We start from the raw sequence: 113133 nt of genomic DNA on the forward strand, positions 1-113133 counted from the left end.
CCACTCGCCCTTTGCGAGGGCACATTAATCTTTGAGGCGCCCTGCGCCTGCATGCAGACTAAAGAGGCTAGACCCCTGTGGCATTGACGATTCTTGGCCTGTCCGGCGCCCTTAGCCATGATGCTTCCGCAGCCTTGTACATCGACGGCAAGCTGGTCGCGGCGGCTGAGGAAGAGCGCTTTGTGCGCGATAAACATGCAAAGAACCGCATGCCTTACGAGTCGGCGAAGTTCTGCCTCGAGCAGGCTGGCATCAAGCCGTCCGACGTTGATGTGGTAGCGATTCCATTCGCGCCGATCAGCCTGTTCGGCAAGGCTCGCTGGCATTACGCCAAGCGTTACTGGTACGCCCCGGACCGCGCGCTCGACGCGATCCTGATGGGTAACCGTCGCTACAAGCGCTATCGCAACAAGATTGTCTGGTGCCTCGAGCAATTGGGTTTCGATCCGAAAAAAATCAAGATCGAACCGGTCGAGCATCACCTGGCCCACGCCTCCAGCGCCTACCACTGCTCCGGTTTCAAAGAGAAAACCGCGATCCTCGGGATCGACGGCAAGGGTGAGTACGCCACGACCTTTTTCGGTTACGGCGAAAACGGCAAGATCCACAAGATCAAGGAATTCTTCGATCCGGACTCCCTCGGCGGCCTGTACGGCGCGATCACCGAGTTCCTCGGTTTCGAGATGCTCGACGGTGAGTTCAAGGTCATGGGCATGGCGCCGTATGGCGATGCCAGCAAATACGATTTCTCGCGTCTGGCTTCGTTCGAGAACGGCGAGCTGGTGATCAACACCGACTACGCCAACGTCATCGGCTTGCGTCGTTATAAAGAGAAAGGCAAAGGCTTCTATTTTTCGCCGAAGCTGATCGAGTGGCTGGGTCCGAAGCGCGAGGGCGACATCGCCGACGAACCGTACATCCACTACGCCGCGAGCATGCAAGCACTGTTCGAAAAGATCTCGCTGCAGATGATCGACCACTACCTGGGCGACGTACTCAAGGAAACCGGCAAACTGGCCTTCGCCGGTGGCTGTGCGTTGAACGTCAAACTGAACCAGAAAATCATCGCGCGCGATGACGTCAAAGAGCTGTTCGTTCAGCCCGCGTCCGGCGATGCCGGCACTGCGGTTGGCGCGGCGGCTTATGTGTCCCACGCCCGTGGTGTGCCGGTCGAGAAGATGGAGCACGTCTACCTCGGCCCGTCCTACACCAACGAAGACGTGCTCGCTGCGTGCGCCCGTCACCCGAGCAAGCCGGTATGGCGCAAGCTTGAGAACATGCCGGAAAACATCGCCAAGATCATGGTCGACGGCAACCCGGTGGCCTGGTTTCAGGGTCGCATGGAGTTCGGTCCCCGCGCCTTGGGTGGTCGTTCGATCATCGGTTGCCCGAGCGCCACCGGCGTGGCTGACCGGATTAACCACCAGATCAAGTTCCGCGAGCGCTGGAGGCCTTTCTGTCCGTCGATGCTCGACACCGTTGCACCGCAGATGATCAAGATTGATCATCCGGCGCCGTTCATGACCTTCACCTTTGAAGTGGCTGAAGAGTGGAAAACCCGCGTACCGGAAGTCGTCCATGAAGACGGTACGTCGCGGGCCCAGGTGCTCAAGCGCGAATACAACCCGCGCTACTACGACATGATGAAGGCGCTGGAAGTGCTGACCGGTAACGGCGTGTCGCTGAACACCTCGCTCAACCGCCGTGGCGAACCGATGATCTGCTCGCCGACGGATGCCCTGAACATGTTCTTCGGTTCCGATCTACAGTATCTGATCATGGAAGACATCCTGGTGGTCAAAGAGGGTGCGGACAGGTATGCGGTTGACTGAAGTGCTGATCAGCGTTGTTATTCCAGCCTACAACTATTCCCAGACCCTGCCGCGGGCAGTCGAGTCGGTACTGGCGCAGTTGGTTGAGGGTCGGACGGAGCTGTTAGTCATTGATGACGGCTCCACCGACGCAACGCCTGAGGTGGTCGAAAAGCTTTTGGCGGTTCACGTCGGGCGTTTCCGTGCTTTGCGTAAAACCAATGGAGGGCTTTCTTCTGTTCGCAATCTCGGGATCGAAGAGGCGAGTGGGCGCTACCTGGTCTTTCTCGACGCAGATGACGAGATGGCCCCGGGCGCGCTGGCGGCGTTGATTCATCACATTGCGAGCAACCCTGAAAGCCGTTTGATCATTGGCGGCCACTGGTCGGTGTTTGCTGACGGAAAGCGCAGTTTGCAGACCGTAAAGCCGTTGCCTGCCACAGCGCGGCAGCGAGTGCGCGGCTACTTGCTGGACAAGACTGTATCGATTTCCAACGGTGCTTGCGCGATGCGTCGTGATGTCTTCGCGCCAGGCAACTATCCCGAACACTTGCGCAACGTTGAAGACATTCCGGTATTCGCTCAGGTGCTGGCGCGGTTTCCCTGCAGCGTTCTCGATCAGCCTCTGGCGTTTATCTATAAGCACGCCGACAGCATGCGACATGATTTGACCCAAAGCCTTGCGGCGGGCACGGGAATGGTCGGCGAGGTTTTTTCTTACGAGCGCATGCCCGAAGAATTGCATGATTTGCGCCAGGCGTTTTTGGTACAGCGGTGCCTGTCGTTGTTTCGCGATTGTTACGTCGGGGGCGAGTATGCACTGGCCAAGAAGTTCTATCTTCAGGCTTTGCGTGCCGACTGGCGCACGCTCACACGCTGGTCCTACACACGCAAGGCGGCGCGTCTGCTGTTCAGGTAAGCAGTAGAGACCGTGTCTTCGAGCATGTCGTTCAGTGTTAATGGCTGATGATAAGGCTTGAGCTTGATCAGGCAGACGCTGCCTGGGGCTGTTGCAATCTATTCGTTGAGCTGTTTTGCGCCAAACGTTGTGCGCGTTGTTGAGGGGGGCGGATGTTAGAAACTGGCAGCAAAGCGGGGGCTCTGATCTCTCGGATTATTGGTGAATATCCGGTCAGGTTGGCGTTCTGGAGTAGTTTGCTGCTTTCCCTGATTGCCGTGCTGGGAACGGCGACTGTCGGACGTGATGCTGCGCTTTACATCGATATTGCTCAGCAGGTCACGGAACACGGGCCAAAAGCGGCCTGGCAGTCCTTCGATTGGCCCTGGTTTTCTTATCTCCTGGCCGGTACTCATATCGTCCTGCATTTGCCGTTGGAGCTGAGCGCCTATCTATGGTGTGGGGGCTTTCTCGCGGGCACCTGTGCGTTGATGGTTGATTGTATTCGGCAACGCTCCCCGGCCAGCGCTCGCTGGGCCTGTCTGGTGGTATTGGCAATGCCTGCGGTCAATTCTTTTCGAAATGACATCATTCGCGAATTTGGTTTCTGGTTTTTCTGCACCCTGACGCTCTGGCTTGCTTTGCGATGGCAGGCGCGTGGCGGCTGGCTTCGTGCGGCGTTCATCCACTTGGCAATCGTGGCGGCCGCGTTGTTTCGCCTTGAGGCCTTGCTGTTGATACCCGCGTTGGGGCTCTGGCAGTTGTCGAATCTTTGGTCATCCACGCAACGCAAGCAGTTCTTGCAGTTTATTCTGTTGCCAGTGGTGGGGTTGGTTGTGATCTCGGTGTCGGGCGCTTTTTCGGCTGCGCGTGTTTCGCTCTACCTGGATATGCTCAATCCGCATAGTGTGTTTGCGTCGTTCGGTCAGCTGTCCGAGCAATTTTCCAGATCGTTGATCAATAAGTACTCGCAGGACGAGGCCGGGCGGATAATTTTCTTCGGCATCCTGGCATCCATGTTGATTAGCATAGTGAAACTGATGGGGCCTTTCGCTCTTCCGTTTGTTCTACGAAGCAACTGGAGTGTTCTGCGGGCTTACTGGCGCGACTATCGCCCGTTTGCCTGGACAGCTTTGCTGTATGGAGTAGTGCTGGTCCTGTTCTATTTGAAGCAGCAATTCATGAACACTCGCTACTTGAGTTTCCTGAACCTGCTGTTCGTTCCTGTGCTGGCGTCGGCGTTGGCGGTCTTTGTCCGTCAGTTTCCGCGCTGGGGCAAGGCGCTGGTGGTGCTGGGTTTGTTGGTGATGCTGTCCAACGTGGTTTCCACCAGCCCGGGGAAGACTCATTATGTCGAGGCGGGCCACTGGGTGGCCGCCCATATTGAGCCAGGCGCACCGGTATACTACCAGGACGGCCGCATCAGCTATTACGCCGGTCGTGGTTATGTGCTCAATAGTTTGACCCGGGAGGAGGCGATGTCCCCGGAGCACGCGGGCGATTTTCGCTATTTCCTGATCGATGCCCCTGGCGACGAGTCATGGCTAAGTGGATGGCTGGCGGAGCACAAGCAGCGCATTCTTGCGCGTTTCGCCAACCGCAAAGGCGCCACCGTATTGGTCATCGGCCAGTAACGTTTTAGTCCAGCAGCTGGCGCAGACGCTCGATCATTGGTGTCTGCCGATTGATAGGCAGACCCTGGCGATAACCTTCAAGGAAGGTGTCGCCAGCATCCTGGCCCAGCAACCACTGCCGATCCTCTTTGTAGCGCAGCAAATGGGCAAAATTGCGCAGCCGTTTGCTGTCGCTCAGGGTGCGCTTTTTGCAGCGCAAGTCCGCAATGTCGATGAGTCCCAGGGTGTTGTCGGGCGTCAGCACCACGTTGCCAAAATGCAGCGACCGAAAGTACACCCCCTTCTCGTGCAAACGAGCAATGAAACCCCCTAGTTGGGATCTCAAGGCGTTGGCCTCTTCGGCAGTGGTTTGAAGCTGGCGCACTGTCGTTCCTTCAAGGGGGCTGTAGTACACGCCATCGCGTTGGATGCTGGGGATGCGATACACCGCGATAATTTTCGGGCAAGGAACGCCTCGCAGCTCCAGGGCGCGGGTGTTGTTGGCGAAGCGTTGAGCGTAGGGATAAAACAGCGCGGAACTGAGCAGGCGTTTGCGGCGAAACAACTTGAGCATGCGTCCGTCGGCCAACCTGAGCACCTTGTCGCCGGAGCCGTCGGCTTCCAGTACGTGCGCGCCTTCGCGCAGTGCCTCATAGGTGCTGTGATCAATCGCTTGCATGCCTGACTCCCCATCATAAGTCGGTTATCTTAACCGACTTGTCCAGAGGCTGGCCTACCGTCATGTTCATTGGGGAAAAAGGGGCGTGTGATATCATCCGCTCCTCACTGATTTGCGCGGATTCTTATGAGCAGTCCTGAACCGAAAGCCCAGTCTACGCTGGCGATCTATTTCCGCCTTTTGGCTTACCTAAAGCCTTACGTGGGCCTGTTCATACTAAGCATCGTAGGGTTTTTGATCTTCGCATCGACGCAGCCAATGCTCGCTTATATCCTCAAGTACTTCGTCGACGGCCTGGCCAACCCGGAAGCCAGTCTGTTTCCTGGAAACCCTTACCTGGGCAAGTTGCAGTTGCTGGAAACCGTACCGTTGATGATCGTCGTGATTGCGGTCTGGCAGGGTGTGGGGTCCTATTTGGGTAACTTCTTTCTGGCGCGGGTTTCCCTGGGACTTGTTCACGATTTGCGGGTGGTTCTGTTCAACAAGTTACTGGAGTTGCCGAACCGCTTCTTCGACAAGAACAATTCCGGTCACTTGATTTCTCGAATCACCTTTAACGTCACCATGGTCACCGGTGCCGCTACCGATGCCATCAAGGTGGTGATTCGTGAAGGCATGACCGTGATTTTCCTGTTCTGCACACTGCTTTGGATGAACTGGAAGCTTACGCTGGTGATGCTGGCCATCCTGCCGTTGATTGGCATGATGGTGAACAGCACCAGCCGTAAATTTCGCAAGCAAAGCAAAAAGATTCAGGTTTCGATGGGCAACGTCACTCACGTTGCGTCCGAGACCATCCATGGCTATCGCGTGGTGCGCAGCTTCGGCGGCGAAACCTATGAAAAGGTCCGCTTTAAGGACGCCAGCCATAGCAATACCGATAAGCAACTGGCGATGACCAAGACCGGCGCGGTGTACACGCCGATGCTACAACTGGTGACTTATAGCGCCATGGCCGTGGTCATGTTTTTGGTGTTGTACCTGCGTGGCGATGCGTCGCCCGGTGACCTGGTGGCCTACATCACCATGGCGGGCCTGCTACCCAAGCCGATTCGTCAGCTCTCTGAAGTCAGCTCCACCATCCAGAAGGGTGTGGCGGGTGCCGAGAGTATTTTCGAGCAGTTGGATGAGCCGGCGGAAGTCGATCAGGGTACGGTTGAATATGATCGCCTCGAGGGGCGTCTGGAAGTGCGCAATCTCAGCTTCCAGTACCCGGAAAGCGGCAAGCAGGTGCTCAACGACATCAGCTTTATCGTGGAGCCCGGGCAGATGGTTGCACTGGTCGGACGCTCGGGCAGTGGCAAGTCCACACTGGCCAGCCTAATTCCACGCTTCTATCAGCACGAACAAGGGCAGATTCTGCTCGACGGTGTGAAGGTCCAGGACTTCACCTTGCGCAGCCTTCGTCGGCAGATTGCCCTGGTGACCCAGCAGGTCACCTTGTTCAACGACACCGTGTCCAACAACATCGCCTACGGCGACCTCGCGGGTGCGCCCGTTGAAGAAGTGCGCCGGGCGGCTTTGGGGGCTTATGCCGACGAGTTCATCGTCAAGATGCCCCAGGGCTATGAAACCATAGTGGGTGAAAATGGTGTGCTGCTGTCTGGTGGCCAGCGCCAGCGTATCGCCATTGCCCGGGCCTTGCTCAAGGATGCACCGCTGCTGATCCTCGATGAGGCGACTTCTGCCCTCGATACCGAGTCGGAGCGTCATATCCAGGCAGCTCTGGATCAAGTAGTGAAAAACCGTACGACTCTGGTGATTGCCCACCGCTTGACCACCATTGAGAAGGCCGACTTGATTTTGGTCATGGATGAAGGCCGGATCGTCGAGCGCGGTACTCATGTGGAGCTTCTGGCGCTCAACGGCTATTACTCCCGTCTGCACGCCAAAGAGTTTGAAGAGGGTGACGAGCTGCAGTCGACACACGTGATTGGCGCATGCTGAGGCTGCTTCGAAGCTGGCGCGAACGTGGCTGGACCGAGATTGACCATAGTGCCTACGAGCAGGCCTGGCAGTGTTTTGGCGGCAGCTTCGCCACTCACCCCCAGGTGGTAGAGCGCTTGTCGACATTTGTCGGCATCGAGCTGCGTTATCTGGGCTGGATCGTTGACGGTGCTGTCGTGGCAGCCGTTCCTTGCTGGGGGCGCCACATCGCCTTGTCCAAGGAAGTGCTCAAGCGCGAGGGCAAACGCGGGTTGCTGGACATGGGGAACGCGGAGATTATTCTGCCCATCGCCCCGGACGTCGAGGTACCAGTGCGTCAGCGCATGGCGTATGTCTCGGAACTCAATGTCCGGCAAATCAGCACCTTGCGCGAGCTCCCCCAGGGGCTGGCACTGGCGCGAGCACCAGAAGACTATTCGAAAAAATTTCGTTACAACCAGCGACGTGACCAGCGACTGCTGGAAGAGGCCGGCGGGGAACTGATCCCGATGTCCCAGCTGTCACCGCAGGAGCAAGCGGCTGCGTATGGCGAGCTGTTTCAGCGCCGCTGGGGGTTTGAAGTCCCCGGCAAGACAGGGTTGGCGGAGGTGTTCACCTTGCTGCGCGAGTTCATGACTGGCTCGGTGGTGATGTTGGACTCGGTGCCTATCGCCACCCAGATTCTGTATCGCGTCGAAGCGCCCCAATGGGTTTCCCTGGAATACATCAACGGCGGCGTCGACCCTCAGAACCGCGAGTTTAGTCCGGGTAGCGTGCTCAGTTTCGTCAACACTCAGCAGGCCTGGGAGGAGGCGCGGGCGCTGGGCAAGGTTCTGCGTTATTCATTCGGTCGTGCCGATCGCGAGTATAAGGATCGCTGGTGCCATAAGGTGCCGGTCTATCAGGTCTAATTCATGAGTGCTCGCAAACAACGGCTTCTCAAGGCTCATCGGCGCAATAAGCGAGTGTTTTTCGTCGCTTTCCTGCTGACACTGGCGGTACTCGGTTTCTGGCTGGGGTGGTGGATAGTGCCGCTTCTGCTGGTGCTGGCTTGGGTGGCTCACGAGGCGTGGTTTGCCGATCACCTGTTTTATCGGGCCTCTGATGACTACCAGTACGGTTTTCCCGTTGGCACCCCGCATCAAACAGTGAACCTTGAGGCTGGCTTGGTACGTCTGAGCGAGCCGCTGGCTGAAGGCGAGACCCTCATACTCGAACTTGAATTGAAAACCACCTGGCTGGGTCGCTGGCTGGATCCGTTTATCGAAGTCGGTGATGATCGCCAAGAGTTCGAGCGCGGCGTAAAAGGGCGGCGTTTTCTTAATCTCTCAGGGCAGGGCGCGATGCTTGCCCAGGGCTCGCTGGCGGTGCGTGGACGCTATTGCACCCTGACTGCCACGGGTACGCTGTGGGTCATGGCCAATCCCGATTATGCACAGCAACGCGTGATGATTTTGGCGCCCCACGCCGATGACGCCGAACTGGCCGCGTTTGGCCTTTACAGTCGCAGTGAAGAGGTCAGCATCGTCACCTTGACTCAGGGCGAAATCGAGGCCGAGAATTTTCAGCGCCTGGGGCTGAGCGAGTCTCAGGCGGCGCGTCTGAAAGGGCGTCTGCGCAGCTGGGACAGCCTGGCCATTCCGCTGTGGGGTGGTGTGCCCGTCAACCGCTGCGTGCAATTGGGCTATTACTGCCTTCAATTGCCGTTGATGGCCGAGGAGCCTGCCAAGTCGTTTGGCTCGCGCGAGTCTGGGGACAGTGATGTTCGCCCTGTGCGCCGGCAAAACCCGATGATTTTGCCCGCTGATATCGACGGGGCGCCGACCTGGCAAAACTTGATCGCCGACCTGGTAGCGCTACTGGAACATTTCCGTCCCGAGGTGGTGGTGACTCCCCATTCCGAACTGGACCCTCACAGCGATCACGTCGCGTCAACCCGCGCGGTTCTTGAAGCCATCGCCGCCAGCGCCTGGAAGCCTGGGACCCTGCTGATGTACGCCAATCATCTGCATGACAACGACCGCTGGCCCATGGGGGCGGCCGGTGCCGGTATCGCCTTGCCGCCGGCCATCGAACCGTTGCCTGTCGACAAGCTGTGGAGCCCGCAGCTGTCCTCTGACGAGCAACTGGATAAGGCCATGGCGCTGGCAATGGAGCATGACCTGCAGGAGGCTCCGGTTTTCAAACGTCAGTTGCGACGTCTGATTCAGCAGGCATTGGCCGGTCGGCGCTGGCCCGCCACAGGCCGCAACGAGTTTTTCCGCAAGGCGGTGCGGCGTCACGAATTGTTCTGGGTGCGCGACCTTTCAGATTGAGGCGGACGGCGCTTTTCCATGTGTTAGTATCGCGCCCCTGTTAATTTTGTATGCGGGTTGCTCCATGAAGTTGTCCATGCCGCGATTCGATCAAGCCCCTGTCTTGGTAGTCGGCGATGTCATGCTCGACCGTTATTGGCATGGTGGTACCTCTCGGATTTCTCCTGAGGCGCCTGTTCCGGTAGTCAAAGTCGAGCAAATCGAGGACCGCCCGGGCGGTGCCGCGAACGTTGCGTTGAACATTGCCGCCCTCGGCGCGCCTGCCTCGCTGGTCGGTGTGACCGGCGACGATGAAGCCGCCAACAGCCTGGTCAATAGCCTCAAGGGTGCTGGTGTGCGGGCGTTGTTCCAGCGCATCGCGCACCAGCCAACCATCGTCAAGCTGCGGGTCATGAGCCGTCACCAGCAATTGCTGCGTATCGACTTCGAAGAGCCGTTCGCCACCGACGCCCTGGCGTTGACGGGGCTGGTCGAAGAACTGCTTGAAGGCATCAAGGTGCTGGTCCTTTCCGATTACGGTAAAGGCGCGTTGAAAAACCATCAGGTGCTGATTCAGGCCGCCCGTGCTCGTGGCATTCCAGTGCTAGCTGATCCCAAGGGCAAGGATTTCTCCATCTACCGTGGTGCGAGCCTGATTACCCCGAACCTCAGTGAATTCGAGACCATCGTCGGCGGTTGCGCCGATGAGCACGAGTTGGTGAGCAAGGGCGCACAGCTCATGCACGATCTGGACCTTGGCGCGTTGCTGGTGACCCGTGGCGAGCACGGCATGACGTTGCTGCGCCCTGATCATCCGGCGCTGCACCTGCCCGCCCGGGCCCGTGAAGTGTTTGACGTAACCGGTGCCGGCGACACGGTGATTTCGACCCTGGCGGCAGCGATCGCCGCCGGCGAAGAGCTGCCGCACGCGGTAGCGCTGGCCAATCTGGCGGCTGGCATCGTGGTCGGCAAGCTCGGTACGGCGGCCATCAGTGCCCCCGAGCTGCGTCGCGCCATCCAGCGAGAAGAAGGGTCCGAGCGCGGCGTGCTGGGCCTTGAGCAGTTGTTGCTGGCGGTCGACGACGCGCGTGCGCATAACGAGAAGATCGTCTTCACCAACGGTTGCTTCGACATTCTGCATGCCGGCCACGTGACCTACCTCGAGCAGGCACGTGCCCATGGCGATCGTTTGATCGTTGCAGTCAACGATGATGCGTCGGTGAGCCGTCTGAAAGGGCCGGGTCGTCCGATCAACAGTGTCGACCGTCGCATGGCGGTGCTGGCGGGTCTGGGGGCGGTGGATTGGGTGATCAGTTTCCCTGAAGGAACGCCGGAAAATCTGTTGCGTGAGGTTAAGCCGGACGTGCTGGTCAAGGGGGGGGACTACGGGATCAACCAGGTAGTCGGCGCTGACATCGTGACCGCTTACGGCGGGACGGTGAAAGTACTGGGGTTGGTGGAAAACAGCTCGACTACGGCGATTGTCGAGAAGATCCGCAGCCGTTGACGGGATGAACGACTCCCTTCATGTCTGGCGTGGGAACGGGGCTTGGCTATACGCCAGCGCCCGTACCTATTGACCGGTACATACCCGATGCGCTTACCTGTTTTTGTCTCTTGGTACACTAATTTATGAAAGTCATGCTCCTGGTGATGGACGAGCAGCGCGTCATATTGGATCGCCTGTATGAAATCGTGCAGCAGAATTGCACTGATTGCGTTGTCTATCGCCTAAGCAAACAGCAACAGATGAATCTCGGTCCGTTTCTCGCCTCAGTCAATTATCAGGACTTTGATCGAGTCGTGATTTTCTCGAGGGTCAAGCGCCTCGTCACTCAACTCAGTGTGCTGAAGTGCATCCCCGGGCTGGTCTTTCTGGAGCATGACGCCTATCAGAACTACATGCCCGGCAGTAAGTACCGGCGTATCTATTCGCGCCTGTACAGCCGTCTTCCCAGCGCTCGTGTGCTGGTGTCGGGCGCTGTTGTCGCGCGTCGGATGCAAGCTGAAAATATTGACGCGGTGTTTGTGTCCAAGGGATATGACGAACAAATGCTGCGCAATGTCGGCGGTACTCGCGACATTCCGATCGGCTTTCTGGGCAGTCTGAAAAGTACCGAATATGCGCAGCGCAAGGCGGTCCTTGAATCCCTGGCTCGGCGGACCGGCATGCTGGTGACCCGGACCAAGTCCGGCGCCGAATATCTGGAAACACTTAATCGCATCAAGATTTTTGTCAGTGCCGATATCGGCATGGGCGAATTCATGATCAAGAACTTCGAAGCCATGGCGTGTGGCTGTGTCCTGCTGGCCTGGAGTCAGGGTGAAGAAGACGGGTTGCTGGGTTTCCAGGATATGCACAACACCGTGTTCTACCGCAACGAAGATGAAGCCGTGGAAAAACTCAAGCTGTTGGAAAGTGATCCCGAGTTGGCGTCTCGCATCGCCAGTAATGGGCAGGCGTTCGCGGAGAACCAGTATTCCTTCGCTCGTGTTGGACGTACCCTCGCCGCTGAAATACAGCGTGAAATGCGTCCTTGGCAACTGCCTTCAGCGTTCATTCGCCTGTGGGTCAAGTTACGCCACGGGATGAAGGTTCCAGGGTAAATGGTCGATTCTCAACAGCTGCAAGCCAGCGAGAAGATGGCGCTGGATGCGATGCCAGGCGGTCATCAATCTGTCATCGATGGACTGCCGCCGGAGCTGAAAGCGTGCTTGCGCAACGCGGCGCGCGTGGTGCTGGTGGCCAATAATCCGGCAATTACGGCGGCCGATTTCCAGGCGCTGAATATCGGCACCGATGACGTGGTCGTCAGCTTCAATACCTGTGCGAAATCTGCACTGCTGCGCCCGCGAAGCGTCAATGTGTTCGTGCATGGTTTTAATGCACCTGACGCTTATTTTTTCGGCCTTCCCTATGGGCCGCAAGTGCAGCAATTGTTCGAATACCCTGACGCCCGTTGTTTCACGATGCTGGTGGGCAGCACTGCAGCGATGTGTGCTTTACCGCGCGTGGCGCTTTATTGGGAGCGCATTCCGCTGCCGCCATTGTGGAATTACCCGGTCGACCGGCCGGAGGGCAAACGTTACGTCGGACCTTCCACGGGTTTCAATGCGCTGGTGTTGTTTGACTGGCTGCGCAGCCATGCCGGTTACACCTACCAGCTAATGACGCTGGGGTTTTCCAACGAAGCAGGAAAGTTCTGGGGCGGTCATGCCTGGGACTATGAGCGAGACTGGTTGCTCAAGTCAGATGTCATCCTCGTACCTTTGCAGCGTCGGCGCTGGTGGCAAGTAGTGTTTCGTCGCAAATGAATGATCAGGTGCGGCGCGGTGGCCAATAAGGCGCCGTGAAGAGGTCGATTATTTTTCAGGAAGCAGTTAAGTGTTAAATGTTGCGGTGGCGTTTTTTGGTATTCCAAGAAATTCGGAAATCTGCTTTCCGTCCATTCAAGAAAACGTGCTTGCGCAGCTCCCTGCGGACAGCAACGTGAAGTGCTTCTATCATCTCTATAAAATCGACGAAATCCAGAACTCGCGTTCAGGTGAAACAGGTGAGTTGAGCGCGGACAACTACGAGGTCTTCCAGTCCATGACCGGCGTGCTTGCCTCAACGGAAGGCGTTCTGGAACGCTGGGACTTCGAGCGAGTGAAAGCACTCGGCGATACTTGGGCTGATGAGCACGTGTCCCTCAGGAACCTGATCTATCAGCTCAATTCGCTGCACACTGTCACGGCCATGATGGAGTCCTTCAATCCTGATTTCGTTGTCTTCGTGCGTCCCGATAATTTCTATCACTCACCCCTTCCCACTTATGTGTTCAAGCACCCTAAAGCCAGGCGGCTGAATGTCTACATTCCCGATTGGCAGTGGTGGGGAGGGCTGAACGATCGGTTTGCCATCTGTGGGCGTGATGCTTACCAGGCCTATGGCAAAAGGATCGAACACATCTTCGATTTTTGTAAGGCGACGGGAAGAAAGCTGCATTCCGAGCGGCTGCTCAAATACGTACTGCAACAGGCCGGAACCAAAGTCTGCACCATGGGCGCCACGGCTTCGCGTGTTCGTATCACCGGTGCATTCGCTGATGAGTCGTTCTCTCCCAAGCGAGGCATGGGCAAGCGAGAGAATCGCTACTTCCACCTGTTTGCGCGACTACGTACCCTCATGGACAAGCGGCAATCGGATTAGGCCGAAGGGGAAAGAACGTCAGCCCATCGTGCGCTAGCGTCTTCGTACCAATCGCACCAGTTGCAGTGCCTTGGCGCCGAGTTTAATCAGTCCTTGTCGCTGAGCTTTTGGCACCCCTAGCCCCTGTTGTGCGACCCATTCTTTCCAGCGAATACGCTCTTCACGGACCACCCAACCTTCTTGGGCGGCAAAGCTTTCCGCCAGGTACAGTCCTCGGGTGCTGGCCGGCAACAACTGGTCGCGCTTGAGGGTGTAGAGCTCGGGAAGAGGCACACCATCTTCATGCGGCATCAGGTATAGATCAGGACGCTTGCGATCGAGGCGGGCCACCAGTTGATCGCCTTCCAATCGTTCGTCGACGTGAAACAAACTCAAGGATTTGGCTTCCTTGGGCACGTCCAGGCGCAAGTCATAGATCAATTGCAGCGAGGACGTTGGCAAATGCACGTAAGCCCGCGGGCGTTCGATCAACTGCATCTTGGCGCAACGCACGGGCCGCGCCGAACCTGACAGCGGCGTCAGGCGAAACGGCAACGCCTCGCGATAATGCAGCGCGGACGAGTAGGGCGCCGGCAGCCAGGTGTCGTTGAAGCGCCCGCCGAGCCAGCCTTCTGGAGTTTCCAGCAGGCATTCTTCGGCAATCTCCTGGATTGCCGTGTGCAGCGGCAGGTTCAGCTCATGGGCCGGCACGTAACCGGAGATCAGCTTGAGCACTACATCGCCCCGATCCTGCCGACGCTGACGGACCAACACCCAGTAGTCGCGATTTTGCCAATGCAGGGTCAGGCGCACAGAGACCCCGAGATTGGCCAGCTCAAGCGAAAACCGCTGAGTGTCGGCTACCGTCACCGGGCGGCGACGTTGCAGGGTCTGGGAAAAATTGAGCGGCATCCCGACGCTTTGATAACTCAGGCCTTCGGGAGTCGCTTCGACGAATAACGGCAGGGTCTTGAAGTTGCTCGGGTTCTTTCTAATGAGCGTACGCGGCATGTCGGCTCCTGCTTAAGGCCGCGTGGGCGGCATCAGTTTCTACGTAGCACCTGGGCAACGGTCGCGACGTTATGGGCGAGGTGCAGCGGATTAATGGTCCCGACAATAGCACTGGCAACACCCGGGTGTTCAAACAACAACTCGAAGCTGGCGCGAACAGGGTCCACGCCCGGACTCAGGCATACGTGGCCGCTGGCGAGGGCTTTTTTGACCAGAATGGCTTTGCCGTGAGCAGCAGCATAGTCAATGACCGGCTTCTCGTTCTGCTCGTTCAGATTGTAGGTGACCATGGCGCAATCGCCTGTTTCCAGAGCCTTCAAACCGCCTTCGACGGTTTTGCCGGAAAAACCGAAGCCGCGAATCTTGCCCTCGCTCTTCAGCGCCGCGAGGGTCGCATAGACTTCGCTGTCGTTGAGGATCGCCAGGTCGTTGCCGTCGGAGTGCACCAGCACCAGGTCGATACAATCCGTTTCCAGGCGTTGCAGGCTGCGCTCCACCGACAATCGCGTGTGGGCGGCGCTGAAATCGTGGCTCGACTGGCCGTCGGCAAACTCTTCGCCGACCTTGCTGACGATCACCCAATCCTGACGCTGACCCCGCAGCAACGGGCCGAGGCGCTCTTCGCTGCGGCCATAAGCCGGGGCGGTGTCGATCAGGTTGATGCCCATGTCACGGGCAAGTTTAAGCAGCATCCGCGCTTCGTCGTCATCGGGAATCTGGAAACCGTTGGGGTATTTCACGCCTTGGTCACGGCCGAGTTTTACCGTGCCCAGGCCCAGTGGCGAAACCAGCAGGCCGGTGCTGCCCAGCGGGCGATGCAGGTCGTGCAAGGTCGGTTGGCTCATGGCAACAGTTGCTCCCAGGCAGGGACGCCCATCGGCGGTTTTGGCAGGTCGGGTAGTGGCGCCGATTGGCTTGGCTGGATGCCGTCGCGCTGCAAGGAGGCGATGACCCGGTCGGCGAAGTCCGGCGCGAGGGCCAGTTTGGTCGGCCAACCGACCAGCAACCGACCCTCTTCGGCAAGAAACGCGTTGTCGGGGCGAGTCAGCCCCGATTGTAGCGGCTCGGCGCGATCCACTCGCAAGGTCGCCCATTGCGCCGTGCTCAGGTCGATCCATGGCAGCAACTGGCCGAGTTCTTTCTGCGCCGTGGCGATTTGTGCCGCGGGTTCACGCGCGACACCTTCTGCTTCGGCGATATCGCCGCCCAGGTACCAGACCCATTGGCCATCGGCGGCCGGATGGGTGGTGACGGTCATGCGCGGTTTGGTGCCGCCGCCCAGGCAGTGGGCATACAGCGGTTTGAGGCCCGGGCCTTTGGCGATGATCATGTGCAGCGGCCGGCGTTGCATGGCCGGCTGGCTCAGCCCCAGGGTTTCGAGCAACGCCGCCGTACCGGCCCCGGCGCTGAGCACGATGCGCTGGGCGCGGATTTCGCGCTCGTCGACTTTGAGGCCAACCAGAACGCCACCTTCCAGCAACGGTTCGATTTTCTGGCCGGCGAGCAAACCATCACCCGCCAGATCGGCGAGGCGCAGAATCAGGCTCGGCACGTCGATCACCAGTTCCGCCAGACGATAGACCTTGCCCTTGAAACGCTTGTCTTGCAGGGCGGGTGGCAGTTGCTCGCCCTTGACCTGATCGACGCGACCGCGCACCGCTTTGCTGGCGAAGAAACTGGTGAGGTTGCCGGCGATCGTACCGGGGGACCAGAGGTAATGGGCTTCGGACAGCAGGCGCACGCCGCTGAGATCCAGCTCGCCGTCACCGGCCAGGGCTTCACGCCAGCGGCGAGGCATGTCGGCGATGGCTTCCGATGCACCGGTCAGGGCGCCATGCAACGCGTACTTGGCGCCGCCGTGGATGATGCCCTGGGACTTCACGCTTTGCCCGCCGCCGAGGCTGGCGCTTTCCACCAGCACGGTCGAAAACCCTTGGCGGCGCAGGCGCGCATTCAGCCAGAGGCCGGCGACACCAGCGCCGACAATCAGAACGTCGGTGGAAATAACGGATGGCATGCAACGACCTCAGTGTTCAAGACGAGGGCGCAGTATACAGACTCGAAGAAGAGGCGATTTGTTGGTGATCAATAGGGCGGATGCAAAACCTGTGGGAGCGAGCTTGCTCGCGAAAGCGGCGTGTCAGGCAACATTGATGTCGACTGACACACCCTCTTCGCGAGCAAGCTCGCTCCCACAATGGAATGTGTTGCGCACTTAATGGCCGGCGGTTTTGGAGAACAGTTGGATGACGACAACACCCAACACAATCAACCCCATCCCCAGCATTGCCGGCACATCCAGTTTCTGCCCGTAGATAAACAGCGCCGCCACACTGACCATCACGATTCCCATGCCGGCCCACACCGCGTAAGCGATGCCCACCGGAACGCTGCGCACCACCAGCGTGAGCATCCAGAAGGCGATGCCGTAGCCGACGATGACCAACAACAGTGGCAGTGGGGTGCTGAAGCCTTTGACCGCTTTCATCGAAACGGTGGCGATCACTTCGGCGCAGATAGCGATGGCCAGGTAGTAGTAAGCGGTCATAGATGCATCCTCGTGTGAAGTGTTGCTTTATGAGGTCGGCATTCTAGAGATTCTCCAGATGCGGTAAAGTCATTACCTATCTGTTCTGAAGATGGGTTGAGCCATGAATATGCAATGGAATCTGGAGCAGCTGCGGCTATTTGTCAGCGTAGCGGAGCAGCATTCGTTTTCAGCGGTGGCGCGGGATCAGCGCAAGGCGCAGTCGGCGGTCAGCAGTTCGATTGCGCTGCTCGAAGAGGACCTGGGCGTCAGCCTGTTCGACCGCAGCAGCGGCCGCCAGCCGAAACTCACCGAGGCTGGTAACGCGTTGCTGGACGAGGCGCGGGAAGTGCTGCGCCAATGCGAACGCCTTAACGGCCGGGCGCTGGCAATGATGCGCGGCCAAGAGGCGCGTTTGCGTGTGGCCCAGGATGAGGCGATGCCCTATCAGCCGATTATCGAAAGCTTCGAAGCCCTGGCTCAGCAATTTCCCAGCCTTGAAGTGCAGCTGACCAGCGCCGCCCAGGGCGATGTTGCGCGCAAACTGGTGGAACGTCGGGCCGATCTGGGGCTGCTGTTTTATCACGACCAGATTCCCGAAGCGCTCGAGCGGCGGGTGTTGGGCAGCGTCGAAATGGTCACGGTGTGCGGCGTCGGCCACCCACTGGCGAAACAGGCTCAGGTCGACTGTCAGCAACTGGCGCAGCATCGACAGTTGCTGATGTCCACACAGTCCAGTGTCTATCCCGGAAGCGAGCCCGCCAGCCCGCAAGTCTGGCGGGCCGACAGTTTTTACGTGATGGCTGAATGGCTGGTGCGCGGCCTCGGCTGGGCCTGGCTGCCGCGACACGTGGTGCAGTACCCGGCGTATCAGAATTTGATGGTCGAACTGGTCAGCGAATGGACCCCGCCGGCGCTGGTGGTGGAGCTGGTCTGGCGCCGCGATGAACCTCTGGGGCCGGCGGCTCGTTGGTTGGCGGAACGTTTTGCCGTGCACTTGCAGGCGATCGGCGAAAAAACCGATAAACTCCGCCGCCATGAATAGAACTCTCTACACCGCGCTGTTTTACCTGGGGCTGCCATTGGTAGCGATTCGGCTTTGGCTGCGGGCACGCAAGGCGCCGGCGTACGCCAAGCGCATTGGTGAACGTTTCTCCCTTGGACTGCCGGTGATGAAGCCCGGCGGCATCTGGGTGCACGCGGTGTCGGTGGGCGAAAGCATTGCCGCGGCGCCGATGATTCGCGCGTTGTTGCAACGTTATCCACAGTTGCCCATTACCGTGACCTGCATGACCCCAACCGGGTCCGAGCGAATCCAGGCGTTGTTCGCCAACGAGCCGCGCATCCAGCACTGCTATTTGCCTTACGACTTGCCGTGCGCTGCGGCGCGATTCCTTGATCGGGTCCAGCCGAAACTGGCAGTGATCATGGAAACCGAGCTCTGGCCGAACCATATCCATCAATGCGCCAGGCGCGGGATTCCCGTGGCACTGGCCAATGCGCGACTGTCCGAACGTTCGGCCAAGGGCTATGGCCGCTTCAGCAAACTGACTCAGCCGATGCTCGCCGAAATGAGCCTGTTCGCGGTGCAGACCGAGGCCGAGGCCCAGCGCTTTCGCGAGTTGGGCGCGCGCCTGGAAACGGTCAAAGTGACCGGCTCGATCAAATTCGACCTGACCATCGACCCGAAACTGCTCCAGCGTGCCGCCGAGTTGCGTACGCAATGGCAGGCTCAGGAGCGTCCGGTGTGGATCGCTGCCAGTACCCACGAAGGCGAAGACGAAGTGGTGCTGGCGGCTCATCGCCAGTTGCTGACCAATCATCCCGACGCTTTGCTGATTCTGGTGCCGCGCCATCCGGAGCGATTCAATTCGGTGTTTGAGTTGTGTCAGCAACAGGGTTTCGCCACGGTGCGTCGGTCCACTGGCGACCCGGTCACTGCGCAGACTTCGGTGCTGGTGGGCGACACCATGGGTGAGTTGCTGTTTCTGTACGCCTTGGCTGACAGCGCTTTTGTGGGCGGCAGTATGGTGCCGAACGGCGGGCACAACCTGCTGGAACCGGCTGCTCTGGCCAAACCGGTGTTGAGCGGGCCGCACCTGTTTAACTTCCTCGAAATCGCCGCGCAGTTGCGCAGTGCCGGGGCGTTGCAGGAAGTAGAGGATGCCGAAGGTCTGGCGCTGGCAGTGCAGCGATTGTTCGAATTGCCGCGCGATGCGCAGCGGATGGCGGAGGCGGGGCTGAAAGTGATGCGCACCAATCAGGGCGCGTTACAGCGCTTGCTGGATGGGTTGGGACGGTTGATCGACCGTTAGACCGAGTTGTCTTCATTCGCGAATGCTCTTTGCTTTGTGGCTAGGGCCGGGCTTTGAGCTGATCCGCCGCTGCCTTGGCCAGGTCCGGTGGCAAAAAGTCCTTGTCCGGGTTGTAGTCAGCCTTGAGATAACGCGCCAGGTCCTGCAAATCCCCCGGGTTCAAGGTGCCGGCGGCCTGCTTCAAGCGCAGGTTGTCGAGGATGTAGTCGTAGCGAGTGTTGTTGTAATCGCGCACCGAGGTGTACAGCTGACGCTGCGCATCCAGCACGTCGACGATGTTTCGCGTACCTACCTGATAACCGATTTCGGTCGCTTCCACCGCGCTCTGGTTGGAGATGATCGACTGCTTGCGCGCTTGCACCTGTTCGACGTCGGTGTTCACCGCGCGGTGCAGATTGCGGGTGTTTTCTACCACCTGCCGACGCAGTGATTCGCGTTGCTGTTCGGTTTGATCAAGGCGTGAGTACGATTCGCGCACCTGGGAGTTGATCAAGCCGCCGCTGTAGATCGGGATATTCAGTTGCAGACCCACCGTCGTTTGCTCGACGTTGCCCCTGTAAGGCTGACCGAAGGCGTTCGGGTTGCTGAAACCCATGGCGTCGTTGTCACCCTTCTCGTATTTCGCCACGGCGTCGACGGTGGGCGCGTGGCCGGCCTTGCGCTGCTTGAGCGTTTCTTCGGCAGCACTGACGGCGTAGTTGCTGGCCAGCAAATTCAAGTTCTGCCTGGCGGCCGTATCAACCCAGGATTTGGCGTCGTTCGGTGCCGGGGGCAGAATCGGCAACGTGTGGACGATGCCCTGAATCGAGTTGTACTGACGGTTGGTCAGGGTGATCAATGCTTCGAACGCATCATCCACCTGGCGCTGCGCGACGATCCGGTTGGCCCGCGCGGTGTCGTAACTGGCTTGCGATTGCAGCACGTCGGTCTTGTCCGAGAGGCCGACGTCGAAGCGCTCGTTGGACTGATCGAGCTGGCGTTTGAACGCCGCTTCTTCAGCCTTGGTCGAGGCGAGGGTGTCCTGGCTTCGCAACACGTTGAAGTAGCTTTCGGCGGTCTGCAGAATCAGGTTTTGCTCGGTCGCCGAGAGTTGCAGTGCGGCCTGTTCGTTGACGTCTTTGGCGGCCTGAAACTGGAACCAGCGATCGGCCCGGAACAATGGCTGGGCCAGCGTCGCCTGATAGGAGTGGGCGCTGCGATTGGCAACGGCCGAGGGCTGGTCGATCGAGGTGCGCACGTTGGCCACTTCGGCACCGCCGGAGAGGTTCGGCAGCAGCCCGGCGCGGGCCTGGGGCACAACTTCTTTCTGCGCGCCGTACTGAGCGCGAGCGGCAGCCAGGTCGGCGTTGTTGTCCACCGCTTCCTGGTAGACGCTGACCAGATCGGTCTTGGTCGATAAGGGCGCTTCTGCTGCCCAGGCCATTCCGTTGGACGCACAAGACACGGCAAGGGCCAGTGAGAGTTTGCGCAGCATGAGGCGATCCCTAAAAAATTACGCTGATAATTTGAGCGCCAAAGGTACGGCGCAGCGCCATACAACGTCAAGGCGCGGCACAGCGTAGCGAGTGTAGTTGCGCGCGCGAACGGCAACAATCCGTTAATTGCGCCATTCATCATGGTGTTTACCGCGGTGTTGGCGTTCTTTGCCAGTTGTGTCTAGACTGGCCGGGTTCTTGTCGGGGTGCCTTGCTATGAGGCTGAGATCGAATAATTTCGGATCCCGTTGAACCTGATCAGGTTAGCGCCTGCGTAGGGAACAAGATTTCTCGTCACCCGGCGAGTCCTCTTGTGCTTCGTCCGGGATGTTGTTCGACAATCGAACACCCCTCGAGCACTGAGCACAGCACCCGCTAGTTTTCTAGCGACGCGTGCGTCCATTCGATTACAGGTTCACTCCGACAAAAAAATCCACTGCCTGGATGTGTTCGGAGAGCCCGTGATGACGATAAAACTAAAAAATACGACGAACCTGAGTGACTCGGCCCAAGTCGATCAGCAATCGGTTCAGCCTTTTACTCGCTCGCAAAAAATCTATGTTCAGGGCACTCGCCCGGACATCCTCGTGCCGATGCGCGAAATCAGCCTTGATGTGACCCCGACCGACTTCGGCGGTGAGATCAATGCGCCGGTGGTGGTGTACGACACTTCGGGCCCGTACACCGACCCCAACGTCATCATCGACGTGCGCAAAGGCCTGGCCGATGTGCGTTCCCCGTGGATCGAATCCCGTGGCGACACTGAGCGTCTGCCGGGTCTGAGTTCCAACTTCGGCCAGGAACGTCTCGCCGATGCGGAGCTGACCAAGCTGCGTTTCGCCCACGTGAACAACCCGCGCCGGGCCAAGGCCGGTGCCAACGTCAGCCAGATGCACTACGCCCGCAAAGGCATCATCACCGCCGAGATGGAATACGTCGCCATCCGCGAGAACATGAAGCTTGAAGTGGCTCGCGCCGCTGGCCTGCTGGACCAGCAACACGCCGGTCACAGCTTCGGCGCCAGCGTGCCGAAAATCATCACCCCCGAATTCGTCCGTGAAGAGATTGCCCGCGGTCGCGCGATCATTCCGGCCAACATCAACCACACCGAACTGGAACCGATGATCATCGGCCGTAACTTCCTGGTGAAGATCAACGGCAACATCGGCAACAGTGCCCTGGGTTCGTCCATCGAAGAAGAAGTGGCGAAACTGACCTGGGGCATTCGCTGGGGTTCGGACACGGTCATGGACCTGTCCACCGGCAAACACATTCACGAAACCCGCGAGTGGATCATCCGCAACTCGCCGGTGCCAATCGGTACGGTGCCGATCTACCAGGCCCTGGAAAAAGTCGGCGGCGCTGCCGAAGACCTGACCTGGGAGCTGTTCCGCGACACGCTGATCGAACAGGCCGAGCAGGGCGTCGACTACTTCACCATCCACGCCGGCGTGTTGCTGCGCTACGTGCCGCTGACCGCCAAACGCGTGACCGGCATTGTTTCCCGTGGCGGCTCGATCATGGCCAAGTGGTGCCTGGCGCATCACAAAGAGAACTTCCTCTACACCCATTTCGAAGACATCTGCGAAATCATGAAGGCCTACGACGTCAGCTTCTCGCTGGGCGATGGCCTGCGTCCGGGCTCGATTGCCGACGCCAATGACGCCGCACAATTCGGTGAGCTGGAAACCCTCGGCGAGCTGACCAAGATCGCCTGGAAGCACGACGTGCAATGCATGATCGAAGGCCCGGGCCACGTGCCGATGCAGTTGATCAAAGAGAACATGGACAAGCAGCTCGAGTGCTGCGACGAGGCGCCGTTCTACACCCTCGGCCCGCTGACCACCGACATCGCCCCCGGCTACGACCACATCACGTCCGGTATCGGTGCGGCGATGATCGGCTGGTTCGGTTGCGCGATGCTGTGCTACGTGACGCCGAAGGAACACTTGGGCCTGCCGAACAAAGATGACGTGAAGACCGGGATCATCACCTACAAGATCGCCGCGCATGCCGCCGATCTGGCGAAGGGGCATCCGGGTGCGCAGATTCGCGACAATGCCTTGAGCAAGGCGCGTTTCGAATTCCGTTGGGAAGATCAGTTCAACCTGGGCCTTGATCCGGACACCGCGCGTTCGTATCACGATGAAACCCTGCCGAAGGATTCGGCCAAGGTCGCGCATTTTTGCTCCATGTGCGGGCCGAAATTCTGCTCGATGAAAATCACCCAGGAAGTCCGCGAATACGCGGCCAACCAACGGATCGAAACCGTCGATGCCGAAGTCGCCCAGGGATTGGCGGAACAGGCCGAGCGGTTCAAGCAGGAAGGCAGTCAGCTGTACAAGAAGGTTTGATCCCGTACTGATCGTTCCCACGCTCTGCGTGGGAATGCCTCTTGTGACGCTCTGCGTCACGCTTTGGGACGCGGAGCGTCCCGGGCTGCATTCCCACGCGGAGCGTGGGAACGATCACAACAAATGTCCCTCTGAGATAACACCCTTGAGTATTCAACCCAGCACTTATTCCCCTGATATCGCGGTGCCCACAGACAAGCGTGTCTTCGGTGGTCGCGATCTGTTTTCCCTGTGGTTCTCCCTCGGCATCGGCCTGATGGTCCTGCAGACCGGTGCATTGCTCGCGCCAGGTCTGGGCCTGTCCGGCTCGCTACTGGCGATCTTTCTCGGCACTCTGGTCGGCGTTCTGTTGCTGGCTGCCGTTGGCGTGATCGGCAGCGACACCGGTCTGTCGTCGATGGCCGCGCTGAAACTCAGCCTCGGTGCAAAAGGCGCGAGCCTGCCGGCCGTGCTGAACTTGCTGCAACTGATCGGTTGGGGCTCGTTCGAAATCATCGTCATGCGCGACGCCGCCAGCCTACTCGGTGCTCGTGCATTCAGCGAAGGCAGCCTGCTGTCGAATCCGCTGCTCTGGACCGTGTTCTTTGGCGGTTTGGCAACCTTGCTGGCCGTCAGCGGTCCGCTGACATTTGTGCGTCAGATCCTGCGCAAGTGGGGCATTTGGCTGCTGCTGGCCGCGTGCATCTGGCTGACCTGGAACCTGTTTGCCAAAGCCGATCTGGCCGCGTTGTGGGCTCAGGCCGGTGACGGTTCGATGTCGTTCGCGGTGGGCTTCGACATTGCCATCGCCATGCCGCTGTCGTGGTTGCCGCTGATTGCTGACTACTCGCGTTTCGGCAAGCGTGCGAAAAACGTGTTCGGCGGCACCGCTGTTGGTTTCTTTATCGGTAACTTCTGGTTGATGAGTTTGGGCGTGGCCTACACGCTGGCATTCGCGCCGAGCGGTGAAGTGAATGCCTTGCTGTTGGCACTGGCCGGTGCAGGCCTGGGGATTCCACTGCTGTTGATTCTGCTGGACGAGTCGGAAAACGCCTTTGCTGACATTCATTCGGCAGCGGTTTCCAGCGGGATTTTGCTGCGCTTGAAAGTTGAGCATCTGGCGCTGGCGATTGGCGTGATCTGCACACTGATCGCGTGCCTGGCGCCGTTGGCCCAGTATCAGAACTTCCTGCTGTTGATCGGTTCGGTGTTTGCGCCGCTGTTTGGCGTGGTGCTGGTGGATCACTTCATCCTGCGCAAGCGCGGTGCTCTTGTGGCGTCAGCCGCGTTGCGCTGGCCGGCGTTACTCGCCTGGTTGGGCGGGGTGAGTACCTATCATTTGCTGGCCAATCTGTATCCGGACATCGGTGCAACCCTGCCGTCACTGATTCTGGCAGGGCTGCTGCAGCTGGTGCTGGGTCGAGCCTTCAGTTACGGCCAGGGAACAGCTCGGGCTTGAGAATGCCGTTCAGGCGAGGGTAAGGGATCTTCAGTTCGACGTGACCCAGCGCGTAAGGCGCGATGGTGCTCACTTCGTACTTGAGGATCACCCCGCCGTAGGTCAGCGCCACGTTCTGGGTTTTCACGAATGGCCAGCTCTTCACAAACTCCGGTTCCTGATCGAGCTTGGTGCTGATCAGCCAACTGTTGTGCGCCACCTGCGCGGCTTTCCAGAATGCCTCTTCCTGCCCAGGCATCAACATGTCCGACAGTGTCAGCACCTTGTGTTGCTGGCGTGAGTAGTTGATGAAGCTGCGGCCCGGCGAGCCATGGGCACCGCCGGTGTCCAGGTAGCTGGAGAATTCAACGATCACCAAGCCGTCATGCTGCTCACGTACCTTGGCTTGCAGGTAACTGCTGTAGCGCGGGCCGGCACTGCTCAAAAATTGCTCGCGATACGCTGCCAACGTCGGCGCCACTGGGGCGTCGGGCGAGGTGCGGGTCATTTGCAGCAGGCGTTTTTCGAGGATGCCGTCCAACTGCGGTTCGTCTGGGAAGCGCAGCGTATCAATATTTACCAACGGGCAATCAGGCGTGGTGCAGCCAGGTTTCAACTGTTCCGATGCATCGCGGGTGGTTTCCAGCGGCGCCCGGTAGTTGGGTTGGAACAAACTCTGGCACGCGCCCAGAGTCAGGGCGATTGCGGCCACGGAGGCGATTTTAAAAAGCGACATGGGCGTCCTTCATAAAACAGGGAAAGGCGAAAAAGTTACCCGCTTCGACTGTCAGCGGAGTAATCAGTTCGCCACTAAGCTAATTAGAGTTGTTTACAGCCCTGCCGTCTATCCCGCTGTCTGGAAAGGGGCTGCATCAAACGTCGCCGGCGCGTTAGGATGGCGCGAAGTCGAGGTTGCAAGTAACAAAAAGGAGCCTCGTAACGGATTTGCAGTAAAGAGGATTTGTCATGACTGATTTTGCCAACGCCATTCCGACCACCGTTGAGATCGTTCGGCGCGAAAAGTGCTACGAGGGCTTCTACAAGCTCGATCGCGTGCACTTGCGCCACGAATTGTTCGCCGGTGGCATGAGTCGCGAGATCAATCGTGAAGTGTTTGTTCGCCACGATGCGGTGTGCGTACTGCCTTACGATCCGCAGCGTGACGAAGTGGTGTTGATCGAGCAGTTTCGCGTTGGTGCCATGGGCAAGACAGACAATCCATGGCTGATCGAACTGGTCGCTGGTCTGATCGACAAGGATGAAGAACCGGAAGCAGTTGCTCACCGCGAAGCGCAGGAGGAAGCTGGGCTTGTGTTCGGGGCGCTCTGGCCGATGACCCAATATTTTCCATCGCCGGGCGGCAGCAATGAATTCGTGCATTTGTACCTGGGGCGCTGCGACAGTACCGGGGTTGGCGGCTTGCATGGGCTGGAGGAAGAAGCAGAAGATATCCGCGTCACGGTCTGGGCCTTTGAAGATGCCCTGCAGGCCGTACGCGACGGACGAATTGCCAACGCGGCCAGCATCATTGCTTTGCAATGGCTTGCTTTGAACCGCGCTGAAGTGAGGGGGTTATGGTCGTAAACAAACTTCGCGATCGTTATCGGGTTGATCTTGTGGGGTTGCAAGCCTCCTGCGAGGCCAACTATGCGCGTCTGATGCGGCTGCTACCGGACATGCGCAACGAGCCGCAGGCGCGGCGCATTGCCATGACCCACGGGGACCAGATGCTCGGCGTGCTGGCCCTCGAAGTGCTGCAGGTCTGTCCGTACACCACGACCTTGCAAGTGCGCCAGGAACACAGCCTGCCGTGGCTGCCGGTGCCGCAACTGGAAGTGCAGGTCTATCACGACGCGTGCATGGCCGAAGTGGTCAGCGCCGAACATGCGCGACGCTTTCGCGGCATCTATCCTTACCCGAATGCCTCAATGCATCAGCCGGACGAAAAGGCCCAGCTGAATATGTTCCTGGGCGAATGGCTCAGCCATTGTCTGGCGTGTGGGCATGAGTACGCGGTTGTTCGCTGAGTGCACTAGTTGTGAACTGCGTCAGGTTCACAGGTTTCCCCTTTTGATCGTCCCCCAGCATAATTGCGGCACTCATCCAATCCCGTGATTCAGCCCTGGGAGAATGCCTTGCCGAGCGTATCCACATTGACCACCGCCAATTCGGCGTTGCTAGTGCAACTCTCCGACAGTCATCTGTTTGCCGAGACGGACGGGACGTTGTTGGGCATGAATACCCGTGACAGTCTGCAAAAGGTCATCGAGCTGGTGCGGGTTCAGCAGCCGCAGATTGATCTGATCATCGCCAGCGGTGATTTGTCTCAGGACGGGACGCTGGAGTCCTATCAGCTGTTTCGCGACCTGACCCGGCAGCTCGATGCGCCGGCGCGCTGGATTCCCGGCAATCATGATGAGCCGCAGATCATGGCCGAAGCGGCCGTGCAGAGTGCGTTGCTGGAGCCGGTGGTGGATGTTGGTAACTGGCGCGTCACGTTGCTCGATTCGGCCGTGTCGGGTTCGGTGCCGGGGTATTTGCAGGATGAGCAGCTGCAATTGCTGGCCCGTTCGTTGAGCGAGGCGCCGGAGCGGCATCATCTGGTGTGCTTCCATCATCATCCGGTGTCGATTGGGTGTGCGTGGATGGAGCCAATCGGGTTGCGTAATCCTGAGGCATTGTTTGCGGTGCTCGATCGGTTTTCGCAGGTGCGTGCTGTTTTGTGGGGGCATGTGCATCAAGAGATCGACCAGGTTCGCAATGGCGTGCGTTTGCTTGCTTCGCCTTCGACGTGTATCCAGTTCGAGCCGGGCAGTGATGATTTCAAGGTCAGTGACCAGGCGCCGGGGTATCGGTGGTTGCGGTTGTTGCCGGATGGCCTCATTGAAACTGGCGTTGAGCGGGTCACCGGGTTTGATTTTCAGGTTGATTACGGCTCCAACGGTTACTGATTTTTTTGTCATTTCCAAAGACCGAGGATGGCGTCCGCACAGGCGCCCTCATTTCTGCGGTATCCCCGATCCCCCCGACACCCTGTAAACTGCGCCTCTTTACCCGACGCACAGGGAGCTCAAATGTCCGGTTCGATCCTATATATCCACGGTTTCAACAGCGCGCCGGCCTCCACAAAGGCCTGTCAGTTGATGAATGTGATGGAGCGTCTGGGCTTGAGCGATCAGTTGCGCGTTCCGGCCTTGCATCACCATCCGCGCGAGGCCATCGGTCAGCTAAACAAGGCGATTGAGGAGCTGGGTCGGCCACTGCTGGTCGGCAGCTCACTCGGCGGCTACTATGCGACTCACTTGGCCGAGCACCATGACCTCAAGGCCTTGTTGATCAACCCTGCCGTCAGCCCGCACCGGATGTTCGACGGGTATCTGGGGACGCAGAAAAACCTGTATACCGATGAGGCCTGGGAATTGACCCACGACCACGTGACGGCCCTGGCCGAGCTGGAAGTGCCGGCGCCCCAGGACCCGCAGCGGTATCAGGTGTGGTTGCAGACCGGCGACGAAACGCTGGACTATCGCCTCGCCCAGCAGTACTACCGGGCCTGTGCCTTGCGCATCCAGGCCGGCGGTGACCATAGTTTCCAGGGTTTTGCCGCGCAACTTCCGGCAATGCTGAGTTTTGCCGGCATCGGCGCAGATTTGTATCAGGTGATCGATTTCACTGCACTGTGAGTCGTCGCCTCTTTTTCACAGAACACTTTTAATAGAAGACGGACGACGAGACCCCATGGCCACTCCCAGCGCTAGCTCTTATAACGCAGACGCCATCGAAGTCCTCTCGGGCCTCGACCCGGTGCGCAAACGCCCCGGCATGTACACCGACACCAGTCGGCCGAACCACCTCGCCCAGGAAGTCATCGACAACAGCGTCGACGAAGCCTTGGCCGGGCATGCGACTTCGGTGCAGGTCATCCTGCACGCCGATCACTCCCTGGAAGTCAGCGATGACGGCCGCGGCATGCCGGTGGATATCCACGCCGAAGAAGGCGTGTCGGGTGTCGAGCTGATCCTCACCAAGCTCCACGCGGGCGGCAAGTTTTCCAACAAGAACTACCAGTTCTCCGGCGGTCTGCACGGGGTGGGTATTTCCGTGGTCAACGCCTTGTCGAACGAAGTCCGGGTGCGCGTCAAGCGTGACGGCAACGAATACCAGATGACCTTCGCCAATGGTTACAAGAAAACCGAGCTGGAGGTCATTGGCACCGTCGGCAAGCGCAACACCGGTACCAGCGTGTTCTTCGCGCCGGACCCGAAGTACTTCGATTCGCCGAAATTCTCCATCAGCCGCCTCAAGCACGTGCTCAAGGCCAAAGCCGTTCTGTGCCCCGGGCTGCTGGTCAGTTTTGAAGACAAGGCCACCGGCGAGAAAGTCGAATGGCATTACGAAGACGGCCTGCGTTCCTACCTGGTCGACGCGGTCAACGGATTCGAACGCCTGCCGGACGAGCCGTTCTGCGGTAGCCTGGCCGGGAATAAAGAAGCGGTCGATTGGGCGCTGTTGTGGTTGCCGGAAGGTGGCGACAGCGTGCAGGAAAGCTACGTCAACCTGATCCCGACGGCGCAGGGCGGTACCCACGTCAACGGTCTGCGTCAGGGCTTGCTCGACGCGATGCGCGAGTTCTGCGAATTCCGCAGTTTGCTGCCACGCGGTGTGAAGCTGGCGCCGGAAGACGTCTGGGAACGCATCGCGTTCGTCCTTTCGATGAAGATGCAAGAGCCGCAATTCTCCGGCCAGACCAAAGAGCGTCTGTCGTCCCGTGAAGCGGCCGCGTTCGTTTCCGGTGTGGTCAAGGACGCGTTCAGCCTGTGGCTCAACGCCCACCCTGAAACCGGCATGCTGCTGGCGGAACTGGCGATCAATAACGCTGGCCGTCGATTGAAGGCGAGCAAAAAGGTCGAGCGCAAACGCATTACTGCAGGGCCGGCGCTGCCGGGCAAACTTGCCGACTGCGCCGGGCAGGATCCGATGCGTTCCGAATTGTTCCTGGTGGAAGGTGATTCCGCTGGTGGTTCGGCCAAGCAGGCGCGGGATAAAGAATTTCAGGCAATCCTGCCATTGCGCGGCAAGATTCTGAACACCTGGGAAGTCGACGGCAGCGAAGTGCTGGCCAGTCAGGAAGTGCACAACATCGCCGTGGCCATCGGTGTCGATCCGGGCTCGGCGGACATCGCCCAGCTGCGTTACGGCAAGATCTGCATCCTCGCCGACGCCGACTCCGACGGTCTGCACATCGCCACCTTGCTGTGCGCGTTGTTCGTCCAGCATTTCCGCCCGTTGGTGGATGCCGGTCACGTCTACGTTGCCATGCCGCCGCTGTACCGCATCGACCTGGGCAAAGAGATTTACTACGCCCTGGACGAAGCCGAACGCGATGGCATTCTCGATCGTCTGGTGGCCGAGAAGAAACGCGGCAAGCCGCAGGTCACACGATTCAAAGGTCTGGGTGAAATGAACCCGCCGCAGCTGCGCGAAACCACCATGGACCCGAACACTCGGCGCCTGGTGCAGCTGACGCTTGAAGATTACGACGCTACAGCAGAAATGATGGACATGCTGCTGGCGAAGAAACGCGCGGGTGATCGCAAATCCTGGCTGGAATCCAAAGGCAACCTGGCCGAGGTTCTTGGCTGATGCGGGTTGGCTTTGCCCTGGCGTGTGCGTTACTGCTGACCTCGGTGACGGCGTTTGCCGAACCGGTGCCGGAACTGCGCTTGTTGTCCGAGCATCCCGTTGACGGTATGCGCGGCGGCAACCTGTCGGGACTGGCCCAGTGTGGCAAGGATATGTGGACGGTGTCCGATCGCGATGATGACCGGATTTACCGCCTCGATACCCGCGATACCGTCTGGCAGGCTGAAACCGTGGGCATCGGCGTACCTGCGGTGCCTGACAGCGATTTGCCCTGGGGGCTGCGTTCTCGGACCTGGGTGGCGTCATTTGTCCGGGGCGGGGATCTGGATTTTGAAGGCATCGCCTGCGACAGCGCGGGTAATCGCTACATCGTCAGTGAATCCCATGCGGCGGTTCTGCAAGTGCCGCCTATTGGGCCGACGTCTTGGCTAAAGATCTCGCCGATGCTGGTCCGCGAAGCACGGGCCAGTGGCATGCTGTTGCACTTCAATGCGCTGTTCGAGGGCCTGGCGATCAATCCTGCGGGTGATCAGTTGTGGTTCGCCGCCGAGCGTCAAAGTCGTGGATTGCTGCTGATCAAGCGCAAACAGACGGTCTGGGATTGCGATGGGGGTTGCGTGTTGGTGAGCGAAGCGGGGAAAGAAATGCAGCCGGCGCAGTTTCCACGAGCCAAAGCGGTATCTCGGGACTTTGCCGATCTATCGCTGTTCGACGGCAAGCTGTACACCCTTGAACGCAACGCTTACCAGATCTGCCGCCGTGATTCGGTGACGGCCAAGGTCGAGCGCTGCTGGTCGTTTGCCGATGAAGCCTTGCAGGCGCATCGCCGTTATTCAGATCCCTACGGCCTGACCGAAGCGTTGGTTATCGACGCAGAGGGAGCGTGGATCGGCACCGACAACAACAACGATGCCCGCGCCGATGGCGAGAAACGCCCGATCGTCTGGCGCTTTGCCGCGCCAGAAGGTGGCTGGAGTGCCAAACCATGAGTCAACAGCCACCGGGCAAACGCGCCGGTCGAGTATTGATGGTGCTGGCCTGGTGCGCGGCGCTGTTTCTGGCCACACGGTTTTTCGGTCAGTGGGAACAGCGCCAGCAGAATCCGAACGCGGTTGTCAGTTCGCAACAGGGCGAAGGTTTTATCGAAGTGAAACTGGCCAGTAACAGCCAGGGACATTTTGTCGCCAGCGGCCAGATCAACGGCCAGCCGGTGGATTTCATGCTCGATACCGGGGCGACTGATGTGGCAATCCCGGGTGGTATGGCCGGACGGCTGAAACTGGAAAAAGGCTTCGGGGTGACCCTGAGCACGGCCAGCGGTCGTACCGAGGGCTATCGAACCCGTATCGACAGGCTGCAACTGGGCGACATTGTGTTGCGTGATGTTCGAGCCCTCGTTGTGCCGGGCCTGGATGGCAATCAAGTGCTGCTCGGTATGAGCGCGCTGAACAAACTTGAATTTACCCAGCGCGGTGGCACCATGCTGCTGCGCCAGACAACGAACTGATGAGGCCCGCATGAGCGACTCCCTTGATCTCAGCCTGGACGGTGTAGAACGCCGGTCACTGGCTGACTTCACCGAAAATGCCTACCTCAACTACTCCATGTACGTGATCATGGACCGTGCCTTGCCGCATATCGGCGATGGCCTGAAACCGGTACAGCGACGCATCATCTATGCGATGAGCGAGTTGGGGCTGGACGCCGATTCCAAGCACAAGAAGTCGGCGCGTACCGTCGGTGACGTGCTCGGTAAGTTCCACCCGCACGGCGATTCGGCCTGCTACGAAGCCATGGTCCTGATGGCCCAGCCGTTCAGTTACCGCTACACACTGGTCGACGGCCAGGGAAACTGGGGTGCGCCGGATGATCCCAAGTCCTTCGCCGCCATGCGTTACACCGAGGCGCGGCTGTCGCGTTATTCCGAAGTGTTGCTCAGCGAACTGGGCCAGGGCACCGCGGACTGGGGCCCGAACTTCGACGGCACCCTCGACGAGCCGCTGGTGTTGCCGGCGCGGCTGCCGAACATCCTGCTCAACGGCACCACTGGCATCGCCGTGGGCATGGCCACCGACGTACCACCGCACAACCTGCGCGAAGTCGCGACAGCGTGCGTGCGTTTGCTCGATGAGCCCAAAGCCACGGTCGAACAGCTCTGCGAACACATTCAGGGCCCGGATTACCCGACCGAAGCGGAAATCATCACGCCCCGCGCCGACCTGCTGAAAATGTACGAAACCGGCAAGGGTTCGGTGCGTATGCGCGCCGTGTACCACATTGAAGACGGCGACATCATCGTTACCGCGCTGCCGCATCAGGTGTCGGGCGCCAAGGTGCTGGAACAGATCGCGGCCATGATGCAGGCCAAGCCGTCCAAGGCCCCGCAGATCGCTGACCTGCGAGACGAATCCGACCACGAAAACCCGTGCCGGATCGTGATTATTCCGGGCGCACGCAAAAACTTTGACCACGATGCGCTGATGCAGCACCTGTTCGCCAGCACCGAGCTGGAGTCGAGTTACCGGGTCAACATCAACATCATCGGTCTGGACGGCAAGCCGCAGTTGAAAAACCTGCGTGCGTTGCTGGTGGAATGGCTGGAGTTCCGCGTCAACACCGTGCGCCGCCGCCTGCAATTCCGCCTCGACAAGGTCGAGCGTCGCCTGCACCTGTTGGACGGTTTGTTGATCGCCTACCTCAACCTGGATGAAGTGATTCACATCATCCGTACCGAGGAACACCCGAAAGCGGCGCTGATCGCGCGTTTCGCCCTGAGCGAAATCCAGGCCGATTACATTCTTGACACCCGTTTGCGTCAGTTGGCGCGCCTCGAAGAAATGAAGCTGCGTGCCGAGCAGGATGAACTGCTCAAGGAACAGGCCAAGCTGCAAGCCTTGCTGGGTAGTGAAGCCAAGCTGAAAAAACTGGTACGCACCGAACTGATCAAGGACGCTGAAACCTACGGCGATGACCGTCGCTCGCCAATCGTCGAGCGCACCGAATCCAAGGCCCTGACCGAGCACGATCTGCTGCCGAACGAGAAAGTGACCGTCGTCCTGTCGGAAAAAGGCTGGGTTCGTTCTGCAAAAGGGCACGAAATCGACGCCACCGGGCTTTCCTACAAGGCCGGGGATGGTTTCAAGGCCTTGGCGCCCGGTCGCTCCAACCAGTTCGCCGTGTTTATCGACTCCACCGGTCGCAGCTATTCGGTGGCCGCACACACGCTGCCATCGGCCCGTGGCCAGGGCGAGCCGTTGACCGGCCGTCTGACGCCGCCACCCGGGGCGAGCTTCGAATGCGTGCTGATGCCGGAAGACGATTCGCTGTATGTGATCGCGTCCGACGCCGGTTACGGGTTCGTGGTCAAGGGTGAAGACCTGCAGGCCAAGAACAAAGCGGGCAAGGCGCTGTTGAGCCTGCCGAACAACGCCAAGGTGATTCTGCCGCGTCCGGTGGCCGATCGTGAGCAGAACTGGCTGGCCTCGGTGACCACCGAAGGTCGCCTGCTGATCTTCAAGATCAGCGATCTGCCACAATTAGGTAAGGGCAAAGGCAACAAGATCATCGGAATCTCCGGTGAGCGTGTAGCCAGTCGCGAAGAATATGTCACGGACATCGCCGTGTTGCCGGATGGCGCCACCTTGGTGCTACAGGCCGGAAAACGTACCTTGTCGCTGAAAGCAGACGACCTCGAACACTACAAAGGTGAGCGAGGACGTCGTGGTAACAAACTGCCACGTGGCTTTCAGAGAGTAGATGCGCTGCTCGTCGAAAACCTCAATTAAGCGTCCTAGAGCGCTCGATCTACGATTTAACGCGTAGATCGACGCTTTGGCGCTGGAGTCGGAACGCATATTCACGGATGATATGGCCTTTCAAGCGCCGGCGTGGCCGAGCGTTCTTCATATTTATTGAGTATTTTCACTGTGGTTAGCCTTGTGGCAACTACCTGGATGGGACGATGACTGCTCTGCGCCTTCCTTTTATTTTGATGATCGCTGGCGTTCTTGGTCTGGCGGGTTGCAGCGTTCACCAACCGGTGTCGCTGTATCAGCTGGACAGCGGAAGTCCGGCTGAGCCTGCGCAAAGCGCGGGCATGGCTGTATTGCTGGGTCCGGTAACGGTAGCTGATTACCTGCAACGCGAAACGTTGTTGCAGCGACAGCCGGATGGCAGCCTGCAAGCTTCGACTGATGGTCGTTGGGCGGGTAGCCTGTCGTCCGATATCGATCAGCTGTTGCTGCGTCAGGTAGCGGGTCATCTCGACAGCCGGCGCGTGGTGCTGGCGCCTGCGACAGTGGGCTTCACGCCGGATGTTCAGGTTCTTCTGACGATTACTCGTCTGGATTCGGGTGAGGCGCAACCGGCGATCCTTGACGCGCAATGGCGTCTGATCGACCGTCGGGGCCAGGTTCGCGATAACCGCATTATTCACCTGCAAGAGCAGCATGCCGGTGGCACGGCGGCTCAGGTTCAGGCTCAGGGTGTGTTGCTGCAGCGTCTGGCCGAGCAACTGTCGACGGCGCTTAAACCACTGGCCAATCAGCCACCGATTGCCGAAGCGCCGAAAAAGCCGGCTGCCAAGCCGGCGGCACCCGCGGCGGAAGCGGAAAAGCAACCGAAGATCCCGATGGCTTCGCCGATCCGGACCGATATGGAAGTGTTCAGGTTCTAAGCCTGGATTGATCCATAACAAAGCCCGCCTAGTGCGGGCTTTGTTGTTTCTGCCGTTCGGTGATGATCGTTCCCACGCTCTGCGTGGGAATGCAGCCCGTGACGCTCTGCGTCACATCGGTGCCAGGCGTTGGGTTGGGGTGAGGCTTGGAACGCGGAGCGTCCCTGGAGGCATTCCCACGCAGAGCGTGGGAACGATCAGCCCGCAGACGATCACTCATCTGCGGGCTTCTTTACAACGAGGCGACTACGCCCGGCGCTCATGCATCCGCGACAGTTGTCGCTCGAGCATCGACGGATAAGGCTCCATCAGCCGTTCTACACAGCACGCACCCTCAGGGCTTGCGATCGGGCGGATCCGCGCGCGCTGGCGGATCAGCGCGTCGTCACCGATCTTGCGCTCCACCAGCAGCAGGTTGCGGCTGTGTTGCGACAGGGCCAGCGCATCCTGAGCGGCTTCGGTCAGCAGTAGATCGATCTGGCTCAGACCGAACAGCTCGTCACCCAGCGTCAAACCGAGCTGCAATTGCAGGGTGATGCCGCTGTCGGCGACTTCGATCTGCAGTTGATGGCCCAGAGCTCGCAACAACTCACCGCAGCAGATGGCGTTGGTCAGGTAGTCGTCGCCGCTGTCTTCGGTGTGGAACAGCATCAGCGTGCTGCCATCGTTCAGGGTGTGCAGTTCGCTCTGGTAGAGCGAGGCGGCCTGATCGAGACAGTCGCGATAGCGTTTGAGCAATTCTTCCAGGCGAGTCCGGGGCAGACGACGCAGCTGATCCTGAGCGCCCAGTTGCACGGCCAGGACGGCGCTGTGCTGTGGCACGTTCGAGATCACCGGTTTTGCTGCCGGTTTCGGCGCGACGTCGGCCGATTCATCACGCAAATCGGCAAATGCATCATCATCGTCATCGTCTTCAACGGTGCTGACAATCTGCCGTGGCGCGGGTTTGAGGCCGGCCACAGGCTTGGTTTCGTCAAAACTCGGGTCACGCAGATTGCGCACCTCGAAGGTTGGCTCGTTATCGTCTGCGTCTTCGTAGTCGCTTTCGTCGTACTCAGGCTCGGGAGCAGGTTCCGGCTCGGCCGGCTCTGGCGCGAAGTTGGCGTGCAGCTGGCGAGCCAGGTCACCGATCTCATCCTGACGCTCGGTGGCCGGGGTGTATTCGTCGATATTGCGCAGCCACACCCGCAATTGCAGCAGCGGTGTGGAGATGTGCCTACCCAGACGCAGACTCAGTGCCAGGGACAGCGCCAGCAGAATCGCGCTCAAAATACCCATACTTTGCAGGCTAATAGTCATCGGCTGCTGGAACTGATCCATGTCCAGGCTGATGCGCAGTTGCCCGGCGGTCACGTCCTGGAACGTGATCTTGCTCTGGTACATGCCTTCGGCTTCGCCCAGCAGGCTGTGCTTGGGGCGCTGACCGGCTTCGGCGAGGATGCGGTTATCCACGCTGTAGATGGCGGCGTGGGCCACCAGCTTGTTTTTGGTCAGGTTGTTGAGCAGCACGTTGAGGCTGAGGATGTCGTTGGACACCAACAGCTCCGTGGCGGACGTGGCAGTCTGGGTGGTCAGGCTTTCGCCCAGGGCATCCGCCTGCTCGTGCATGGCCTGCTTGAACTGCAAACCCATCACACAGGCATAGATCACCAGGGCCAGAGCGACCAGGATCACGTTATGGCTGGCGATGCGTAATGCAATCGGTACACGGCGGTGGCGCAGTGCACGGAAGATCAGCAGAAAGAAGTTATCGGTTTTTACTGGCGTGGGCCGGTTCACTTGAGCTCGGCTCTTTTGTCCGTGAAGTTGACGCGCAGTATAGCGACAGGCCCTAGACCGTCAAAGCGCTCACGGTGCCCGATGGTCACTGAAAGTGGGTAGAATGCGGTTTTTTTCCACCTGCGGGGGTGCGCCTTGCGCGAAATCGTCCTGATAAACATCACGGGAGTCGACCGTCCGGGTCTGACTGCGGCCATTACCGGCGTTCTGGCCCAGGGTGGTGTGAGCATTCTCGACATTGGTCAGGCGGTGATCCACGACACCTTGTCGTTCGGCATCCTGGTTGAAATTCCTGACACCGAGCAAGGCAAGTCGGTGCTCAAGGACATCCTGTTCACGGCTTACAAGCTCGATCAGCAGGTGCGTTTCACGCCCGTGTCCGAAGAGGATTACCAGCAGTGGGTCGGCAATCAGGGCAAGAAACGCCACATCGTGACCCTGTTGACCCGCAAAGTGACCGCCGGGCAATTGCAGGCCGTGAGTTCGATCACCGCCAAATATGGCCTTAACATCGACCACATCGATCGTCTGTCCGGGCGTATGCCGCTGGACACCCCGGCCGATCAGGGCAAGGGCTGCATCGAGTTTTCCGTGCGTGGCGAAGCGGCTGATCCGCAAGCGTTGCGGGCCGAATTCCTCAGCGTCGCTCAAGAACTGAACGTCGACATCGCCTTCCAGGAAGATTCGCTGTTCCGCCGCAACCGTCGTCTGGCGGTGTTCGACATGGACTCGACGCTGATCGAAGCCGAGGTCATCGACGAACTGGCCAAGGCTGCCGGCGTGGGCGATCAGGTTTCTGCGATCACCGAACGGGCGATGGCCGGCGAATTGGACTTCCGCGCCAGCTTCAAGGAGCGCCTGGCCTTGCTCAAAGGGCTGGACGTCAGCGTGCTGGATTCGATCGGCGCCTCCCTGCGCCTCACCGAAGGCGCCGAAACCCTGTTCGCCGAACTCAAACGCCTGGGCTACAAGACGGCGATTCTGTCGGGCGGCTTCACCTACTTCGCCAAGCAACTGCAGGCCAAGCTGGGTATCGACTATGTGTTCGCCAACGAACTGGAAGTGGTCGACGGCAAGGTCACCGGGGTGGCGGTCGAGCCGATTGTTGATGCGCAGCGCAAGGCCGATCTGCTGAAAGAATTGGCGCACAAGGAAGGTTTGCGTCTGGAACAGACCATCGCCGTTGGCGACGGCGCCAACGATTTGCCGATGCTGGCGATTGCCGGGTTGGGCGTGGCGTTCCGTGCCAAACCGCTGGTGAAGCAGTCGGCGAAGCAGGCGATTTCCACCCTTGGGCTGGATGGCGTGCTGTATTTGCTGGGATTCCGGGACCGCGACGGGCAGCTCTGAGTTTTGTATTGACTGACAGGGCCTTTGTGGCGAGGGGGTAAACCCCCTCGCCACAGGGATCTGCTACTCCCTCAAAGCGACTTCCACAACGAATCAAAATTTTCCTCAGCGCCGCTCACCGCGGCGTTGTCGTGTTTGGCTGTCTCCAGTGGACGGTAGGCGAACTGATTGAAACTATTGGTGCTCGCCACCCGCCGATCCAGCCCGACCCTGCGTTCTTCGCCGTTGGTATTGATCATGACCTTGTTGCCCTCCTGAAAGGGCAGGCGCGGCGCGAGCAAAGTGGCCGGCAGGTCGATGGCGCTGATTTGCGGCAGCAACAGACCGCGCAGGTATTGGCTGTGGTCATCACGGGTGCGCACCAGTTGCAGGCCGCAAGGCTCGGCGAAGGGCGCAACCTGCTCAATGCCCATCTGCGTGCCACCGCCACGCACCTGGCGGATCCAGCGCACCACCGCGATGCTCCAGCCCTGACCGGCAGCGTCCTCGATGCCGACCATCTCACCCGCCTGTAACTCGGCAGGCACCGCGCCGGGCCAGGACAGGCAGTAACCGCCAGGGCTGTGATTGACCACCGACAAGACGTGGGTCGGGAAGTGCTGATTGCGGTCGGATGCCTCGTGGCTGTCGTCGTTCAGCAACTGCGGGTATTCGATCTCTTCGTAAGGCAGCAGAGCGTCCGCAGTGCCTTGGGGGGCGGCGTCGAATGCCTGGTGCCATGGGTCCTTTTCCCTGCCTGTCACAGATGTCGCCGAAAATTGTGCAGGCCGGGCACCAGGGTTTTTCAGAATGTCGCTAAACGACCGTTGCCCGCCCAGATAAAAGTGCAGCGCGCTCATTCCCACGCACAAGGTCAACGTGCCTTGGCCGATGGTGCGCTGGAAGCTGCGTTCGGCGGCCTGGCCCCAGGCGGCATGAAGATGTTGCAACGTATCCAGGCTTAACTCTGGCGGCACGGGCAGGGGCGATGAACTGTCGGTTTTTTGCAAGTGCCCTTCGATGGCCGCAACCAGAGGCTGTGGATCGATCCCCAGCAAACTCTCCTGCTGCTCGGCCCGGAACTTGGTGCGGTAACGCGGCCCGGTGTCGAGGTCTGGCGCGACGGCAAACAGTCCGGTGGAGGATTTACCAGGTTGCAGCTTGATCCATTGGCTCCAGGGCTCCAGCACCTCGGCCACTCGGGCAATCTGGTTCTGGCGCAGTTGATTGCAGCGCGAGGCGCCCAGCAGCAAGGCAACCACGTAAGTCTGTTCGATGCTCAGGTTTTGCGTCTGGCTGGCCAGCTCATCGCGCAGGCTCAGATGCTGGAGTCGGTGTGCGCAGGCGATCCGGTAGAGCTGATGCAGCTCCAGCCACAGGCCTTCCGGCACCGGGCAATAGAGTTTGGTCGAGCGAATCAGCGGCCCGTTCAGGCAGTGAATTGCCCGTTGCAGCGCCTGAGTCAGCAGCGGCGCCCGGTCCTTGCTGAATGTCGGTGTGATGCGCACGACGATCTGTTTATAACCAATGGCCAAGTGACTTTGCAGCGCCTGGCAGAGGTTGGCGATCTTGCGCGAACGCTCGTCGAGGACAATCGACTGATGCAGGAAATGCCGCTCAAGGTGTTTGCAGACGTAATACACCTCGGGGCGCAACAGTTCGAGCAATTGCAGGCGATTTTCGCTTGGCGTGAGCAGTTGGTTGAGTTCGCTCAAGCCTTGGTACAGCTGGCGAGCGGTCTCGCCGATATTGGCCTTGGGCAGATTGGCGATCCAGCGCTTGAGGTCGCGCGGGGTGGCTTCACAGATCGACAGGCGCACCTGCATCGGGATGGGCGCGCGTAGCAGCAGGTGGGGGCTGGTCTCATTCATGCCGTGGAAAACTCCAACCAGTAGATGGGCAGTGAATGATCCGACTGTAGCAGTTATAACTAAGGGAGGGGTGTGGTCTGCCCCCTCGAACCCGGTCGAGGGGGCAAATCAGAAAATCAGGCTTTTGGCAGGCCCATGCCCTGGCCCATCTGCACCGGCGAACCGGCCGCCAGTTCTTCAGCCCACTTCACTTGGTCAGGCCCGAACAACACGACAGCGGTCGAACCCAGTTTGAATCGACCCAGCTCTGCACCTTTCTCCAAATGGATTGGCGCACGGGCAGCTTCGTCGTAGCGGAATGTTTTCAGCTCGCGTTTTGGCGGCGTGACCAGCCCGGCCCAAACGGTTTCGATCGACGCCACGATCATTGCACCCACCAGCACCACGGCCATCGGTCCGCGTTCGGTGTCGAAAATGCACGCCACACGCTCGTTGCGGGCGAACAGTTCCGGGACGTTTTCGGCGGTGGTCTGGTTGACCGAGAAGATCCGGCCCGGAATGTAGACCATCTCGCGCAGGGTGCCGGCCAGCGGCATGTGCACGCGGTGGTAGTCCTTCGGCGACAGGTAAATGGTGGCGAAATCACCGCCCATGAACGGCGCTGCGTTGGCGGCGTCGCCGCCCAGCAATTCCAGCACACTGAAGCTGTGGCCCTTGGCCTGGAACACGCGACCGTGTTCGATCGGGCCGAGTTGGCTGACCGCGCCGTCGGCCGGGCTGAGGATCGCGCCTGGCGTCTCGTCCAGCGGGCGGGCGCCGTCCTTCAAGGCGCGAGTGAAGAACGCATTGAAGTGCTCGTAGGCGGTCAGGTCTTCGACCAGCGCCTGCGACATGTCCACCTGATAACGCTTGGCGAACCAGGCGGTGAAGGCATTCTTGAACCAGCGCACGCGGCATTCGGCAATGCAGCCGGCCAGTCGCGAGAGCAAGTGATGGGGCAGCAGGTATTGGCTGAGGATAAACAAACGCTTATTCATTAACTGTCCTTAAAAACCTTAATTCTCTACGGGCGTATCGGGATGGTTGCCCCATTCGCCCCAGGAGCCAGCGTAGCCTTTGACCCGCGGATAACCGAGGGATTTAGCCACCAGATAGGTGAAGCCAGAACGATGGTGAGTCTGGCAGTGGGTAATCACTTCTTTGTCTTTGCTGATCCCGAGTTTTTCCAGGATCTGCGGCATGTCGGTGCGGATGCGCAGGTGGCGCGACTGATCCATGCCCGCGGTCCATTCGAAATTCACCGCGCCGGGAATGTGCCCGGCCTTGGCCGCCAGGACTTTCTCGCCGGAGTACTCCAGCGGCCCGCGTGCGTCCCAGATCGCCAGGTCGGCGGCACCGAGTCGGCTTTGCAGGTATTCGCGGGTGGCAGTGGGTTCGTCGTGCAGGGTCAATGCAACCGGGCCGCCGACCGGAGCCGGGATCTGGATCGACATGGGCGAGCCTTCTGCCAGCCAGGCATGCAGGCCGCCATCGACATAGTGGTAGTGGCTGTGGCCGATGACATCCAGAAGCCAGATAAAGCGACCGGCCCAGCCACCGCCCTCGTCGTCATAGACCACGTAGACCGCGTCCTTGTTGTGGCCCAGTTCGCCAAACAACGCTTCGAGTGCCGCTTGCGGCGGCATCAGTCCCGGCGCAGGCGCCTGACCGAGTTGCGTGCGTTTCGGATCGACAAAACGCGCACCGGGGATATGCCCTTCGGCATAGCGGGCGCTGCTGGTCAGGTCCACCAGAATCAGTTCGCGGGCGTCGAGACGGGCGAGCAAGTCGCTCGGCTCGATGACCAGCGCCAAGCCAGAGAAGTCAGACATGTGAGGTCTCCAGAGCACAAAGGGGAGGATTGTAGCGCAGCGTCATTTGCCGCGCAGGCTAAAGCTGTGCAGTGCCTTTTCGATGCACTGCGCGGTTTTGCCGAAGGCTTGCACGGTGATTTCCGAGAACGGCCCGCCGCCCTGATCCGCCACAACAATCATGATGACCCGGCCGTTATTGACCAGTGAGCGTAGCAGCAGGTGTTCGCCACCGAACTGTGAGCGCAGGCTGGCCGGCAACAGCGCCGAAAATTGCGCATTGTTGTCCGGTGTCAGTCGCACTTGGGCCTGTTGCGAGAGCAGGCGTTGCAGCACAGTGCTGTGGCTCACCCCGAAATTCAGGCCGGCCGCTTCTTTTGGCAACCCGGCCGTTTGGTGCACCCGCAGATTGGCGTGAGTGCGGTCGGCCATCAGGATCATCACCCGACGCATGCCGCACGCAACCAAAGCGTCCCGGGCAGAGGTGGTCAAGTGAATGGCATTGGTGAAGCGGCTGGGATCGACCAGCAACTCGGCACATTGTCTGCGCCACTTCGCCAGGTCTTCGGCGGTCGGCGCCGGGGCCGGCAGCAAACCGGCGTGGATGCGGTTTACGCCCCATGGCCAGATCAGTGACACGGCCGGGTGCCAAAGGTCTGGCATAGCGTGATGGCGGGCGCTGTTGGCGGCCTGTTGGTGCAACTGCTGCTGCACTTCGTCCATCGGCATTTGCAGGTACAGGCTGGTCAGGTACTGCCAGCGTTCACTGTGAGGGCTGTCCCAGGCGTGTTGTGCCGACAGCGCCAGTCCGTTGGCCAGCAGCACCGTATTGGCCGGTTGATTGAGCCAGCGGCGCAGGGTCGGATCGTCATCGAGGCGGTTCTGCTGGCGCAATGGGTGATCGCTGTCGCGAGCGATGCGCAGCACTTTCACCAGCTCACGCTGCTCGTTGAGCAACAGCCGATAACCCTGCTGCACCCAAATCGGCAGGCGCCAGATGTCCACGAGCGCCAGACAGATTTCCAGCAGGCGTGCGCCGAACAATTGCTTCTCGACTTTGCCCGCCGATTCACCTTTATGGATGACCCGCAGCTCCCACTCTTCGAGCAGCTGCGGATGGGTCAACGCCATCGGCCACAGCGGCGAGAGAAACAGCAGGCTGCCCCAGTGAATGTCCTGCCACAGTCGGGCCAGGCGACTGGCGAAAAAACCGTTGGCCTGTTGAGTCGCGTGCTGGCTGATCAGTTGCAACTGACGCAGGGCAACCGGGATGTCCGACTGAGATTCGGCGGGCAGGCGGGCGAGCAGTTCTTCGGTGCGCTTCAAACCGAGGCGATTGATCGCCACCTCAAGGTTTTCCGCGGGCTCGGTCATGCTGCCATGGGTGTGGCGATTGGCTTCGCGAATCACACTCAGCGCCAGCGCCGGGCTGTCCTGCATCAGTTCGGCGATATCGCGCAGGGAGCTGCGACTGTTGGCGATGGCCTTGCAAACACAGTCATGACTGGCTTGCGGAACGGGCAGGCGCACGCCATCGAGAAGCTTGACCCAGCCTTCGAGAGTGGTCGGTTTTGGAATTGGATTCGTTTCGTTAGCCATGGTTGGAGGCGATCATCGTCTGCATTACCTATGCCCGGAGCGGGCCAAATTGGCTTTTCGCCTGAACTGGCTATAGTCTGGCGCAGTTTTGCCGATAAGTAGAAGAAGAGATTTTTTAACTTCCGAATATGACCTTGAACCCGACTCAGTAAGTGCTCTCCTACCTATGGCTAAAATAATCGGCATCATCGTCGTATTCGCGAGCGTGCTCGGCGGATACGTGCTCTCCCATGGCAAAATTGCCGCCCTGATTCAGCCCTTCGAGGTGTTGATTATTGGTGGTGCGGCCCTCGGTGCATTCCTGCAGGCCAACCCCGGTTACATGACCATGCACGTGCTCAAGAAGTCCTTGGGCATGTTCAGCTCGCGCTTCAACCACACGTTCTATCTGGAAGTGCTGGGCCTGATCTACGAGATCCTCAACAAGAGCCGGCGCGAAGGCATGATGGCCATCGAAGGCGACATCGAAGATGCCTCCGCGAGCCCGATCTTCGCCAAGTACCCGGCCGTGCTCAAAGATGAACGCATGACCGCGTTCATCTGCGATTACCTGCGCATTATGTCCTCCGGCAACATGGCTCCCCATGAGCTTGAAGGCCTGTTCGACATGGAACTTTACAGCCTCAAGGAAGACCTCGAGCATCCGTCCCACGCGGTGAACGGCATTGCCGACGCCATGCCAGGTTTCGGTATTGTCGCGGCGGTACTCGGTATCGTGGTGACCATGGCCTCCCTCGGCGAAGGCGACCAGAAATCCATCGGTTTACACGTGGGTGCAGCCCTGGTCGGTACCTTCTTCGGTATTCTCGCGGCGTACGGCTTCTTCGGCCCATTGGCCACTTCCCTGGGCCACGATGCCAAGGAAGAACTTAACGTCTACGAAGCCATCAAGGCCTCGCTGGTCGCTTCCGCTTCCGGCATGCCGCCGTCGCTGGCTGTAGAGTTCGGCCGCAAGGTTCTGTACCCGGCGCACCGTCCTAGCTTTGCTGAGCTGGAACAAGCGGTTCGCGGTCGCTAAGCCATGGAAAATAACCAGCCGATAATCATCAAGCGCGTCAAGCGCATCGCCGGCGGGCATCACGGGGGCGCCTGGAAAATCGCCTTCGCGGACTTCGCGACGGCGATGATGGCGTTCTTCCTGGTGCTGTGGCTGCTGTCCACCGCAACACCCGAACAGAAAATCGCCATCGCCGGTTACTTCAAGGACCCGGTCGGCTTCTCGGAAAGCGGCACGCCGTACATCATCGACCTGGGCGGCTCGCCGACCCTGGCGCCGGAGAACACCCTCAACCCCGAGGTGAAATCTCAGCCGCAGCCAGACAAGGTGACTATCGACACCGAGCAGGTTGAAGGCATGGCCGAGCAGGTCGAGAAGGAACGTCTCGAGCTGTTGCTGCAAGAACTGCAGAACAAAGTCGAAGAGAACCCGCAACTCAAGAAATTCAAAGACCAGATCCTGTTCGAGATCACGCCGGACGGCTTGCGCATCCAGATCGTGGACGCCGAAAACCGTCCGATGTTCGACTCTGGCAGTGCTCGTCTGAAACCGTATTTCGAAGACATTCTGCTGGCCATGGCTGACACCATTAAAGCGGTGCCGAACAAGATCAGCATCAGCGGCCACACCGATGCCAAGCCGTACACGGGCACCGGTGACTTTGGTAACTGGGAGCTCTCGGCCAACCGTGCCAACGCTGCACGTCGTGCGCTGATCGCCGGCAGCTATCCGGATGCGCAGGTGGCGCGGGTCGTCGGTTATGCCTCGTCGGCGTTGTTCGATCGCGAGAACCCGTTCAATCCGGTCAATCGCCGTATCGACATCGTGGTGCTGACCAAGAAAGCCCAGCGCGCCATCGAAGGTTCGCAAGGTGCGGAACCGGCTCCAGAGCCGTCGCAAGGGCAGGGTGGCCCGGGCGAAGTGCCCGCCACACCAGCCGACCCGAACGCGTTGCCGGCGGATAAAGAACCGTTGCCGGCGCATGAACTTCGCGAGCGCTTGAACCTCTTCGACAATCCGGCACCGAAGCCGGGTGAGCCACCGAAGCAGTAACCCACAAAAAAGCCGACAGCGATGTCGGCTTTTTTGTATCTACTGTGCGTAGGTGATGGCTGTAGGAACGATCTGAAATTTCGCGCTGGGGTTTTCCGTCGTGCAAGCATTTGCCTATAGTTCCGCCGTTGTCGCCAACGTGGTGACCGATCTTAGCCGGTCGAAACAAAGATGAAACCTCTCGAAATTATCCGGAGTTTTGACCCATGGCTAAGTACCACCCGCTCCAAGGTAACTTCAGCGTCGACCCGACGTTGTACATCGACACCGAAGCCCGCGCTTCCGATCTTCTTGAAACCGCCGTTCACCGAATCAAGGCCGCACGCAATCTGCTCAACAGCGTCACTTGTCTGTGCGTGAAGGATGCCGAAGGTCATGATCTGGAGCATTTCGCCAATGCTGCGCACATATTGATACAGGATGGCTGTGACGCCTTGGATGCGCTGGGCTGGAGGCTGGAAAAAGCAGTACGCTGAAGATTGGAAAGCCGCGATCATCGCGGCTTTTGTGCCCCTCCCTGGAAGAAAGCAGTTCCCGAGGTGATCACCGGAAATATTCAGCGAACGGGGCATACACGCTGGATCTGCTTAAATCGTTCTGGCAGCGTGGACGCCGGAAAAAATAGGGGGCGCCATTTCAGCCCGAGGAATCTGCGGTCTGGCGGGGTCGCTGGCTGACTCCGACGAGCAGCATGGTCTGCGTCTTTGCATGCCTTGCAAGTGCTACAAAGAATCTATACTGTCCCGTGAGTTTTCCGGCACGACATGATGTCTACCGCTTGAGCTACCCATTTCATGTGATGCCATTCTAGGGAGGAGGGATCTATGACCACAGTTCAGAACCTTTACTCCGCCTTAGACAAACAGGGCATTTCGAAAAGAAAGCTCGCTCTTCTGCTGCCTGACTGGTGGACAGATGAGGTAGAAGCGTCACCGTCAGGTGTGCAACAGGCCAAGGTTTATTTGGCCAAAGCATTAAGTCTACGTATGCGTCCTTTCAGCGAGACGCCCCCCCGGATTGTATTCGACTTACCGGCGGATAAGCGGTTCAAAAAGTCTGCTAAAACTTCTGAAGCAGATGTGAATCTTGCGGTTGCCTTGGCTCGTAGCGCCTCACGCCTCGCGCTTTCTGCACTCGACACTCAATTCGTTCCACCTCCACCGGACGCACTGGCAATTCGCGGGCACTTGCTTTCGTCGGGGGCTCCTTGGGTGGGGTTGTCTGCGTTGCTCGACTATTGTTGGAGCATTGGCATCCCAGTCATTCATCTGGCTACGCCTCTGCTCGGCCGAAAAATGGATGGCATCGCCATGGCGATCAATGGCCGGCCATCGATCGTCCTTTCTAACAATCGAAAAAGCGGTTTCTTGCTTTTCCATTTGGCACATGAGCTTGGGCATATTGCCTTGGGTCATGTCGGTGCAAATGGAACGATTGTCGATGATGAAATCAAGGAAGGTGACGCGCTAGACAAAGATGCCGACGAACTTGCCGCAGACCAGTTTGCGATTCAGTTATTGACCGGTAATGCTCATGGCGATTTAAAGCTTCAGCAGCTGATCAAAGCGCCTGTGCTGGCGCGAATGGCAATGCAGTATGGGAAAGATCATCAAATCGATCCTACGCATATCGTTTTGAATTGCGCCCATAACAACAAAAGCATTTTTGCACTGTGTGTTTCTGCCGCAAATTTCATCGCTGGAGAATGCACAGATCAGTCGTTGGTTTCAGACTTTGTTTTTCGGCAGTTGCAAGGAAACCTTAAGCACGACAGCGAGCATTTACTGCGGAAACTTATCGCATAAATGATTCTCCTCACCGACAACGACATATTGGTAAAACTTGCTCAATGTGACTTAATTGATGAGGCTTTGGCAGTTTTTCAGTGCGGTCTTGGGGAATGCTACGTTCTAGATAGTGCCAAGCACTCTCTCTACTTAAATGATGTGGAAAAGTGCGTATCCAGGCGCGTCGGCAGCTACCAATCCTATGATCGTCTTTGCAACCTCGTCCAGTCATGCCGCGTGCTTGGTGCGGCCGATGAAGATTTGGATTTCATGGACGAATTGCTTCAAATCGACAGCATCGACGATGGCGAGCTTTTGCTGTTGATGCATGCTTTCTCTCTCTTTCAGAATCAACAGCCCTACTTATTTACCACGGGTGACAAACGCGCACTCGTCGGTATTTTGATGTCGCAGTCAGATAGAGCAAAGCAGATACTTTTCCAGCGGGTGGAATGTGTCGAGTCAATCATTCTGAAAGCAATTCGAATATACGGTTTCACGCATATCAGCACGAAGCTCATACAAGCTCAGGCTGTTGTTGCTGCAGAAAAATATGACAAGGTTCTAAGAATTGCTTTCGGTGCCGGACGTGATGAACTTCACTCTAATACCTGTCTTTCTCAATACCTCGCACCCGTCGGTCAATTCATCAAGCCCTAATTTATATGGGGGCTCGGCAGTCCTCCAGTTCCCTGTTAAATGCTCAGAAGGGCTGTTCGCTTCACGCAATTAATCAGGTAGGAAATAGTGCCCGCTGAGCTTGCGTCAAACCCTCAAGGTTACAAAAGGGTGGATGTCGACCGCTTGATCAAGATCATTCAAGAAGCCTTCAGCCTCAATTAATCCATTTTTTTCGCACGGTATCACTAACGCTGATAGCGTGCATAAATCCTGTTATTTTGGCCGAGAAGGCTCTGTAACGCCAATTTTTGGACGTAAGATGTGTTGGCTGAGCGGCTATTGCTCAACAGCATCATATGCAGTGCGTCAGCAGCTCAGCGCATGCAAGACCTCGCAGTCCTGAATGCTGAAGACCAGAAAAGCCGCGATCATCGCGGCTTTTTTGCATCTGTCAGAAACCGCGCCGGATGCGGTTCTTGAGTTGGTCGTGGAACAGGTCTGCATTTCCTTTGTAGGTGCCGCGAACCGACTCACTGATCGATTCCAGTCCTATCGAGCGTTTGGTTAGCACCTCCTCACGATAAGCATCTATGAAAAAATTGATGTCCGTATCGCCGCTCAGTTTCGGCCATTTGTCGAGGTACAACGGTAAAGCGCTGGGGCCAACCTGGTACGAGCAGATGCGGCGATTGCTGATGGTCGCTTCTCCGATTTCGAACGGCACCCACCAGGATTGTGCGGTGTTCTCCGAAATCACTGCGAGCAAGTGCGTGCACGCGGTGATGTTGCGGGTGATGACTCCGGTGATGTCGTCAGTGGTCTGTGATTCCGGGTCCAGCACGTCGAAGTAGGTCTTGATGTTGGCCTGAATCAGACGGGTGTTGATGGCGATGGCGTGGGGCCGATCGCTATGGCGGTAGCTGATGAATACGGGCATCAGAAATGTCCTTTGATGGCTAGTTCGCGGTAATAGGCGCCGAGCGCCGTGAGGCGGCAACCGGTGGAGTTGATGGCGGCGTAGTACATGTGCTCGGCGTCCACCGGTTCGATCAGGCTGTGGCGGTTGCACTTTTGCAGTTGGGAGAAGACTTCGCCGTGCTCTGGGTCGAACGTGGCTTCGGTAGGTTCGAAGCTGGGGTCGAGCGCGAACATTGATTCGGCTTCGGCGAACCAGTCGGGCAGTTTGCGCAGAATCTCTTTGGGGATCAGCGGCGAGACTTCTCGCAATGAAATGAACTGCGACACATTGGTCTTGAACACCGGGCGCTGTTCCCACGCGTCTAGAGCGTTGTCGACGAATGAGTAGAGGCTGCCGGGCGTGATTTTCCCCAGGATGTTCGCGGCGCCGCCGTGCAGTGCTTGCAGCAACAGCCCTGTGAAGACGCCGTGGTTGGCGCCTTCCATCGCCGGCTCTTCCTTTTTGCACGCGGTGAGGATGGTCATGCCTTCGCACACCATGCTGCTTTCGCTGCGTAGCGCCCGCACTTCGCCCGCCGAGCCCGCCTGGCAGCAGTCGAGAATAATCACCTTGTTTTTGATCTTCACGGCTTTGGTCGCCCAATTCAGGATGTCGCTGATGCGAATTCCATCCTTGGCGGATTTGTAGTCCTGAGGGATCAGCATGCCTTCGTCCGTCTCGACATCGAAGTTGCCGTGACCGGCGAAGTACAGCAGAGCAACGCTGCAATCGCCTGAAAACAAATCCTGGATATGCCCTTCGAGCTTTTCACGGCTCAGATAATCTTCGGCGGAGGTCAGGACCAGGTTCTTGAAATTCGGATCGCCATTGGCGTCGGTTTTCAGCACCGAAGCCATGGCCATCGCGTCGTTGTTGCAACCACTCAATTGCGAAACATGGCTGTAGTTATTAATGCCGATGAACAATCCCTTGCGCATGGTTCAACCCGCCGCGTGAGTGCGAATGGCACTGATGATGCTGTTGGTGTTCCACGCACACTCCGCGTGCGCCGCCTGGCGTACCACCGTGGAAATCCGCTCCGCACCAAACGGCTTGACCGCAATAATCACCTTGTTCATGCGTTTGGCGATCTCGATTTCCTTGTTGATCCACTTGCTGTAGGTCGAATACATCCCCGCCATGATCAGCACTGCCGAGCAGGGCCGGATCTTGTTTTCGATGGCGGCTTCAAGTTGTTTGTCGGTCTGCGCGCCGATGATCGGGTTGTCCGTCGGCACTGAAAAATTTTTGAATGTGAAGCCGGGTTTGGCGTTGAGCAGCCGCACGAGGTTGTCGTGAGCGTGGGGGTAACTCCACGAGTGGCTGATGAACAAATGATAGGTTTGCATGGATGTCCCTCGGTATCGCCGAAGTGCGAAGAGGGCTCGAATGTATGCACTTGGATGGGCGCAACAAGGCCTGCGCGGTTAAAGAGACGGGTCCTTCAAACAGGCGCGCAAATGCCCTACAGAGATATCTGACGTTTAAAAGGCGGGGGATTTACAGGTCGCAACGAACAGCCCGCCGCCCCGTTTGCATCGGAGCGGCTGGAGTGTCTGTTTAATAGCTGGTTTCGGGCAAACTGGCGATGATCGAGCGATAACTGTTCATCCGTTGCTGCTGCACGCGGCCTTCTTCCAAGGCTTTGAGCAGGGCGCAACCCGGTTCGCGGTCGTGTTTGCAGTCGCGGAAGCGGCAGGTGCCGATCAGCTCGTTGAACTCGATGAAGCCGGCTTCGACGTCGGCGCGGCTGACGTGGCCCAGACCGAATTCGCGAATACCCGGGGAGTCAATCAACTCACCGCCACCGGGGAAGTGGAATAACCGCGCGGTGGTGGTGGTGTGAGTGCCCTGGCCGGACAACTCGGACAGTGGGCCGACACGGGCCTCGACTTCCGGCAGCAGGCTGTTGACCAACGAAGATTTGCCGACGCCGGACTGGCCGACGAACACGCTGATACGCCCGTCCAGCTGTTCTTGCAGTTGCTCCATGCCGTTGCCGTGGTGCGCCGAGACTTCCAGCACCGGGTAACCCAGCGTGCGGTAAACCGCCAGCAAGGCATTCAACGCCGGGGCGTTCTGCTCATCGATCAGGTCGAACTTGTTGAGCAACAGCAGCGGCCGGATGCCGGCGTGTTCAGCCGCAACCAAGTAGCGGTCGATCAGATTCGCATGGGGCTCGGGCAGCGGCGCGAAGACGATGACGATCATGTCGACGTTGGCGGCTACAGGCTTGAGCTGACCACGGCTGTCCGGACGGCAGAGTTCGGTTTTGCGCGGCAGTTGCGCCACGATCACGCCGATGCCCTGGTTGCCGGCACGCCACACAACCTGATCGCCGGTCACCAGCGCAGGCAGGTTGGCGCGCAAGTGGCAGCGGAACACCTGGCCGGCCAAATCGCCATCGAGGGCTTCGACTTCGACCTGCACACCGAAGTGCGCGATCACCAGGCCCGTCTGTTCCGGACCCAGGTCGCCACCCTCAAGTGCCTCGACAGCCGAGGACTCGCGTTTGGCGGCGCGGGCAGCGCGTTCGCCCTGAATCTTTTCGATGCGCCAGTTTTGACGACGATTGAGTTGGCGTTTGGCCATGGGTGTTCCGTATCAAGAATGCAGCGATTAGGTAAAACGGCCGCGAGTTTAGCACGCCCGGCCACCGGCCTAGGCTAAACTGCGCAGCATTGCCTAAGGAGCCGACTCATGCAAAACCCGCAAAATCTGATCTGGATCGACTTGGAAATGACCGGTCTGAACCCTGATACCGACGTCATCATCGAGATGGCCACCATCGTCACCGACAGTGACCTGAACACCTTGGCCGAAGGTCCGGTGATCGCTATCCATCACAGCGACGAAATCCTCGCCGGCATGGACGAGTGGAATACCCGTCAACACGGCGGTTCGGGCCTGACCCAACGGGTGCGCGACAGCCGTATCAGCATGGCCGAAGCCGAAGCCGAAACCATCGCCTTCCTGGAAAAATGGGTGCCGAAGGGCAAGTCGCCGATCTGTGGCAACAGCATCTGCCAAGACCGTCGCTTCCTTTATACCCACATGAAATCCCTGGAAAGCTTCTTCCACTACCGCAACCTCGACGTCTCGACGCTGAAAGAGTTGGCCGCACGCTGGGCGCCGGATGTGCGCGACAGCTTCAAAAAGGGCGGCACGCACCTGGCCCTGGACGACATCCGCGAATCGATCGCGGAGTTGCAGCACTACCGCAAGCATTTCATCAAGTTCTGATGCAGATGGGCCTTTGTGGCGAGGGGATTTATCCCCGTTCGGCTGCGCAGCAGTCGTAAAGCAATTATCTGCGGTGTGCCTGATACACAGCGGTTGCCAATTGGGACCGCTTCGCGATCCAGCGGGGATAAATCCCCTCGCCACAGGTCAGCACTCATGCCATAAACGGCATGGCGCTCTTTTGGGGCTTCGGTGAAGTGAGTAGACTGCGCGCCTTCCTGCAAGGACCGCCACCATGTTGCTGATGCTTTACCTGATCGCCATTACCGCTGAAGCCATGACCGGTGCCCTGTCTGCCGGCCGTCGCGGGATGGACTGGTTCGGCGTGGTGCTGATCGCGTGCATCACAGCGTTGGGCGGCGGATCAGTGCGTGACGTGCTGCTCGGTCACTACCCGCTGACGTGGGTCAAACACCCGGAATACCTGGTGCTGACCTCGGTGGCGGCGATGTTCACGGTTTTCGCTGCGCGCTGGATGCGGCATCTGCGCTCACTGTTTTTGGTACTCGACGCCGTAGGTCTGGTGGCGTTCACCCTGATCGGTTGCATGACCGCCCTCGAAATGGGCCACGGCATGCTGGTGGCGTCGGTCAGCGGCGTAATCACTGGGGTTTTCGGCGGCATCCTGCGCGATATCTTCTGCAATGACATCCCGCTGGTCTTCCGCCGCGAACTCTACGCCAGCGTCTCGTTCGCGGCGGCGTGGTGCTACATGCTCTGCCTTTACCTGCAATTACCCGCTGAACAGGCGATTTTGATCACCTTGTTTGGCGGCTTCCTGCTGCGATTGCTGGCAATCCGTTTCCATTGGGAAATGCCGAAGTTCGTTTATAACGACGAAGCCTGACGTTCGGCGTGTTGCTTCAACGCCCACTCGACATGCTCACGCACCAACTCTGACGGATAGTCGCGACGAGCCTTCAACGCTTCCAGCACCGGAATGCTTGACGGCGCGTTCCCCAGGCCTACCGCCAGGTTTCGCAGCCAACGCTCGTAACCTGCTCGGCGTAACGGCGAACCTTCGGTGCTGCTGAGGAACTTGTCCTCGTCCCACATGAACAGCTCGGCCAGTTCGGCGTTGTCCAGGTTGTGCCGTGGCTTGAAGTCGCTTTCGCCGGACGGACGGGCGAAGCGGTTCCAGGGGCAGACGATCTGGCAGTCATCGCAACCGAACACTCGATTGCCGATCAGTGGCCGCAAATCTTCCGGGATCGCGCTTTTCAGTTCGATGGTCAGGTAGGAGATGCAGCGTCGGGCATCCAGCACGTACGGGCCGACGAAGGCATTGGTCGGGCAAATGTCGAGGCACGCGGTGCAGCGGCCGCAATGTTCGGTGGCGTGAGGCGGATCGATGGGCAGCGGCAGATCAACAAAGAGTTCGCTGAGGAAGAAGTAACTACCGGCCTTGCGATTCAGGACCAGGGTATTTTTGCCAATCCAGCCCAGGCCAGCCTTTTCAGCAATGGCTTTTTCCAGCACCGGCGCGCTGTCGACAAAGGCGCGGTAGCCGAAGGGACCGATGACTGCCTGAATCTTTTCTGCCAGTTGTTGCACGCGTTTACGGATCAATTTGTGGTAATCACGGCCCAAGGCATAACGCGAGACGTAGGCTTTTGCAGGTTGTGCCAGGCGCTTGGCCATTTCGGTGTCGCCCGGCAGGTAGTCCATGCGTAGGGAGACTACCCTAAGCGTGCCGGGCACCAGCTCTTGCGGGTGTGAGCGTTTGCTGCCGTGGGCGCCCATGTACTCCATTTCGCCGTGGTAGCCGGCCGCGAGCCAGCGTTCCAGGTGCTGCTCATGCTCAGCCAGGTCGAGGCCGCTGATGCCGACTTGCTGAAAGCCCAGCTCGCGGCCCCAGTCCTTGATGGATTGGGCGAGGGCGGGCAGGTCTGTGGTAATAGCGGGCATGAGGCGAGAGAAACCGGAGCTGAGGTGCGTATAATTCTGCCAGACATCGGAGCCCGAAGACGCATGCCGCAGACTAAAGATGATTTACCCGACGCGCTGTACAGCGCCGCGCAAGTTCGAGCCCTCGATGCGAGCCTGATCGCGGCCGGTACATCGGGCTTCGAATTGATGCAGCGCGCGGCGCGGGCGACCTGGCGCGCGCTGGTCCGTCATTGGCCGACGGCGAACGAGTTGAGTGTTGTGGCCGGCCACGGCAATAACGCCGGCGACGGTTATCGGGTGGCCGTGCTGGCGCGACGTGCTGGCTGGCATGTGCGGGTGTTGGCGGCGGGTGATCCTCAACGTTTACAAGGCGACGCGGCCTTGGCTCATGCCGAGGCCGTGTCCGAGGGCGTTGCGGTTCAAGCCTGGAACGCACATTCGGAGTTGCGCGGTATCGTGTTGGATGCCTTGCTCGGCACCGGTCTAATGGGAGAGGTGCGAGAGCCTTACGCCAGCGTGATCGCGGCGATCAATGCCAGTGGGCTGCCGGTTGCGGCCGTGGATATCCCTTCGGGGTTGTGCGCTGACACCGGCCGAATGCTCGGTGCTGCCGTTCGAGCTGATCTGACGGTAACCTTCATTGGTTTGAAGTTGGGTCTTTTCACGGGAGACGCTGCGGATCTGGTTGGCGAACGGGTCTTCAATGATCTGCAAGCCTCCCCCGAGTCTTTCAACGGGGTCGCCGCCACTGCCCGTCGCCTGACGACCGGTAACGTGCCGCGTCTGGCGGCTCGCCGTCCCACCTCCCACAAAGGTAAATTCGGCCACGTCCTGCTGATCGGCGGTGATCGCGGTTTTGGCGGCGCCATCCTGCTGAGCGCGCAAAGTGCGCTGCGTAGCGGTGCCGGGATGGTGTCCGTCGCAACTCGCAGCGAACATGTTCCGGCCGCGCTGGCGAGAATTCCCGAAGCCATGGTGCTGGGCACTTCGTCGGCCAATCAATTGATGGGACTGCTTCAAAAAGTTTCCGTGCTGGTGGTCGGTCCAGGCTTAGGTCAGGCTTCCTGGGGGCGCAGCCTCTTGTCGGCGGCTGCCAATGCGCCGCTTACGCAAGTCTGGGACGCCGATGCGTTAAATATGCTGGCTGAAGAACGTGTGAGCTTGCCCAAGAACTGCGTGATCACACCGCATCCTGGCGAGGCGGCGCGGCTGCTGGGGATATCGACTGCCGACGTTCAGGCTGATCGTCTCTCTGCCGCTCACGCGTTGAGCAAAAAATACACAGCTGTAGTGGTTTTGAAAGGCGCCGGCAGCCTGATCGCCAGCCCCGATGGGCGCCTGGCGTTGTGTCATCAGGGGCATCCGGCCATGGCCACCGCCGGTTTGGGCGATGTGCTGGCCGGTCTGGTTGGGGCATTGCTGGCTCAGGGCATGGAGGCGTACGACGCCGCCTGCCTGGCCGTCTGGCTGCACGCCAATGCCGGCGAGCAAGAAGGTAAAACGGGCCGTGGGCTGGCGGCCAGTGATCTGATTCCAGCCATTCGTCAGTTGTTGGAGGAGCAAGCACCGTGTTTGAAGTAACCCTGTACCTGGCTGATGAAGAGGCGATGACCGCATTCGGCGAGCGCATCGCAAAAACCACTCAAGGGCACGGTCTGTTTTTTCTGGAAGGGGATCTGGGGGCGGGGAAAACCACGCTGTCGCGGGGCATCATCCGGGGGCTGGGGCATGTTGGCGCGGTGAAAAGTCCGACCTTCACCTTGGTCGAACCCTACGAGATTGGCGACATCCGGGCCTTCCATTTCGACCTCTATCGCTTGGTCGACCCTGAAGAGCTGGAATACCTCGGCATCCGCGATTACTTCGAAGACGACGCCTTGTGCCTGATCGAATGGCCCCGACAGGGTGCAGGCTTTTTGCCAAAGCCCGACCTGACCATTACCATTAGCCCGCAAGACAGCGGGCGTTCGCTGAAAATTTCGTCCCAGAGCTCGCGTGGCGAGTCGTGGTGTAAAGCTTTGGCATTGGAATCCAATTAAATGATGGGGTCAGGTATGCGCTTTCGCGCGATGGTAGCTGCCGTAGGATTGTTGTTTTTGGCGGTGACCGTCGACGCTGTGGCCGAAACAAAGGTCAACAGCGTTCGCCTGTGGCGGGCTCCGGACAACACACGATTGGTGTTCGACCTGACAGGGCCGGTCAAGCACAGCGTCTTTACCCTGACCACCCCGGATCGGCTGGTCATCGACATCAATGGCGCGTCTCTCGGGGCGCCGCTGAACGTCAACACCTCGAACACTCCGATCACCGCCATGCGCTCGGCTCAACGTACGCCGACCGACCTGCGGGTGGTCATCGACCTTAAAAAAGCCGTCACGCCAAAAAGTTTTACCTTGGCGCCAAACGCCCAGTACGGCAATCGCCTGGTGGTCGACTTGTTCGATAACGCCGCCGACGCCGCGCCAATTCCAGCGCCGACCAACGTCGCGACAGTCGCCCCGGTGCCGGTCACTCCCGTGGAACCCGCGGTGAAGCTGCCGCCAGCACCGGCCGGCAAGCGCGACATCATTGTGGTCATCGATGCCGGCCACGGCGGCGAAGACCCGGGTGCCTCGGGCTCTCGCGGTCAGCGTGAAAAAGACGTGGTGCTGGCCATCGCCCGCGAACTGCAGCGTCAGGTCAACGGCATGAAAGGCTTCCGCGCCGAACTGACCCGCACTGGCGACTACTTCATTCCATTGCGCGGCCGTACAGAAATCGCCCGCAAGAAGGGCGCCGACCTGTTCGTTTCGATTCACGCCGACGCCGCGCCTTCGGCCGCTGCTTTCGGTGCCTCGGTGTTCGCCCTGTCTGATCGCGGTGCTACCTCGGAAACGGCCCGTTGGCTGGCCGACAGTGAAAACCGTTCCGACTTGATCGGCGGTGCCGGCAACGTCAGCCTCGACGACAAAGACCGCATGCTGGCAGGCGTGCTGCTCGATCTGTCGATGACGGCATCCCTCACGTCCAGCCTTAACGTTGGCCAAAAGGTTCTTAGCAACATCGGTCGCGTCACGCCGCTGCACAAACAGCGCGTAGAACAGGCCGGGTTCATGGTGCTGAAGTCGCCGGATATTCCATCGATCCTGGTGGAAACCGGATTTATCTCCAACGCCAACGAGGCTTCCAAGCTTGCCGCAGCGAACCACCAGCAAGCGCTGGCGCGTTCGATCAGCAGCGGCGTGCGCCAGTTCTTCCAGCAGAACCCGCCACCGGGCACCTACATCGCCTGGCTGCGTGATTCCGGCAAAATCGTTCAAGGTCCACGTGACCATCGGGTAAACCCGGGTGAAACACTGGCGATGATTGCCGTGCGTTACCAGGTGTCGCCAGCCACGCTGCGCAACGCCAACAACCTGAAAAGTGACGAGCTGAAGATCGGTCAGACCCTGACCATTCCCGGCACAGAACTGGCGTCCAAAGAATGAACCAGGTGCTGACCAATACGGCTCGCATCGAGCTGCTCAGCCCGCGACTGGCGAACCAGATTGCCGCCGGTGAGGTGGTTGAGCGCCCGGCCTCGGTGATCAAGGAGCTGCTGGAAAACAGCCTCGACTCCGGCGCCAAGCGCATCGATGTCGATGTGGAGCAGGGCGGCGTCAAGTTGCTGCGGGTTCGCGACGATGGCAGCGGAATTTCCGCCGATGACTTGCCGCTGGCTTTGGCGCGTCACGCCACCAGCAAGATCCGCAACCTGGAAGACCTCGAGCAGGTCATGAGCCTGGGGTTTCGCGGCGAGGCACTCGCCTCGATCAGCTCCGTGGCCCGCCTGACCCTCACCTCTCGCACGAAAGAGGCCGATCAGGCCTGGCAGGTCGAAACCGAAGGCCGGGACATGGCGCCTCGCGTGCAGCCGGCGGCCCATCCGGTGGGCACTTCGGTGGAAGTGCGCGACCTGTTCTTCAACACCCCGGCGCGGCGCAAGTTCCTCAAGACTGAAAAAACCGAATTCGATCACCTGCAAGAAGTGATCAAGCGTCTGGCCCTGGCACGTTTCGACGTGGCGTTCCATTTGCGTCACAACGGCAAAACCATCCTCAGCCTGCACGAAGCCCATGACGACGCAGCCCGTGCCCGGCGAGTGGCGGCGATTTGCGGTTCGGGTTTCCTCGAGCAGGCGCTGCCGATCGAGATCGAGCGTAATGGTCTGCATTTGTGGGGTTGGGTTGGCTTGCCGACGTTCAATCGCAGCCAGGCGGACTTGCAGTATTTCTTTGTGAATGGCCGTGCGGTACGCGACAAACTGGTGGCCCACGCGGTGCGCCAGGCCTATCGCGACGTGCTGTTCAACGGTCGGCACCCGACGTTCGTGCTGTTTTTCGAGGTCGACCCGGCGGGCGTCGACGTCAACGTGCACCCGACCAAGCACGAAGTGCGCTTTCGTGACGGGCGCATGGTTCATGATTTCCTCTATGGCACCCTGCACCGCGCCTTAGGCGATGTGCGGCCGGAAGATCATTTGGCCGCGCCGGTGGCGACGGCCATCGTTAGACCCACCGGCATTGATGCGGGCGAGTTCGGTCCGCAGGGCGAAATGCGCTTGGCGGCCAATGCGCTGCTGGAACAGCCTCAGGCCCAGCCGTCGTTCAATACGCCGGCAGGCTCGGGCGCGGGTGCCGGTTATCAATATCAGTACTCGCCGCGGCCTCAATCGGGTGTCCCTGCGGCTGAAGCTCAGGCGGCCTACCGTGAGTTCTTTGCGCCGTTGCCAGAAGCGAATGCTGTCGCACTTGCGGCCGGGCAGGACGATATTCCGCCGCTGGGTTATGCACTGGCGCAGCTCAAAGGCATCTACATTCTTTCGGAAAACGCCCAAGGCCTGGTGCTGGTGGACATGCACGCCGCCCACGAGCGGATCATGTACGAGCGCCTGAAAATCGCCATGGCCAGCGAAGGCCTGAGCGGCCAGCCGCTGCTGGTGCCGGAATCCCTGGCGGTCAGTCAGCGTGAGGCCGATTGCGCCGAAGAACACGTCGCGTGGTTCCAGCGCCTGGGCTTTGAGTTGCAACGTCTGGGCCCGGAATCCCTGGCGATCCGGCAGATCCCTGCACTGCTCAAGCAGGCTGAAGCCAATCGATTGGTCAGCGACGTCTTGGCGGATCTGATGGAATACGGCACCAGCGACCGGATTCAGGCCCACCTGAATGAACTGCTCGGCACCATGGCCTGCCACGGCGCGATTCGTGCGAATCGGCGTCTGGCCCTGCCGGAAATGAACGGCCTGCTGCGCGACATGGAAAACACCGAGCGCAGCGGTCAATGCAACCATGGCCGACCGACCTGGACCCAACTGGGCCTGGACGATCTGGACAAACTGTTCTTGCGCGGTCGTTGATGAACCAGCTCCCTCCTGCGATTTTCCTGATGGGACCGACCGCCGCCGGCAAGACCGACCTGGCGATCGAACTCACTAAAGTCTTGCCTTGCGAGCTGATCAGTGTCGATTCGGCGTTGGTCTACCGCGGCATGGACATCGGCACGGCCAAGCCTTCCAAAGAGATCTTGGCTGAATTCCCACACCGTCTGATCGATATTCTTGACCCGGCAGAGAGCTATTCGGCTGCGGATTTCCGTCGTGATGCCCTTGAAGCCATGGCCGAGATCACGGCGCGGGGAAATATTCCGCTGCTGGTGGGCGGCACAATGCTCTATTACAAGGCTTTGGTCGAAGGTCTGGCAGACATGCCGGCGGCCGATCCGGACGTTCGCGCGCAGATTGAAGAAGAAGCTGTACGCCTTGGCTGGCAAGCCCTGCACGATCAATTGGCGGTCATCGATCCGGAATCCGCTGCGCGTATTCACCCGAACGATCCGCAGCGACTCAGCCGAGCACTGGAAGTTTATCGCGTCAGCGGTCAGAGCATGACTGCGCTACGGCTGCAACAATCTGCGCAAAGTACTGAAGCAGCCGCTTCGGGACTGCAACAATTGCCCTATACTGTCGCGAACTTGGCCATTGCTCCGGCAAATCGCCAGGTATTGCACGAACGAATTAAACAAAGATTCACGAATATGTTGGAACAGGGATTCATTGACGAGGTCGTAGCCCTGCGTAAGCGAAGTGACCTGCATGCCGGGTTGCCGTCTATACGTGCAGTAGGCTACCGACAAGTCTGGGACTACCTGGATGGCAAGCTGACGCAAGCCGAGATGCAGGAGCGTGGAATCATTGCCACGCGCCAATTGGCGAAGCGCCAGTTCACCTGGCTGCGCAGTTGGGCTGATTTACACTGGTTGGACAGCCTGGATTGCGACAATCTGCCGCGCGCCTTGAAATACCTGGGGACCATCTCCATATTGAGCTGAGTCCTTGCAATTGCCGTCTATCCTTGGGGGTCTGACGGCCACAAGCCATCTGTTTACCTATTTTTTATATTGAATCCTTAAAGGAGTGCGGCACATGTCAAAAGGGCATTCGCTACAAGACCCTTACTTGAATACTTTACGTAAAGAGAAAGTGGGGGTTTCCATCTACCTGGTCAACGGGATCAAACTGCAAGGTACGATCGAGTCTTTCGACCAGTTCGTTATCCTGCTGAAAAACACCGTCAGCCAGATGGTTTACAAACACGCTATCTCTACAGTGGTGCCGGTTCGTCCAATTCGTCTGCCTAGCGCAACCGAATCCGAAGCAGGTGACGCTGAGCCAGGTAACGCCTGATAGGAGTCTCCTTTGTTCTTTGAGCGCCACGGTGGTGGTGAGCGGGCAATTCTCGTTCACTTGGATGGTCAGGACCCTGAGGCGCGCGAAGATCCGCAGGAGTTTCAGGAGTTGGCAATTTCGGCTGGTGCCGAGACCGTCGCGTTTCTCAACGTGCCGCGTCATCGGCCAACCGCCAAATACCTGATTGGCAGCGGCAAGGTCGAAGAGTTACGTGACCTGGTCAAAGCCGAGCAGGTAGATCTGGTGATTTTCAATCACATCCTCACGCCTAGTCAGGAACGTAACCTCGAACGTGTTTTCGAGTGTCGCGTGATCGACCGCACGGGGCTGATTCTCGATATCTTCGCCCAACGCGCCCGCACCCATGAAGGCAAGCTCCAGGTCGAACTGGCCCAGCTTGAGCACATGAGTACGCGGTTGGTTCGTGGCTGGACTCACCTTGAGCGGCAGAAGGGCGGTATTGGTCTGCGCGGTCCGGGTGAAACCCAGCTGGAAACCGACCGGCGCCTGTTGCGGGTTCGCCTGCGGCAGATCAAAGGGCGCCTGGAAAAGGTTCGCAGCCAGCGCGAGCAGTCTCGTCGCGGGCGCAAACGGGCTGACATTCCGACGGTTTCACTGGTGGGTTATACCAACGCCGGTAAATCGACGCTGTTCAACTTGGTGACCGACTCCGACGTTTTCGCGGCTGACCAACTTTTCGCCACCCTCGATCCGACCCTGCGCCGACTCGAACTCAATGACCTCGGGCCGATCGTGCTGGCCGACACCGTGGGTTTCATTCGCCACCTGCCGCACAAACTGGTCGAGGCATTTCGGGCTACGCTCGAAGAGTCGAGCAACTCCGACCTGCTGTTGCACGTGATCGACGCCCATGAACCGGAGCGTATGGCCCAGATTGAACAGGTCATGGTGGTGCTCGGGGAGATCGGGGCTCAAGACTTGCCGATCCTTGAGGTATACAACAAACTCGATTTGCTCGAGGGTGTAGAGCCGCAGATCCAGCGCGATGCCGATGGCAAACCGCTGCGGGTCTGGTTGTCGGCCAAGGACGGTACAGGTCTGGATCTGCTCAAGCAGGCGGTGGCCGAGCTGCTCGGGGATGATTTGTTTGTTGGCACCTTGCGTTTGCCGCAACGTTTTGCTCGACTGCGTGCGCAGTTTTTCGAACTCGGTGCGGTACAGAAAGAAGAACACGACGAAGAAGGCATCTGCCTGCTGGCCGTTCGTTTGCCACGGATCGAGTTGAATCGACTGGTGAGCCGCGAAGGATTGCAGCCGATGGATTTCATCGAGCAACACACTTTGCAATAAAAGCCTGAGAAAGCGGTTGTGCCGCGGTGACAGGCATTCTGTAGCATTGGTCGGCGCGCCGTGGGTGCGTCTTTGCTTTATCAGATGGAGAGCGCTATGGCTTGGAATGAGCCGGGTGGCAACTCGAATAATCAGGATCCTTGGGGTGGCAAGCGCCGCAATAACGGCGACCGCAAGGGACCACCGGATCTCGACGAGGCCTTCCGAAAGCTGCAGGAAAGCCTGAACGGGTTGTTCGGTGGTGGTAAAAAACGCGGTGATGACGGCGGTGGTTCGGGCAGGAGTGGCGGCTTCGGCGGCATTCTTGGCATCGGCCTTGTCGTGCTCGCGGCCGTATGGCTGTACAGCGCGGTCTATGTTGTCGACGAGCAGGAGCAAGCCGTGGTGCTGCGCTTCGGCAAGTACTACGAAACCGTCGGCCCGGGCCTGAACATCTATTTCCCGCCGCTTGATCGCAAGTACCTGGAAAACGTCACGCGTGAGCGTGCCTATACCAAGCAGGGTCAAATGCTGACTGAGGACGAGAACATCGTCGAAGTGCCGCTGACCGTGCAGTACAAGATCAGCAATCTGCAGGACTTCGTGCTGAGCGTCGACCAACCGGAAATCAGCCTGCAGCACGCGACCGAAAGTGCCTTGCGCCATGTGGTGGGTTCCACCGCGATGGATCAGGTGCTGACCGAAGGTCGTGAATTGATGGCCAGCGAAATCAAGGAGCGTCTGCAACGCTTCATGGACACTTATCGCACCGGTATCACTGTCACTCAGGTCAACGTACAGAGCGCAGCGGCACCGCGTGAAGTGCAGGAAGCCTTCGATGACGTGATCCGCGCCCGTGAAGACGAGCAGCGTTCGCGCAACCAGGCTGAAACCTATGCCAACGGCGTCGTGCCGGAAGCCCGTGGTCAGGCCCAGCGCATCATCGAAGATGCCAATGGTTACCGTGACGAAACCGTCTCGCGCGCCAAGGGTGAGGCCGATCGCTTCACCAAGCTGGTCGCCGAGTACCGTAAGGCACCCGAAGTCACCCGCGAGCGTCTGTACCTGGACACCATGCAGGAAGTCTTCAGCAATACCAGCAAGGTTCTCGTGACCGGCAACAAGAATGGCCAGAGCAATCTGCTCTACTTGCCGCTGGACAAAATGGTCGAGAGTGGCCGTAACACCGGCACTTCTGTGACCGGCGCGGCAGCCACCAGCAATGAAGCGAGCGCGCGTGCGGCAGCCGATCCGCAGCAACAGCCAGCACGTACCAGGGAGAGTCGCTGATGAGCAATAAATCGCTGATCACCCTTATTGTCGTCGTCGTCGTGGCGATCGCAGCCTGGAACTGCTTCTACATCGTGGCTCAGACCGAGCGTGCGGTGCTGCTGCAATTTGGTCGTGTGGTTCAGGCCGATGTTCAGCCGGGCCTGCATGTGAAAGTGCCTTACGTTAACCAGGTGCGCAAATTCGACGCACGCCTGATGACGCTGGATGCACCGACGCAACGCTTCCTGACGCTGGAAAAGAAAGCCGTAATGGTCGATGCCTACGCCAAGTGGCGCGTGAAAGATGCCGAGCGCTTCTACACCGCGACGTCCGGCCTCAAGCAGATTGCTGATGAGCGTCTTTCCCGTCGTCTGGAATCGGGCCTGCGTGACCAGTTCGGTAAGCGCACGCTGCACGAAGTGGTTTCCGGTGAGCGCGATGCGCTGATGACCGATATCACCGCTTCGCTGAACAAGATGGCGGAAAAAGAGCTGGGCATTGAAGTTGTCGATGTTCGGGTCAAGGCCATCGATCTGCCGAAAGAAGTGAACCGCAGCGTGTTCGAGCGCATGAGTTCCGAGCGTGAGCGTGAAGCTCGCGAGCATCGCGCCAAGGGTAACGAGCTGTCAGAAGGCATTCGTGCCGACGCCGATCGTCAACGCCGTGTGTTGCTGGCTGAAGCCTATCGTGAATCCGAAGAGGTTCGCGGTGACGGTGATGCCCAGGCTGCTGCGATCTACTCCAAGGCCTACGGCCAGGATCAGGAGTTCTACGGTTTCTATCGTAGCCTGCGTGCCTACCGTGAAAGCTTCGCGAACAAATCCGACGTCATGGTCCTGGACCCAAGCAGCGACTTCTTCCGTTACCTGGAAAAAGCCAAGCCTTGATACGACGTTGACCTGAATCATCCCCCGCCTGGCGGCTAAAACCTCGGGCGGGGTGATCCTTTGGGAAAACGTGTGTATGATGCGGCAGCCGGGAAATTCCCGGCTTTTTTGCGTCTGCACGTTTGATTGCTGTTTTTATGCAGGTGCCCGAGTTGAATGACTCGACAGGTTTTTCGAGGAAAGTGGTTGGCGAAGCCGATTTCAGGCTTTTCGCCCCGTTGTTCATGCGCGTGGTTTGTGCGCCTGAGCCGATCATTTTCTGCTTCACTCAAGGCTCGCCCAAAGGCTTGCCGCCCGGATCATAGGGGAATGGCGTAATGGCAACGGTAGACCGCTGGCTGCTGCCAGATGGCATCGAAGAAGTACTGCCACCAGAGGCGGCGCGTATCGAAGTAGCGCGCCGTCAGGTGTTGGATCTGTTCCAGAGCTGGGGTTACGAGTTTGTCGTGACTCCCCATATCGAGTACCTGGAATCCCTGCTGACCGGCGCGGGCCAGGACCTTGATCTGCGTACCTTCAAGGTCATCGACCCGCAATCGGGCCGGCAGATGGGTTTCCGTGCCGACATCACGCCGCAAGTGGCGCGCATCGATGCGCACACCTTGCGTCGCGAAGGCCCGAGCCGCCTGTGCTATGCCGGTAGCGTGCTGCACGCTCAGCCGCGCGCCTTGTCGTCCTCGCGCAGCCCGATCCAGCTGGGCGCCGAGTTGTACGGCGATGCCAGTCCGAGCAGCGACGTGGAGGTGATCAGCCTGATGCTGGCCATGCTGCAATTGGCCGATGTGCCGGATGTGCACATGGACCTCGGTCATGTCGGCATCTACCGCGGCCTGGCTCGCGCCGCCGGTTTGTCCGGTGAAGTTGAACAACAGTTGTTCGACGCGTTGCAACGTAAAGCCATCGACGAGGTCATTACCTTGACCGAAGGCTTGCCTGCCGATCTGTCGGGCATGTTGCGGGCGTTGGTCGACCTGTGTGGCGGCCGTGAAGTATTGAGCGCTGCCCGCGAGCGTCTGGCGAATGCGCCTGCGCCAGTTCTGGCAGCTCTGGACGACCTGCTGGCGATTGCCGAGCGTCTGTCCGCGCGTTTCCCGGAATTACCGCTGTACTTTGACCTGGGCGAGTTGCGCGGCTACCACTACCACACTGGTGTGGTGTTCGCGGTGTTCGTGCCGGGTGTTGGCCAGTCCATTGCTCAGGGCGGTCGTTATGACGACATCGGCGCCGACTTCGGTCGCGCTCGTCCGGCAACCGGCTTCTCTACCGATTTGAAAACCCTGGTGACCCTGGGGCGTGCTGAGATCGAGTTACCGTCTGGCGGTATCTGGATGCCTGACAGTACGGATGCGGCACTCTGGCAGCAGGTTTGCCAATTGCGCAGTGAGGGTCAGCGTGTCGTTCAGGCATTGCCTGGGCAACCTTTGGCCGCCGCCCGTGAAGCGGACTGCGACCGGCAATTGATTCAGCAGAACGGGCTTTGGCAAGTATCGCCACTGGCTTCTTGAGTTTTCCTGCCGGCCGCGGCCGGCACCAAGTTTGCGCGAATGAGGACAAGTGTTATGGGTAAGAATGTCGTAGTCCTGGGCACCCAATGGGGTGATGAGGGCAAAGGCAAGATCGTTGATCTGCTGACCGAACATGCTGCCGCCGTAGTGCGCTACCAAGGTGGTCACAACGCTGGTCACACCCTGGTGATCGACGGCGAAAAAACCGTCTTGCACCTGATCCCGTCGGGCGTGCTGCGCGCAGGCGTGCAGTGCCTGATCGGCAACGGCGTGGTGGTTGCACCCGACGCACTGCTGCGGGAAATCATCAAGCTGGAAGAGAAAGGCGTACCGGTGCGTGAGCGCCTGCGTATCAGCCCTTCCTGCCCGCTGATCCTGTCCTATCACGTAGCGCTGGACCAGGCTCGTGAAAAGGCCCGTGGCGAGTTGAAGATCGGTACGACCGGTCGCGGCATCGGCCCTGCGTACGAAGACAAGGTTGCGCGTCGCGGTCTGCGCATCGGTGACCTGTTCCACCGTGAGCGTTTCGCCGCCAAGCTGGGCGAGTTGCTGGATTACCACAACTTCGTACTGGTCAATTACTACAAAGAACCCGCAATCGACTTCCAGAAGACGCTCGACGAGTGCATGGAATACGCCGAGCTACTCAAGCCGATGATGCTCGACGTCACCGCTGAGCTGCACGAGCTGCGTCGTGCTGGCAAAGACATCATGTTCGAAGGCGCCCAAGGCTCCCTGCTGGACATCGACCACGGTACCTACCCGTACGTCACCAGCTCCAACACCACGGCGGGCGGCATCGCCACCGGTTCGGGTTTTGGTCCGATGTACCTGGATTACATCCTCGGTATCACCAAGGCCTACACCACTCGCGTGGGTTCGGGTCCGTTCCCGACTGAGCTGTTCGACGACGTGGGTGCTTTCCTGGCCAAGCGTGGCCACGAGTTCGGCGCTACCACTGGCCGTGCCCGTCGTTGCGGCTGGTTCGATGCCGTCATCTTGCGTCGCGCTATCGACGTCAACAGCATCTCGGGCCTGTGCCTGACCAAGCTGGACGTGCTGGACGGTCTGGAAACCATCAACATCTGCGTTGGCTACAAGAACCAGGATGGTGCAGTGATCGACGCACCGACTGACGCCGACAGCTACATCGGCCTGGAACCGGTGTACGAAGAGATGCCAGGCTGGACCGAATCCACTGTCGGTGCCAAGACCCTGGAAGAGTTGCCGCAAGCTGCTCGCAACTACATCAAACGCGTCGAAGAGTTGGTCGGTGCACCGATTGACATTATTTCGACGGGCCCGGACCGCAACGAAACCATCGTTCTGCGTCACCCGTTCGCTTAATAAGTCGTTGATGTAAAACACAAAGGGTCCTTAGTTGGGCCCTTTTTCGTTTATGTCGTCTACACGGCATGACCTTTGCTGTGATTACCTCTTCTGGCGTGCCATCAATTTAATGGCGTCAAAGCAGAGGGATTTCCTGTGTCGGCCGTTCTCTCACTGTTACAAAGCCGTCTATTGCGGCCCGTGTTCGTTACCCTAGGTATCGCCCTTTTGGTGCAGGTGCTGGTAGCTGTTGCTCTGACTCGGAGCACAGTGACCGCACTCGAAGCCGATTTGGGTGTGCGCCTGGGTGCCGACAGTCAAAAACTCTCTGGCGAACTTGAGCAGGCAGGGCGTGAAGTCACGTCGAGCCTCGACAGCCTCTCCACCAGTACTCGTCAACGCCTTACGGCCGGTTTGTCCTCGCGATTGAAGGACGAGCAGGCACAACTGCGTGCGACGCTGGAAAAGGATCTGAAGGACTCCGCCAATGATATGGCGCAGCTTCTGGCCTCGGTCGCACCCCGCGCCATGTGGGACAGCGACGTTCCAACCCTGTCCGAATTCGCTCGCCGGGCCCAGCGTAACCCCAGCGTGTTGTTCGTGGTCTACGACGACGCTACGGGGCAGCACCTGACGCGCTACCTGAACCGGGAGAACCCGATCAACAAGGCGCTTCTGGAGAAAGGCCAAGGCGAGCGTGCCCTGGACAAGGTTCTGGATGCGGCAAAGAACGATCCATCGGTCTATTACCTCGAAGCCTCGATCAACCCCAACGGGGTGGAAATCGGCAAGGTCTTGATGGGCGTCTCGACCGTCTCGGTGGAAACCGATCTGGCGGCCCTGGACAAGCGCTTCTCGGCGCTGATCGCCAGCAGTGATCAACTGGTCGGCGACAGCCTCAAGGGCGCGGCGGCTGACAGCGCCACGGCGATGCGTGCGCGTTTGACGTCTGCTCAGTCCACGGCATCTGAAATGAAAGACAACACCACCAGCACTGTGCAGGAAGCCGCGGCGACCTTGCGCTGGCGCATCGGCATGGGTCTGGCGCTGGTGGGGTGCGGTGTGCTGCTGTTGCTCGCGGTGGTGCTGGGCCGTCGAGTGGTCAACCGCTTGAAAATGCTCATCGCTGCCATGGACGACCTGGCGGCGGGCGAGGGCGATCTGACCAAGCGCGTGCAGATCAACAGCAAGGACGAAATCGGCGACATGGCCTCGGCGGTCAATCGCTTTGTGGATAAATTGCAGCCGATCGTGCGCGAAGCGGGCGATGTCGCCCAGCGTACCGGTGTGGAAATCGGTGCCATGACCTTGCGCAACGCCGGGGCCGATGCGGCAGCGGGCATGCAGCGTGATGAAGTGGCCGAGAGCTTGCGCGCCTTGTCGCAAATGGCTGACGAAGCCCAGTCTGAAAGCCACGCCATGCAGGCGGCTTTGAAGCAGGTGGTGGATATTCGTCAGGCCACCGATGAGAACACTCGCACATCAGCGAAAGTCGGTAGCCTGATCGAGGCGCTGGCTGGTCAGGTCGATACCGGTGCGAAAGTCATCGAGCGGCTGGCGCAACAGAGTGAGCAAATTGAAGTGGTGTTGACGGTGATCCATGGGATCGCCGAGCAAACCAACCTGCTGGCGCTGAACGCGGCCATCGAAGCGGCACGAGCTGGCGAAACCGGCCGCGGGTTTGCCGTGGTAGCGGACGAGGTGCGTGCGCTGGCGAGCAAGACACAGAGCTCCACCGGCGACATTCAGGCGCATATCGTTGCCTTGCAGCAAGGTGCGCGTGAGGCGGTGGCCGCGATCGGTCAGGCCGGGCGTCAGGCCAGCGAAGGTTTGCTGGTACTGCGTGACAGTGCGCGGTTGCAGCAATCAGTGCAGGTGTCGGTCGAGCAAGTGCATGCGGCGATTGGTCTGGCGACGCAGGCAGCGGCGCATCAGGCACAAGGCGCGCAGGCGGTGCGTGGTCGGGTTGAGACCATTCATGCGCAGGCTGAGAAAGCGGCTCAAGCCGTGGTGGAAACCACGGCCAGCGGCAAGGTACTGGATGGGTTGGCGGCGCAGTTGAAGGCCAGCCTGGGGCAGTTCAGGGCTTAGGATTTGTATTGGTTGGTCCGACGTCATCGCGAGCAGGCTCGCGATGACGATCTCAACGACTCAAATACATCCGGGTCGTTAACAGGTACACAGGCAACCCTGACACCAAAATCAACAACGCCGCATAAGGCGCCGCCGCCGCAAACTCCACATTCGCGGTATGCGCCCAGACTTCCGTCGCCAGCGTATTGAGTCCGGTAGGACTCAGCAGCAGCGTCGCCGTCAGTTCCTTCATTGCATCCAGAAACACCAGTGCAAACGCTGCACCGAGTGCTGGAAAGATGATCGGCAACGTCACCCGGCAAAACGCACTGAAGGACGACGCCCCCAGCGTGCGTGCCGCCTCTTCCAGTTGCGGCGCAGCCTTGTTCAGTGCCGTGCGAATCGGCGCCTGAGCCAGCGGCAGAAACAGCAACGCATAAGCGATCAGCAACAACGCCGAGGTCTGGTACAGCGCCGGCACATAGTGCAGGGCGAAATACACCAGCGTCAGTGCGATCACCAGTCCTGGCAGTGCGTGCAGCAGATACGGCAGGCGTTCGGCCCAGATTGCCAGTTGACCTTTATAGCGCACCACCAACAGCCCAACCGGCACAGCCAGCACCAGGCACAGTGCTGCGCCACCGAGGGAGAGTGCCAGTGACGACAACAGCGCTTCGCTGATCGCCGCCACGGGGAATGCGGCTGAGGAACCTACGGCTAGCCAGTACACCAACATGCCCAGCGGAATGCCGCTGCCGATGATCGCCAGCGCCAAACAGTAAACCTGCCCAACCGCCGACCACGGTCCCAGGCAAACCTGCTCCGCACGCCGCGCCGCGCCTTGACCGGTGCGCACATGCCGGCCCTTGCCGCGCACCCGCAGCTCAAGCCAAAGCAACACCAGACACAGCGCCAGCAATACGGCCGAAAGCATGGCTGCGTTGGCGTTACTGAATTCGAGCTCGAACTGTTGATAGATCGCAGTTGTGAAGGTCGGCAGGCCGATGATCGACAGTGCGCCGAACTCCACCAGCATGTGCAGGGCGATCAGCAGCGAACCGGCCAGCAACGAAGGCCAGAGCAGCGGCAGGGTGATCCTGAAGAACACGCCCCAGCGATTCTGCCCAAGGGTTCGTGCGGACTCCTCAAGAGAGGGATCAAGATTGCGCAGGGTCGCCGCGACCGGCAGAAATATCAGTGGGTACTTGGACAGGGTCATCACCAGGATTGCCCCGCCGAGCCCTTCGAAGTGGGCGCTCAACGAGACCCAGGTAAAACTGCTGACAAATGCCGGCACCGCGAACGGCAAGCACAGGATGACGCCCCACAAGCGTCGCCCCGGCAGATTGCTACGCTCCAGCAGCCACGCCAGCGACAGGCCGATCACGCCGCAGGCCAGCGTCACGCCGGCCATCAGTGCCAAGGTATTGCGCAGCAGTCCGAACACATAAGGCCGCCAAAGCAGGTGCAGTGCTTCGGCCCAACCGGCCTGCCAGGTTTTGAGCCCGACATACATCAGCGGCAAGAGGCTGAGCACTACCAGCAGTAAAACCGGGAGCAACAACCAGATCGATGGCCGCTTGCGCCGTGGCATGTAACCCCCGCGCGAGACGGGGGCGGATAACGATGCGCTCATCAGTTCAAGCCAACGTCACGTTCCAGGTCCAGGGCTTGTTCGGCATTGCCAAGATCGGCTGGCGTGACCTTCGGCGCCTCAAGTTCGCTGAACGGCTTGAGTCCGCGATCCGATTCCATGCCTTGGTGCAGCGGGTACTCGGCGGTGGTCTGAGTGATTACGCGCTGACCTTCTTCGCTGGCCATATACGCGAGGAATTGCTGTGCTTCTTTTGGATGCTTGCTGGACTTCAGCACTGCCGCACTGGAGACGGTGATCAGCCCGCCGACGTCGCCGCCGGTAAAGTAATGCAGTTTCGAATCGAGCAGGCCTTTCTCACGCTGCAAAGCGAACCAGTAGTAGTTGTTCACCAGCACGGTGGCGATTTCGCCGTTTTCCACCGCCTTCAGCGCAACCATGTTGTTGCTGTAAGTCTTGCCGAATGCGCGTAGGCCGGTCAGCCATTCTTCCGCAGCGTCCATGCCATGCACTTTGATGATTGCCACAGCCTGTTCCTGGAAGGCGCCGCTGGTAGGCACGAAGCCGACCTTGCCTTGCCATTTCGGCTCGGAGAACTCCATCACCGACTTCGGCAGATCCTTCTCGTCAATCAGCTTGGGGTTGTAGGCGACGACGCGGACTCGCGCGGTGATGCCGATCCAGGTGCCATTGCCAGCGACATAGTCTTTCGGCAGAACGGCGAGGGTGGCGACATCGGTCTGGGCCAGCAGGCCTTGTTCTCCGAGTTTATTCAGTGGGGGCGACTCTTCGGTATAAATCACGTCGGCGGGGGAGCGATCACCTTCTTCGACGACCTGGCTGGCGAGCTGGTTGCTGCTGCCTTTACGGACATTGACGTGAATCCCGGTCTTGGCTTCGAAGGCTTTGGCAATTGCGTCGCCGACTTCCTTGTGTTGACCGTTATAGAGTGTCAGGGAAGCGGCATCGGCGGCCTGGGTGAAGGGAGTAGCGAGTGCCAGGCCGAGCAGGGTGAAGGTCAGGCCGCGGCGCAGGGTATTTCGAAACATCATTCGCAGGGTTCCTCACTGTCGCATTGCAAAATCTTGCAACAATGATAAACGATATTGTTTCTCAAGTGCGCCTTGCGGGGCGGAGAAGGGTTTGCTAGAGCGTTCAGGACTTATTTTTCAAACCCCGGAAACGCAAAAACCCGCTTTCGCGGGTTTCTGTGAAATTCAAGATCGTGATCTTGAATTTGAATTGGTGCCCAGAAGAAGACTCGAACTTCCACGACCTTGCGGTCACCAGCACCTGAAGCTGGCGTGTCTACCAATTTCACCATCTGGGCATCATCGCAAGCGTTGCCGCTGTTGATGTGGCGCACTATACGGAGAGCTTTTTGATCTGTAAACCCCTGATTTAGTATTAATAAATCAGGGGCTTAGAATGCAAAAAACCCGCTTTCGCGGGTTTTTGTGTGAGCCTTGAAATTGTTCTAATCTCAAGCTCGAAATTGGTGCCCAGAAGAAGACTCGAACTTCCACGACCTTGCGGTCACCAGCACCTGAAGCTGGCGTGTCTACCAATTTCACCATCTGGGCAGTATCGGCAACGTCTCCGTCGTCGATGGCGCGCACTATACGGAGCGTCTTTTTAACTGTAAACCCCTGACATCAAAAAAACCTGGAAAATACTACCAGTGGCATTTAAATCAGCTTTGCAGTGTCGATAAAGGGCTTTAGATCGGCTGTCATAGCCTGAAATTTCCCGTTTCATTACGCCTATGCCAAACTAACCCGCATATAGACAAGGTGAAAACTCTCTAATGGCCGATTGGCAGTCCCTCGATCCCGAGGCCGCTCGTGAAGCGGAAAAATATGAAAACCCTATTCCTAGCCGTGAACTGATCCTTCAGCACCTTGCTGATCGGGGTTCGCCTGCTAACCGCGAGCAGCTGGTCGAAGAGTTTGGTCTGACCACAGAAGACCAGCTCGAAGCCCTGCGTCGCCGTCTGCGCGCCATGGAGCGCGACGCTCAACTCATCTATACCCGTCGCGGCACCTATGCGCCGGTGGACAAGCTCGACCTGATCCTGGGCCGCATCAGCGGTCACCGTGACGGCTTTGGCTTCCTGGTCCCGGACGACGGCAGTGACGACCTGTTCATGAGCCCGGCGCAAATGCGCCTGGTGTTCGATGGTGACCGTGCCCTGGCCCGTGTTTCCGGCCTCGACCGTCGCGGTCGCCGCGAAGGCATGATCGTCGAAGTGGTATCCCGTGCCCACGAGACCATCGTCGGCCGTTACTTCGAAGAGGGCGGTATTGGTTTTGTCGTCGCGGACAATCCGAAGATCCAGCAAGAAGTGCTGGTCACCCCGGGTCGTAACGCCAACGCCCAAATCGGTCAGTTCGTCGAAGTGAAGATTACTCACTGGCCGACACCACGCTTCCAGCCGCAAGGCGACGTGGTCGAAGTCGTGGGCAACTACATGGCGCCGGGCATGGAAATCGATGTCGCCCTGCGCACCTACGATATTCCTCACGTCTGGCCTGAGGCAGTGCTGAAAGAAGCCGCCAAGCTCAAGCCTGAAGTCGAAGAGAAAGACAAAGAGAAGCGCATCGACCTGCGCCATCTGCCGTTCGTGACCATCGACGGCGAAGATGCTCGCGACTTCGATGACGCGGTCTACTGCGAAGCCAAACCGGGCAAGCTGCGCCTGTTCTCCGGCGGCTGGAAGTTGTACGTGGCCATTGCCGACGTCTCCAGCTACGTGAAAATCGGTTCGGCGCTGGACAACGAATCTCAGGTGCGCGGCAACTCGGTGTACTTCCCCGAGCGCGTCGTGCCGATGCTGCCTGAACAGCTGTCCAACGGCCTGTGCTCGCTGAACCCGCATGTCGATCGCCTGGCCATGGTTTGCGAGATGACCATCTCCAAATCCGGCGAGATGACCGATTACTGCTTCTACGAAGCGGTGATTCATTCCCACGCGCGCCTGACCTATAACAAGGTCAGCGCCATGCTGGAGACGCCGAAAGTCACCGAAGCGCGTCAGCTTCGTGGCGAATACAACGACGTCCTGCCGCACCTCAAACAGCTGTACGCGCTGTATAAGGTTCTGTTGGCGGCCCGTCACGTGCGTGGTGCGATCGATTTCGAAACGCAGGAAACCCGGATCATCTTCGGCACCGAACGCAAGATTGCCGAGATCCGTCCGACCGTTCGTAACGACGCTCACAAGCTGATCGAGGAATGCATGCTGGCGGCCAACGTGGCCACCGCTGAATTCCTGAAAAAGCACGAAATTCCTGCGCTGTATCGCGTCCACGATGGCCCGCCACCGGAGCGTCTGGAAAAACTGCGCGCCTTCCTTGGCGAGCTCGGCCTGTCCCTGCACAAGGGCAAGGACGGTCCGTCGCCGAAGGATTACCAGGCACTGCTGGCCAGCATCAAGGACCGTCCGGATTTCCACCTGATCCAGACCGTTATGCTGCGTTCGTTGAGCCAGGCGGTGTACAGCGCCGATAACCAGGGCCACTTCGGCCTGAATTACGAAGCCTATACCCACTTCACTTCGCCGATCCGCCGCTACCCGGACTTGCTCACGCACCGGGCGATTCGCAGCGTCATCCATTCGAAAATGGACACCCCGCACGTTCGCCGTGCCGGCGCGATGACCATTCCGAAGGCGCGCATCTATCCGTACGACGAAGCGATTCTGGAGCAGCTCGGCGAGCAGTGCTCGATGAGTGAGCGCCGTGCCGACGAAGCAACCCGTGACGTTGTGAACTGGCTCAAGTGCGAGTTCATGAAGGATCGCGTGGGCGAGTCGTTCCCGGGTGTGATCACTGCCGTGACCGGTTTTGGACTGTTCGTCGAGCTTACAGACATTTATGTCGAAGGCCTGGTGCACGTCACCGCGCTGCCGGGCGATTACTACCACTTCGATCCTGTACATCATCGCCTGGCCGGTGAGCGTACCGGTCGCAGCTTCCGCCTTGGCGATACCGTTGAGGTGCGCGTGATGCGCGTCGACCTCGACGAGCGCAAGATCGACTTCGAGATGGCTGAAAAAACCATCAGCGCGCCGATCGGTCGCAAGAAGCGTGGGACTGAAGCGACTGCACCGGCTGCCGCTTCTACAAAAACAGCGGCAGAACCGGCCCCGGCTAAAACCGGTCGTCGTCCTGCCAAGGAAAAGGCTGTCGAAGCCTATCGCCCGAGCGATGCCGCGGCGAAAAATGCCGAGCTGCGCAAAAGCCGCGAAATGAAGCAGGCGTTGCTGTCTGACGCGAAAAGCGGCGGTAAAGCGGCGTCTGGGGGAAAGACCGGACGGTCGGCGCCTGACAAGGCTCCCGGCGGCAAGCCAGCCAAACCGAGTAAACACCGTAAAGGCCCGCCAAAAGCGGGTTCCGCTCCTGCTGCCAAAAGTGGCGGGGCGCGTAAACCTAAGGCCAAGTCATGAGTCAGTTGGAAAAGATCTACGGCGTGCACGCAGTAGAAGCGTTGCTGCGTCACCACCCGAAACGCGTCAAGCAGATCTGGCTGGCTGAAGGCCGCAGCGATCCGCGGGTCCAGACGCTGATCCAGCTGGCGAACGAAAATCGCGTAGCCGTCGGCAACGCCGAGCGTCGCGAGCTGGATGCCTGGGTCGAAGGCGTGCACCAGGGCGTGGTCGCGGAGGTGAGTCCGAGCCAGGTCTGGGGCGAAGCGATGCTCGACGAGCTGCTCGATCGCACCGAAGGCGCACCGCTGCTGCTGGTGCTCGACGGCGTGACCGATCCGCACAACCTCGGTGCCTGCCTGCGTTCTGCCGATGCGGCGGGCGCATTGGCGGTGATCGTTCCGAAAGACAAGTCGGCCACGCTGACCCCGACGGTACGGAAAGTTGCCTGTGGCGCGGCGGAAGTGATTCCGTTGGTCGCCGTGACCAACCTGGCGCGCACCCTGGAAAAACTCAAGCAGCGTGGCTTGTGGGTCGTCGGTACGGCGGGCGAGGCTGAGCAGAGTCTGTATCAGCAAGACATGACCGGCCCGACCATCCTGATCATGGGTGCTGAAGGCAGCGGCATGCGTCGCCTGACTCGCGATCTGTGCGACTACCTGGTGCACTTGCCGATGACCGGCAGCGTCAGCAGTCTCAACGTTTCCGTGGCGACCGGAGTGTGCCTGTTCGAGGCTCAGCGCCAACGCAGCGTCAAAGCTGCCGGAACCGCCAAAAAGTCCTGATCCTGCTCAATAGATCATTCCCACGCTCCGCGTGGGAATGCATCCATCGACGCTCCGCGTCATCCAATCGCTGATTGTTCAAATAATCACCAATTGCCTTGCGCCTCTTCTGTCCCTTCTCTACAATTGCGCCCCTTGCTGTGACGGCAGGCACGCATGTGTCTATCGCAAGCAAGTCCATAAGTGTCATTCACTCCTTGTCTGACCGCTTTTTAGCGGCAGGCTACAACCCGTAAGGAGCATTCATGCGTCATTACGAAATCATCTTTTTGGTCCACCCGGATCAAAGCGAGCAAGTCGGCGGCATGGTAGAGCGTTACACCAAGCTGATCGAAGAAGACGGCGGCAAAATCCACCGTCTGGAAGATTGGGGCCGTCGTCAACTGGCCTACGCAATCAACAATGTTCACAAGGCTCACTACGTGATGCTGAACGTTGAGTGCACTGGCAAGGCCCTGGCCGAGCTGGAAGACAACTTCCGCTACAACGATGCAGTGATCCGTAACCTGGTCATCCGTCGCGAAGAAGCCGTTACCGGCCAATCCGAGATGCTCAAGGCTGAAGAAAACCGCAGTGAGCGCCGTGAGCGTCGCGACCGTCCTGAGCACGAAGGCGCTGAAAGCGCTGATAGTGATGACAGCGACAACAGCGATAACGCTGACGAGTAATCCACGGACCTTTTAAGGAGCCTATCAAATGGCACGTTTCTTCCGTCGTCGTAAATTCTGCCGCTTCACCGCTGAAGACGTGAAAGAGATCGATTACAAAGATCTCAACACTCTGAAAGCTTATGTATCCGAGACCGGCAAAATCGTTCCAAGCCGTATCACCGGTACCAAAGCACGTTATCAGCGTCAGCTGGCCACCGCTATCAAGCGCGCCCGCTTCCTGGCCCTGCTGGCCTACACCGACAGCCACGGCCGCTGAGATCGGGCAGTCGACACGTAGCAAAGGATTGAATGCATGCGAGCCATAGCTGAGTTCATCATGCGCGGCCGTATGCAGGCCACTCTGGTAGTGGCTGGATGCGCAGCATTGCCGTTGTTGTACTGGTTGGGTGCTGCCGCTGGATGCTTTGTGCTCCTGCGGCGCGGATTGAAGGACGCCTCGAGCGTTCTTGCTCTGGGACTGCTGCCGGCATTGATCTGGTGGCTTTACGCCGATGACCCACGCTCACTTCTGGTGTTGCTGGGGTCTTGGAGCCTTGCGTTGGTTTTGCGCGCAAGTGAGTCCTGGAACCGCGTGCTGCTGGTCAGCATAGCGATGGGAGTGGTGTTTGCAGTGGTGCTGGGGACAGTTTTTGCTCCCCAAATCGAGATGCTGGCGCAGGCTTTGATAAAAGTCATGCCGTCGCTACTCGGTGATGTCTACCAGAAGTTGTCGGTAGACGAGCAAGCGCATTTTGCGTCCCTGATTGCACCGGTCCTGACCGGCCTGATTGCGGCCTTGTTGCAAATCGTCAGTGTGCTGAGCCTGATTGTCGGGCGCTACTGGCAGGCGTTGTTGTACAACCCGGGTGGTTTTGGTCGCGAGTTTCGCGCCATCCGCTTCCCGCTTCTACCAGCGATGTTGCTGCTGGCGTGCATGCTTCTGGGGCCGAACATCGGTCCACAGATGGCCATGTTGACGCCGTTGTGCAGCGTGCCGCTGGTGTTCGCCGGGCTGGCCCTGATTCATGGGCTGGTGGCGCAGAAGCGACTGGCCAGGTTCTGGCTGGTGGGGTTGTACGTCACGCTGTTGCTGTTCATGCAGCTGATCTATCCGTTGCTGGTGGTCTTGGCCATCGTCGACAGCCTGATTGATTTTCGCGGTCGTTCGGCGCCGAAAGACGCCGATAGCGCGAACGGTGAAGGTTAAAAGTTAAGAGGATTTTCACATGCAACTGATCCTTCTGGAAAAAGTCACCAATCTGGGCAACCTGGGTGACAAAGTGAACGTTAAGGCTGGTTACGGTCGTAACTACCTGCTGCCTTACGGCAAAGCTACCGCTGCGACCGCTGCCAACCTGGCTGCGTTCGAAGAGCGTCGCGCTGAGCTGGAAAAAGCCGCAGCAGACCGTAAAACTTCGGCTGAAAGCCGTGCCGCCCAACTGGCTGAGCTGGAAGTGACTATCACTGCCACTGCCGGTGACGAAGGCAAGCTGTTCGGTTCGATCGGCACCCACGACATCGCTGATGCACTGACCGCCTCTGGCGTTGAAGTTGCAAAAAGCGAAGTTCGTCTGCCGAACGGCACCATCCGCAACGTAGGCGAATTCGACGTAGCCGTGCACCTGCACGCCGAAGTTGAAGCCACCGTACGCGTTGTCGTGGTAGCAGCTTAAGCAGCACTTGTCGGCTGGCACCCTCGGGTGCTTGCCGGTAACATCGGGCACGATCCTGTTTACAGGTCGTGCCCTTTGTCTTTCTGTAACCCCTGCTTTTCTTAAATAAACCAAGTGGCCATGAACGATATCTCCGCTCCCGAGCAATACGATCTGCAAACCGCTTCCCTGAAGGTGCCGCCGCATTCCATCGAGGCCGAACAGGCCGTGCTCGGTGGTCTGATGCTGGACAACAACGCCTGGGAACGCGTGCTCGATCAAGTCTCCGACGGCGATTTCTATCGACATGACCACCGCCTGATCTTCCGCGCGATCGCCAAACTGGCCGACCAGAACTCGCCGATCGACGTCGTGACCCTTGCCGAGCAATTGGACAAGGAAGGCCAGACCTCGCAGGTCGGCGGCCTTGGTTACCTTGGTGAGCTGGCGAAAAACACGCCGTCCGTCGCCAACATCAAGGCCTATGCGCAGATCGTCCGCGCACGAGCAACGTTGCGGCAGTTGATCGGCATCGCCACCGAAATCGCCGACAGCGCCTTCAACCCGGAAGGCCGCTCGGCTGAAGAGATTCTCGACGAAGCCGAGCGCCAGATATTCCAGATCGCCGAGGCCCGGCCAAAAACCGGCGGCCCGGTGAGCGTGAATGACCTGTTGACCAAGGCCATCGACCGTATCGATACGCTGTTCAACACTGACAACGCGATTACGGGACTCTCCACCGGTTATACCGATCTCGACGGCATGACCAGCGGCTTGCAGCCGTCCGACCTGATTATCGTCGCCGGCCGTCCATCCATGGGTAAAACCACCTTTGCGATGAACCTGGTGGAAAACGCCGTCTTACGCAGCGACAAGTGCGTACTGGTCTACTCGCTCGAAATGCCAGGCGAATCGCTGATCATGCGTATGCTGTCGTCCCTTGGCCGGATCGATCAGACCAAGGTTCGTGCCGGTCGCCTCGACGACGACGATTGGCCGCGCCTGACCTCGGCGGTCAACTTGCTCAACGATCGCAAGCTGTTCATCGACGATACGGCTGGTATCAGCCCCTCGGAAATGCGAGCGCGGACTCGGCGTCTGGTGCGTGAGCACGGCGATGTCGGGCTGATCATGATCGACTACCTGCAATTGATGCAGATCCCGGGTTCGAGCGGCGACAACCGGACCAACGAGATTTCTGAAATCTCCCGTTCCTTGAAGGCCCTGGCCAAGGAATTCAACTGCCCGGTGGTGGCGCTGTCCCAGCTCAACCGCTCCCTGGAGCAACGACCGAACAAGCGCCCGATCAACTCCGACTTGCGGGAATCCGGAGCGATCGAGCAGGATGCTGACGTGATCATGTTCGTGTACCGGGACGAGGTTTACCACCCGGAAACCGAGCACAAAGGCATTGCCGAGATCATCATCGGCAAGCAGCGGAACGGCCCGATCGGTACGTCACGACTGGCGTTCATCGGTAAGTACACCCGCTTCGAAAACCTGGCGCCGGGCAGCTATAACTTCGACGACGAGTAAGTTGCCGAGAGTCGCAATTTCCGACTATAGCCGTCGGAATTGGTTATTTTTTGTGCTATATTCCGCGCCCGCGATTTTTCATCTCAACACCGGTCATCGTCATGCAAACAGCCAAGCCGTTATTTGACTATCCCAAGTACTGGGCCGAATGTTTCGGCCCGGCGCCATTCCTGCCGATGAGCAGGGAGGAGATGGATCAGCTTGGCTGGGATTCCTGCGACATCATCATCGTCACCGGTGATGCGTACGTTGACCATCCGTCGTTTGGCATGGCGATCATCGGCCGGCTGCTGGAGTCGCAAGGCTTTCGCGTCGGGATCATCGCCCAGCCAAACTGGCAGTCCAAAGACGACTTCATGAAGCTCGGTGAGCCGAACCTGTTCTTCGGCGTCGCGGCCGGCAACATGGACTCGATGATCAACCGCTACACCGCCGACAAAAAAATCCGCTCCGATGACGCCTACACCCCCGGTGGCCTGGCGGGCAAACGTCCGGACCGCGCGAGCCTGGTTTACAGCCAGCGCTGCAAGGAAGCCTACAAGAACGTGCCGATCGTTCTTGGCGGCATCGAAGCTTCCCTGCGCCGCATCGCCCACTACGATTACTGGCAGGACCGGGTGCGCAACTCGATCCTGATCGACGCCTGCGCCGACATCCTGCTCTACGGCAACGCCGAGCGCGCGATCGTCGAAGTCGCCCAGCGACTGTCCTACGGTCACAAGATCGAAGACATCACCGACGTGCGCGGTACCGCGTTCATCCGTCGCGATACGCCGAAAGACTGGTACGAAATCGATTCCACGCGCATCGACCGTCCGGGCAAGATCGACAAGATCATCAACCCGTACGTGAACACCCAGGACACCCAAGCCTGCGCCATCGAGCAGGAAAAGGGTCCGGTCGAAGATCCAAGCGAAGCCAAAGTCGTGCAGATTCTGGCCAGCCCGAAAATGACCCGCGACAAGACCGTGATTCGTCTGCCTTCGGTTGAAAAAGTCCGTGGCGACGCCGTTCTTTATGCTCACGCCAACCGCGTGCTTCACTTAGAAACCAACCCGGGCAACGCCCGTGCATTGGTTCAGAAGCACGGCGAAGTCGACGTCTGGTTCAACGCGCCTCCGATTCCGATGACCACCGAAGAAATGGACTACGTGTTCGGCATGCCCTATGCGCGCATTCCGCACCCGGCGTACGGCAAGGAAAAGATCCCTGCCTACGACATGATCCGCTTCTCGGTGAACATCATGCGTGGCTGCTTCGGCGGATGCACCTTCTGCTCGATCACCGAGCACGAAGGCCGGATCATCCAGAACCGTTCCGAAGAATCGATCATTCGCGAAATCGAAGAGATTCGCGACAAGGTGCCAGGTTTTACCGGGGTCATTTCCGACCTCGGCGGCCCGACCGCGAACATGTACCGCATCGCCTGCAAGACCCCGGAAATCGAATCCGCGTGCCGCAAGCCTTCGTGCGTGTTCCCCGGCATTTGCCCGAACCTGAACACCGACCACTCGTCGCTGATCCAGCTGTATCGCAGCGCTCGTGCCTTGCCGGGTGTGAAGAAGATTTTGATCGCGTCTGGCCTGCGTTACGACCTCGCAGTCGAGTCGCCGGAATACGTCAAAGAGCTGGTGACCCACCACGTCGGTGGTTACTTGAAGATCGCCCCGGAACATACCGAGGAAGGTCCGCTCAACCAGATGATGAAGCCGGGCATTGGCAGCTATGACAAGTTCAAGCGCATGTTCGAGAAGTACTCCAAAGAAGCCGGGAAAGAGCAGTACCTGATTCCGTACTTCATTGCCGCTCACCCGGGCACCACCGACGAAGACATGATGAACCTGGCCCTGTGGCTCAAGGGCAACGGCTTCCGTGCCGACCAGGTGCAGGCGTTCTACCCGTCGCCAATGGCCACCGCCACCGCGATGTACCACTCGGGCAAGAACCCGCTGCGTAAGGTCACTTACAAGAGCGACGCCGTGACCATCGTCAAGAGCGAAGAGCAGCGTCGTCTGCACAAAGCGTTCTTGCGTTATCACGACCCGAAAGGCTGGCCGATGCTGCGTGAAGCGCTGACCCGCATGGGCCGCGCTGACCTGATCGGGCCGGGCAAGAATCAGTTGATCCCGCTGCACCAGCCGGCGACAGACAGCTATCAGAGTGCCCGTCGCAAGAACTCGACACCGGCCGGCAGCCATAAAGTGGCTCAGGAAAAGACCACCAAGATCCTGACCCAGCACACGGGCTTGCCACCGCGCGCCAGTGATGGCGGCAACCCGTGGGACAAGCGTGAACAGGCCAAGGCTGCGGCGTTTGCCCGCAACCAGCAGGCGGCCAAGGATCGTAAAGATGCGGCCAAAGGCAAAGGACCCAAGCCTGCGCGTAAGCCGGTTGTACCGCGCTAAACCTCGCTAGCTCTGAACAGAACGCCAACCTTCGGGTTGGCGTGATCGTTCCCACGCTCTGCGTGGGAATGCCTCAAGGGACGCTCCGCGTCCAGTGACGCGGAGCGTCACGGACTGCATTCCCACGCAGAGCGTGGGAACGATCAAGCCCCTCCTCCGCAACATTTCCGTGCAACTCCTCCCAACCAATTTCCCGCATCGCCCGATTTTGGAGCTGTACTGCCTCAAGCAACCGGAGAAAGCGCCAGCGCTGCTGGATGGCATAAGTCTTGCGCGCTTTCCAATACGCTTAAGGCTCGCAGGAGGCACGCCGTGTCGAAAGTCTCTCCCGAGCAGCACTTCATCAACTGGCAGCAGGACCCCCAGGGCAATTACCAGGCGCGATTGGTGTTCCCGGAGAAAACCGATGAGCTGCGGATCGAAGTCGATCTGCTGGCGGAGATGGCGGTCTTCAATCCGTTCGACTTCTTCCTAGAGCCCTACGCAGAAAAGATCCCTTTCGCTTACGCCGCGGATGAGCGCAAAGAGCTGGCGCCGTACCTGGAAACCTTGCCCCTGACGCCAAAGCTCAAGGCTTACCTGGACGGTATCGACCGCACGCCTCTGCCCAGTGTCGATTTCCTCGTCGCGCTCAATCAGCGCCTGAGCGAAGACATCGGCTACCTGATCCGGAGCCAGGTGTGCAAACCCCCGAACACACCTTGGAACATGCCTCCGGTTCTTGCCGCGACTCCGCGTGGTTGCTGGTGCAACTGCTGCGCAACCTCTGTCTGGCGGCGCGTTTCGTCTCCGGTTACCTGATCCAGCTCACCGCCGATGTCAAAAGCCTCGACGGCCCGTCGGGCACTGACGTGGACTTCACCGACCTGCACGCCTGGTGCGAGGTCTATTTGCCCGGTGCTGGCTGGATCGGCCTGGACGCGACCTCAGGGTTGTTTGCCGGTGAAGGACACATTCCGTTGGCCTGTAGCCCCGATCCGGGTTCTGCGGCACCGATCAGTGGCTTGGTTGAACCGTGCAAGTGCGAATTCACCCACGCAATGTCGGTGGAGCGAATTTGGGAAGCACCGCGGGTAACAAAGCCCTACACCGAAGACCAGTGGCTGGCGATCCAGGCCTTAGGTCGGCAGATCGATGCCGACCTGCTCGAGGGGGACGTACGCCTGACCATGGGCGGTGAACCGACCTTCGTATCCATCGACGATCCGGACGGTGCCGAATGGAACACCGCTGCGCTCGGGCCGGACAAGCGGCGTCTGTCCGCTGAATTGTTCCAGCGCATGCGTAAGCACTACGCGCCAAAGGGACTGGTGCATTTCGGTCAGGGCAAGTGGTACCCCAGCGAGCAATTGCCGCGCTGGTCGCTGAACTGTTATTGGCGCCGCGACGATGTGCCGATCTGGCACAACAGCGCGTTGATTGCCGATGAGCAGCAAGACTACGGGGCCAATGACGAGTTGGCCGGGCGTTTTCTGGCAAGTGTCGCCGAGCGCCTGAAAATTCCTACACGGTTTGTATTTCCGGCCTACGAAGACAATGTCTATTACCTCTGGCGCGAAGGCACGTTGCCGCAGAACGTCAGCGCCGAAGACTCCCGTCTTGAAGAGCCTTTGGAGCGTGCGCGCCTGCGCAAAGTCTTCAGCCAAGGCCTGGACAAGGTCATCGGTCAGGTCCTGCCGCTGGCGCGCACCGCCAAGGAGAAGGGCGGTTGTACTTGTTCATGCCGCCGCTGGAGCGGGTCGAGGATTATCTGGAACTGGTCAGCGCCATCGAAGCCACCGCCGAGGAGTTGCATTGCCCGGTATTGCTGGAAGGCTATGAGCTTCTTTACGAAGAAGCGCGCCAGACCCGACTCACCACCGAGAAATTCATGATCGATGGCCGGCATACCGGCACCGGCGGCGGTAACCATTTTGTACTGGGAGGCGCGACTCCGGCTGACTCACCGTTTCTGCGCCGTCCGGATTTACTGCGCAGCCTGATCAACTACTGGCATAACCACCCGTCCTTGTCCTACGGCGCTGGTGGCTCGGTTTTGGCGTGAGCCCTACGCACCGCCGAAGTGGGCGCGCTGGGGTACCGAATTGCACGATCGTTTCCTGTTGCCGCACTTCATCGAACAGGGTTTCGCCGACGTTATCGTCGACCTTAATGCCGCCGGTTATCCGGTGGGGACCGAGTGGTTTGCGGCGCATCTGGAGTTTCGTTTCCCCAAGGTCGGCGATTACGCGGTCAGCGGCATAGAACTGCAATTGCGCCAGGCGCTGGAGCCTTGGCATGTGCTGGGAGAGGAGGGCGCTGTCGGCGGCACGGTGCGTTACGTGGATTCGTCGCTTGAACGCTTGCAGGTCAAACTCACTGGCCTGCCACCACAGCGTTACGTGCTGACCTGCAACGGCATTGCGGTGCTTTCGATCAGGCCGGACTGGAATGGCTGCTGGAGCTGGGCAACAGCAGCATCACGTACCGTTCGCGGTATCTGGCGGTGGCGCAACTGATTCCGGTGCTCGACCTGTTGCTGCTCGACGAGCAGAACCCCCACGCCGTGCTGTTCCAGTTGAAACTGGTGACTCGTACGTTGAAACGCTTGAATGACGACTTCGGCGTGCCTCGTGAAGCGGGGTTGCCGCAGTGGGTGGAACGCTTGGCACAGTTCGATCTGGGATGCCTGGAGAACCCGCTGTTCGGCGCAGCCAGCGTTCGGGCGGCCATTGAGGGTCTGGCCGACCTGTTGCAAGAAATCGCCGACGCCAGCGGGCAAGTGTCGGATCGACTGGCCTTGCGCCATTTCGCCCATGTCGATGACGTCAGCCAGCGCACGGTGTCCGTCTGATGAGCGCCCACTACCAGATTCTCCACGACACCCATTATCACTACGACAGCCCGGTCTCTCTGGCTCAGCAGCTCGCGCACCTGTGGCCGCGAACGTGTGCCTGGCAGCGCTGCACCGAACAGCAATTGCAGATCAGTCCCGCCCCGACATCACGCCGCGATGAACTGGATGTGTTCGGCAATCCGCTGACCCGGTTGGCGTTCGAGCGGCCGCACGATGAATTGCTGGTCAATGCCCGGCTCACCGTCGAAGTGCTGGCCCGGCCGGCGCTGGATTTCAATCAATCTCCCGCGTGGGAAGAAACCCGCAGCGCGCTGACTTACAGCAGTCAGCCGCTTTCCCCGCAATTGCTGGAAGTGTGTCGTTACCGGTTCGAATCGCCCTACGTGCATTTGAAGCACAACTTCGTCGAGTTCTCGCAAACCTGTTTTCTACCGGAGCGGCCGCTGATGCTGGGTGTACAGGCGCTGATGGAGAAAATCCTCAGCGAATTCACGTTCGATGCCGAAGCGACTCAGGTGGCGACGCCGCTGGTGGAAGTGCTGGAGCGCCGGCGCGGCGTATGTCAGGACTTCGCTCACCTGATGCTTGCTTGCGTACGCTCTCGTGGGTTGGCGGCCCGTTACATCAGCGGCTATCTGCTGACCCAGCCACCACCGGGCCAGCCGCGACTGGTCGGCGCCGATGCTTCACATGCCTGGGTTTCAGTGTTTTGCCCGGTGCTGGGCTGGGTGGATTTCGACCCGACCAACAACGTGCGACCAGCGCTGGAACACATCACTTTGGCCTGGGGCCGGGATTTCTCCGATGTCTCGCCGTTGCGTGGGGTCATTCTGGGCGGCGGCAACCATGACCCGGAAGTCCGCGTCACCGTAATGCCACTAAATTAATCGATATCGCACAGGGGAATGCGCGGTGATTTCTGGAGGGGGTATTTCAGATTGGCCTGTGAGGGTCAGCAGCGTGACTGCTGACCCTGGACACAGATCCGGTGGGCCTGATCAGATCATCGGGCCTTGAGGGTCTCAGGCGTCGGGCGCCTGATCTTTCGGTGCTTCAACGTCATCTTCTGCGGCCACTTCGCCCTCTGCATCCGGGTTCAGTGCGGCGGCTTCTTCTTCAGCTGTAGCTTTCTTGCGCTGAAGCTTTTCCTCTTTCTTCTGCTCCTTGGCCAAGTCTCTCTGACGTTTGGCGAAGGAATAATTAGGTTTAGCCATGGGCGATCCTCTGGGGTCGAAGGTGAGGTTGAGCGGCGCGTATTCTGCCCTGTATCGATGCCCAGCGGTTAGCTGGGTTTTTGCTCGATCCACTTTGGCACCACTGTCGGCTGCCAGGCGTCCAATGCATCGAGCAGAGATTGCGGCGATTCGCTCACTTGCAGCATGTCACGGTGCGGTTCGTGAACGAAGCCTTCGCCGACGATATGATCGAGAAAAGCCGTCAATTTGCTGTAGAAACCGTTCACTTCCAACAGCCCCAGCGGTTTGCCGTGGTAACCGAGCTGGCCCCAGGTCCAGACTTCGAACAGTTCTTCCAGCGTGCCCAGGCCGCCGGGCAGAGCGATGAACGCGTCGCTGAGCTCGGCCATCCGCGCCTTGCGCGCATGCATGCCGTTGACCACTTCCAGGCGAGTCAGGCCGCTGTGGCCGATTTCTTTGTCTTTGAGGCTTTGCGGGATGATTCCGATCACTTCACCACCGGCCGCCAGCGCAGCATCAGCGACAATTCCCATCAGCCCGACGGCACCGCCGCCATAGACCAAGGTCACCTTGCGCTCGGCCAATGCTCGCCCCAAGGCGACAGCCGCTTCACGATAAGCCGGGTTGGTGCCAGTGCTGGCACCGCAAAATACACAAACGGACGCTAAAGGCATGCCTTACTCCATGGTCAATATGTCCACAGAGTAAAGGCAGGCACGCGGCGTTCCAAGGTCTAAACTTCGCGTTTAGGTGTTTCATAGGTACCGCTGGCACCACAGGCGTACGCGGCGAGCAAACTGCACAACAGGCTATTCAGGGACATGACAGCTCCAGATGAGTGATGACGAGCTGATGATAGGGCCGCTCCAGACGCCTGGCTGGTAGATTGTTTCGATAGGTGTCATAGCCCGAAAGTTGTATACAATTTATGATTCAGGTCATAGGAACTTACGAAGATTTCAGGCAGTCTTCTGTCCCATTCGCACTGTCGTTAACCCCGCCTTGGAGATTCACCATGTTTGCCAAACTTGTTGCGGTATCCCTGCTGACACTGGTCAGCAGCCAATTGATGGCTGCCGAGTGCAAGGTCACTGTCGACTCGACTGATCAGATGTCCTTTGACACCAAGGAAATCAGCATCGACAAGAGCTGCAAGACGTTCACCGTGGAGCTGAAACACTCCGGCAATCTACCGAAAAACGTCATGGGTCATAACTGGGTCCTGAGCAAAGAAGCCGATATGCAGCCGATCGCCACCGCTGGCCTGGCCGCAGGCATCGAGAAGAGTTACCTGCCTGAAGGCGACGCACGCGTCATCGCCCACACCAAAATCATCGGCGCCAAGGAAACCGACTCGGTGACCTTCGACGTGTCGAAGCTCGATGCTGGCGAGAAGTACGGCTTCTTCTGCTCGTTCCCAGGCCACATCTCGATGATGAAAGGCACTGTTGTCCTGAAGTAATCAAATTGAACTCATAAAAAAAAGCGTCCACTGGACGTTTTTTTTTGTGCCTGTTGTTCGCTCAATCAAGGCGCGAACGGCATCACTCGCTTGTGATGAGTCTTTTTGTACGTGTCGCAGATGATCTTGAATGCTTCCTCGCGCACCGGCTCGCCGTGCAGGAACGCGTCGATCTCGGCGTAAGTCACGCCGTGGGACGCTTCGTCCGGTTTGCCAGGCGACAGGTCTTCAAGGTCGGCGGTCGGGATTTTTTCCACCAGCGACTCCGGCGCGCCGAAGCTGCGGGCGATGTCCCGGACCTGGTTTTTCACCAGACCGCTCAATGGCGCCAGGTCGCAAGCGCCGTCACCGAACTTGGTGAAGAAGCCCATCACTGCTTCCGCTGCGTGGTCGGTGCCGATCACCAGGCCGTGGGCCGCGCCGGCAATGGTGTATTGGGCGACCATGCGCATCCTCGCCTTGGTGTTGCCCAGCACGAAATCCACCGAGACCGCATGCTTGCCTTCAAACGCCGCGACTTCACTGGCGAGGGATTTGACTGCCGGGCCGATGTTCACAGTGTGTCGCTCGTCCGGGGCGATGAAGTCTACCGAGGCCTGGGCGTCGTGTTCGTCGAACTGGGTTTCGTACGGCAGGCGCACGGCGATGAACGTGTAGCTGTTGTCGCCGGTGCGCGTGCGCAGTTCGCGCAGGGCACGCTGGGCCAGCAGGCCGGCGGTCAGGGAGTCGACGCCGCCGCTGATGCCGAGCACCAGGGTCTTGAGCCCGGAATTGACCAGGCAATCCTGGATGAAGGTAATCCGCCGGGCGACTTCAGCCTCGAGGGCGGCCTGGTCGGCGAACGGCGGCTGGACCTTGAGCTGTTCAGCAATCTCACGCTGTTCGGCTTGCATGAATTCACTCCTTGTTAGAAAGGCTGGAGGTACTGGAAAGGGCGGCAGGTACTTTGAAAACGTGTCGCAAATAGGCGACAAAATTCGGGTCTTTGCAGTGAGTCTTGCCAGGCTCATCTGAAATCTTTGCGACGGGCTGGCCGTTGCAGGCGGCCATTTTAAGCACGATGCTCATTGGTTCGACACCCGGAATATCGCACGTCAGGTTGGTGCCGATGCCAAAGCTGACATTGATCCGACCACGCAGCGCCCGAAAAATCTCCAGGGACTTGGGCAGCGTCAGGCTGTCGGAGAACACCAACGTCTTGCTCATTGGGTCGATGCCCAGCTTGTGATAGTGAGCGATGGCCTTTTCCGCCCAGAGCACCGGGTCACCGGAGTCATGACGCAAACCGTCAAAGAGCTTGGCGAAGTACAGGTCGAAATCGCTGAGAAAGGCATCCGTGGTGATGCAGTCGGTGAGGGCGATCCCCAATAGGCCGCGGTACTCGCGGACCCAGCAATCGAGTGCTGCAATCTGACTGTCGATCAGCCGTGGGCCGAGTTGCTGGTGGGCCATGATCCATTCGTGGGCCATGGTGCCCAACGGCTTCATGTCCAGCTCCCGTGAAAGGTGCACGTTGCTGGTGCCGACGAAGCGTCCGGGGAAATCGTGCTTGAGCACGCTCACCACTTCTTCCTGCACGCGGTACGAGAAGCGACGGCGAGTTCCGAAATCGGCTACCTGCAATTCGGACAATTCGTCTGCGCTGGCGTTGGCAGTCAACCAGTCGAACTTGCGATAGAGCTGCTCGCGCGCCTGTTCCAGCACGACCTCACGATAGCGATAGCGGTTGCGCACCTCGCTGACGATGGACAGCAGCGGCACTTCGAACAGGATCACGTGCAGCCATGGCCCGCGCAGGCGGATGAACAGCTCGCCGTTTTCGATACCGGTGTGGACGTAGCGCAGATTGAAGCGGAACAATCCGAGAAAACGCAGGAAATCCGGCTTCATGAAGCTGATGCGCTCCATGAAACTCAACTGGTCGGCACTCAGGCTCAACTCGGCGAGGCGTTCGATCTGGAAACGAATCTCCGCCAGGTATGGGCGCAAATCTTCGCTGTTACGGCAACGAAATTCCCATTCGACTTCCACGTTCGGGTAGTTGTGCAGCACCGCCTGCATCATCGTCAGTTTGTAGAAGTCGGTGTCGAGCAGGTTCTGCACGATGCGATCGCCAAACACGCTCTCGCTCATAACGGGGATCTCCAGGCTGGCCGCGGCCCGTGGCAGCGACGTTGCAGCTGTTTCAATGAATGGGGCTAGTGGCGCATATCAGGGACAAGGATTGCCAGCTTTTTTGGACGCTGGTGCAAGGGCTCAATGCGCTGGTGCATCCGGATTGTCTATTTGCTCCAGCATCCATTTCACAAAATCTCGCACTTTCGGTACTTCCGCCGCATGCTCCGGATACGCCAGGTAATAGGCATCGGTACTGGGCATCGCGTGCTTCCAGGGTATGACCAGTTTGCCGTCGGCCAATTCCTCTTCCACCAGAAATCGCGGCAATAGCGCCACTCCGCAGCCGACCTGGGCTGCGCGGATGCACATATAAAACGTTTCGAAACGCGGGCCGTGGTAGCTGTGTTCGGTGTGGTGGCCCTGACTGTCGAACCAGTCGTGCCAGGCCTGGGGTCGGGAGGCGTTTTGCAGCAAGACCAGGTCGGTGAGTTGCGTAGGATCGGTGAACGGTGTATCCGGCAGACTGCCCGGTGCGCAGACCGGCACCAGCTCTTCGCCGAACAGCTTCAGGCACTCAGTGCCGGGTCGAGAGCCCTGGCCGAAGTAGAACGCCAGGTCGCTGCGACCTTGCAGCAGATCGTCGGCTTCCTGCTCGCTGCACAAGTCCAGATGGATCGAGGGATGGCGCAGACGCCAACCCTTCAAGCGTGGCACTAGCCAGCGAGCGCCGAAGGTCGGAGGCGTCGAGACGCGCAGGACCTCGGTTTCACCGCCGTAGGAGCGCAGGTAGTGAGTCGACATCTCGACCTGTGTGAGGATTTTTCGTACCTCCACCAGGTACAAGTCACCGGCCGGAGTCATTTGCAAGCGTCGACGCACCCGGCGAAACAGCAAGTGCTGCAACAATTCTTCGAGTTGCGCGACCTGTTTGCTGACGGCGCTCTGGGTCAGGTTCAGCTCTTCGGCGGCCCGAGTGAAGCTCAAATGCCGGGTTACTGCCTCGAAACACTGCAGTGCGGTGATCGATGGCAGGTAGCGTTTATTCAGCATGGGTTGTCCTTTTTCTTGTTTCTTTCTTATCAGCAATTCGCAGCATGAATAAACGGAATGATATCTCTCTTAAAGGTCGTTTGTTGGGTAACCTCCGGAGCGCTAAAACTACAGGTCTGATCAGTCGTGATTTTCCGGCTGCACACATTCTGTTTTTCGCTTGAGGAGTGACCCATGGTTGCCGCATTGCTTGATCGTCTTGGTGTGAACCCGGCCCTGTACCAGAACGGCAAAGTGCCGGTGCATTCGCCGATCGATGGCAGCCAGATTGCCGCCGTGAACTGGGAAAGTGCCGCTGAAGTCGAACAGCACATCAGTCGTGCAGATCATGCGTTCGAACTGTGGCGTAAGGTTCCGGCGCCGCGCCGTGGTGAACTGGTTCGTCAACTGGGCGATATCCTGCGTGAATACAAGGCCGACCTCGGCGAGCTGGTGTCCTGGGAAGCCGGCAAGATCACTCAGGAAGGTCTGGGTGAAGTTCAGGAAATGATCGACATCTGCGATTTTGCCGTCGGCCTGTCCCGTCAGCTGTACGGTTTGACCATCGCTTCCGAGCGTCCTGGCCACCACATGCGCGAAACCTGGCACCCGCTGGGCGTCGTCGGCGTCATCAGCGCGTTCAACTTCCCGGTGGCGGTCTGGGCCTGGAACACCGCGCTGGCGCTGGTCTGCGGCAATCCGGTGATCTGGAAACCGTCGGAGAAAACCCCACTGACCGCACTGGCCTGTCAGGCGCTGTTCGACCGTGTACTGAAGAACTTCAGCGACGCGCCACCGCACCTGAGCCAAGTCATCATCGGCGGTCGCGATGCCGGCGAAGCCCTGGTCGATGACCCGCGTGTCGCGCTGATCAGCGCCACCGGCAGCACCCGCATGGGGCGCGAAGTGGCACCGAAAATCGCCGCACGTTTCGCTCGCAGCATTCTGGAACTGGGCGGTAATAACGCAATGATCCTCGGCCCAAGCGCCGACCTGGACATGGCGGTACGGGCAATTCTGTTCAGCGCCGTCGGCACCGCCGGTCAGCGTTGCACCACGCTGCGCCGTCTGATTGCCCATGAATCGGTGAAAGAAGAAATCGTCACCCGCCTGAAAGCCGCTTACTCCAAAGTGCGCATCGGCAACCCACTGGAAGGCAACCTGATTGGTCCGCTGATCGACAAGCACAGCTTCGAAAACATGCAGGATGCGCTTGAGCAGGCCTTGAGCGAAGGCGGCCGGGTGTTCGGCGGCAAGCGCCAACTGGAAGACAAATTTCCTAACGCTTATTACGTCTCGCCGGCCATCGTTGAAATGCCGGAGCAGAGCGATGTGGTCTGCAGCGAAACCTTCGCGCCAATTCTGTATGTGGTCGGTTACAAGGATTTCGACGAGGCCTTGCGCCTGAACAACGCCGTGCCACAAGGCTTGTCGTCGTGCATTTTCACCACCGACGTGCGTGAAGCCGAGCAGTTCATGTCGGCGGTTGGCAGCGACTGCGGCATCGCCAACGTCAACATCGGCCCAAGCGGCGCGGAAATCGGCGGGGCGTTTGGCGGTGAGAAAGAAACGGGCGGCGGTCGTGAATCCGGCTCCGATGCATGGCGCGGCTACATGCGCCGTCAGACGAATACTGTGAACTATTCGCTGGAGTTGCCGTTGGCTCAAGGGATTACGTTCGACTGATAGGCCCCTTCGCGGGCAAGTCGGATCGCCGCACCGCTCGCTCCTACAGGGATCACTCAACACTTGTCGGAGCGAGGCTTGCCCGCGAAGCTTTTGCTTTGTTGTCTGTTAGGTTTCTGATTGGAGTCTGGCAATGCCGTTACGCGAAGAGTGTCTGTGGGAAAAACTGACGCCGCAAAGGCCCGACAATACGGCGCTCAAGGGTGAAGTGAAGGTCGATGTCTGCGTCATCGGCGCCGGTTTCACTGGTCTGTCGGCGGCGGTGCATCTGCTGGAAAAAGGAAAAAGCGTCTGCGTACTGGAAGCCCATCGCGCCGGTCATGGCGGTTCGGGGCGCAACGTCGGACTGGTGAATGCCGGAATGTGGATTCCTCCGGACGAGATCGAAGCCGGTTTCGGTGAGGCGGTCGGCAGTCAGCTCAATCGCATGCTCGGTGCGGCACCGTCCCTGGTGTTCAGCCTGGTCGACAAATACAACATCGATTGCCAGTTGCGCCGCGAAGGCACGCTGCACATGGCTCATAACGCCCGTGGCGAAGCGGACTTGCGCAGTCGTGAGGAACAATGGAAGCGTCGCGGCGCGCCGGTCGAACTGCTGACCGGTCAGGCATGCGAACAGGCAACGGGCACCCAAAAGATTGCCGCTGCACTGCTCGATCGACGTGCCGGCACGATCAACCCAATGGCTTACACGACGGGGCTGGCCAAAGCGGCCATCGGTCTCGGCGGTCAGTTGTTCGACCATTCCCCGGTGACTCGGCTCGAACGTCAGGGCCAACGCTGGTCGGTACAAACCGCTCAGGGTTCGGTGCTTGCCGAGCAAGTCGTGATTGCCTCGAATGCTTACACTGAAGGTGATTGGACGCAATTGCGGCGCAACTTCTTCCCTGGTTATTACTATCAAGTGGCCTCGGTCCCGCTGACCGAAGAGGCTGCGCAGCAAATTCTCCCCGGTGGCCAAGGCTCTTGGGACACCCGTCAGGTGCTCAGCAGTATTCGTCGAGATAAAGACGGTCGTCTGCTGCTCGGCAGTCTCGGTAATGGCAATCAGAAGCCGACCTGGTTCCTCAAGGCCTGGGCCGACCGGGTTCAGCAGCACTATTTCCCTTACCTCAAACCGGTGGAATGGGAGTGCACCTGGACCGGTTGCATTGCCTTCACCCCCGATCATTTGATGCGTTTGTTCGAGCCGGCGCCCGGTTTAGTGGCAGTCACCGGTTACAACGGCCGGGGCGTCACGACTGGCACTGTGGTCGGCAAAGCCTTCGCCGATTATTTGTGTAATGGAAACCCTCAAGCACTGCCGATTCCCTTTGCACCCATGCAGCCATTGGCGGGCGTGGGATTGCGCAGCTGTTTGTACGAGGCCGGATTCTCGCTGTATCACGCAGGCCAGTGCCTGCGGATCGTTATTTGATTGTTGAAATTTGTTGCTGGAAGCGGCGCTTTTTCGCGCAGCGACTAGCCTGTAAAAGGTGCGGGTTGTAGCAGTCCCGCACCAGCAGTGTGCACTTCGGTGACGCAGGTTGTTACAGGCTGGTTGCACGTCGTTTGACGCCGCGGTTGCAATGATGGCGCATGCGGGTTGCGCCTTTATAAATAAATGGTTTCACCTTCCGCGGTTTAGACGGTTGCACGCCCAATGAAAATGGGATCGAAACAGTCGAAATAACAATAAAGCAGCGACTTTTTTCAGAATAAAAAACCGATGGCACGGCCCTTGCTCTGAGCATTCAGTGAAGTCGCAGTGCCAACTAAAAAAAACCTTGGAGCACCACCTCATGTCCCAGACGTTTTACAAGAAAGGCTTTTTGGCCCTCGCAGTGGCAACTGCGTTGGGTGTGTCTGCGTTTGCACAGGCTGATGTGAAAATCGGTGTGGCGGGACCGATGACAGGCGCCAACGCGGCATTTGGCGAGCAGTACATGAAGGGTGCGCAGGCTGCGGCCGATGCGGTCAACGCAGCGGGCGGCGTAAACGGGGAAAAAATCGTACTGGTCAAGGGCGATGACGCCTGCGAACCGAAACAGGCTGTGACGGTCGCCAAGGACCTGACCAACCAGAAAGTCGCTGGCGTAGTCGGTCACTTCTGCTCATCCTCGACGATCCCGGCTTCGGAGATCTACGACGAAGCGGGCATTATCGCGATCACTCCGGGTTCCACCAACCCTGCGGTTACCGAGCGCGGCCTGAGTGCCATGTTCCGTATGTGCGGGCGTGACGACCAGCAAGGCATCGTGGCCGGTGACTACATCGTCGACGTGCTCAAGGGCAAGAAAGTCGTCGTCCTGCATGACAAGGACACCTACGGCCAAGGCCTGGCGGACGCTACCAAGGCCCAGCTGGAAAAACGCGGCGTGAAGCCGGTGCTGTACGAAGGCCTGACCCGTGGCGAGAAAGACTTCAGCACCATCGTTACCAAAATCCGCGGCGCTGGTGCCGACATCGTCTACTTCGGTGGTCTGCACCCGGAAGCCGGTCCTCTGGTTCGCCAACTGCGTGAGCAAGGCCTCAAGGACGTCAAGTTCATGTCCGATGACGGCATTGTCACCGATGAACTGGTGACCACCGCTGGTGGCCCGCAATTCGTCGACGGCGTACTGATGACCTTCGGCGCTGACCCGCGCATGCTGCCAGACAGCAAGACCGTGGTTGACGCGTTCCGTAAAGCCGGTACCGAGCCTGAAGGCTACACCCTGTACGCCTACGCTTCGGTTCAGACCCTGGCAGCTGCCTTCAATGGCGCCAAGTCCAACAAAGGCGAAGAAGCTGCCAAATGGCTGAAAGCCAACACGGTCAAAACCGTGATGGGCGAGAAGGCCTGGGATTCCAAGGGCGACCTGAAAGTCTCCGACTACGTGGTTTACCAGTGGGACAAGGACGGCAAATACCACCAACTGGAAAAACAGAAGTGATATGAACAGCTGATTGCCCGGCGTCTTGTGCGCCGGGCAATCCATCAACATGTCCGTGCAGTACCTGTCTTTTCTCGTAGAGCTGCACACAACCGTGTTACGCCGGCGGCTGAACCCCGGTCCGTCGTACCCGGCTTCTGTGCAGTCTCTCAAATGCGTGAGATTGCGTTATGGATGGTATTTTCCTGCAGCAACTGGTCAACGGCCTGACCCTCGGGTCGGTCTATGGCCTGATCGCCATCGGCTACACAATGGTCTATGGCATCATCGGCATGATCAACTTCGCCCATGGCGAGGTTTACATGATCTCTGCTTACCTGGCGGCGATCAGTCTGGCTCTGCTGGCATACTTCGGTATTGAATCCTTCCCTCTGCTGATGCTTGGCACACTGATCTTCACCATCATCGTCACGGCGGTGTATGGCTGGGTCATCGAACGGGTTGCCTATAAACCCCTGCGTAACTCCACCCGACTGGCACCGCTGATCAGCGCCATCGGCATTTCACTGATCCTGCAAAACTATGCACAGATCGCTCAAGGCGCGAAGCAACAAGGGGTTCCGACCTTGCTCACGGGTGCCTGGCGCGTCGAAATCGGTACAGGTTTTGTGCAGTTGACCTACACCAAGATCTTCATTCTGGTCGCAGCGTTTGCCGGGATGGCCCTGCTGACCTACGTCATCAAGTACACCAAGCTCGGCCGCATGTGCCGCGCTACCCAGCAAGATCGCAAGATGGCCTCGATTCTGGGGATCAACACCGATCGGGTGATTTCCTACGTGTTCATCATCGGTGCAGCGATGGCGGCCCTGGCCGGCGTGCTGATCACCATGAACTACGGCACGTTCGACTTCTACGCCGGCTTCATCATCGGGATCAAGGCGTTCACCGCAGCGGTACTCGGCGGGATTGGCTCGCTACCCGGTGCGATGCTCGGCGGGATCATTCTCGGGATTTCCGAGTCGTTGTTCTCAGGTCTGGTGAACTCGGACTACAAAGACGTCTTCAGCTTCTCGCTGCTCGTTCTCGTTCTGGTCTTTCGGCCCCAAGGCCTGCTCGGCCGTCCTCTTGTGTCGAAGGTGTAAGCGATGTCTTCAACCACTAAAAAAACCATTGATCTCAAAAGAAGCCTGGTTGACGCGATTCTTGCCGGTCTTGTCGCCCTGATTGTGTTCGGCCCGATTGTCGGCGTGGTCCTCGATGGCTATGGCTTCAACCTGGAAACGACCCGTGTGGCGGCGATTGTCGCCATCGTCATGGCGGGCCGCTTCGCCCTGAGCCTGTTCCTGCAAACCCCCAAGGGCCTGAGAATCCTCGAAGGCTTTGAAAGCACCGGTTCCGGGGTGCATGTATTGCCGCCTGACTACAAATCTCAGTTGCGCTGGATCATTCCGGTGTTGATCGTCGTAGCCGTGGTGTTCCCGTTTTTCTCCAACTCCTACCTGCTGGGCGTGGTCATCCTCGGGCTGATCTACGTGCTGCTGGGCCTGGGGCTGAACATCGTGGTCGGTCTGGCCGGCCTGCTCGACCTCGGTTACGTGGCGTTCTACGCCATCGGTGCTTATGGGTTGGCGCTCGGTTACCAATACCTTGGCTTGGGCTTCTGGACGGTGCTGCCGCTGGCGGCGATCATCGCTGGCCTTGCCGGCTGCATTCTCGGTTTTCCGGTGTTGCGCCTGCACGGTGACTACCTGGCAATCGTGACCCTGGGCTTCGGTGAAATCATCCGGTTGATCCTCAATAACTGGCTGTCCCTGACCGGCGGCCCGAATGGTATGGCGGCTCCATTGCCGACCTTCTTCGGCCTCGAGTTCGGCAAAAGGGCGAAAGAGGGCGGGGTGCCGTTTCATGAGTTTTTCGGCATCGCCTATAACCCGGACGTGAAGTACTTCTTCATCTACGCGGTGTTGTTCCTGGTGGTGCTGGCCGTGCTGTACGTCAAGCACCGTTTGACCCGCATGCCGGTCGGTCGCGCCTGGGAAGCCTTGCGTGAAGACGAGATCGCTTGCCGCTCCATGGGCCTTAACCACGTTCTGGTCAAGCTCTCGGCGTTCACCATCGGTGCATCGACGGCCGGTCTGGCCGGTGTGTTCTTCGCCACCTATCAAGGCTTCGTCAACCCGACCTCGTTCACTTTTTTCGAATCGGCCCTGATTCTCGCCATCGTGGTACTCGGCGGCATGGGCTCGACCATCGGCGTGGTGATTGCGGCATTCGTGCTGACCGTCGCTCCGGAACTGCTGCGCGGCTTCGCCGAATACCGCGTGCTGCTGTTCGGCATCCTGATGGTGTTGATGATGATCTGGCGACCGCGCGGCCTGATTCGGATCAGCCGTACCGGTGTGACCCCGCGTAAAGGAGTAGCGCCATGAGCGAAGTCGTACTCTCGGTCGAGAAGCTGATGATGCACTTCGGCGGCATCAAGGCGCTGAGTGATGTCAGCCTGAAGGTGCACCGCAATTCGATCTTCGCCCTGATCGGCCCCAACGGCGCCGGCAAGACCACGGTGTTCAACTGTCTGACCGGGTTCTACAAAGCCTCCGGCGGCAAAATCGAACTCAACATTCGCGGCGAGGAGACCAATGTCATCAAGCTGCTGGGTGAATCGTTCAAGCCGACCGATTTCGTCTCACCGAAATCTTTCGCCAGCCGGATGTACTACAAAATGTTCGGCGGCACCCATCTGGTGAACCGGGCCGGCCTGGCGCGGACGTTCCAGAACATTCGCCTGTTCAAGGAAATGTCGGTGCTGGAAAACCTGCTGGTGGCCCAACACATGTGGGTCAACCGCAACCTGCTGGCCGGTATCTTCAACACAAAGGGCTACCGCAAGGCCGAAAGCGATGCGTTGGACCACGCCTTCTACTGGCTGGAAGTCGTCGACCTGGTGGACTGCGCCAACCGTCTGGCCGGTGAACTGTCCTACGGGCAGCAACGCCGTCTGGAAATCGCCCGGGCCATGTGTACCCGTCCGCAGATCATCTGCCTCGACGAACCGGCCGCTGGCCTCAACCCTCAGGAAACCGAAGCGCTGAGCGCGATGATCCGGCTGCTGCGCGACGAGCACGATCTGACCGTGGTGCTGATCGAACACGACATGGGCATGGTAATGAGCATTTCCGACCACATCGTGGTGCTGGACCACGGCATCGTCATCGCCGAGGGCGGCCCCGACGATATACGCCGCGATCCGAAAGTGATTGCGGCCTATCTGGGCGCCGATGAAGAGGAAGTGGTGCTATGAGCCAACCCATCCTCGAACTCAAGGAACTGGACGTGTTTTACGGGCCAATCCAGGCCCTGAAGAAAGTCTCGCTGTCCATCAACGAAGGTGAAACGGTCAGCCTGATCGGCTCCAACGGCGCTGGCAAGTCGACATTGCTGATGTCGATCTTCGGTCAGCCGAGGGCGGCGGACGGGCAGATCATTTATCAGGGTGTGGATATCACCCATAAGTCGTCCCACTACATCGCCTCCCACGGTATCGCTCAATCGCCGGAAGGCCGGCGGGTATTCCCCGACATGACCGTCGAGGAAAACCTGTTGATGGGTACCATCCCTATCGGTGACAAGTACGCCACCGAGGACATGCAGCGCATGTTCGAGCTGTTTCCGCGGCTCAAGGAGCGGCGTACCCAGCGGGCCATGACCATGTCCGGCGGCGAACAGCAAATGCTCGCCATCGCCCGTGCGCTGATGAGCCGTCCAAAATTGCTGTTGCTCGATGAGCCGAGCCTGGGGCTGGCACCGATTGTGGTGAAACAGATCTTCGCGACCCTGCGGGAACTGGCCAAAACCGGCATGACCATTTTTCTGGTCGAGCAGAACGCCAACCACGCCCTCAAACTGTCGGACCGAGCGTATGTGATGGTCAACGGCGAGATCCGCCTCACTGGCACCGGCAAGGAACTGCTGGTTAACGAGGAAGTGCGTAACGCCTATCTCGGCGGCCATTGAGTTCTGTTGAAGTACCCAAAGCCTCGACGAGTAATCGCCGGGGCTTTTTTACCTCTCCAAAACACCACAAATCCCTGTGGGAGCGGGCTTGCTCGCGAAGGCGGTGTTTCAGTCACATTGACGCCGGATGTGCCACCGTCTTCGCGAGCAAGCCCGCTCCCACAGGTGTCCGCGTCGTGCTTTCGGCAAATTGTGGAAAACAAATTTGCCAAGCTCTCAAAGCGCGACATAAAGCCGCTGCAAATAGTTGTTTTGTCACGGTTTTGACTTGTCCCCGTTTGCTGTGGAGCTGGCTGTGAATAACGTGGGAGTAGCTGGCTGAAAGCCTTTGAAACCGTGGCTTGTAGCGTTGTGGTTGTTTTTTGATCAGGCGTTTTTGCGCGGCCGTGAGCGGGCTTTGTCAACCTTTTTGTTGGTGACGAAAACAGGCTGAAATGAGCTGGAACTGCCTGTGGATAAGTCTGTGGTTAAACTCTGGAAAGACTCGGCTGAAGGCCGTAGTTACTGGCTTGGCGCCATCGTCGGGAGCGCCGGTCAATCGTGCAAAATGCCATGGGCTACACAGCCGGCGTTCCAGGGTCAAGCAAAAAAATTTCCAATTTCCCCGCAAAGCCTTGTGCACTGCGGCTTACAGCCTTTCCACTTGCCCCCGGAAACTGTGGACCGGCCTGTGGATAAGGTGCGCGCACATGGCTGAAAGCCACGGCGTGTAAGGGGTCGCAAGGTTTGGTCGTTTTTTGTACAGCTGGTACGGTAGTTGCCGCTGTGGGCAAGGCCGGGCATGCTGCCTGTTGATTTTCTATTTCAGTGGCTGCCGATCAGCCGAAGCAAGGAGAACACGATGTCCAACACCCTGTTTATTACCGGCGCGACCTCCGGTTTTGGTGAAGCCTGCGCCCGTCGTTTTGCCGAGGCTGGCTGGAAACTGGTGCTGACCGGCCGTCGTGAAGAGCGCCTGAATGCGCTGTGCGCCGAGTTGTCGAAGCAGACCGAGGTCCATGGCCTGGTACTCGACGTGCGTGATCGCACGGCCATGGAAGAGGCGATTGCCAACTTGCCGCCGTCCTTCGCCAAACTGCGCGGCTTGATCAATAACGCCGGCCTGGCCCTGGGCGTTGACCCGGCGCCGAAGTGCGACCTCGACGATTGGGACACCATGGTCGACACCAACATCAAAGGGCTGATGTACAGCACTCGTCTGCTGTTGCCACGCCTGATCGCTCACGGTCGCGGCGCCGGCATCGTTAACCTTGGCTCCATTGCCGGTAACTACCCGTACCCGGGCAGCCACGTGTATGGCGCGAGCAAGGCGTTCGTCAAACAGTTCTCCCTGAACCTGCGCTGCGACCTGCAAGGTACGGGCGTGCGGGTCAGCAACATCGAGCCGGGCCTGTGCGAAAGCGAGTTCTCACTGGTGCGTTTTGCCGGTGATCAGGAGCGTTACAACGCCACCTACGCCGGTGCCGAGCCGATTCAGCCGCAAGACATCGCGGACACCATTTTCTGGGTGCTCAATGCCCCGGCGCACATCAACATCAACAGCCTGGAACTGATGCCGGTGAGCCAGACGTGGAGCGGGTTTGCGATTGAGCGTAATGGTGGCGAAGCCTAATTGTGGCGAGGGAGCTTACTCCCGCTGGGCCGCGAAGCGGCCCTAAGAAAGGGACTGCTGCGCTGTCCAGCGGGAGCAAGCTCCCTCGCCACAGAGGACTTAGCTGAGATAGTCGGCTAATCCGCGATAGCAGGTTGCCAAGTGATAAGGCGTGGTCGACGGCATGTCCCGACGGGTCACGTCACCGTTCTCATCACGACACTCATACCAGCCACCCGCATGCAGAGATCGCTGCTGCAACGCCTGCAATTGGTGCAGCACCGCGGCCTCGCTGTCTGGCCGTAAGGTCAGAGCGCGCAGGTACTCAGCCTGGGCCCAGATTCGCTGCGTAGCGTCCCGAGGTGGGCTGTCCGGTTCCAGATCGAGCATTGCCCGAACGGCGCCAGTTTGCTGATCGACACCCAGTTGCTCGGTGAACACAAAAGCACGCTCCAGCGACGCATGCAGAGTCGAACCGCGCAGCAACGAAGACGACTCCAGCAGGAAATACCACTCGAACTGGTGCCCCGGTTCAAACCAGTTATCCACAGATCCCAGCGGTTTCTCCATCAACACACCGTGTTGCGGGTCAATAAAATGCTTTTGCATGGCTGTGCATAGCTTGACGAGCGCGTCTTGCACGGCGGCGTCTTCTCGCACCGACAGCGTGGCGAGGAAGGCTTCGGCCAAGTGCATCAGCGGATTCTGCAGCGGCCCGCTGTTCAGGGATGACCCGTCACGGTCGAGGCTGGCTTCGTACAGGCCGTCGTCTGTGGCAAAGCGCTGTGTGATCACTTCCAGTGCGCAGTTGAGCGCCGACTCCACCAGTGGCTCGCGGACTTTGTCCCAGTAATGGGCGCAGGCGAACAGGATGAAGGCGTGGGTGTAGAGGTCTTTGCGCTGATCCAGCGGTGCACCCTGCGGGTCGATGCTGTAGAACCAGCCGCCATGCTCGGCATCGTGGAAATGCTCCTGCAAGGAACGGAACAGCGCTGCGGCGCGCTCTTCGGCGGCGGGTACCTGACCGATCAGGCTGGAAAACAGGTAGAGCTGCCGCGCGCAGGCCATGGCCCGGTAGCGTTGGGGAGGCAGCGGTTGATGCTCGGCGTCCAGCGCCTCATAGGGCAGCGCCATGACGGCATTCCAGCCGGGGCCATTCCAGAGCGGCACGATCACGTCCAGAAAGTGCTGTTGCACCGAGGCGAACAGAGCGGTCAATTCAGGCAGGGAGGCGGAGAAGGAAACAGGCGGCATTGGCTGGCGTCGTCACGGCAGGGTTAGTTGCGCGACATGTTAGCAGAGTGAACGCGTCGATCGTTCCCACGCTCTGCGTGGGAATGCAGCCCGGGACGCTCCGCGTCCCTTTCGAAGCGGACGCGGAGCGTCCAATGAGGCATTCCCACGCGGAGCGTGGGAACGATCACGGTCGGCTTAGCCCGCCAGCAACCACACGCCAGTCGCCGCCGAAGCCGCACCCGCCAATCGAACCAACGGCGCCGCCGCTTGAGGCAACGCCCGCACTACGGCATATCCCAACCCATGCAACGCAGCCGTCGCTGCAACAAAACCCGCGGCATACGCCCAAGGGGTCGACATCTGCGGCAACTCCAGTCCGTGCGCAACCCCGTGGAACAGCGCAAACAACGCCGTCGCCAGCACCGCCAGGCTCAACGGCGGACGCACTGCCAACGCCACCGCCAGACCCAGCGCCAGCACCGACGCCGCAATCCCGCTCTCCAGCGCCGGCAGGTTCAATCCTTCAAACCCCAGCAACCCGCCGATCAGCATGACGCCGACGAACGTACACGGTAGCGCCCAGCGTGCAGCGCCTTTCTGCTGCGCCGCCCACAAACCCACCGCAACCATCGCCAGCAAGTGATCGAGGCCACCGACCGGGTGGCTGATGCCGGCGATCAAACCGTTGTCGCCATGCCCCGGGTGGGCGAAAGCGATGGCTGGGGTCAGCAGCAGGGCCATGGCGCCCAGAATGCGTTTAAGTGTCATGGATAAGCGTCCTTGTTGATAAAAGTTGATCGAGTTCACGCCGCTGTCAACAGGCCTTGGCGTTCGATGAAGGCGATGATCTCTTCCAGGCCCAGGCCGGTTTTCTGGTTGCTGAAGACGAATGGCTTGCCGTTGCGCATGCGTTGGGTGTCGCTGTCCATCAACGCCAGCGACGCACCCACCAGTGGCGCGAGGTCGACTTTGTTGATCACCAGCAGATCCGATTTGCAGATGCCCGGCCCACCCTTGCGCGGCAGCTTGTCGCCGGCCGAGACGTCGATCACGTAAATGGTCAGGTCGGACAGTTCCGGGCTGAAGGTCGCCGACAGGTTGTCTCCACCGGACTCCACAAGGATCAGGTCCAGTCCCGGAAAGCGGCGGTTCAGTTGATCCACAGCTTCGAGGTTGATCGAGGCGTCTTCGCGAATCGCCGTGTGCGGGCAGCCGCCGGTTTCCACACCGATGATTCGCTCGGGTGCCAGGGCTTGGTTGCGCACCAGAAAGTCAGCGTCTTCGCGGGTGTAGATGTCGTTGGTGACCACCGCCAGGTTGTAGCGGTCGCGCAACGCCAGGCACAGGGCCAACGTCAGCGCGGTTTTGCCGGAACCGACCGGGCCGCCGATACCGATGCGCAGAGGTTGTGTGTTCATGTGATTCTCCAAAATAAAAGGCCCTAGGAACGGAACAGACGGCTGTACTGGCGCTCATGGGCCATGCACGCCAACGACAGGCCAAACGGGGCGCTGCCAACGTGTTCGGGGTTGATACGGCTGGCGTGCTGCTCGGCTTGCTGCAGCAGCGGCAACAATTGACTGGTCAGGCGCTGAGCGGCTTGCTGGCCCAGCGGCAGGGTTTTCATCAGCACCGCCAGTTGGTTTTCCAGCCAGCTCCAGAGCCACGCCGCCAGCGCATCCTGCGGGCTGATAGTCCAGGCGCGAGCGGCCAGTGCCCAGCCGAGGGCCAAGTGCGGCTCGGGGCGTTGTGCAAGAAAGGCGCGGGCCGGCGCATCAAGCTCCGGCAAACCGTTGAGCAGTTGTTTCAAGGAATAGCCCATCTGCCTACTCTCCTGATGCAGCTCGCGGGTTTCCCGGCTGGCGCGATGTTCTTCGCAGCGTTGCAGCAGTTCACCCCAGTTTTCCTCGGCTGCCGCCACGCAATGAGCAAGCACCAGTGGCGCTTCGAAGCGCGCCAGGTTCAACAGCAACTGGTCGCTGATCCAGCGCCGTGCACTGTCGCAATCGCTGACGCGGCCGTTATCTACCGCCATTTCCAGGCCCTGGGAATAGCTGTAGCCGCCAATCGGCAGCTGTGGGCTGGCCAGACGCAACAGCGCCCAGGCTGGGTTCATAAACGTACGCCGAACTGGTGCAATTTCGGCGGGTAGTTGAAGTCTTCATCACCGTGGCGCGAATGGTGATGGCCGCCGCCATAGGCGCCGTGCTCCGGTTGGAACGGCGCTTCGATGTTTTCGACTTTTGCATCAAGCTGTTCGAGCATGGCCTTGAGCACGTAGTCGTCGAGCAGGCGCAACCAGCCATCACCGACTTGCAGAGCGACGTGGCGGTTGCCGAGGTGATAGGCCGCGCGAGTCAGTTCGAAAGCATTGGCGCAGGTGACGTGCAGCAGTTGTTCGGCTCGGGCACAGACGCGAACGATGCGACCGTCTTCAGCTTGCAGGCACTCGCCGTCGTACAGCGGTGGCTGACCTCGCTCCAAAAACATCCCGACGTCTTCCCCCTCGGCACTGAAACAGCGCAAACGGCTTTTGCTCCGGGCTTCGAAGGTCAGGTGCAACTCGGCGGCCCAGACGGGTTGAGGGTCGATTCTGCGATGAATCACCAGCATCGGAAAGCTTCCAGCAATGGACAATGCTTAGGCTAGAGCAAGGGGCTTGCCAACCGGGTGATGCGTAGGAAATGCCTGTCGGAGCTCGGTAAACGCTCCAAGGCATGGTGGCTATTTGGATGAATTTGGTGCGGTGCGCGGTTGTGCGCACCAAATTGCGGCGCACAAAAAAAGATCGCTCAGGGCGATCTTTTGATTGGCTTACTCAGTGCTGCCGAGGCCCTGCCAATGCTTCAGTCCGATAAAGATAAAGCGCAACTGCTGGGTGATCTTTGCTTGGGGCGTCAGATGTTCAGGCAGCGCCTGCGCCGGCGGATCAATGATGTCGGGCAAGGTCGCGAACACGCTTTTGACGATCAGGTCGGCCATGACGCTCAGGCCGGCGATGTCCAGGTGTTGCAATTTCGGCATCAAGGACAAGTCGGCCGCCAGGTCCGAGCTGATGTCTTCGCGCAAACGGCCGATGGCCAACCGCACCGGCAACGAGCCACCGTATTGCTCGCGGGCGAGGAACAGGAACTGCGAGCGATTGGCCGTGACCACGTCGAGAAAGATCCGTACCGAGGCGTCGATGATGCCGCCCATGACGAACTCATTGTGGCGCACCAGGCGAATGGTTTCACGGAAGGTCTGACCGACTTCACTCACCAGTACCAGGCCCAGTTCATCCATGTCGGCGAAATGCCGGTAGAAACCGGTGGGCACGATCCCGGCGGTTCTGGCGACTTCGCGCAGGCTCAGGCTGCCGAATCCTCGGCCGCATTCCATCAGGTGGCGGGCAGCGTCCATCAGGGCGTTGCGGGTCTGTTGTTTCTGTTCGGCGCGGGGCAGCATCGCAAGGGTGTTTTCTGAATAGGACAGCGGCGCACTCTAGCAAATCGGCTTTGCCGGCGTCGAACGACTATCGGGGGATCAAGCGGGGAAGTGGGGCATCTATAACGTCAAAAGCCCAATCCGGGGATTGGGCTTTTTTTCCGAGCTGCCATGCTTAGCTCAAACCGCTGTTGCGTTCGATGACACGGTCACCACCACCTTCGGCCAGAGTTTGACCTTGTGGGGTGCGGTCGGAACCGTCAGCAGCTAGAGTTTGACCTTGTGGGGTGCGGTCGGAACCGTCAGCAGCCAGGGTTTGACCTTGTGGGGTGCGGTCGGAACCGTCAGCAGCCAGGGTTTGGCCTTGTGGCGTGCGGTCAGAACCATCTTCGGTGATCAGGCCTTTTTCTTTCAAGCGATCATTGCCACCTTCGGCGACGGTTTGGCTGAACACTGAGTGGGTGGATTTGACTTGTGGGGTAGCCTGGTCAGCAGCCGGCAGGGCAAAAGCAGTGCTGGCCAGCATTGAGAGTGTAAGGCTAAGCAGTAATTGGCGTTTCATGATCAGGTGCTCCGTAGGAGGGCGGTAAAGTGGGTACGAGGGCAATGCTACTCTCGATAAGTCGATATAAAAGTTCATAAACGCAATGGTAATAATCAACGGAATTGATTGTTCTGCCAAAGCGCTCTAGAACGGGCGTTTCCGGCGGACTTTTTTGCATTGATGTGGGTATTTTCGACCCACTCTCGCCACTCAAAAGTGCGGGGTCGGTAACGCCGGATGAGGGGGCAGAGTGTCCCCGGCCGATTATTTGAGCGTTAAGCGGTATTTCGGTTAAACCTGCAGGCCGTTTTTCAGTCGTAGATTCCATGGCAGGCCGGTTCTGGCCTAACGTTTCAAGCGTGCGTCGCAGTCAGGGCGCTTAGTCGTATCAGGAGCCCTGTGCAATGACGCGCACTCTTAAAGTTTTTACTTGGACCCTCGCCAGCCTTGTTGTCCTGCTGGCCGTAGTGGTTCTGATCATCGTGTTCTTCGATTGGAACCGGATCAAACCACCGCTTAACGCCAAGGTTTCCGAAGAGTTGCACCGCCCGTTCGCCATCAACGGCGACCTCGCGGTGGTCTGGCAACGTGAGCCCGAGGAGGGCGGCTGGCGTGCCTGGGTGCCGTGGCCGCATGTCGTGGCGCAAGACCTGAGCCTGGGTAATCCGGACTGGTCGAAGACACCGCAGATGGTCACCCTCAAACGCGTTGAGTTGCGCATCTCGCCCCTGGCCTTGCTGGCGCAACGTGTGGTGATCCCGCGCATCGACCTCACCGAACCGAATGCCGACCTCCAGCGCCTGGCCGACGGTCGCGCCAACTGGATCTTCAAGTTCGATCCGAAAGACCCGAACGCCGAGCCTTCAAACTGGGTGGTGGATATCGGTGCGATCGGCTTCGACAAGGGCCACGTCACCCTCGACGACCAGAGCCTGAAAACTCAGCTCGATGTGCTGATCGACCCGCTGGGCAAGCCGATTCCGTTCAGTGAAATCGTCGGCGACAAAGCGGCGAAAACCGCACAGGAGAAGGGCGCTGCACCTCAGGATTACGCGTTTGCCCTAAAGGTCAAAGGCCAGTACCACGACCAGAAACTCGCGGGCGAAGGCAAGATCGGCGGCCTGCTGGCCTTGCAGGACGCGGCCAGACCGTTTCCGCTTCAGGCTCAAGTGAAAATCGCCGACACCAGCGTCGAATTGGCCGGCACCCTCACCGATCCACTAAACCTCGGCGCGTTGGACTTACGCCTGAAACTGGCCGGCACCAGCCTGGCCAATCTCTACCCGCTGACCGGCGTGACCCTGCCGGACACCCCGCCGTACGCCACGGACGGGCACTTGATCGCCAAGCTTCATGAAGCGGGCGGCGCGGTGTTCCGTTACGAAGAATTCAACGGCAAGATCGGTCAGAGCGACATTCATGGCAGCCTGGCCTATGTCGCCAGCCAGCCGCGACCGAAGCTCAGCGGCTCATTGCTATCCAATCAACTGCTGTTTGCCGACCTGGCCCCGCTGATCGGCGCCGACTCCAACGCCAAACAAAAGGCCCGCGGCGGTGAAAGCAAGCAGCCGACGGACAAGGTGTTGCCGGTCGAAGAGTTCAAAACCGAGCGCTGGCGCGACATGGACGCCGACGTCGAGCTGACCGGCAAGCGCATTGTTCACAGCGAAAAACTGCCATTCAACGATCTCTACACCCACCTGATACTCACTGACGGTGTGCTGAGCCTTGAACCCCTGCGCTTCGGCGTGGCCGGCGGCAACCTGGATGCTCAGATTCGCCTCAATGGCCGAACCGAACCGTTGGAAGGCAAGGCCAAACTCACTGCGCGCAAATTCAAACTCAAGCAGCTGTTCCCGACCTTTGAACCGATGAAAACCAGTTTTGGCGAGCTCAATGGTGATGCTGACATCACCGGTCGTGGCAACTCGGTGGCCAAACTGCTGGGCAGCGCCAATGGCACTCTGAAGATGCTGATCAACGACGGCGCCATCAGCCGTGAGTTGATGGAGCTGGCGGGGCTCAACGTCGGCAACTATGTGGTGAGCAAGATCTTTGGCGACAAGGAAGTGAAGATCAACTGCGCCGCCGCCGACTTCGACATCAAGACTGGGCTGGCGACCACACGCCTGTTCGTCTTCGATACCGCAAACGCGATCATCTACATCGATGGCACGGCGAACATGGCGACTGAGCAACTGGACCTGACCATCACCCCGGAATCCAAGGGCTGGCGATTGATTTCACTGCGTTCGCCGCTGTATGTGCGGGGCAAGTTCATCAAGCCTGATGCGGGTGTGAAGGCGGTGCCGCTGATTTTGCGTGGGGCGGGAATGGTGGCGTTGGGCGTGATTGCCGCACCGGCAGCAGGGTTGCTGGCGCTGGTGGCGCCGAGCGGTGGCGAACCGAATCAGTGTGCACCGTTGCTGGAGCAGATGAAGGCCGGCAAGGCGCCAGTGACCGTCAAACCCACCAAGTAATTCGTTGGTGGAGATCGTTCCCACGCTCTGCGTGGGAATGCCTCAATGGACGCTCCGCGTCCGCTCTTGGGACGCAGAGGGTCCCGGGCTGCAATTCCCACGCAGAGCATGGGAACGATCAGTCACAGGGACTAAAGGCCTTTCAGAAGGTCGGCCATGTCATCGGCATGCTCTTCTTCCTGCGCCAGGATGTCTTCGAAGATGCGCCGTGTGGTCGGGTCTTTCTCGCCGACGTACTGAATGATCTCGCGATAGCTGTCGATGGCAATTCGCTCGGCGACCAGATCTTCGTAGACCATCTCTTTAAGTGAGTTACCGGCCACGTATTGAGCGTGGGAGTTTTTCGACAGCAGGTCAGGGTTGAACTCGGGCTCGCCACCCAGTTGCACAATACGCTCGGCCAGACGGTCGGCGTGCTGGCCTTCCTGGGTCGCGTGTTCGAGGAATTCGTCGGCGGCGACCTGGGCTTTCAGGCCGCTGGCCATAAAGTAGTGGCGCTTGTAGCGCAACACGCAGACCAGTTCAGTGGCCAGCGATTCGTTGAGCAGGCGCAGCACTTCTTCACGGTTGGCGCTGTAGCTTTCGGTCACCGCGCCGTTCTCGACGTTCTTGCGGGCACGTTCGCGAAGGGTGGTTACATCAGACAAATGCATGTCGCTCATCTTGATCTCCTGGAGGCTAATCCGGTTTGCGTCACCCTCTATAGAAGTGATCGCTACTTAGAGTGTGAGTGATGAGCGCGGCGAAAAGTTTTATGTAATTTGGCAATCGCCAGAATGGCGCGAAGCAATCACGCCAAGGCATGCACGGACAGCAACGCCTCCTCGCGCAGCCAGGCAAAAAACGCCCGGACCGGCGGATGTCGTTCACGTCCCGGCACGCAGAGGGCGCTGTATCCGGCGCCATCAACCTGGATTTCGCCCCGATACGCCACCAGCAAACCGCTGGCCACGCTCTCGGACACCAGAATATTGCTCGCCAGCACCAGGCCTTGCCCGGCAATCGCCGCTTGCAGGGCGTAATGTTCCTCGTCGTATTCACGGACCGCTGGTTGCCCCGCAAGCCAGGTCTCGCCGGACTGCGCGCACCAGGCCTCCCAGCCATGGGCGTACAGCTTTGAGTTGTGCCAGCGCACGCTGATCAGCGTCGGCGCTTGTCTGGCGGCGAGGGTGACTTGCTCGGGCGAGCCATAGACGCCGAAGGATTCGTCGAACAGACACAGGCCATAAAGGTTCGGGTAATCATCGAGGCTGTAGCGCAGCACCAGATCGACACTGGCGTCCTGATGCAAATCGATGACTTCGCAATGGGTATCGAGCCGCAGGCTGATGTTCGGGTGCCGGGCGTAGAACCGACCCAGCCGCGGCACCAACCATAACGCGGCGAAAGCGGCGGTCGTGGAAATCGTCAAGCTCGCGCCGCTGCGTTGCGGGCGCAAGGTGTCGACACTTTGCGCCACTTCAAGCAAAGCACCGTGCAAGCTGTGGAACAGCCGTTCACCGCAGTCAGTCAGGCGAACTTGCCGTGGCAACCGCTCGAATAGCGGCACACCGAGCCAGGTCTCCAGCGAACGAATCTGATGGGAAACCGCCGTCGGCGTCACCGAGAGTTCTTCGGCGGCTGCCTTGAAGCTCAGCAGGCGCGAGGCAGATTCAAAGGCGCGCAGGGCGGTGAGCGGCAGCGAGGCAAACATTGAAAGCTCCATAGATGAATTAAATTCATCCAGACTGATTTTTGCTCATTTGAAGAGGATCGGCTACGCGATTCAAGCTGCAAGCCACAAGCAGTTTGAGTTTAATCCTTCAGGAGATTCAGATGAGTAAAATTCTTGCCATACATGCGAGCCCCCGGGGCGACCGCTCTCACTCCCGGCGCTTGGCCGAGGTATTTCTTTCAGCCTGGCAGGCGGCCAATCCTCAGTCGCACCTGACCCGTCGCGAAGTCGGTAGGGCGTTGATTCCGCCGGTCAACGAGGCTTTTGTGGCTGCCGCGTTTTACCCCGAGCCCGATGCGCGGCCGCTGTCGATGCAGGCCGACCTGGCGTTCAGCGATGAACTGGTGGGCGAGTTACTCGGTCACGATTTATTGGTGATCTCAACGCCCATGCACAACTTCAGCGTGCCCAGCGGCCTCAAAGCCTGGATCGATCAGATTGTGCGGTTGGGGCTGACCTTCAATCACACGCTGGACAACGGCGTGGCCCAATACGAGCCGTTGGTGCAGGGCAAAAAGGCGTTGATCGTCACCAGTCGCGGCGGGTTCGGTTTCGGGCCCGGTGGAGAGCTGGAGGCGATGAACCATGCCGATCCATTGTTGCGAACGGCGCTGGGGTTCATCGGCATCACCGACATCACGGTCGTGGCCGCCGAAGGCGAAGAATCCGAGGAGCGCACCTTCCTGATCTCCGCCGCGGAGGCCGAGCAGCGTTTGCGGGCGCTGGCCAGGGAGCCTAGATGGCCTGGTTGTTTTTGCTGATCGCCGCCGGCTTCGAAGTCACCTTTGCCATGGGCATGAAGTACGCCGAAGGCTTCACCCGGCTCTGGCCGTCGATGATCACCGTGGTAGCCGCGGTGGGCGGGATTTACTTTCTGACCCTGGCCATGCGCGAGTTGCCGGTGAGCATCGCTTACCCGATCTGGACCGCCATCGGCTCACTGGGCACGGTGTTTCTCGGGTTTGCGCTGCTTGGCGAAAGCCTGACGGCAGTCAAGTTGGTGTCGGTCGGGTTGATCGTGGCGGGGGTGGTGGGGCTTAAGTAGGGCGGGATGTCATAGACTGGTCGTCGAGTTGTCATCTTCGATTCCTATGCTTGGCTGATGTCTTGCATTCAGCCTTGCGTCACCTCACCGATCACAAGGAAGTTCGCCCATGTCGCAAGGTTCCGCCACGCGTTACCCGTTGGTGCTGGTCCCGGGAATGCTCGGGTTTATCCGTCTGCTGCTCTATCCATACTGGTACGGGATCATTTCGGCGCTGCGCCGCGGTGGGGCGACAGTGATTGCAGTGCAAATCTCGCCGCTCAATTCAAACGAGGTCCGTGGCGAGCAGTTGCTGGCGCGGATCGAGGAGATTCTGCGCGAAACCGGGGCCGAGAAGGTCAACCTGATCGGCCATAGCCAGGGCTCGCTCACCGCCCGTTACGCCGCCGCCAAACGCCCGGATCGGGTGGCCTCAGTCACCTCGGTGGCGGGGCCCAATCACGGTTCGGAGCTGGCGGATTACCTGCACAAGCACTATCCGGGAGATAGCGCCAAGGGGCGGCTGCTGAGCGTTTTGTTGCGCTGGGTCGGTGCGCTGATGAGCCTGCTGGAGACCGGTTACCGCGGGCCGAAATTGCCGGTGGATATCCATGCCTCCCATCATTCACTGACGACTGAAGGCGTGGCGCTGTTCAACCAGCATTATCCACAGGGCTTGCCTGACACCTGGGGCGGGCATGGGCCGGAAGAGGTCAACGGGGTGCGGTATTACTCCTGGTCCGGGACCTTGCAGCCGGGGAAAACCGATCGGGGGCGTAACCTGTTCGATGGGACTAATCGCAGTTGCCGGTTGTTTGCCAGGACCTTCGTTAGAGAAGTCGGGCATTGCGACGGGATGGTCGGGCGTTACAGCTCGCATCTGGGGACGGTGATTGGTGATGAGTATCCGATGGATCACTTCGATATCGTCAATCAGTCACTGGGTTTGGTGGGGAAGGGCGCGGAGCCGGTTCGGTTGTTTGTCGAGCATGCGGCGCGGCTGAAAGCGGCCGGGGTTTAGACCGCGTTATCGTTCATCGCGGGCAGCCTCGCTCCTACAAATTGACATCGATCCCTTGTAGGAGCGGGCTTGCCCGCGAAGGCGTCGTCTCAGGCAACACTAACCTTACGACCGAGCACGGTGGTCCAGCGCTCGGAAAGAATCACCCCACCCAACGTCAACATCCCACCCACCAAGTGATACATCGCCAACTGCTCATGCAGCACCACCGCCGCAATCAGCGCGGTAATCAACGGCAGCAGATTGAAAAACAACGTGGTCCGGCTCGGCCCCAGGCGGATCACGGCCTGCATCCACGCCAATGGTGCAATCATCGAGGCCAGCAGGCAGGCGTAAAGCACCAGCGGAATGTTCTGCAGCGTCGGGCCGATCTTCGGTGAAGCGAGGAATAGCGGAAACAGCACCACCACCGCTACCCCTACCTGCAAATACAGCAACACCAGCGGCGGTAACCGCAGCTGCCATTTTTTCAGCAGCGTGCTGTAGATCGCGTAAGCCAAGGTGGCGATCAACATCATGGCGTCACCCAGGTTTACCCCGTGCTCGAGCAGCGCGCCGAGGCTGCCGGACGACACGACCACCAAAACCCCCGCGAACGACAGCACTGCACCGGCCAGTGCGCCGGCGGTCAGGCGCTGGCCGAGGCTGATAATGGCCATGGTCAGTGACATCAACGGCATCAGCGACAAAATGATCCCCATGTTGGTGGCCGAGGTCAGGGTCGCGGCGAAATACGCCAGGCTTTGATAAACCGCCATGCCGAGCACGCCAAGGATGAAAATCTTGCCCAGGTTCGGGCGGATCGCCGGCCAATGGGCGATGACCGGTTTGAGCATGAACGGCGTGAACAGCAATCCGGCCAGTAGCCAGCGGTAGAAACCGATCTCGGCGGGGAAGATCGCCCCGGCTGACATTTTGGTGACCACCGTGTTGCCGGCCCAGATGAAAATGGCCAGCAGGGGATAAGTGTATTGCATGGGAAAAACCAGAGCGCTAATGAGGGGTGATTATCGCCTGTCTGGATGCAAGCCTATACTTCGATCCAGACAACCTGCCCCTGATGAC

The 113133-nt window shown here is 59.3% G+C and carries 99 protein-coding genes, 2 tRNA genes, 2 pseudogenes and 1 riboswitch; of the genes and pseudogenes, 67 read left to right on the forward strand and 36 right to left on the reverse strand.

The window, feature by feature from the left end; genetic code table 11:
* The first annotated feature begins 77 nt into the window (after positions 1-77).
* The 3 genes from ACYZTR_RS03310 to ACYZTR_RS03320 all read left to right on the forward strand — a co-directional run bounded on the left by ACYZTR_RS03310 (position 78) and on the right by ACYZTR_RS03320 (position 4343).
* Positions 78-1832, forward strand: coding sequence for a carbamoyltransferase family protein (locus ACYZTR_RS03310; RefSeq protein ID WP_461976416.1), 1755 nt, complete (start codon positions 78-80; stop codon positions 1830-1832).
* On the forward strand, positions 1819-2730 hold the full coding sequence (locus ACYZTR_RS03315) for a glycosyltransferase family 2 protein (protein WP_461976418.1): 912 nt from the start codon (positions 1819-1821) through the stop codon (positions 2728-2730). Before ACYZTR_RS03310 ends, ACYZTR_RS03315 begins: the two co-directional genes overlap by 14 nt.
* Before the next feature lie 152 nt (positions 2731-2882).
* On the forward strand, positions 2883-4343 hold the full coding sequence (locus ACYZTR_RS03320) for a hypothetical protein (RefSeq protein ID WP_461976420.1): 1461 nt from the start codon (positions 2883-2885) through the stop codon (positions 4341-4343).
* Positions 4344-4347: 4 nt separating this feature from the next.
* Here ACYZTR_RS03320 and ACYZTR_RS03325 read toward each other — a convergent pair whose 3' ends face one another.
* Positions 4348-5001 (reverse strand): lipopolysaccharide kinase InaA family protein, encoded by a 654-nt coding sequence (locus ACYZTR_RS03325; protein ID WP_461976422.1) that lies wholly within the window; start codon positions 4999-5001, stop codon positions 4348-4350.
* A gap of 126 nt (positions 5002-5127) precedes the next feature.
* Between ACYZTR_RS03325 and msbA the strand changes: the two genes are divergently transcribed.
* From msbA to ACYZTR_RS03360, 7 genes are all read left to right on the forward strand, one after another.
* Entirely contained in the window at positions 5128-6948 is a 1821-nt protein-coding gene (gene msbA, locus ACYZTR_RS03330; RefSeq protein ID WP_461976424.1) for a lipid A export permease/ATP-binding protein MsbA, read from the forward strand.
* Positions 6942-7838 (forward strand): GNAT family N-acetyltransferase, encoded by an 897-nt coding sequence (locus tag ACYZTR_RS03335; RefSeq protein ID WP_461976426.1) that lies wholly within the window; start codon positions 6942-6944, stop codon positions 7836-7838. Before msbA ends, ACYZTR_RS03335 begins: the two co-directional genes overlap by 7 nt.
* Before the next feature lie 3 nt (positions 7839-7841).
* Positions 7842-9242, forward strand: a complete 1401-nt coding sequence (locus ACYZTR_RS03340; protein WP_461976428.1) for a PIG-L deacetylase family protein — start codon at positions 7842-7844, stop codon at positions 9240-9242.
* Positions 9243-9306: 64 nt separating this feature from the next.
* A complete protein-coding gene (gene hldE / locus ACYZTR_RS03345; RefSeq protein WP_461976430.1) occupies positions 9307-10728 on the forward strand; it encodes a bifunctional D-glycero-beta-D-manno-heptose-7-phosphate kinase/D-glycero-beta-D-manno-heptose 1-phosphate adenylyltransferase HldE in 1422 nt (473 codons plus the stop codon).
* A gap of 125 nt (positions 10729-10853) precedes the next feature.
* Positions 10854-11828, forward strand: coding sequence for a glycosyltransferase family protein (locus ACYZTR_RS03350; protein ID WP_461976432.1), 975 nt, complete (start codon positions 10854-10856; stop codon positions 11826-11828).
* A 36-nt stretch (positions 11829-11864) separates the two neighbouring features.
* Positions 11865-12536 carry a hypothetical protein gene (locus ACYZTR_RS03355; RefSeq protein WP_461976434.1) on the forward strand — a complete coding sequence of 224 codons (672 nt, stop codon included), beginning with the start codon at positions 11865-11867 and terminating at the stop codon, positions 12534-12536.
* 70 nt (positions 12537-12606) lie between these two features.
* Positions 12607-13413, forward strand: a complete 807-nt coding sequence (locus tag ACYZTR_RS03360; protein WP_461976436.1) for a hypothetical protein — start codon at positions 12607-12609, stop codon at positions 13411-13413.
* Between the two features lie 33 nt (positions 13414-13446).
* Here ACYZTR_RS03360 and ACYZTR_RS03365 read toward each other — a convergent pair whose 3' ends face one another.
* The 4 genes from ACYZTR_RS03365 to ACYZTR_RS03380 all read right to left on the reverse strand — a co-directional run bounded on the left by ACYZTR_RS03365 (position 13447) and on the right by ACYZTR_RS03380 (position 16951).
* Positions 13447-14403, reverse strand: coding sequence for a metal ABC transporter ATPase (locus ACYZTR_RS03365; RefSeq protein WP_461976438.1), 957 nt, complete (start codon positions 14401-14403; stop codon positions 13447-13449).
* A gap of 32 nt (positions 14404-14435) precedes the next feature.
* Positions 14436-15248, reverse strand: a complete 813-nt coding sequence (locus ACYZTR_RS03370) for an aldo/keto reductase (protein ID WP_461976440.1) — start codon at positions 15246-15248, stop codon at positions 14436-14438.
* Positions 15245-16420, reverse strand: coding sequence for an NAD(P)/FAD-dependent oxidoreductase (locus ACYZTR_RS03375; RefSeq protein WP_461976442.1), 1176 nt, complete (start codon positions 16418-16420; stop codon positions 15245-15247). Before ACYZTR_RS03375 ends, ACYZTR_RS03370 begins: the two co-directional genes overlap by 4 nt.
* 198 nt (positions 16421-16618) lie before the next feature.
* Positions 16619-16951 carry a DMT family transporter gene (locus ACYZTR_RS03380; RefSeq protein ID WP_461976444.1) on the reverse strand — a complete coding sequence of 111 codons (333 nt, stop codon included), beginning with the start codon at positions 16949-16951 and terminating at the stop codon, positions 16619-16621.
* 103 nt (positions 16952-17054) lie between these two features.
* Between ACYZTR_RS03380 and ACYZTR_RS03385 the strand changes: the two genes are divergently transcribed.
* Both ACYZTR_RS03385 and waaA read left to right on the forward strand, forming a co-directional pair.
* Positions 17055-17975 (forward strand): LysR family transcriptional regulator, encoded by a 921-nt coding sequence (locus tag ACYZTR_RS03385; RefSeq protein ID WP_461976446.1) that lies wholly within the window; start codon positions 17055-17057, stop codon positions 17973-17975.
* Entirely contained in the window at positions 17968-19245 is a 1278-nt protein-coding gene (gene waaA / locus ACYZTR_RS03390; protein ID WP_461976448.1) for a lipid IV(A) 3-deoxy-D-manno-octulosonic acid transferase, read from the forward strand. The genes ACYZTR_RS03385 and waaA overlap by 8 nt, the downstream gene beginning before the upstream one ends.
* A gap of 40 nt (positions 19246-19285) precedes the next feature.
* On the opposite strand, the gene ACYZTR_RS03395 is transcribed toward waaA, so the two are convergent.
* Positions 19286-20719, reverse strand: a complete 1434-nt coding sequence (locus ACYZTR_RS03395; RefSeq protein ID WP_461976449.1) for a TolC family outer membrane protein — start codon at positions 20717-20719, stop codon at positions 19286-19288.
* 193 nt (positions 20720-20912) lie between these two features.
* Positions 20913-21018, forward strand: a riboswitch (TPP riboswitch).
* Positions 21019-21184: 166 nt separating this feature from the next.
* Here ACYZTR_RS03395 and thiC point away from each other — a divergent pair.
* Together thiC and cytX are read left to right on the forward strand one after the other, a co-directional pair.
* Positions 21185-23074: a phosphomethylpyrimidine synthase ThiC gene (gene thiC, locus ACYZTR_RS03400; RefSeq protein WP_461976453.1), complete on the forward strand. Its 1890-nt coding sequence runs from the start codon at positions 21185-21187 to the stop codon at positions 23072-23074.
* 145 nt (positions 23075-23219) lie between these two features.
* Positions 23220-24512 (forward strand): putative hydroxymethylpyrimidine transporter CytX, encoded by a 1293-nt coding sequence (gene cytX / locus ACYZTR_RS03405; RefSeq protein ID WP_461976455.1) that lies wholly within the window; start codon positions 23220-23222, stop codon positions 24510-24512.
* Here cytX and ACYZTR_RS03410 read toward each other — a convergent pair.
* On the reverse strand, positions 24481-25227 hold the full coding sequence (locus tag ACYZTR_RS03410; protein ID WP_449646198.1) for an RsiV family protein: 747 nt from the start codon (positions 25225-25227) through the stop codon (positions 24481-24483). The two genes, cytX and ACYZTR_RS03410, sit on opposite strands and share 32 nt — an antisense overlap.
* A gap of 230 nt (positions 25228-25457) precedes the next feature.
* Between ACYZTR_RS03410 and ACYZTR_RS03415 the strand changes: the two genes are divergently transcribed.
* The 9 genes from ACYZTR_RS03415 (at position 25458) to ACYZTR_RS03455 (ending at position 34809) form a co-directional block, all read left to right on the forward strand.
* A complete protein-coding gene (locus tag ACYZTR_RS03415) occupies positions 25458-26075 on the forward strand; it encodes an NUDIX domain-containing protein (RefSeq protein WP_461976457.1) in 618 nt (205 codons plus the stop codon).
* The gene (locus ACYZTR_RS03420) at positions 26066-26518 is read left to right on the forward strand and encodes a DUF1249 domain-containing protein (RefSeq protein WP_449646196.1); all 453 of its coding nucleotides are present in this window, start codon (positions 26066-26068) and stop codon (positions 26516-26518) included. Before ACYZTR_RS03415 ends, ACYZTR_RS03420 begins: the two co-directional genes overlap by 10 nt.
* A 108-nt stretch (positions 26519-26626) precedes the next feature.
* A complete protein-coding gene (gene cpdA, locus ACYZTR_RS03425; protein ID WP_461976459.1) occupies positions 26627-27442 on the forward strand; it encodes a 3',5'-cyclic-AMP phosphodiesterase in 816 nt (271 codons plus the stop codon).
* 123 nt (positions 27443-27565) lie between these two features.
* A complete protein-coding gene (locus ACYZTR_RS03430) occupies positions 27566-28174 on the forward strand; it encodes a YqiA/YcfP family alpha/beta fold hydrolase (RefSeq protein WP_461976461.1) in 609 nt (202 codons plus the stop codon).
* 55 nt (positions 28175-28229) lie between these two features.
* Positions 28230-30134 (forward strand): DNA topoisomerase IV subunit B, encoded by a 1905-nt coding sequence (parE, locus tag ACYZTR_RS03435; protein WP_449646193.1) that lies wholly within the window; start codon positions 28230-28232, stop codon positions 30132-30134.
* On the forward strand, positions 30134-31123 hold the full coding sequence (locus tag ACYZTR_RS03440; RefSeq protein ID WP_461976463.1) for an esterase-like activity of phytase family protein: 990 nt from the start codon (positions 30134-30136) through the stop codon (positions 31121-31123). Before parE ends, ACYZTR_RS03440 begins: the two co-directional genes overlap by 1 nt.
* Positions 31120-31641 (forward strand): retropepsin-like aspartic protease family protein, encoded by a 522-nt coding sequence (locus tag ACYZTR_RS03445; RefSeq protein ID WP_461976465.1) that lies wholly within the window; start codon positions 31120-31122, stop codon positions 31639-31641. The genes ACYZTR_RS03440 and ACYZTR_RS03445 overlap by 4 nt, the downstream gene beginning before the upstream one ends.
* A 10-nt stretch (positions 31642-31651) precedes the next feature.
* A complete protein-coding gene (parC, locus tag ACYZTR_RS03450; RefSeq protein WP_449646190.1) occupies positions 31652-33919 on the forward strand; it encodes a DNA topoisomerase IV subunit A in 2268 nt (755 codons plus the stop codon).
* 176 nt (positions 33920-34095) lie between these two features.
* Positions 34096-34809, forward strand: coding sequence for a PqiC family protein (locus ACYZTR_RS03455; RefSeq protein WP_461976468.1), 714 nt, complete (start codon positions 34096-34098; stop codon positions 34807-34809).
* A gap of 246 nt (positions 34810-35055) precedes the next feature.
* Here the strand turns inward: ACYZTR_RS03455 and ACYZTR_RS03460 are convergent, their stop codons facing one another.
* Entirely contained in the window at positions 35056-36588 is a 1533-nt protein-coding gene (locus tag ACYZTR_RS03460) for an AhpA/YtjB family protein (protein ID WP_461968135.1), read from the reverse strand.
* A gap of 135 nt (positions 36589-36723) precedes the next feature.
* Between ACYZTR_RS03460 and serB the strand changes: the two genes are divergently transcribed.
* Entirely contained in the window at positions 36724-37938 is a 1215-nt protein-coding gene (serB, locus tag ACYZTR_RS03465; RefSeq protein ID WP_201183819.1) for a phosphoserine phosphatase SerB, read from the forward strand.
* Between the two features lie 71 nt (positions 37939-38009).
* Here serB and ACYZTR_RS03470 read toward each other — a convergent pair whose 3' ends face one another.
* The 4 genes from ACYZTR_RS03470 to ACYZTR_RS03485 all read right to left on the reverse strand — a co-directional run bounded on the left by ACYZTR_RS03470 (position 38010) and on the right by ACYZTR_RS03485 (position 43177).
* On the reverse strand, positions 38010-39788 hold the full coding sequence (locus ACYZTR_RS03470; protein ID WP_461976470.1) for a molecular chaperone: 1779 nt from the start codon (positions 39786-39788) through the stop codon (positions 38010-38012).
* Positions 39789-39904: 116 nt separating this feature from the next.
* The gene (gene asd, locus ACYZTR_RS03475) at positions 39905-40765 is read right to left on the reverse strand and encodes an archaetidylserine decarboxylase (RefSeq protein ID WP_027922000.1); all 861 of its coding nucleotides are present in this window, start codon (positions 40763-40765) and stop codon (positions 39905-39907) included.
* An 18-nt stretch (positions 40766-40783) separates the two neighbouring features.
* The gene (locus ACYZTR_RS03480; protein WP_461976473.1) at positions 40784-41599 is read right to left on the reverse strand and encodes a rhodanese-like domain-containing protein; all 816 of its coding nucleotides are present in this window, start codon (positions 41597-41599) and stop codon (positions 40784-40786) included.
* A gap of 42 nt (positions 41600-41641) precedes the next feature.
* Positions 41642-43177 (reverse strand): HDOD domain-containing protein, encoded by a 1536-nt coding sequence (locus tag ACYZTR_RS03485; RefSeq protein WP_461976475.1) that lies wholly within the window; start codon positions 43175-43177, stop codon positions 41642-41644.
* A 166-nt stretch (positions 43178-43343) separates the two neighbouring features.
* On the opposite strand from ACYZTR_RS03485, the gene motA reads away from it, so the two are divergent.
* The 5 genes from motA to ACYZTR_RS03510 all read left to right on the forward strand — a co-directional run bounded on the left by motA (position 43344) and on the right by ACYZTR_RS03510 (position 47674).
* Positions 43344-44195, forward strand: a complete 852-nt coding sequence (gene motA, locus ACYZTR_RS03490) for a flagellar motor stator protein MotA (protein ID WP_461976477.1) — start codon at positions 43344-43346, stop codon at positions 44193-44195.
* A 3-nt stretch (positions 44196-44198) separates the two neighbouring features.
* On the forward strand, positions 44199-45227 hold the full coding sequence (motB, locus tag ACYZTR_RS03495) for a flagellar motor protein MotB (protein ID WP_461976479.1): 1029 nt from the start codon (positions 44199-44201) through the stop codon (positions 45225-45227).
* A gap of 206 nt (positions 45228-45433) precedes the next feature.
* Entirely contained in the window at positions 45434-45703 is a 270-nt protein-coding gene (locus ACYZTR_RS03500; RefSeq protein WP_461976481.1) for a hypothetical protein, read from the forward strand.
* Positions 45704-46051: 348 nt separating this feature from the next.
* Positions 46052-47032 (forward strand): ImmA/IrrE family metallo-endopeptidase, encoded by a 981-nt coding sequence (locus ACYZTR_RS03505; RefSeq protein ID WP_461976483.1) that lies wholly within the window; start codon positions 46052-46054, stop codon positions 47030-47032.
* Positions 47033-47674 carry a P-loop NTPase family protein gene (locus tag ACYZTR_RS03510; RefSeq protein WP_461976485.1) on the forward strand — a complete coding sequence of 214 codons (642 nt, stop codon included), beginning with the start codon at positions 47033-47035 and terminating at the stop codon, positions 47672-47674.
* Between the two features lie 412 nt (positions 47675-48086).
* Here ACYZTR_RS03510 and ACYZTR_RS03515 read toward each other — a convergent pair whose 3' ends face one another.
* The 4 genes from ACYZTR_RS03515 to rsgA form a co-directional block, all read right to left on the reverse strand.
* On the reverse strand, positions 48087-48572 hold the full coding sequence (locus ACYZTR_RS03515; protein WP_309675176.1) for a toll/interleukin-1 receptor domain-containing protein: 486 nt from the start codon (positions 48570-48572) through the stop codon (positions 48087-48089).
* Positions 48572-49531, reverse strand: a complete 960-nt coding sequence (locus tag ACYZTR_RS03520; RefSeq protein WP_449646176.1) for a caspase family protein — start codon at positions 49529-49531, stop codon at positions 48572-48574. The genes ACYZTR_RS03515 and ACYZTR_RS03520 overlap by 1 nt, the downstream gene beginning before the upstream one ends.
* Positions 49532-49534: 3 nt before the next feature.
* The gene (locus tag ACYZTR_RS03525; protein WP_461976488.1) at positions 49535-49942 is read right to left on the reverse strand and encodes a TIR domain-containing protein; all 408 of its coding nucleotides are present in this window, start codon (positions 49940-49942) and stop codon (positions 49535-49537) included.
* 211 nt (positions 49943-50153) lie between these two features.
* A complete protein-coding gene (gene rsgA / locus ACYZTR_RS03530; protein WP_449646174.1) occupies positions 50154-51185 on the reverse strand; it encodes a small ribosomal subunit biogenesis GTPase RsgA in 1032 nt (343 codons plus the stop codon).
* A 108-nt stretch (positions 51186-51293) separates the two neighbouring features.
* Between rsgA and orn the strand changes: the two genes are divergently transcribed.
* Positions 51294-51836, forward strand: coding sequence for an oligoribonuclease (orn, locus tag ACYZTR_RS03535; protein ID WP_461976491.1), 543 nt, complete (start codon positions 51294-51296; stop codon positions 51834-51836).
* Positions 51837-52071: 235 nt separating this feature from the next.
* Positions 52072-52683, forward strand: coding sequence for a trimeric intracellular cation channel family protein (locus tag ACYZTR_RS03540; protein ID WP_461976493.1), 612 nt, complete (start codon positions 52072-52074; stop codon positions 52681-52683).
* Here the strand turns inward: ACYZTR_RS03540 and queG are convergent.
* Positions 52665-53744: a tRNA epoxyqueuosine(34) reductase QueG gene (gene queG, locus ACYZTR_RS03545; RefSeq protein ID WP_461976495.1), complete on the reverse strand. Its 1080-nt coding sequence runs from the start codon at positions 53742-53744 to the stop codon at positions 52665-52667. The two genes, ACYZTR_RS03540 and queG, sit on opposite strands and share 19 nt — an antisense overlap.
* Before the next feature lie 63 nt (positions 53745-53807).
* Between queG and ACYZTR_RS03550 the strand changes: the two genes are divergently transcribed.
* The 12 genes from ACYZTR_RS03550 to ACYZTR_RS03605 all read left to right on the forward strand — a co-directional run bounded on the left by ACYZTR_RS03550 (position 53808) and on the right by ACYZTR_RS03605 (position 68803).
* Complete coding sequence (locus ACYZTR_RS03550; RefSeq protein WP_461976497.1) at positions 53808-55307, forward strand: NAD(P)H-hydrate dehydratase; 1500 nt, start codon at positions 53808-53810, stop codon at positions 55305-55307.
* The gene (tsaE, locus tag ACYZTR_RS03555) at positions 55295-55765 is read left to right on the forward strand and encodes a tRNA (adenosine(37)-N6)-threonylcarbamoyltransferase complex ATPase subunit type 1 TsaE (protein ID WP_461976499.1); all 471 of its coding nucleotides are present in this window, start codon (positions 55295-55297) and stop codon (positions 55763-55765) included. Before ACYZTR_RS03550 ends, tsaE begins: the two co-directional genes overlap by 13 nt.
* Complete coding sequence (locus tag ACYZTR_RS03560; RefSeq protein ID WP_461976501.1) at positions 55766-57193, forward strand: N-acetylmuramoyl-L-alanine amidase; 1428 nt, start codon at positions 55766-55768, stop codon at positions 57191-57193.
* On the forward strand, positions 57190-59100 hold the full coding sequence (gene mutL, locus ACYZTR_RS03565) for a DNA mismatch repair endonuclease MutL (protein WP_461976503.1): 1911 nt from the start codon (positions 57190-57192) through the stop codon (positions 59098-59100). Before ACYZTR_RS03560 ends, mutL begins: the two co-directional genes overlap by 4 nt.
* Positions 59100-60071, forward strand: coding sequence for a tRNA (adenosine(37)-N6)-dimethylallyltransferase MiaA (miaA, locus tag ACYZTR_RS03570; RefSeq protein WP_461976505.1), 972 nt, complete (start codon positions 59100-59102; stop codon positions 60069-60071). Before mutL ends, miaA begins: the two co-directional genes overlap by 1 nt.
* Before the next feature lie 94 nt (positions 60072-60165).
* Positions 60166-60426, forward strand: a complete 261-nt coding sequence (gene hfq / locus ACYZTR_RS03575) for an RNA chaperone Hfq (RefSeq protein WP_007902656.1) — start codon at positions 60166-60168, stop codon at positions 60424-60426.
* A gap of 12 nt (positions 60427-60438) precedes the next feature.
* Positions 60439-61740, forward strand: a complete 1302-nt coding sequence (gene hflX, locus ACYZTR_RS03580; RefSeq protein ID WP_461976507.1) for a ribosome rescue GTPase HflX — start codon at positions 60439-60441, stop codon at positions 61738-61740.
* 96 nt (positions 61741-61836) lie between these two features.
* Complete coding sequence (hflK, locus tag ACYZTR_RS03585; RefSeq protein ID WP_461976509.1) at positions 61837-63009, forward strand: FtsH protease activity modulator HflK; 1173 nt, start codon at positions 61837-61839, stop codon at positions 63007-63009.
* A complete protein-coding gene (hflC, locus tag ACYZTR_RS03590; RefSeq protein WP_309675164.1) occupies positions 63009-63878 on the forward strand; it encodes a protease modulator HflC in 870 nt (289 codons plus the stop codon). The genes hflK and hflC overlap by 1 nt, the downstream gene beginning before the upstream one ends.
* 317 nt (positions 63879-64195) lie before the next feature.
* The gene (locus tag ACYZTR_RS03595) at positions 64196-65383 is read left to right on the forward strand and encodes an ATP phosphoribosyltransferase regulatory subunit (protein WP_461961568.1); all 1188 of its coding nucleotides are present in this window, start codon (positions 64196-64198) and stop codon (positions 65381-65383) included.
* 54 nt (positions 65384-65437) lie between these two features.
* Positions 65438-66730, forward strand: coding sequence for an adenylosuccinate synthase (locus ACYZTR_RS03600; protein ID WP_149630033.1), 1293 nt, complete (start codon positions 65438-65440; stop codon positions 66728-66730).
* A gap of 138 nt (positions 66731-66868) precedes the next feature.
* Positions 66869-68803 (forward strand): methyl-accepting chemotaxis protein, encoded by a 1935-nt coding sequence (locus ACYZTR_RS03605; protein WP_461976511.1) that lies wholly within the window; start codon positions 66869-66871, stop codon positions 68801-68803.
* 52 nt (positions 68804-68855) lie between these two features.
* Here the strand turns inward: ACYZTR_RS03605 and ACYZTR_RS03610 are convergent, their stop codons facing one another.
* From ACYZTR_RS03610 to ACYZTR_RS03625, 4 genes are all read right to left on the reverse strand, one after another.
* Positions 68856-70421 (reverse strand): ABC transporter permease, encoded by a 1566-nt coding sequence (locus ACYZTR_RS03610; protein WP_461976513.1) that lies wholly within the window; start codon positions 70419-70421, stop codon positions 68856-68858.
* Complete coding sequence (locus tag ACYZTR_RS03615; RefSeq protein WP_461976515.1) at positions 70421-71431, reverse strand: extracellular solute-binding protein; 1011 nt, start codon at positions 71429-71431, stop codon at positions 70421-70423. The genes ACYZTR_RS03610 and ACYZTR_RS03615 overlap by 1 nt, the downstream gene beginning before the upstream one ends.
* A 191-nt stretch (positions 71432-71622) precedes the next feature.
* Positions 71623-71709, reverse strand: a tRNA-Leu gene (locus ACYZTR_RS03620).
* A 166-nt stretch (positions 71710-71875) separates the two neighbouring features.
* Positions 71876-71962: transfer RNA gene (locus ACYZTR_RS03625), tRNA-Leu, on the reverse strand.
* A gap of 224 nt (positions 71963-72186) precedes the next feature.
* Here ACYZTR_RS03625 and rnr point away from each other — a divergent pair.
* The 11 genes and pseudogenes from rnr to ACYZTR_RS03680 all read left to right on the forward strand — a co-directional run bounded on the left by rnr (position 72187) and on the right by ACYZTR_RS03680 (position 85556).
* Positions 72187-74826 carry a ribonuclease R gene (gene rnr / locus ACYZTR_RS03630; RefSeq protein ID WP_461976517.1) on the forward strand — a complete coding sequence of 880 codons (2640 nt, stop codon included), beginning with the start codon at positions 72187-72189 and terminating at the stop codon, positions 74824-74826.
* Positions 74823-75590, forward strand: a complete 768-nt coding sequence (rlmB, locus tag ACYZTR_RS03635) for a 23S rRNA (guanosine(2251)-2'-O)-methyltransferase RlmB (protein WP_282376701.1) — start codon at positions 74823-74825, stop codon at positions 75588-75590. The genes rnr and rlmB overlap by 4 nt, the downstream gene beginning before the upstream one ends.
* A gap of 245 nt (positions 75591-75835) precedes the next feature.
* Positions 75836-76258, forward strand: coding sequence for a 30S ribosomal protein S6 (gene rpsF, locus ACYZTR_RS03640; RefSeq protein ID WP_003217491.1), 423 nt, complete (start codon positions 75836-75838; stop codon positions 76256-76258).
* A 28-nt stretch (positions 76259-76286) separates the two neighbouring features.
* A complete protein-coding gene (gene rpsR, locus ACYZTR_RS03645; RefSeq protein ID WP_002551829.1) occupies positions 76287-76517 on the forward strand; it encodes a 30S ribosomal protein S18 in 231 nt (76 codons plus the stop codon).
* Positions 76518-76553: 36 nt separating this feature from the next.
* A complete protein-coding gene (locus ACYZTR_RS03650; RefSeq protein ID WP_461976519.1) occupies positions 76554-77447 on the forward strand; it encodes a hypothetical protein in 894 nt (297 codons plus the stop codon).
* A gap of 19 nt (positions 77448-77466) precedes the next feature.
* Positions 77467-77913, forward strand: coding sequence for a 50S ribosomal protein L9 (rplI, locus tag ACYZTR_RS03655; protein ID WP_003197251.1), 447 nt, complete (start codon positions 77467-77469; stop codon positions 77911-77913).
* Between the two features lie 120 nt (positions 77914-78033).
* Positions 78034-79428, forward strand: coding sequence for a replicative DNA helicase (gene dnaB, locus ACYZTR_RS03660; RefSeq protein WP_282376703.1), 1395 nt, complete (start codon positions 78034-78036; stop codon positions 79426-79428).
* Between the two features lie 101 nt (positions 79429-79529).
* Positions 79530-81833: a YgiQ family radical SAM protein gene (locus ACYZTR_RS03665; protein ID WP_461976521.1), complete on the forward strand. Its 2304-nt coding sequence runs from the start codon at positions 79530-79532 to the stop codon at positions 81831-81833.
* Positions 81834-82145: 312 nt separating this feature from the next.
* Positions 82146-84331, forward strand: a pseudogene (locus ACYZTR_RS03670) (transglutaminase family protein).
* Positions 84229-84666 (forward strand): annotated as a pseudogene (locus ACYZTR_RS03675) (alpha-E domain-containing protein); the annotation flags it as partial. The pseudogenes ACYZTR_RS03670 and ACYZTR_RS03675, both read left to right, overlap by 103 nt.
* Positions 84666-85556 carry a transglutaminase family protein gene (locus ACYZTR_RS03680; protein WP_461976523.1) on the forward strand — a complete coding sequence of 297 codons (891 nt, stop codon included), beginning with the start codon at positions 84666-84668 and terminating at the stop codon, positions 85554-85556. The pseudogene ACYZTR_RS03675 and the gene ACYZTR_RS03680, both read left to right, overlap by 1 nt.
* Positions 85557-85691: 135 nt before the next feature.
* Here the strand turns inward: ACYZTR_RS03680 and ACYZTR_RS03685 are convergent, their stop codons facing one another.
* Both ACYZTR_RS03685 and ACYZTR_RS03690 read right to left on the reverse strand, forming a co-directional pair.
* Positions 85692-85883 (reverse strand): hypothetical protein, encoded by a 192-nt coding sequence (locus ACYZTR_RS03685; protein WP_018928487.1) that lies wholly within the window; start codon positions 85881-85883, stop codon positions 85692-85694.
* Positions 85884-85951: 68 nt separating this feature from the next.
* Positions 85952-86539, reverse strand: a complete 588-nt coding sequence (locus tag ACYZTR_RS03690; RefSeq protein WP_461976525.1) for an LOG family protein — start codon at positions 86537-86539, stop codon at positions 85952-85954.
* Positions 86540-86880: 341 nt separating this feature from the next.
* On the opposite strand from ACYZTR_RS03690, the gene azu reads away from it, so the two are divergent.
* Complete coding sequence (azu, locus tag ACYZTR_RS03695) at positions 86881-87327, forward strand: azurin (protein WP_461976527.1); 447 nt, start codon at positions 86881-86883, stop codon at positions 87325-87327.
* A 65-nt stretch (positions 87328-87392) separates the two neighbouring features.
* Here the strand turns inward: azu and nadE are convergent, their stop codons facing one another.
* The 3 genes from nadE to ACYZTR_RS03710 form a co-directional block, all read right to left on the reverse strand.
* On the reverse strand, positions 87393-88220 hold the full coding sequence (nadE, locus tag ACYZTR_RS03700; RefSeq protein WP_461976529.1) for an ammonia-dependent NAD(+) synthetase: 828 nt from the start codon (positions 88218-88220) through the stop codon (positions 87393-87395).
* A gap of 4 nt (positions 88221-88224) precedes the next feature.
* Entirely contained in the window at positions 88225-89460 is a 1236-nt protein-coding gene (gene pncB / locus ACYZTR_RS03705) for a nicotinate phosphoribosyltransferase (protein ID WP_461976531.1), read from the reverse strand.
* A gap of 123 nt (positions 89461-89583) precedes the next feature.
* Entirely contained in the window at positions 89584-90495 is a 912-nt protein-coding gene (locus ACYZTR_RS03710) for a LysR family transcriptional regulator (RefSeq protein WP_461976533.1), read from the reverse strand.
* A gap of 174 nt (positions 90496-90669) precedes the next feature.
* Between ACYZTR_RS03710 and amaB the strand changes: the two genes are divergently transcribed.
* From amaB to ACYZTR_RS03750, 8 genes are all read left to right on the forward strand, one after another.
* Positions 90670-92160, forward strand: a complete 1491-nt coding sequence (gene amaB / locus ACYZTR_RS03715) for an L-piperidine-6-carboxylate dehydrogenase (RefSeq protein WP_461976535.1) — start codon at positions 90670-90672, stop codon at positions 92158-92160.
* 133 nt (positions 92161-92293) lie between these two features.
* Positions 92294-93577 (forward strand): L-pipecolate oxidase, encoded by a 1284-nt coding sequence (gene amaA, locus ACYZTR_RS03720; RefSeq protein WP_461976537.1) that lies wholly within the window; start codon positions 92294-92296, stop codon positions 93575-93577.
* A gap of 364 nt (positions 93578-93941) precedes the next feature.
* Positions 93942-95075 (forward strand): ABC transporter substrate-binding protein, encoded by a 1134-nt coding sequence (locus ACYZTR_RS03725; protein WP_283182733.1) that lies wholly within the window; start codon positions 93942-93944, stop codon positions 95073-95075.
* A gap of 170 nt (positions 95076-95245) precedes the next feature.
* Entirely contained in the window at positions 95246-96160 is a 915-nt protein-coding gene (locus ACYZTR_RS03730) for an ABC transporter permease subunit (RefSeq protein ID WP_283182734.1), read from the forward strand.
* Between the two features lie 3 nt (positions 96161-96163).
* Complete coding sequence (livM, locus tag ACYZTR_RS03735; RefSeq protein WP_461976539.1) at positions 96164-97447, forward strand: high-affinity branched-chain amino acid ABC transporter permease LivM; 1284 nt, start codon at positions 96164-96166, stop codon at positions 97445-97447.
* A complete protein-coding gene (locus ACYZTR_RS03740; protein ID WP_461968198.1) occupies positions 97444-98319 on the forward strand; it encodes an ABC transporter ATP-binding protein in 876 nt (291 codons plus the stop codon). Before livM ends, ACYZTR_RS03740 begins: the two co-directional genes overlap by 4 nt.
* Positions 98316-99032 carry an ABC transporter ATP-binding protein gene (locus tag ACYZTR_RS03745; protein WP_461976541.1) on the forward strand — a complete coding sequence of 239 codons (717 nt, stop codon included), beginning with the start codon at positions 98316-98318 and terminating at the stop codon, positions 99030-99032. The genes ACYZTR_RS03740 and ACYZTR_RS03745 overlap by 4 nt, the downstream gene beginning before the upstream one ends.
* 841 nt (positions 99033-99873) lie before the next feature.
* Positions 99874-100644 (forward strand): SDR family oxidoreductase, encoded by a 771-nt coding sequence (locus ACYZTR_RS03750; protein ID WP_461976543.1) that lies wholly within the window; start codon positions 99874-99876, stop codon positions 100642-100644.
* Positions 100645-100743: 99 nt separating this feature from the next.
* On the opposite strand, the gene ACYZTR_RS03755 is transcribed toward ACYZTR_RS03750, so the two are convergent.
* From ACYZTR_RS03755 to ACYZTR_RS03785, 7 genes are all read right to left on the reverse strand, one after another.
* Complete coding sequence (locus ACYZTR_RS03755; protein ID WP_461976545.1) at positions 100744-101877, reverse strand: AGE family epimerase/isomerase; 1134 nt, start codon at positions 101875-101877, stop codon at positions 100744-100746.
* Positions 101878-102054: 177 nt separating this feature from the next.
* The gene (locus tag ACYZTR_RS03760; protein WP_461976547.1) at positions 102055-102627 is read right to left on the reverse strand and encodes a HupE/UreJ family protein; all 573 of its coding nucleotides are present in this window, start codon (positions 102625-102627) and stop codon (positions 102055-102057) included.
* Positions 102628-102662: 35 nt separating this feature from the next.
* Positions 102663-103277, reverse strand: coding sequence for an urease accessory protein UreG (gene ureG / locus ACYZTR_RS03765; RefSeq protein ID WP_461976549.1), 615 nt, complete (start codon positions 103275-103277; stop codon positions 102663-102665).
* 23 nt (positions 103278-103300) lie between these two features.
* Positions 103301-103975: an urease accessory protein UreF gene (locus ACYZTR_RS03770; protein ID WP_461976551.1), complete on the reverse strand. Its 675-nt coding sequence runs from the start codon at positions 103973-103975 to the stop codon at positions 103301-103303.
* Positions 103972-104472 (reverse strand): urease accessory protein UreE, encoded by a 501-nt coding sequence (ureE, locus tag ACYZTR_RS03775; RefSeq protein WP_461976553.1) that lies wholly within the window; start codon positions 104470-104472, stop codon positions 103972-103974. The genes ACYZTR_RS03770 and ureE overlap by 4 nt, the downstream gene beginning before the upstream one ends.
* A gap of 201 nt (positions 104473-104673) precedes the next feature.
* On the reverse strand, positions 104674-105306 hold the full coding sequence (locus tag ACYZTR_RS03780) for a TetR family transcriptional regulator (RefSeq protein WP_046044801.1): 633 nt from the start codon (positions 105304-105306) through the stop codon (positions 104674-104676).
* Between the two features lie 154 nt (positions 105307-105460).
* Positions 105461-105847, reverse strand: coding sequence for a hypothetical protein (locus tag ACYZTR_RS03785; protein ID WP_461976555.1), 387 nt, complete (start codon positions 105845-105847; stop codon positions 105461-105463).
* Positions 105848-106233: 386 nt separating this feature from the next.
* Here ACYZTR_RS03785 and ACYZTR_RS03790 point away from each other — a divergent pair, with 386 nt between their 5' ends.
* Positions 106234-108309, forward strand: a complete 2076-nt coding sequence (locus ACYZTR_RS03790) for an AsmA family protein (protein ID WP_461976557.1) — start codon at positions 106234-106236, stop codon at positions 108307-108309.
* A 131-nt stretch (positions 108310-108440) separates the two neighbouring features.
* Here ACYZTR_RS03790 and ACYZTR_RS03795 read toward each other — a convergent pair whose 3' ends face one another.
* Positions 108441-108971 (reverse strand): ferritin-like domain-containing protein, encoded by a 531-nt coding sequence (locus tag ACYZTR_RS03795; protein WP_461976559.1) that lies wholly within the window; start codon positions 108969-108971, stop codon positions 108441-108443.
* A gap of 128 nt (positions 108972-109099) precedes the next feature.
* Positions 109100-110014 carry a LysR substrate-binding domain-containing protein gene (locus ACYZTR_RS03800; RefSeq protein ID WP_461976561.1) on the reverse strand — a complete coding sequence of 305 codons (915 nt, stop codon included), beginning with the start codon at positions 110012-110014 and terminating at the stop codon, positions 109100-109102.
* A gap of 110 nt (positions 110015-110124) precedes the next feature.
* Here ACYZTR_RS03800 and ACYZTR_RS03805 point away from each other — a divergent pair, with 110 nt between their 5' ends.
* From ACYZTR_RS03805 to ACYZTR_RS03815, 3 genes are all read left to right on the forward strand, one after another.
* Positions 110125-110784, forward strand: a complete 660-nt coding sequence (locus tag ACYZTR_RS03805; protein WP_461976563.1) for an FMN-dependent NADH-azoreductase — start codon at positions 110125-110127, stop codon at positions 110782-110784.
* The gene (locus ACYZTR_RS03810) at positions 110763-111068 is read left to right on the forward strand and encodes a DMT family transporter (protein ID WP_008157366.1); all 306 of its coding nucleotides are present in this window, start codon (positions 110763-110765) and stop codon (positions 111066-111068) included. The genes ACYZTR_RS03805 and ACYZTR_RS03810 overlap by 22 nt, the downstream gene beginning before the upstream one ends.
* Positions 111069-111177: 109 nt before the next feature.
* A complete protein-coding gene (locus ACYZTR_RS03815; protein ID WP_461976565.1) occupies positions 111178-112068 on the forward strand; it encodes an esterase/lipase family protein in 891 nt (296 codons plus the stop codon).
* Between the two features lie 89 nt (positions 112069-112157).
* On the opposite strand, the gene ACYZTR_RS03820 is transcribed toward ACYZTR_RS03815, so the two are convergent.
* A complete protein-coding gene (locus tag ACYZTR_RS03820) occupies positions 112158-113045 on the reverse strand; it encodes a DMT family transporter (protein ID WP_461976567.1) in 888 nt (295 codons plus the stop codon).
* Positions 113046-113133 lie beyond the last annotated feature (88 nt).

The sequence above is a fragment of the Pseudomonas sp. Hz4 genome, assembly GCF_054898165.1.

What these genes read in the sequence shown, in the direction of transcription:
- ACYZTR_RS03710 (WP_461976533.1), bottom strand. Translation starts at nt 90,495, where the DNA reads ATGCTGAATAAACGCTACCTGCCATCGATCACCGCACTGCAGTGTTTC.
- ACYZTR_RS03790 (WP_461976557.1), top strand. Translation starts at nt 106,234, where the DNA reads ATGACGCGCACTCTTAAAGTTTTTACTTGGACCCTCGCCAGCCTTGTT.
- ACYZTR_RS03680 (WP_461976523.1), top strand. Translation starts at nt 84,666, where the DNA reads ATGAGCGCCCACTACCAGATTCTCCACGACACCCATTATCACTACGAC.
- hflC (WP_309675164.1), top strand. Translation starts at nt 63,009, where the DNA reads ATGAGCAATAAATCGCTGATCACCCTTATTGTCGTCGTCGTCGTGGCG.
- asd (WP_027922000.1), bottom strand. Translation starts at nt 40,765, where the DNA reads ATGAATAAGCGTTTGTTTATCCTCAGCCAATACCTGCTGCCCCATCAC.
- nadE (WP_461976529.1), bottom strand. Translation starts at nt 88,220, where the DNA reads ATGCAAGCCGAACAGCGTGAGATTGCTGAACAGCTCAAGGTCCAGCCG.
- ACYZTR_RS03595 (WP_461961568.1), top strand. Translation starts at nt 64,196, where the DNA reads ATGGCAACGGTAGACCGCTGGCTGCTGCCAGATGGCATCGAAGAAGTA.
- ACYZTR_RS03600 (WP_149630033.1), top strand. Translation starts at nt 65,438, where the DNA reads ATGGGTAAGAATGTCGTAGTCCTGGGCACCCAATGGGGTGATGAGGGC.
- ACYZTR_RS03540 (WP_461976493.1), top strand. Translation starts at nt 52,072, where the DNA reads ATGTTGCTGATGCTTTACCTGATCGCCATTACCGCTGAAGCCATGACC.
- rsgA (WP_449646174.1), bottom strand. Translation starts at nt 51,185, where the DNA reads ATGGCCAAACGCCAACTCAATCGTCGTCAAAACTGGCGCATCGAAAAG.
- ACYZTR_RS03755 (WP_461976545.1), bottom strand. Translation starts at nt 101,877, where the DNA reads ATGCCGCCTGTTTCCTTCTCCGCCTCCCTGCCTGAATTGACCGCTCTG.
- ACYZTR_RS03500 (WP_461976481.1), top strand. Translation starts at nt 45,434, where the DNA reads ATGGCTAAGTACCACCCGCTCCAAGGTAACTTCAGCGTCGACCCGACG.
- rnr (WP_461976517.1), top strand. Translation starts at nt 72,187, where the DNA reads ATGGCCGATTGGCAGTCCCTCGATCCCGAGGCCGCTCGTGAAGCGGAA.
- ACYZTR_RS03355 (WP_461976434.1), top strand. Translation starts at nt 11,865, where the DNA reads ATGGCGCTGGATGCGATGCCAGGCGGTCATCAATCTGTCATCGATGGA.
- hfq (WP_007902656.1), top strand. Translation starts at nt 60,166, where the DNA reads ATGTCAAAAGGGCATTCGCTACAAGACCCTTACTTGAATACTTTACGT.
- ACYZTR_RS03375 (WP_461976442.1), bottom strand. Translation starts at nt 16,420, where the DNA reads ATGCCATCCGTTATTTCCACCGACGTTCTGATTGTCGGCGCTGGTGTC.
- pncB (WP_461976531.1), bottom strand. Translation starts at nt 89,460, where the DNA reads ATGAGCGAGAGCGTGTTTGGCGATCGCATCGTGCAGAACCTGCTCGAC.
- ACYZTR_RS03335 (WP_461976426.1), top strand. Translation starts at nt 6,942, where the DNA reads ATGCTGAGGCTGCTTCGAAGCTGGCGCGAACGTGGCTGGACCGAGATT.
- ACYZTR_RS03800 (WP_461976561.1), bottom strand. Translation starts at nt 110,014, where the DNA reads ATGGAGCTTTCAATGTTTGCCTCGCTGCCGCTCACCGCCCTGCGCGCC.
- ACYZTR_RS03745 (WP_461976541.1), top strand. Translation starts at nt 98,316, where the DNA reads ATGAGCCAACCCATCCTCGAACTCAAGGAACTGGACGTGTTTTACGGG.
- msbA (WP_461976424.1), top strand. Translation starts at nt 5,128, where the DNA reads ATGAGCAGTCCTGAACCGAAAGCCCAGTCTACGCTGGCGATCTATTTC.
- ACYZTR_RS03750 (WP_461976543.1), top strand. Translation starts at nt 99,874, where the DNA reads ATGTCCAACACCCTGTTTATTACCGGCGCGACCTCCGGTTTTGGTGAA.
- ACYZTR_RS03320 (WP_461976420.1), top strand. Translation starts at nt 2,883, where the DNA reads ATGTTAGAAACTGGCAGCAAAGCGGGGGCTCTGATCTCTCGGATTATT.
- mutL (WP_461976503.1), top strand. Translation starts at nt 57,190, where the DNA reads ATGAACCAGGTGCTGACCAATACGGCTCGCATCGAGCTGCTCAGCCCG.
- ACYZTR_RS03770 (WP_461976551.1), bottom strand. Translation starts at nt 103,975, where the DNA reads ATGAACCCAGCCTGGGCGCTGTTGCGTCTGGCCAGCCCACAGCTGCCG.
- ACYZTR_RS03515 (WP_309675176.1), bottom strand. Translation starts at nt 48,572, where the DNA reads ATGCCCGTATTCATCAGCTACCGCCATAGCGATCGGCCCCACGCCATC.
- ACYZTR_RS03740 (WP_461968198.1), top strand. Translation starts at nt 97,444, where the DNA reads ATGAGCGAAGTCGTACTCTCGGTCGAGAAGCTGATGATGCACTTCGGC.
- hldE (WP_461976430.1), top strand. Translation starts at nt 9,307, where the DNA reads ATGAAGTTGTCCATGCCGCGATTCGATCAAGCCCCTGTCTTGGTAGTC.
- ureE (WP_461976553.1), bottom strand. Translation starts at nt 104,472, where the DNA reads ATGCTGGTGATTCATCGCAGAATCGACCCTCAACCCGTCTGGGCCGCC.
- ACYZTR_RS03780 (WP_046044801.1), bottom strand. Translation starts at nt 105,306, where the DNA reads ATGCTGCCCCGCGCCGAACAGAAACAACAGACCCGCAACGCCCTGATG.
- ACYZTR_RS03650 (WP_461976519.1), top strand. Translation starts at nt 76,554, where the DNA reads ATGCGAGCCATAGCTGAGTTCATCATGCGCGGCCGTATGCAGGCCACT.
- ACYZTR_RS03810 (WP_008157366.1), top strand. Translation starts at nt 110,763, where the DNA reads ATGGCCTGGTTGTTTTTGCTGATCGCCGCCGGCTTCGAAGTCACCTTT.
- ACYZTR_RS03760 (WP_461976547.1), bottom strand. Translation starts at nt 102,627, where the DNA reads ATGACACTTAAACGCATTCTGGGCGCCATGGCCCTGCTGCTGACCCCA.
- ACYZTR_RS03340 (WP_461976428.1), top strand. Translation starts at nt 7,842, where the DNA reads ATGAGTGCTCGCAAACAACGGCTTCTCAAGGCTCATCGGCGCAATAAG.
- ACYZTR_RS03440 (WP_461976463.1), top strand. Translation starts at nt 30,134, where the DNA reads ATGCGGGTTGGCTTTGCCCTGGCGTGTGCGTTACTGCTGACCTCGGTG.
- ACYZTR_RS03470 (WP_461976470.1), bottom strand. Translation starts at nt 39,788, where the DNA reads ATGAATGAGACCAGCCCCCACCTGCTGCTACGCGCGCCCATCCCGATG.
- ACYZTR_RS03485 (WP_461976475.1), bottom strand. Translation starts at nt 43,177, where the DNA reads ATGGCTAACGAAACGAATCCAATTCCAAAACCGACCACTCTCGAAGGC.
- ACYZTR_RS03795 (WP_461976559.1), bottom strand. Translation starts at nt 108,971, where the DNA reads ATGAGCGACATGCATTTGTCTGATGTAACCACCCTTCGCGAACGTGCC.
- miaA (WP_461976505.1), top strand. Translation starts at nt 59,100, where the DNA reads ATGAACCAGCTCCCTCCTGCGATTTTCCTGATGGGACCGACCGCCGCC.
- ACYZTR_RS03505 (WP_461976483.1), top strand. Translation starts at nt 46,052, where the DNA reads ATGACCACAGTTCAGAACCTTTACTCCGCCTTAGACAAACAGGGCATT.
- ACYZTR_RS03420 (WP_449646196.1), top strand. Translation starts at nt 26,066, where the DNA reads ATGGTCGTAAACAAACTTCGCGATCGTTATCGGGTTGATCTTGTGGGG.
- ACYZTR_RS03415 (WP_461976457.1), top strand. Translation starts at nt 25,458, where the DNA reads ATGACTGATTTTGCCAACGCCATTCCGACCACCGTTGAGATCGTTCGG.
- ACYZTR_RS03525 (WP_461976488.1), bottom strand. Translation starts at nt 49,942, where the DNA reads ATGCAAACCTATCATTTGTTCATCAGCCACTCGTGGAGTTACCCCCAC.
- ACYZTR_RS03430 (WP_461976461.1), top strand. Translation starts at nt 27,566, where the DNA reads ATGTCCGGTTCGATCCTATATATCCACGGTTTCAACAGCGCGCCGGCC.
- motA (WP_461976477.1), top strand. Translation starts at nt 43,344, where the DNA reads ATGGCTAAAATAATCGGCATCATCGTCGTATTCGCGAGCGTGCTCGGC.
- ACYZTR_RS03805 (WP_461976563.1), top strand. Translation starts at nt 110,125, where the DNA reads ATGAGTAAAATTCTTGCCATACATGCGAGCCCCCGGGGCGACCGCTCT.
- parC (WP_449646190.1), top strand. Translation starts at nt 31,652, where the DNA reads ATGAGCGACTCCCTTGATCTCAGCCTGGACGGTGTAGAACGCCGGTCA.
- azu (WP_461976527.1), top strand. Translation starts at nt 86,881, where the DNA reads ATGTTTGCCAAACTTGTTGCGGTATCCCTGCTGACACTGGTCAGCAGC.
- ACYZTR_RS03785 (WP_461976555.1), bottom strand. Translation starts at nt 105,847, where the DNA reads ATGAAACGCCAATTACTGCTTAGCCTTACACTCTCAATGCTGGCCAGC.
- ACYZTR_RS03820 (WP_461976567.1), bottom strand. Translation starts at nt 113,045, where the DNA reads ATGCAATACACTTATCCCCTGCTGGCCATTTTCATCTGGGCCGGCAAC.
- ACYZTR_RS03410 (WP_449646198.1), bottom strand. Translation starts at nt 25,227, where the DNA reads ATGTCGCTTTTTAAAATCGCCTCCGTGGCCGCAATCGCCCTGACTCTG.
- rlmB (WP_282376701.1), top strand. Translation starts at nt 74,823, where the DNA reads ATGAGTCAGTTGGAAAAGATCTACGGCGTGCACGCAGTAGAAGCGTTG.
- livM (WP_461976539.1), top strand. Translation starts at nt 96,164, where the DNA reads ATGTCTTCAACCACTAAAAAAACCATTGATCTCAAAAGAAGCCTGGTT.
- ACYZTR_RS03520 (WP_449646176.1), bottom strand. Translation starts at nt 49,531, where the DNA reads ATGCGCAAGGGATTGTTCATCGGCATTAATAACTACAGCCATGTTTCG.
- ACYZTR_RS03725 (WP_283182733.1), top strand. Translation starts at nt 93,942, where the DNA reads ATGTCCCAGACGTTTTACAAGAAAGGCTTTTTGGCCCTCGCAGTGGCA.
- ACYZTR_RS03550 (WP_461976497.1), top strand. Translation starts at nt 53,808, where the DNA reads ATGCCGCAGACTAAAGATGATTTACCCGACGCGCTGTACAGCGCCGCG.
- ACYZTR_RS03730 (WP_283182734.1), top strand. Translation starts at nt 95,246, where the DNA reads ATGGATGGTATTTTCCTGCAGCAACTGGTCAACGGCCTGACCCTCGGG.
- ACYZTR_RS03690 (WP_461976525.1), bottom strand. Translation starts at nt 86,539, where the DNA reads ATGCCTTTAGCGTCCGTTTGTGTATTTTGCGGTGCCAGCACTGGCACC.
- ACYZTR_RS03480 (WP_461976473.1), bottom strand. Translation starts at nt 41,599, where the DNA reads ATGTCTGACTTCTCTGGCTTGGCGCTGGTCATCGAGCCGAGCGACTTG.
- ACYZTR_RS03455 (WP_461976468.1), top strand. Translation starts at nt 34,096, where the DNA reads ATGACTGCTCTGCGCCTTCCTTTTATTTTGATGATCGCTGGCGTTCTT.
- rpsR (WP_002551829.1), top strand. Translation starts at nt 76,287, where the DNA reads ATGGCACGTTTCTTCCGTCGTCGTAAATTCTGCCGCTTCACCGCTGAA.
- orn (WP_461976491.1), top strand. Translation starts at nt 51,294, where the DNA reads ATGCAAAACCCGCAAAATCTGATCTGGATCGACTTGGAAATGACCGGT.
- ACYZTR_RS03685 (WP_018928487.1), bottom strand. Translation starts at nt 85,883, where the DNA reads ATGGCTAAACCTAATTATTCCTTCGCCAAACGTCAGAGAGACTTGGCC.
- ACYZTR_RS03610 (WP_461976513.1), bottom strand. Translation starts at nt 70,421, where the DNA reads ATGAGCGCATCGTTATCCGCCCCCGTCTCGCGCGGGGGTTACATGCCA.
- ACYZTR_RS03560 (WP_461976501.1), top strand. Translation starts at nt 55,766, where the DNA reads ATGATGGGGTCAGGTATGCGCTTTCGCGCGATGGTAGCTGCCGTAGGA.
- hflK (WP_461976509.1), top strand. Translation starts at nt 61,837, where the DNA reads ATGGCTTGGAATGAGCCGGGTGGCAACTCGAATAATCAGGATCCTTGG.
- ACYZTR_RS03365 (WP_461976438.1), bottom strand. Translation starts at nt 14,403, where the DNA reads ATGCCGCGTACGCTCATTAGAAAGAACCCGAGCAACTTCAAGACCCTG.
- ACYZTR_RS03380 (WP_461976444.1), bottom strand. Translation starts at nt 16,951, where the DNA reads ATGACCGCTTACTACTACCTGGCCATCGCTATCTGCGCCGAAGTGATC.
- ureG (WP_461976549.1), bottom strand. Translation starts at nt 103,277, where the DNA reads ATGAACACACAACCTCTGCGCATCGGTATCGGCGGCCCGGTCGGTTCC.
- amaA (WP_461976537.1), top strand. Translation starts at nt 92,294, where the DNA reads ATGCCGTTACGCGAAGAGTGTCTGTGGGAAAAACTGACGCCGCAAAGG.
- ACYZTR_RS03325 (WP_461976422.1), bottom strand. Translation starts at nt 5,001, where the DNA reads ATGCAAGCGATTGATCACAGCACCTATGAGGCACTGCGCGAAGGCGCG.
- ACYZTR_RS03815 (WP_461976565.1), top strand. Translation starts at nt 111,178, where the DNA reads ATGTCGCAAGGTTCCGCCACGCGTTACCCGTTGGTGCTGGTCCCGGGA.
- ACYZTR_RS03665 (WP_461976521.1), top strand. Translation starts at nt 79,530, where the DNA reads ATGCAAACAGCCAAGCCGTTATTTGACTATCCCAAGTACTGGGCCGAA.
- rpsF (WP_003217491.1), top strand. Translation starts at nt 75,836, where the DNA reads ATGCGTCATTACGAAATCATCTTTTTGGTCCACCCGGATCAAAGCGAG.
- ACYZTR_RS03385 (WP_461976446.1), top strand. Translation starts at nt 17,055, where the DNA reads ATGAATATGCAATGGAATCTGGAGCAGCTGCGGCTATTTGTCAGCGTA.
- ACYZTR_RS03395 (WP_461976449.1), bottom strand. Translation starts at nt 20,719, where the DNA reads ATGCTGCGCAAACTCTCACTGGCCCTTGCCGTGTCTTGTGCGTCCAAC.
- ACYZTR_RS03315 (WP_461976418.1), top strand. Translation starts at nt 1,819, where the DNA reads ATGCGGTTGACTGAAGTGCTGATCAGCGTTGTTATTCCAGCCTACAAC.
- rplI (WP_003197251.1), top strand. Translation starts at nt 77,467, where the DNA reads ATGCAACTGATCCTTCTGGAAAAAGTCACCAATCTGGGCAACCTGGGT.
- ACYZTR_RS03370 (WP_461976440.1), bottom strand. Translation starts at nt 15,248, where the DNA reads ATGAGCCAACCGACCTTGCACGACCTGCATCGCCCGCTGGGCAGCACC.
- dnaB (WP_282376703.1), top strand. Translation starts at nt 78,034, where the DNA reads ATGAACGATATCTCCGCTCCCGAGCAATACGATCTGCAAACCGCTTCC.
- ACYZTR_RS03350 (WP_461976432.1), top strand. Translation starts at nt 10,854, where the DNA reads ATGAAAGTCATGCTCCTGGTGATGGACGAGCAGCGCGTCATATTGGAT.
- ACYZTR_RS03510 (WP_461976485.1), top strand. Translation starts at nt 47,033, where the DNA reads ATGATTCTCCTCACCGACAACGACATATTGGTAAAACTTGCTCAATGT.
- thiC (WP_461976453.1), top strand. Translation starts at nt 21,185, where the DNA reads ATGACGATAAAACTAAAAAATACGACGAACCTGAGTGACTCGGCCCAA.
- amaB (WP_461976535.1), top strand. Translation starts at nt 90,670, where the DNA reads ATGGTTGCCGCATTGCTTGATCGTCTTGGTGTGAACCCGGCCCTGTAC.
- queG (WP_461976495.1), bottom strand. Translation starts at nt 53,744, where the DNA reads ATGCCCGCTATTACCACAGACCTGCCCGCCCTCGCCCAATCCATCAAG.
- ACYZTR_RS03445 (WP_461976465.1), top strand. Translation starts at nt 31,120, where the DNA reads ATGAGTCAACAGCCACCGGGCAAACGCGCCGGTCGAGTATTGATGGTG.
- waaA (WP_461976448.1), top strand. Translation starts at nt 17,968, where the DNA reads ATGAATAGAACTCTCTACACCGCGCTGTTTTACCTGGGGCTGCCATTG.
- motB (WP_461976479.1), top strand. Translation starts at nt 44,199, where the DNA reads ATGGAAAATAACCAGCCGATAATCATCAAGCGCGTCAAGCGCATCGCC.
- parE (WP_449646193.1), top strand. Translation starts at nt 28,230, where the DNA reads ATGGCCACTCCCAGCGCTAGCTCTTATAACGCAGACGCCATCGAAGTC.
- ACYZTR_RS03615 (WP_461976515.1), bottom strand. Translation starts at nt 71,431, where the DNA reads ATGATGTTTCGAAATACCCTGCGCCGCGGCCTGACCTTCACCCTGCTC.